This is a genomic window from Micromonospora sp. IBHARD003 (assembly GCF_056106285.1).
The window spans coordinates 4,702,598-4,817,940 of record NZ_JBWBBX010000001.1; the positions used below are offsets into that span (position 1 = coordinate 4,702,598).

Here is a 115,343-nt window from a genome sequence, read left to right on the forward strand (position 1 = left end):
TGTGGCGCGACCGGGAGCCGTCGCGAGCGACGGACCGCACGGAAGGGAGGTCTGCCGTGACGGAAACCAGGGCCGAACGCATCGCGCAGCTCATCGCTCCCCTGCGCGTGAAGCCGGGATCCCGCGTGAACCTGGGCGAGGACTTCGATCCCCGCTACAAAGCCCGCCTGAAGAAGAAGCAAGGTGTCGAGCTGCTGCGCACCGGCGTGGCCCTGCTCGCCGAGTACCAGGAACGGCTGGCCGCCCAGGACACCTACGGAGTGCTGCTGTGCCTCCAGGCGCTCGACGCCGGGGGCAAGGACGGGACGATCCGCCACGTCATGAGCGGAGTGAACCCGCAGGGGGTGAAGGTCAGCAGCTTCAAGGTGCCCTCCGCCGAGGAACTCGATCACGACTACCTGTGGCGCTACGCCCACAGGCTGCCCGCGCGCGGCGATATCGCGATCTTCAACCGTTCGCACTACGAGGAGGTCCTCGTCGTACGGGTCCATCCGGAGATCCTCGACCGGCAGAGACTGCCGGGCGCCGTACGGGGAGAGGAGATCTGGGACCGCCGCTACCGGGAGATCAACGACTGGGAGCGCTACCTCACCGACAACGGGTTCAGGATCGTGAAGATCTTCCTGAACCTCTCCAAGGAGGAGCAGCGTGTCCGCTTCATGAAGCGGATCGACCTGCCGGAGAAGAACTGGAAGTTCTCGGCGTCGGACGTCAGGGAACGCCGCAGGTGGGACGACTACCAGGTCGCCTTCTCCGAGATGCTGTCCGCGACCAGTACGCCCTGGGCGCCCTGGTACGTCGTACCGGCGGACCGCAAGTGGTTCGCGCGCATCTGCACGGCGGCGGTGCTCGCCCACACGCTGATCGACATCGACCCCCAGTATCCGACGGTGGGCGACGAAGCCCGGAAGGACCTGCTCATCGCCAAGCGGGAACTGGAGGACGAGGCGCCCGCAGGGGCCCCCGCGGATCCGTACGCGGTCCGGCACGGCGGGACCGGAAAGGCCGGGGGCAAGAAGTCCGGAGGTTCCTAGGGGTCCGCAAGGCACCCCCGGAACCCGGCGCAGGGGAGCGGACCGATCCCCGATCGGAGGCAGGACCATGGCGGTGCAGTCGAATCCGGCGGGGCGGCAACCGGGGGTCCCTGCGCACTGGTACGCGCGTTCCCCGCAGGACACCGCGTCGGCCCTCGGGGCGGATCCCGCGGTGGGTCTCTCCGCGGCGCGGGCGGCCGAACTCCTGGCCGCGAACGGCCCCAACGCGCTGCCGGAGGAGAAGCCGCCGCCGGCCTGGCGGCGCTTCCTGGCCCAGTACCGCAGCTATATGCAGATCGTCCTCGTCGCCGCCGCCATCGTCTCCCTCGTCATCCGGGAGTGGAGCACGGCGATCCTGCTCGTCCTGCTGACTCTGCTGAACGCGGTCGTCGGCCTCCGGCAGGAAGGCAAGGCCGAGAGCGCCATGAACGCGCTGAAGTCGATGATGAAGGCGACGGCCCGGGTCAGACGGGACGGGACCGAGTCGGAGATTCCCGCAGAACGGCTCGTCGTAGGCGACACCGTGCTCATTGCCGCGGGGGACCAGGTCCCCGCCGACGGACGCATCATCGAGGCGAGCTCCCTGCAGATCGACGAGTCGGCGCTCACCGGCGAGAGCGTGCCCGCCGCGAAGGACGCCGGGACGCTGCCCGACGGCGAGTTGCCGCCGGGGGACCGGACGAACATGGCGTTCATGGACACCCCGGTCACGCACGGCAGCGGCCTGCTCGTCGTCACCGGGACCGGAATGGGCACGGAACTCGGCAAGATCTCCGGGATGCTGTCGACCACCGAGAAGGAGGAGCCGCCGCTCACCCGGCAGCTCAACACTCTGACGCTGTGGATCACCGCCGCGGCCGGCCTCACGATGATCGTGATGTTCACGCTGGGGCGCAGTCGCGGTCAGGCCTGGGACCTCCTCTTCGTCAGCGCGGTCTCCCTGGCCATCGCCGCCATCCCCGAGGCGCTGCCGACGGTGACCCAGGCGATCCTCTCGGTCGGCAGCCTCAACCTGGCCAGGCGCAACGCCATCGTGAAGGAACTCCCGTCGGTGGAGACGCTGGCATTCACCTCGGCGGTCAACTCCGACAAGACCGGCACCCTGACGATGAATGAGATGACCGTCGTCGAGGTGGTGAGTCCCACCGACCGGTACACCGTCTCGGGCACCGGCTACGGCCTCGAAGGGAAGGTCCACCACGCGGCAGGCCGGTCCGCCGGCATCGAGGACGCCATCCTGCCGTACGTGATGGCCAGCGACGCGCGGCTCGTGGACGGCCGGGTGGTGGGCGATCCCACCGAGGGTGCTTTCCTCGTCCTCGGCCACAAGGCGGGACTGGACATCGACGCCACACGGGAGGTGCTGCCCCGGCTCGCCACGCTGCCGTTCGATCCGACGTACAAGCTCATGGCCACCTTCCACTCGGCCGTCGACGGGTCGGGCCGGCCCGTGGTGCGCTGCTTCGTCAAGGGCGCGGCTCCGGCGGTGATGGCCCGGGCCACCACCGCGCTCGCCGCGGGCGAGACCGTCTCCTGGGACACCGGACTGAGCCGGCGTGCCGAGGAGGAGACCGAACGGATGGGCAGCGAAGGGCGCCGGGTCATGGCCGCGGCGACCCGTGACCTGGACCCCGCCGCCTTCGACCCGGACGGCGACCTGCTCGCCCTCGTCGCCGGTCTGCGGATGACCAGCCTGGTCGCCATGGTCGACCCCCCGCGCGACGAGTCCAAGGCCGCGGTGGCGAGCGCCCAGGCGGCCCACATCCGGGTCCGCATGGTCACCGGGGACGACGTCACCACCGGTGCCGCCATCGCCCGGCAGCTCGGCATTCCCGGTGAGGCAGTCCTCGGCGCGGACTTCGCCGCCCTGCCGGAGGACGAACAGCTCGCCCGCATCGACGACATCGGCGTCGTCGGGCGGGTCGCACCCGAGCACAAGGTGCTCCTGGCCGCCACGCTGAAGAAGAAGGGCAACGTCGTGGCGATGACCGGCGACGGCGTCAACGACGCCCCCGCCATCAAGTCCGCGGACATCGGCATCGCCATGGGCAGCGGCACCGACGTGGCGAAGAACGCCGGGCGCATGATCCTGTCCGACGACAACTTCGCCACCATCGTCTACGCCGTGGAACAGGGCCGGAAGATCTACGACAACCTCACCAAGTACATCCGGTTCGTCCTCCTGCTCCTCGTCACATTCGTCCTGACCTTCCTCGGGGCCACCATCTTCAACATCGCGGCCGGCGAACCCTTCAGCCCGCCGCAGGTGCTGTGGATCCACTTCGTCGTCAACGCCTCGTTCGGCTTCGCGCTCGGCTTCGACCAGGAGAGCCCGGGGCTCATGCGGCGCAGACCGCGTCCCCGGGGCGAGTCGGTGCTCACGCGATCCGTCATCGTCACCGTAGGACTCGCGGGGCTTGCGATCACCGTCGTCCTGCTCGGGCTCATCGGTCTCGGACAGTGGCGGTACGGCAGTGCCGGGCTCGGCAACTCGATGGCGTTCACGGCCTTCTCGCTCTGTCTGATCGTGGCCGCGTTCGAGTGCCGCAGCGAAACGGATTCGGTCCTGACGCCGGACACGTTCGACAGCAAGCAGATGAACTGGGTGGCACTGGCCCAGTTCGTGCTCGCGGTGCTGGTGACGCAGATGGACGGCTTCCAGCGCATCCTCGGCACCACCGAGATCGGCCTGCGACAGTTCGGCTGGGCCCTGCTGTCCGCCCTGGTGCTCCTGGTGCTGTGGGAACTGGGCAAGTTCGTCGCCCGCCGGTCGAGGGCCGGCGGCTGAGGGGCGCCGGCGAAAGGGCGGGAGCCAATGCCCGAGCCGACCGGGACGTCCGCGGGGAGGTGGCGCCGGGCCGTGCCCGCCGCACCGGGCCTCGCGCTGCTCAAGGGGTACCGGCGCGGCTGGCTGCGCGGCGACCTCGTGGCCGGGATCACCGTCGCGGCCTACCTCGTGCCGCAGGTCATGGCCTACGCGAGCGTCGCCGGACTGCCGCCCGTCGTGGGGCTGTGGGCGATTCTTCCCGCGATCGCGCTGTACGCCGTCCTCGGTTCGTCGCGGATGCTGTCGGTCGGGCCCGAGTCGACGACCGCGCTCATGACCGCCACCGTGGTGGGGCCGCTTGCCGCGGGAGACCCCGTGCGCTACGCCGTCCTGGCCTCCGCCCTCGCCGTCGCCGTCGGACTGATGGCCCTCGTCGCCTGGGCGCTGCGGCTCGGCTTCATCGCCGACCTGCTCTCGCGCCCCGTCCTGATCGGCTACCTGGCGGGCGTGGCGCTGATCATGATCGTGGACCAGCTGACCAAACTCACCGGCGTCCCGACGGAGGGCACCGGATTCTTCCCCACCTTGTGGTCCTTCGTGCGGAACCTCCCCGAGATCCATCCGGCCACGGTGGTGCTCAGCGTGGCGAGCGTGGTCTTCCTGTTCGCGATGGCCCGGCAGCCCCGAATCGTTCCGGGCCCGCTGCTGCTGGTGGTCCTCGGAACGGCGGCGGTGGCCCTGTTCGGCCTGGAGAACCGCGGCATCGCCGTGATCGGCGAGATCCCGGCCGGGGTGCCGGCCGTCGAACTGCCGGACCTGAAGGCGTTGCCCCAACTGCTGCTGCCCGCGGTCGGTGTGCTGTTCGTCGGCTACACCGACTTCATCCTCACCGCCCGCGCCTTCGCCACCGACGACGGACCACGCCTGGACGCCAATCAGGAACTCCTCGCCCTGGGCGCCGCGAACCTCGGCGCGGGCGTGATGCAGGGATTCCCGGTGAGCAGCAGCGCCAGCCGCACCGCGCTCGCCCAGTCGGCCGGCGGCCACACCCAGGCGTACGCGCTCACCGCGGGGGCCACCGTCGTGGCCGTGCTGCTCTTCCTCAGCCCGCTGCTCACCAGCACCCCTACGGCCGTCCTGGGCGCACTCGTCGTCTACGCCGCGGTGCGGATGATCGACCTCGGGGGATTCCGGCGGCTCGCCTCCTTCCGGCACAGGGAACTGCTGCTGGCGATCGGCTGTCTCGCCGGGGTCCTCGCCCTGGACATCCTCTACGGGGTGATCGTGGCCGTGGGACTGTCGGTCGTCGAGCTGCTGAGCAGGGTGGCGCGGCCGCACGACGCCGTCCAGGGGGTGGTGCCGGGCATGGCCGGCATGCACGACGTCGACGACTATCCACAGGCGCGGGTCGTCCCCGGGCTGGTGGTCTACCGCTACGACTCCCCGCTGTTCTTCGCCAACGCCGACGACTTCCGGCGGCGGGCCCTGGCCGCGGTGGCCGAGCAGGAAGGGCCCGTCAGATGGTTCGTCCTCAATACCGAGGCCAACGTCGAGGTGGACATCACCGCCCTGGACTCGCTGGACGCTCTGCGACGGGATCTGAACGGGCGCGGCATCGAGTTCGCCATGGCACGCGTCAAACAGGATCTGCGCGACCAACTGGACGCCTACGGAATCACCCGGGCCGTGGGGGAGGACCGGATCTTCCCCACCCTGCCCACGGCGGTGGCCGCGTACCGCGCCTGGAGCCGGGAGCACGGGAACGGGGGCGGGCACGACGAGTGAACGTCCGTGCCGGAACCGGGGAATCCGACGCGCGAGCCGGTGCTCCAGGGCCCGGCCCCAGTGCGACGCGTCCCCGCGAGAAGGCCGCCAGTGGGGTGCTGTGCCGTCGCTCACACAGCCGAACGCCGCGTTTCGGTATCCCAACTCGTCGGTACGGTAGGCATGTTGTGGACAACACTTCTACCTACGGAGGACGTCGTGTCCGGATCCGTCATCCTGGCAGGGGCCCGCACCCCCACCGGTCGCTTACTCGGGGCTCTCAAGGACTTCTCCGGAGCCCAGCTGGGGGGCATCGCGATCAAGGCGGCTCTGGAGCGGGCGGGGGTGGCGCCCGAGCTGGTGGAGTACACGATCATGGGCCAGGTGCTCACGGCGGGTGCCGGGCAGATTCCGGCGCGCCAGGCCGCGGTGGCAGCCGGCATCCCGATGAGCGTCCCGGCGCTGACCGTCAACAAGGTGTGTCTCTCCGGGGTGGACTCGATCGCGCTGGCCGACCAGCTGATCAGGGCCGGTGAGTTCGACCTGGTGGTGGCGGGCGGTCAGGAGTCCATGACGCAGGCGCCGCATCTGCTGGGCAAGTCGCGGGCCGGCTTCAAGGCCGGTGACGTACCGCTGGTCGACCACATGGTGCACGACGGTCTGTTCTGCCCGTTCGACCAGCTGGGCATGGGCGTTTCGACCGAGAAGTACAACAGCCGCTACGCGGGTGTGACCCGCGAGAAGCAGGACGCCTTCGCCGCCGCCTCGCACCAGAGGGCGGCCGCTGCCGCGGCCGCCGGGCGGTTCGCCGAGGAGATCGTCCCGGTGACGATCCCGCAGCGCAAGGGCGACCCGGTGGTGTTCGACACCGACGAGGGCGTGCGTCCCGACACCACGGTCGAGGTCCTGTCGAAGCTGCGTCCCGTGTACAGCCCGGACGGCACCATCACGGCCGGGACGGCGTCGCAGATCTCCGACGGGGCCGCGGCGGTGGTGGTGGCGAGCAAGGCCAAGGCCCAGGAGCTGGGCCTGTCGTGGATCGCCGAGATCGGCGCACACGGCGTGGTGGCCGGGCCCGACGGAAGCCTCCACGAGCAGCCGTCGAACGCGATCAGGGCGGCGCTGGCCAAGGCCAAGCTGGAGCCGGGCGATCTGGACCTGGTGGAGATCAACGAGGCGTTCTCCGCGGTCGGCATCGTCTCCACCGAGCAGCTGGGCATCAGCCCGGACATCGTGAACGTCGACGGCGGCGCGATCGCCCTCGGCCACCCGATCGGCGCCTCCGGGGCCCGGCTCATCGTGCATCTGGCCTATGAGCTGCGCCGCCGCGGTGGCGGTCTCGGCGCGGCCGCGCTGTGCGGCGGCGGCGGACAGGGCGACGCTCTGCTGATCCGCGTACCGGCGGCCTGACCGCCGGACGGAGAAGCGGACGCGGACCTCGCGGATCGAGGAACGGACGGAAGTCCTTCGTGGTCCCTCGCGTACGGACCTGCCGTACGCGAGGGACCACGACGCTGTCAGAAGACTGACGTCAACCGCGTTCGCAGGTCAGGGACTTGGCGTGACGCGGTCCTGAGGTGCTCGCGCCGCGCCGGTGTCGGGCGCGGGCGACGGCCGCAGCGCTGGGAGCATCGTGCACAAGACGAGTGCGCACGCGATGTTGACGGCCATCGCGACGGCATAGACGTGGTGGAAGGACGAGACGCTGCCGGGGACCGCGTTCGACGCCATGATCGAGGCGAGTCCGGCGACGCCTACCGCGCCCCCGACCTGACGTACCGTCAGAGTCATACCGAGACCGCCCGCGAACTTGAGCGGTGGCACGGTTCGCGCCGCCAGCGCCGACAGACAGGTGATCGCGAGGCCGAGCCCGCCACCGCCGAGCATCGCGGCCGGCAGCCAGCCGCCCCAGAAGTTCGGTGTGGATCCGAACAGGCTTGACGCCCAGATGGCGTTGCTGCCCGCGAAGGACAGCGAGCCCAGCGCCGCGACCTTCACCTGGGTCGCCGGCCGGGTGAGCCTTCCGGCCGACAGGGAGCCGATCATCGAGGAGACGGCGCCGATGCTCAGGGCTCCGGCCGTTTCCAGGACCGACCAGTGCCAGATCTCGGCGGCGAACAGCGGGGCGGCCAGCATCCACGCGAACATCGTCATGTTGAGCATGCCGAGGCCGAGGTTCGCGGTCCTGAAGACGGGACTGCGCCAGACCGAGGTCTCGAGGGCCGGAGCCCGGTGCGTACGCGAACGCAGCACGGTCACCACGATGAGCGCGAGCCCGACCGCACCCAGCCCGATCGTGCGCACATCGCCCCAGCCCCAGGTGTCCCCCTCGGTGAGTGCGCTCACCACCCCGGCGATGCCCAGGGCGAGCGCGATACTGCCCACGGCGTCCGGCAGCCGGTCGCCCGTGCCGCGCGACTGCCTCGGCAGCATCACCAGGGAGGCGATCAACAGCGCACCGCACAACGGCAGGTTGACGTAGAACACCGAACGCCAGCCGAAGGCACGCAGGAGCAGTCCGCCTGCCGCCGGTCCGATGACGGCCGAGAATCCCGCCACCGCCGACCAGGTGCCGACCGCTCGGGCGATACGTTCCCGCGGTGTCGTCGACAGGATCAGGCCGAGTGCGGCGGGGACCATGCCTCCGGCTGCGGCGCCCTGGACGAACCGGGCGGCGACGAGCCACCACACCGACGGTGCCACGGCGCAGACGAGCGAAGCGACCGTGAAGGCGGCCAGCGACCAGAGGAAGACGGTCCGCCGGCCGACGCTGTCCGCGACCCGGCCGGCGGGGGTGAGTACGGCCGCCAGCATGACCGCGTAGCCGCTGAGGATCCACGTCATGGTGTTGAGTGGCGTGTCCGGGAACTCACCGAGAATGTCCGGAAAGGCGATGCTGATGATCGAGAGATCGAGGAACGCCATAAAGCTCGCGCCGCTGCACAGCGCCAGGACGCGGGCCGGTATGACCTCCTCCGGATTGCGTTTGCGTAAGGCCGACTCGTCGGACATGCCGGATCCCCTCGGGTCGTGTGCGTCGTCGAACTCGCTCAGGTCCAACTAGACAATGCAGAAGGGCGGTTGGGCCGATGCAAGTGTGCACGTGCGGCGTTGGTGACGGGCCGAAGTGCGTGATCGACTTGTGTGACGACTATCACTCGACCTGCGTCCCAACACTTCGTGTCACGCCTTGCGATCGCTCTTGCGGCAGGCCAATGATGGGCGTGGCGCCAGGGGGTGGTTCGGCGCGACAACAACGGCCCCCGGCGGCGGTACTTGCACTTCAATCCTGACAGCGCTGATGACTCACGGCGCAGCTGCTCCCATACAAGACGCACCGTCGGCAGCTGTTTCCATGCACGTTCCGTGAGGCAGGCGTCGCTGATTCTCGGGGGATGCGGAACGGGCACGCGGGGGGTCTGCTCAGTGCGCGCGCTTGTATTCGGCACCTGACGGCCCGTGCCGGGCTGCCTGGGGTGCCTCTGCCCATGTCCCGGGATCGGTTGCGCCCATCGACCGCTCTGCAGGTGACGACGGGGAGGGGTGACGATGACTTCTTTGAATTCTGTCCTGATCGGTGGCGGAAGTGTGCTCGCTCGCTGTGGCGAGGTCCTCGTGGCGAAGGGGCACCGGATCAGAGCGGTGGTGACCGGTGATGCCACGGCCCGGGCCTGGGCGATCAAGGCCGGCATTCCGCACCACGCGCTCGCCGAGGCCGAGGCCCTGGCACCGCAGTTATCCTGCGATCTCCTGCTGAGCATCGGCAACTACGCCATCGTCCCGAAGGCGTTGCTCGACTGCGCGGGACGATCGGCCGTCAACTACCACTACGGTCCGCTCCCCGAGTACGCGGGCCTGCATGCGCCGTCATGGGCCGTCGCGGACGGCGCGAGCGCATACGGCATCACCTGGCACCGCATGGCCGAACTCGTCGACGGCGGCGATGTGCTGGAGCGTGTACCGGTGCCCATCGGGCCCGATGAGACCGCTCTGTCACTGGGCTTGAAGTGTGACGACGCGGCCGTCGCCAGCTTGGCGGGGCTGATCGACGAGATCGCCGAGGGCCGCGAGACCGCGACGCCCCAGGATCCCGCGAAGCGCCGCTACTTCTCACGGCACACCCAGTTAGCCGCCGAAGGACTGATCGACTGGAATCTGTCCGCCGAGCGCATCGGCGCCATCGTCCGGGCCACCGACTACGGCCCGTTCACCAGCCCGTTGGTGTGGCCCAAGGTCGACATCGACGGGCATTTCTATGCCGTCAGGGAGGCCCGCCGCACGGCCGCGGCCGGCGACGCGGCGCCCGGTACGGTCCTCTCCTGCGACGAAGCATCGGGCCTGGTGGTGGCCACGGCCGGCGGCAGTGTCGAGCTGGCCCGGATGTGCACCCTGGAAGGCGAAGTGCGCACCGCCGACGCCATCGCGGCGGCCCATGGAATACGGCCCGGTTCCGTCCTGGACGTCCCCGGCGACGCTGCCGGGGCGCGGATCACCGAGGCGGGCGTCAGGGCCTCCAAGTCCGAGAAGTACTGGCGTGCGCGCCTGGCCGAGGGGGGTCATCCCTACCGTCTTCCCTACGCGCCGCCGCGCGCCGGGATCCGGTATGAGGCGGACGCTCCCGTCGTCGCGCAGTGCCACATCCCCATCGATGACGACGGCGGCCCGGCAGCGCACGCGGCCTATCTGGCCGGAGCCCTGGCCGTCTTTCTGAGCCGGGCGAGCGGACGGCAGGACATCCAGCTCGCGATGACCGCCCCCCGCGACGACGTCGACGCGGACCACAGGGGCCTGTTCGCCGCCTGGCTGCCTCTCCTGTGCCCTGTCGACGCCGGCAAGACCGTGTCGGAGAACATACGGGCGCTGGGCCGCGAGTTCGGCCTCGGGCAGGAACGAGGGTGGCTCCGCCGTGATGTCATCGGCCGGGACGAAGCCCTCGGGGAGCGGTGGCACAGCGGCGCGCTGACGCCGGACGTACTGATCTCCTGGGGCCCTCGTGACTCCGGCGACGCGGCCCACCGTCCGAAACTGGAACTGCACATCCAGGACGACGGCGAGAGCGTCACCTTCCACTACGACGCCACGCGCATCCTCGCCAGGGACGTCGCCCGACTGGCCGGACAGTTCAGCGCCTGGTGCACCCGGCTTCCCTCCGCCGGGGACCGGCTGCCGGCTTCCGTGGACGTTCTCAGCGCGGACGAACGCACGGCCCTGATCGACACGTTCAATGCCACAGGCGACTCCGACGCCGCCGCGGACGCCGCCGTAGACGCGCACGGCCTGCACCAGCTCTTCGAACAGGCCGCGGACAGCCATGCCGAGAGCGTCGCGCTGATCTGCGGGGACACCAGCCTGACCTACGCCGCGCTCGACGCCCGCGCCAACCGTCTCGCCCAGGCACTGATCGAACGGGGCGTGGGCCGCGGCGATCTGGTCGGTGTGGCCCTGGACCGCTCGATCGACCTGGTCGTGACCCTGCTGGCGGCCATGAAGACGGGCGCCGCGTACGTGCCCATCGACCCGAAGTTCCCGGCGGAGCGCATCCGCCAGATGGTCGAGGACGCCGATCCCCGGCTCATCGTCACCCCCGCCACCGCGCCCCACAGCCTTGCCGCCTGGGACACCCGCTGTCTGAGCGTCGACGAAGCACCGGCCCGTCCCGGCATCACGCCGACGGCCGAGGTGAGCGCCGACGATCTGGCGTACGTCATCTACACCTCCGGTTCGACCGGCCGCCCCAAGGGCGTCGAGATCAGCCACGGGGCGCTGTGCAACTTCCTCGCCTCGATGCGCAAACGGCCGGGATGCACCGCTACGGACCGGCTGCTGGCCGTCACCACCGTCTCCTTCGACATCGCCGTACTGGAGCTTTTCCTTCCGCTGCTCTGCGGTGCGACGACGGTCATCGCGCAGGCCCACGAGACCCTCGACGCCAAGGCCCTGGCAGGGCTGATGGAGCGCCACGAGATCACCATGGTGCAAGGCACCCCCGCCACCTGGCAGTTGCTGCTGGACGCGGGCTGGCAGGGCACCCCCACGCTGACGAAGATCCTCTGCGGTGGCGAGGCGCTGCCCCGTCAGCTGGCCGACCGGCTGCTCGCCGCCGGAGCCACGGTGTGGAACATGTACGGGCCCACCGAGACCACCGTGTGGTCGACGGTCTGGGAGGTACGGGACGATGACGACGGCATCCTCATCGGCAGCCCGATCGACGCCACCCAGGTCTACGTCCTCGACGAGAACCTGTCGCCCGTACCGTTCGGCTTCCCCGGCGAACTGTGCATCGGCGGCGCCGGTGTGGCGCGCGGATACCGGGGCGACCCCGAGCAGACCCGGCTCCGCTTCGCGGACAACCCCTTCCACCCCGGCACCCTCTACCGCACCGGCGATCTGGCCCGCTTCGTCGAACCCGGCAGGCTGAGCCTGCTGGGACGCAACGACCGCCAGGTCAAACTGCGCGGCCACCGCATCGAGCTGGCGGACATCGAGACCGCCCTCGGCGGGCACGAGGACGTCAGCCGTGCCGTGGTCGTCGGCCATGACGAGCAGCTGGTCGCCTACTGCGTACGCGACACGGCGCGCGAGGCCGGTCCGGACCGGGCGCCGGCGGACCGGAGCACCGCCCTCGCCGAGTGGGCCGCCGCCTGGGACCGTGCCTACGAGGCCGACGCCGACGACCCCACGTTCAACCTGGCCGGCTGGCACAACAGCTACGACGGTCTCCCGTTCACCGCCGGGGAGATGCGGGACTGGCAGCGGAGTTCCGTCCGGCGCATCCTGTCGTTCGCGCCGGAGAGCGTGTTCGAGATCGGCTCCGGCAGTGGACTGATGCTGTTCGGTCTCGCCCCGCACTGCCGCACCTACCACGCCGTGGACGCCTCCGCCGCGGCCGTGGAGATCACCCGGCAGCACCTGACCTCCCTGCCGCATGTGACGTGCGAGCAGCGCCCGGCGCACGCACTGCCCGAGGTGGCCGACGGCGCCTTCGACACCGTGGTCGTCAATTCGGTGGCCCAGTACTTCCCCGGCGTCGACTACCTCACCTCGGTCCTGGAATGGGCGACCAAGGCGGTCACCCGGGGCCGTGTGTTCCTCGGAGACATACGCGATCTGTCGCTGCTGAACGTCTTCCACGCGGACGTGGCGCACTTCCGCGGGAACGGCGAGATGTCCCCCGAGGAGCTGACCCGTCTCGCCGAGCGCGGAATGCGCGCGGAGCGCGAACTGGTGCTCAGCCGCGACTTCTTCGCCAACCTGCCGAGCCTCTTCCCGCAGATCACCCGCGTCGACATCACCCTGCGCGACGGCCACCACGTCAACGAGATGACGCGCTACCGCTTCGACGTCACGCTGCACATCGGCGAGAGCGCCGGGCCCGTCACCCCGGCCGTGGAGAAGCACTGGCTGCGGGACGGCCTGGACATGGCCGCGCTGCGCGAGCAGCTGAGCACCGTCGCCGACCGGCCCCTGCGCGTGAACGACATCCCCAACGGCCGGCTGCGCGAAGTGTGCGGCCGGGTCTCGGCCGCCCTGGACAACGTCCCGGACGCGCCCACGCAGTGGGCCGACCTCGGCGATCTGACCCGACTCGCCCACGAGGCGGGCGTGGAACTGGCCCTGCTGCCCAGCCGGTCCGGCGACACCTGGCGGTGCGACGCCCTGTTCTGGCAGCCCGGTCAGAGCCCGGACCTCGGTCTGCGCCCCGCCGAGCGGCTGGACCGGGACGCCCTCACCGGGTACGCGAACGTGCCCGCGGTCGGCGAACCGCCCAAGGCTCCGCTCCACCGCGTACTGCGCCCCTGGCTGGCGGAGCGGCTGCCGGACTACATGGTGCCCGCCTTCATCGTCGAGCTGGACGAACTGCCGCTGACACCGAACGGCAAGATCGACCACGACGCGCTGCCGGACCCCGTGGTGGAGGTCGAGCCGGCGGCCAGGCCCGCGACCGAGCTCGAGCGGGACATCATGGCCATCTGGTCGGAGGTCCTCGGCCACGACCGGATCGGCGTCAACGAGAACTTCTTCGACATCGGCGGCAATTCGCTGCGGGTCGTCCGGGTGCAGACGAAGCTCGAGGAGCTGATCGGACGCCCGATCTTCGGGGCCGTGCTGTTCGAGCACTTCACCATCAAGGCCCTGGCCGCGTATCTGGCCGGTGGGACGAAGACCGGCCAGGAGATCGTTCCGCGCCGCCGTGCCGTCGACGACGAGCCCATCGCCATCATCGGCATGGCCTGCCGGCTCCCCGGCGACGCCAACACCCCGGAGGAGTACTGGGAGCTGCTGGAGCGCGGTGGCGACGGGATCGTCGACGTACCCAGGGACCGCTGGGACGCCGAAGCCCTGTACGACCCCGACCCGGAGGTACGCGGCAAGTCGTACTGCAGCCGAGGCGGGTTCGTCACCCCCATCGACCTGTTCGACGCGCCCTTCTTCGGTATCTCGCCGCGCGAGGCACGCTCCCTCGAACCCATGCAGCGCATGGTCCTGGAAACCACCTGGGAGGCATTCGAGCGCGCCGGATACACCCTGGAGCAGCTGCGCGGCAGCCAGACGGGCGCGTTCATCGGTGTCGGCAAGAGCTCGGCGTACCACGAGTACGGCCTCACCCTCGCCGGCGGGCTGTCCGACCTCGACGGCTATGTGGGCCCCGGTTCCGCGGGCGGCACCATGTCCGGCCGTGTGTCGTACGTGTTCGGCCTGGAGGGGCCGACCCTCACCCTGGACACGGCCTGCTCCTCCTCGCTGGTCACCACCCACCTGGCCTGCAACGCGCTCCGCAACGGCGAGTGCGATCTGGCGGTGTCGGCCGGTGTGAGCCTGATGCTGACACCCGAACTGCACGTCGAGTTCAGCCGGTTGCGGGGCATGTCGGCGGACGGCCGCTGCCGGTCGTTCTCCTCCGACACCGACGGCACCGGCTGGAGCGAGGGCTCCGCCGCGGTCGTCCTCAAGCGGCTGTCCGACGCACAGCGCGACGGCGACCCCGTGCTGGCCGTGCTGCGGGGCACCGCCGTCAACCACGACGGCCACAGCGCCAGCCTGACCACGCCCAGCGGTCCCGCCCAGCAGCGGGTCATCCGCGCGGCCCTCGCCGCTTCCGGGCTCCAGCCGGGCGACATCGACTACGTGGAGGCACACGGCACCGGCACCAAGCTGGGCGACCCCATCGAGGGCACGGCGCTGGCGGACGTGTTCGGCGGCAGCCACCCCGACGAGGCACCCCTGTGGGTCGGTTCGGCCAAGTCCAACCTCGGCCACACGCAGGCGGCCGCCGGTCTGGCCGGTGTGATGAAGGTCGTCCTGGCCATGCAGCACGGCGCGCTGCCCCGGACCCTGCACGTCGCGGAGCCCACCCCGGCCGTGGACTGGAAGGGCGCCAGGATGGCGCTGGTCAGGGAACAGCGGTCGTGGCCCGCGAAGGACGTGCCGCGCCGCGCGGGCGTCAGCTCGTTCGGCATCGGCGGCACCAACGCCCATGTCGTCGTCGAGGAACCGCCGGCGCGCGTCGCGGCGGACGCCGAGGACATGGCGCCCGCCCCGCTGCCGCCCACGGTGCCCTTCGTGATCTCCGGTTACACCGAGTCGGCCCTGCGCCGGCAGGTGGAGAACCTGCACCTGCACATGGGCATGAACATCCAGGACCGCCTCGGCGACGTGGCACGCTCCCTGGCGACGACCCGCAGTCACTTCCGCCGGCGACTGGTCCTGACGGTCAAGGACAAGGGCGAACTCCTGGACAAGCTGGCCTCCTTCGCCCGCACCGGGGAACTGCCGGCCGAGTCGGTGCGCACCGGGGACCACACCGAGGACCCGCGCCTGGCGCTGCTCTTCACCGGCCAGGGCAGCCAGCTCCCGGGCATGGGCAAGGACGTCTACGACGTCCATCCCGTGTTCCGTGAGGCGCTGGACGCGATCGCCGCCGAGTTCACCGAGCTGGAGAAGCCCCTGCTCGAGGTGATGTGGGCCGATCCCGACAGCGACGACGCGGCCCTGCTCCACCGCACCGACTTCACCCAACCCGCCCTGTTCGCCCTGGAGGTGGCGCTGTGGCGGCTCTGGGAGAGCTGGGGCGTGCGGCCGGAGCTGCTGCTCGGCCACAGCATCGGCGAGCTCGCGGCCGCGCATGTGGCGGGCGTGTTCGACCTGGCCGACGCCTGCCGGCTGGTGGCGGCGCGCGGCCGGCTGATGCAGGCCCTGCCCGCCAGGGGCGCCATGGTCTCGCTGGAGGCCGACGGCGACGAGGCGGAAGCGGCCATCGACGCACTGGGGCTGCGCGGCAAGGCGGACATCGCCGGGCTCAACACGCCCACCCAGACCGTCGTCTCCGGTGACGCCGACGCCATCGAGGCGATCGAGGCCCACTTCACGGCGCAGGACCGCAAGGCCAAGCGGCTGACGGTCTCCCACGCCTTCCACTCGCACCACATGGACGGCATGCTCGCCGAGTTCAAGGCGATCGCGGAGACCGTACGGTTCCGGCCGCCGGCGATCACGATGGTCAGCAGCCTCACCGGTGAACCCGCCAGGCAGGGAGAGCTGGAGCAGCCCGACTACTGGGTCCGCCAGGCACGCCGGGCGGTCCGCTTCAGCGACGGCATGCTCAGCCTGCGCCGGGAGGGCGCGAACACCTTCGTGGAGCTCGGTCCGCAGCCCGTGCTGTCCGGTCTGGGAGCGACCTGCCTGGCCGGCGAGGGGCCGGTGTCCTGGCTGCCGTCGTGTTCCCCGGGCAGGAACGGCGCGTCGGTCGTCCTCAAGAGCCTCGCCGAACTGCATGTGCGGGGACTGCCGGTCGACTGGCAGGGCTACTTCGCGCCCTTCGGCGGTGAGCGGGTGGCGCTGCCCACGTACGCGTTCCAGCGGGAGCGCTTCTGGTTCGAGCCGCCGCTCTCGCGCGAGGTCGGCGCCGGTCTGAACGCCACCGGCCATGTGCTCCTCGGCGGTGGGGTGGACATCGCCGGCACCGGCATGTCCCTGTTCACCAACGTGGTGGCGGCGGACCAGCCGGCCTGGGTGCAGGAACACCGGGTCATGGACGCGGTACTCATGCCGGGCACCGCGTTCTTCGAGGCCATGCGGGCGGCGGGCGACGCGGCCCACGACGGCGAGTGGGACCTGTCGGACGTGGTCATCGCCTCGCCCCTGGTGATGGCGTCCGGAATGCCGGTCCGGCTTCAGGTCACCGTCGGTCCCGAGGCCGGCGAGGCCCGTCCCGTCCAGGTCTACAGCTCGCCCGAGGGCGAGGACGGCACCTGGCAACTGCACGCCGAAGGCAGGATCGTGCCCGCGGGGACCGACGCCGGCCCCTCGGTGACCGTGCCGCCCGGGAACGCCGAGCCCATCGACGCCTCCGCCCTGTACCGCGACCTGGCAGCCCTCGGCTACGGCTACGGGCCGACCTTCCAGGGCATCAAGGAGGCCTGGCACGTCGGCGACGAGGTGTGGGCCAGAGCGACGCTGCCGGAGGACGCCGAGCAGTCCGCCGCCGGTTACGTCCTGCACCCGGCCCTGCTCGACTCGGCCATGCACTCGCTGCTGCTCACGCAGCGGCTGCTGAAGAAGACCGGCGACGATCTGTTCGTGCCGTTCGAGGCCGAGCGCCTGTCGCTGCGGGTGAAGGGCCTGTCCGAGATCTGGGTCCGTGTCGCCGAGTTCGAGCTGGGCGACGGTGAGTTCTGGGCCTCGCTGGACATCCACGACGCCGAGGGCGCCCACGTCGGCCGGCTGCACCGGCTCCATGCGCGACGCGTGGACCGTGCGGTGCTGCGCCGGCTCGCCGCGGCCGGAGTGGACCGTTTCCAGTTCGACGTCAACTGGCGTCCCGCCGACACCGAGCACGTCGAGATGGGCGGCTCCTGGGGCCTGATGACCCCTGCCGGGGACGTGGCGTGGGCGCGGGAGGTGAAGACCACCCTGGCCCGTGCCGGCATCCAGGTGATCAAGGTCCGGGAGCTGGCGGACGCCGAGGACCTGGACGGCCTGGTCTGTCTGTGGGACTCCGGAGCCGACGTACCGTCCCAGGCGCACGCGTTCACCGCCAAGGCGCTGGAGCAGCTGCAGGAAGCGGTCGGCACGGAGTTCCGGACACCGCTGGTCTGGGTCACGCGCCGCGCCGTTGGCGCCGGCCCCGACGACATGGTCTCGGGGCTGGGAGCCGGCCCGCTGTGGGGACTGATGCGCACCGCCAGGAACGAGCATCCCGAACTGAGCCTTCGCCTGATCGACCTCGGTGAGGAGGAGGCGGACCGCAAGGCACTGCCCGCGGCGCTGATGCTGGAGGCCGAACCGGAGTGCGCCCTGCGCCACGGCGAGGTGCTCGTACCGCAGCTGCTGCGTGTGGGCGCCGCGAGGGATCTCCAGATCCCGGACGGGGGCCGGTGGCAGCTGGAGATCGCCGCCAAGGGCCGCCTGGACGAGCCGCTCACGGTCAAGGCCCTGCAGGAGCGAGCGCTGGCGCCGGGCGAGATACGCGCCGAGGTGAAGGCCGCCGGGGTGAACTTCCTGGATGTGCTCAACGCCCTCGGCATGGTGGAGATCCCCGCGTTCGGCCTCGAGTTCGCCGGCGTCGTCACCGAGGTCGGCGGCAGCATCGACCATCTGAAGGTGGGCGATCCCGTACTGGGCCTGGCCCGTGGCTCCTTCGCCTCCGAGGTCGTCACGGACGCGCGCCAGGTGGTGCGGATGCCGGAGCACCTCAGCTTCGAAGAGGCCGCCACCATTCCGATGACCTTCCTCACGGCCTGGTACGGCCTGCACGAACTGGGCGCCCTGCGGCCGGGCGAGCGGGTGCTGATCCACGCCGCGGCCGGTGGCGTGGGTATGGCAGCGGTGCAACTGGCGCAACTCCACGGCGCCGAGGTCTACGGCACCGCCAGCGAGCCCAAGTGGCCGGCGCTGCGGGAGCTGGGTCTGGCCGACAGCCATCTGGCGTCCTCCCGTGACCTGGGCTTCGTCGAGCACTTCGGCAAGAGCGCGTCCGGCGCGGGTGCGTCCGCTACGGCCGACGGCGGTCCGTCCGGCAGGAGCTTCGACGTCGTACTGAACTCCCTCGCCACGGAGTTCATCGACGCGAGCCTGGGCATGCTGCGTCCCGGCGGCCGGTTCCTGGAGATGGGCAAGATCGACGTCCGGGAGCAGTCCTCGGTCGACGAGAACCATCCGGGCGTGTCCTACACGGTCTACAACCTGCCCGAGGCCGGGCCCGACCTCATCCAGCGGATGCTGGTCTCCCTCGCCGGCCTGTTCGCCGAGGGCAAGCTCACGCCCCTGCCGCTGCGCACCTTCCCCATGACCCATACGTCCGACGGTCTGCGCTTCATCGCGCAGGCGCGGCACGTGGGCAAGGTGGTGCTGGTCCCGTCGCAGCAGCGGCAGTTCGTCCGGCCGGACGGCGCGGTGCTGATCTCGGGCGGAGCCGGCGATCTCGGCCGGCGGGTGGCGACCTGGCTGGCGACCACCCATGGCGTACGCGACCTGGTGCTGACCTCCCGGCGCGGGATGGACACACCCGGCGCGCAGTCCCTCGTGACCGAGCTGTCCGAGCTGGGCGCCACGGCCACCGTGGTGGCCTGCGACGCCGCGGACCTCGACGACGTCACGTCGGTCATGGCCCTGTTCGACGACAAGCGGCCGCTGCGCGGTGTGGTCCATGCGGCCGGAGTGCTGGACGACGGCGCCCTGACGGCCCTGACGCCGGAGCGGTGCGACACGGTCCTCCTGCCCAAGGTGGACGGCCTCTGGAATCTCCATCAGCTGACGCAGGACACGGAGCTGGACTTCTTCCTGATGTTCTCCTCCATCGCGAGCGTCATGGGAGCGCCCGGTCAGGGCAACTACGCGGCCGCCAACGCGTTCCTGGACGCACTCGCCCATCTGCGCCGGGCCAAGGGCCTGACCGCCACCTCGGTGGCGTTCGGCCCCTGGGAGGGCGAGGGCATGGCCGCCGGCCTCAGCGAGACGGACCGGGCCCGCTTCGCCCAGCTCGGCCTGGACCGGCTCGCACCGGACGAGGGACTGGAGCTGTTCGAGCTCGCGGTCAGGAGCGGCCGTGCCCTGACGATGTCCGCGGCACTTGATCTGAACCGTGTCCAGCAGTACTTCGAGAACCGGGGCGGCATACCGCCGCTGTTCCGCTCGCTGCTCAGCGGCAACGGCGGCGGTCGTTCCCGGGCCGGAGGCGGCACGGATCTGCGCAAGCTGCTGAGCGAGGCCGCACCCGCGGAGCACGTGGCCGTCGTGCTGGACCTGGTCCGCGAGGAGGTGGCGAAGACCCTGGGATTCACCTCACCGCAGGACGTGGACGTCAATCTGCCGCTGCAGGACATCGGCATCGACTCGCTCACCGCCGTTCTGATGCGCAACCAGCTGGCGGACCTGACCGGACTCGCCCTGCCCGCGAAGATCGCTTTCGATCACCCGAGCCTCATGTCGCTCGGCGAGTTCCTGCTGGAGAAGCTGCGTGAAGCGGGGCTGGACGCGTCGGCGGAACCCGCGGCCGACACTGCGGCCACCGGCCCGGACACGACCGGCTCCACCGGCCCGGACATGTCCGGTGCCAGGAAGGGCTGTCTGCACCCCGACCTCCGCTTCGACAACGCGGCCGGGGAGCCGGCGCGTCCGGAGGCGGTCTTCGTCACCGGAGCCACCGGATTCGTCGGTGCCTTCCTGCTGCACGAGCTGCTCGAGTCGGAAGTGATCGCCTACTGCCTGGTGCGGGCCGACGACGCCCGCCAGGCCATGGAGCGGCTGGTCGGCACGCTCGACGGCTACGGCCTCTGGAAGGAGGAGTACGCGCCGCTGCTCAACCCGGTGGTGGGCGACCTGACCCGGCCGCTGTTCGGCCTGGACGAAGAGGATTTCGACCAGCTGGCGGACCAGGTCGACGCCATCTGCCACTCCGGAGCCCTCGTGGACTGGATGCGGCCGCTGGACGACTACACCGGCCCCAACGTGGTCGGTACGCACGAGGCGCTGCGCCTGGCCTCGCGCGGTCGTGGCAAGGCGTTCCACTTCGTCTCCACCTTCGCCACGCTGCCCAAGTACCTGGGGTACGAAGTCAGCGAGGACGACAGGGAGTACGGCTATCTGACCTCCAAGTGGCAGGCGGAGCAGATGGTGGCGGCCGCCCGCTGGCGCGGTGCAAGGGCATCCACGTACCGCCTGCCGTTCGTGGGCGCCTCGACCCGTACCGGGCACTTCCGGCTCGACCGCGGCGACTTCCTGCACAACCTGATCGTCGGCTGCCTCGCGATGGGAAGCTTCCCGTCGCTGAACGCCGACCTCACGGCGGTGCTGCCGGTCGACTACCTGTGCCGGACGATCGCCGGGGTCATGACCGGCGATCTGGAGCGCATCGGCAGGGACTACGACTTCGTGAACTCCGAGGCGCCGGCCTTCGACCGCTTCTTCGAGATGGTCGGTGCCGCCGGCGGCACGGCGGAGATCGTGCCCTTCGAGGAATGGCGGCAGCGGGCGCTGGCCTTCGCCGTCGAGCATCCGACGGGCCCGCTGGCCAGGATCGCCGCCCTCGTGGACGGCCTCACGGCGGAGGGACTGGCGGACATGTTCGCGGCACTCCCCGTGGGGGACGCCGTCTTCGGCCGCAAGGACTACCCGTCCCCGCCCGTCGACGAGGAGTTCGTCCGCACCTACGTGGAACGCATCAACACGACTTCGGACCGAGCGGAGATCACGACGTCATGAACGACGTACCAGACGAGACCACGGTCACCGGCACCTACCAGAAGACGGGCACCTTCCTGCACAGTTCGGCGGCCGCGCACGCCGAGCAGCTGTCCCCGGTGCTCGACAAGTACCAGGTGGACAAAGGGGAGATGGAGTCCCGGCTGCCACCGCACCGCGCACTGAACCCCAGCTGCTTCCACCCCGAGGTGCTTCCCACCGAGGTCGTCCCGATGAACCTGGACGACGACCTCGCGGACAACCTGGCGCGCCAGCTGCGCTGCCAGGCGGTGATCCAGGAGAGCTTCGCCGCCGCCTCGATCGGCAGCTACTTCCCGGTCTCCACCATGTTCGAGAACTGCGTCCTGTTCGTGCCCTCGGCCAAGCGGTTCTACGACCTGAACCAGGACATCGTCGAGGAGCACTTCCCCGAGGTCGAGACGGCGGTGGTCAACGCCTTCATCGTGCCGGCCGAGAAGCTGCCGTACGGCACCCACGCGGCCAGCTCGATCGCCCTGCAGATCCCGTCACTGGTGAAGAAGCAGCTCGGTTTCCCCACCGAGTACCGCAGTTTCCACACCGCGCTGACCCCGACGCCGCTGGACCGCCAGCCCTTCGTGATCTTCGAAGAGGCCGAGGTGGAGGCGCCGAACCTGCAGTTCGTCTACGAGAAGATGCTGGAGTGCGGCATCGACGGCGACGAGAAGGCCGCGGTCGACAAGGCGCTGTACCTCTTCCTGGAAGGGAAGCTGTCCGAGATCGACCTGCCCAGCGTGCGGGACTTCCTCATGGCGATGTACTGGGCGAAGACGTACGCGGACAAGCCCTCTCCCGGCTACTACTGCGACAGCAGGGTGGGCGACGCGCTGGTCTTCGACAACTACCGGGCGCACGCGGACAGCACCCTGCCCCGGACCTCCAAGGACCGGCTCACCATCGACCTGCGCTGCTTCAACAAGGTGCACTATCCGAAGGGCATGGACAGCGGCCTCGACTTCATCGTCGACCCGGACGAGCGTGCCTACCAGATCAAGCGCAAATGGGCGTCGATCGACTTCCTCCTCGCCACCCTCGGCTACGAGAGCGTCGACGAGTTCCTGCGGCTCGTGTTCGGCAGCACCCGGCGCGCGGAGGACCTCGATCCGTTCGGCCTCATGACGGATCTCCAGTTCGGCATCTACAACAAGTCCGATTACCACCTGCTGGACCAGAACCTCGACGACCACTACGAGAGGGTCGAGAACCTGTACGACCGCATCGTGAAGGACGGGGAATACGTCCTCCCGGACCGCGCGAAGGAATGCCTCGACGCACTGAGGAAGTGAAGTCCGGCGAGGGGAAGCGCCGGGTACGCCGACGACACCGATCGAGGAATGCACCGTGAGTCATGCCGAGTCCGTCAACGACCTGGTCGAGAAGTTCTACACGGTCGTGAAGCTGCCGCACGACCCGTTCACGAAGGCATTCCTCAATCGGTGCCAGTCGCACACCCTCAAGGTGAACGGCCGGTTCTACAAGTACTTCCAGGCCGGCAGCGGCCCGGCCGTTCTCCTCGTCCACGGCCTGAACACCAACCTGGGCAGCATGGTGGCCATCGCCGAGGAACTCCTCACCCAGGGCTACCGGGTGGTGCTGTTCGATGTGCCGGCGCACGGGGAGTCCCTGGGCGCCACGGGTGATCCCGCCGAGATACGCGCGGTACTGCGCGCCCTGTACGGAAGGATCACCGGCCTCCATGCGGTGGTCTGCCATTCCATGGGCGGGCTGTGGGCCCTTTCGGCATGGCACGGCGAGGTCACCGCCAGGACACTGATCACGATCTCGTCCCCGGTGGCCAAGATGTTCCTGGTCGAGAGGTACGCCGAATGGGAAGCGCTGGACGACGGTCAGGTCCGGGCCGTGATCGGGGAGATCGAGAGCAGGTTCGGAACGGCGGTGTGGGCCGAGTACTCGGCTCTGGAGGCCGCGAAGAAGATCGACGTACCCGGACTGATCATCCACGGGACGGCCGACGACTATGTGCCGCCGGCGCACGCCGGGCAACTGCACGCGAGCTGGCGGCATTCGACCGTGGAGCTCGTCGAAGGCGCGGGTCATTTCGACATCGTGGAATCACCCGAGGTACGGAAGCTCGTCTCCGCGTATCTGCGGAACATGAAATAAGGGGCGATCAATGGACACCACGGAAAAACTGCGCCGGCTTGCGTTCACACCCATGAGGACGCAGCCCCCGAACGCGACCCGGCCGACCCTCGAACTGGCCACGACCGAGGTCGAGGTCGTCGACGGCGGCAAAGTGGTCCACTACATCTGGGGCGAAGGGGAACGCAAGGTTCTGCTGGTCCACGGCTGGTCGGGCAACGCCGGCCATCTGACGGTGCTGGCCGACGCGATCGCGCAGTCCGGCTTCACGGTGGTCGTCGCCGATCAGCCCGGTCACGGCGAGTCGGAGGGAACGGAATCCTCCGTCGTCCACTTCGCCAAGGCCATCGAGGCCGCGAACGACCGGTTCGGCCCCTTCCACGCCGTCGTCGCCCACTCGCTGGGCGCCGCGGCCACGACGTACGCGATGTCGCAGGGGGTCGCCGCGGAACGGGTCGTGTTCGTCAACCCGGTCAGCAACTACACCAGTCTGTGGCGCCGCTCCGGCGAGGTCATGCAGGTCTCGCCTGACGTCATCGGACTGGTCCGCGAACGTGCGGAGGAATGGCTCGGGGTGTCGTTCGACGCCATCGAACCGGCCGTCGCGGCACGGGACTTCTCCGGCCGGCTGCTCGTCGTCCACGACGAGAACGACCCGGAGTCGCCGATCGCGGACAGCGAGGCTCTGGTGGCTGCCTGGGGGAACGGCGAGCTGGTCAGGGTCGAGGACCTGGGCCACACCCGGGTCCTGCGCGACGAGACCGTGGTCCGGCGTGCTATCGGCTTCCTGACGGCGGACGAGGGGACGTCGAGTCGGTGATGCACCAGGCGCGGTTACCGAGGAGAGCGGCCCGCTCCGGGTCGGACCGGCGGTGCGTATGACGACGCTCATCGTGGCCGGCCATGCGGCAGCCGCACTCGCCGTCGTCCTGGGCATCGGGTTCCTGGGTCGGTGGGCCGCCCGCGCGATCGGGCAGCCCGGGGTCGTCGGCGAGATCGCGGTGGGCATGCTGCTCGGGCCCGCCGTGCTCGGCTGGGCCTGGCCGCAGGCGCAGTCCGTCCTGCTGCCGGAGCCCGTGCTCGAGCCGCTGCGTCAGCTCGGGCACGCCGGTCTTGTGCTGTTCCTGGTAGGCGTCGCGCACGAGCTGCGGATGGACGACTCCCGCCTCAAGGACCGGGCCATCGGCTGGACGACGGCGGGCACCCTCCTGCCGTCCCTCGTGGCCGGTACGGCATTCGCCTGCTGGCTCGTCTGGTACGACCGGCCCGAGCTGCGGGGGACCGGACCCACCCTCGCCTTCGTACTGCTGCTCGCGACCACGACTGCGGTCTCGGCGGTGCCCGTGCTCGCCCGGATCCTCGCCGACCGCGGCATCACCACCACACGCGCCGGCCGGCTCGCGCTGACCTCGGCCGTGCTCGTCGACGCCGTTGCCTGGCTGCTCCTCGCCCTGGTGATCGGCATCGCCAAGGGGGGTGCGGGCGGTGTCGCGACCGCGGCCGCCGTGCTCGTCGCCGGTGCGCTGGCGACCACGCTGGGCCGTCGGCTGCTGGGGAACGGCCAGGTTGAGCGGTTCTGTGCCCGGTTGCCCTTGCTGGTGGCCGTACTGCTGGCCGGCTGTGTGCTCGGTGCGGCGGCGGTGGCGGAGTCCTGGGGACTCACCGCGATCTTCGGTGCGTTCGCGGTGGGTCTGATGATCCCGCCCGGTTCACCGCACTGGGACGCGCCGGTCCGCTGGGTGTCGACGCTGGGCCTGTGGCTGGTGCCGGTCTTCTTCGTCACCACCGGACTCAAGATATGGACGGGATCGACCGGGATTCCCTGGCTGGTGGCGATCGTGGCGACGGCGGTGGCCGTCCTGGCCAAGGTCGGCGGCGGCTATGCGTTCTCGCGCTGGGGCGGGGAGGGCCGCACCGAGGCACTCCGCCTGGGCGTCCTGCTCAACACCCGGGGCCTCACCGAGATCGTCCTGCTGCAGGCCGGGTACAGCGCCGGAGTGCTCACCGCCGGCCTGTACCTCGCACTGGTGGTGATGGCGGTGATCACCACCGCGATGACCGGCCCGCTGCTGACGCTGATCAACCGCAGGATGACGGAGGATGCCGTGGCGGCGCCCCGGGAGGAGCAACGGGCCACTACGAGTTGAGCCTTCCGGGGGCGGATCAGGGATCCGGGATACGGAATCCGCGGGGAGGCGGGCGGACGATGTTTCCGTCCGCCTCCCTCTTCGCTGTCACCTGAACAGGCGGCGCCGTTCTTGCTGTTGCTTGATCAGGTGGCGCCGTTTTCGCCGTCGCCCTGAGCAGGCGGCGCGCCGTCAGCCCCGGCAGGCGGATCTCCAGCGGACCGCAACCGAGCCGTCCGCTCGGCCTCGGTGGCCACGGAGCCGGATAGGGACCGCACTGCGGGCCAGGGTTCCACCACGCGTCCGTTGGGCATCGTCCGGCAGAAGTCCGCCCGGAACGTGCTCATTTGGCGTCCGAATACCGCTCCACCACCGCCGCCGTGAACGGAAACCGCACCGGTGTCTCCCCGAAGGTGATCCGGCCGGCCAGCGCAGCGGACGCGCGGATCGCCCGGACCACTTCTTCGGCCTCCTCGGCCGGGCAGTGCACGATGACCTCGTCGTGCTGGAAGAAGACCAGCTCCGCCCGCATGGCCGCGGTCGCCCTGCGCAGTGCGGCGAGCATCAGCAGCGCCCAGTCCGCGGCGCTGCCCTGCACCACGAAGTTACGGGTGAACCGGCCACGGGCCCGTGCATGGGTGGAGGCGTATCCGCGGCCGAACTCACTCGGTTCGGGCGACTCTTCGGCGGCCCCTTCCTGGGGAATGCCCGCCTCGTCGTCGTCGCCCGCACCGGCCGCCCGAGGACTGGTACGGCCGAGCCAGGTACGCACCAGCCGGCCCTCCTCGCCCGCACGGGCGGCGTCGTCCACATACGCCACGGCGAGCGGGAAGCGGCGGCGCAGCGCGGCGAGGTTCTTCAGGCCGTCGCCGCTGGTCTGGCCGTAGATCGCGCCCAGCAGCGCGAGCTTCGCATGGTCGCGGTCGCCGGAGAACGCCCGGTCCGACAGCCGTGTGTACAGATCGTCCTCGTGGCCGGCGACCTCCATCAGACCGGGATCACGCGAGATCGCGGCCAGCACCCGCGGCTCCATCTGGTCGGCGTCCGCGACCACCAGCCGCCAGCCCTCGTCCGCGACCACCGCGCGCCGGATCACCTTGGGGATCTGCAGCGCCCCGCCCCCGTTGGTCGTCCACCTGCCGGAGACCGTACCGCCGGGCAGGTACTCCGGCCGGAAGCGGCCGTCGCGCACCCAGTCCTGCAGCCAGCTCCAGCCGTGCGCCGTCCAGATCCGGTACAGCTTCTTGTACGCGAGCAGCGGTTCGACCGCCGGGTGGTCGATCTCCTCCAGCTCCCAGCGACGGGTGGAGCGGACCTTGATGCCGGCCTGGGCGAAGGCCCTGACCACATCCGCGGGCAGGTCGGGGCGCACCCGCCGCCCGAACGCGGCCGACACCTGGTCCGCGAGCTCGGCCAGTCTGCGCGGCTCGCCGCCGCCCGCGTAACGCTCACCGAGCAGCTCGTGCAGCAGCTCGCGGTGGACGTCGGCACGCCAGGGCAGCCCCGCTTGGTGCATCTCCGCGGCCACCAGCATGCCTGCCGACTCGACCGCGGTCAGCAGCCGCATCCTGCCGGGATGTTCGGCGGCCTCGTGTCTTCGCTGCTGCTCGGCGTACACCTCCAGCAGCCCTTCGAAGGGGACGGACGCCACCGGCCGCGGGTCGAACAACGAGGACTGCGAGCCCGGCACGGCGGCCCGCAGCGGCGGATCGGGCGGTACGGCCGCCTGCCGCAGCCGGGCCCAGGCGGCCGCGGCGGAGCGGGGCTCACCGAGCCGGCCCTCGTGCCCGAGCAGCAGCAGCTCCGCGTCCTCGATGTCGTAGCACCGCTCGACCCGGACACCGGCGGCGAGCAGCCGTGGGTAGACCTCGCCGGTCGACCGCCACACCCAGCGCCCCTCCCGACCGACCTCCGGCCGGGATGCGACGGCCGTGACGAGATCGGGCTCGGCCCGCACCGGGCCGGCGGGCAGGCCGTCCGGGCCGAGGGGCACGAGCAGGGCGCCGTCTCCCTCGGCCGGGGCCAGCGCCCACCGTTCGGTCATGGGCGCGAGTCTGGCAGCCACCACTGACAACCGCCGCCGCACGGCGCGGCACGCCGGTGCCTCCGGCTCCGGACGGACCTCCCGACGTGAGTGACGCAGAAGCACGCGGCCCTAGTCGCTGATCCGGCGCACCACCCGGGCCGGGTTCCCCACGGCCAGCACCCCCGCCGGGAGGTCCCGGGTGACCACGGCGCCCGCTCCGACCACCGTGTTCTCGCCGATGGACACCCCCGGGCAGACGATGACCCCACCGCCCAGCCACACGTTGTCGCCGATGGTGATCGGCTCGGCCTTCTCCCATCCCTGGCGCCGCCGCTCGGGGTCCATCTCATGGGTGGGGGTGAGCAGCTGGACGTTGGGGCCGATCTGCACATGTGCGCCGACGGTGATGGGCGCCGCGTCGAGGAAGACCGCGCCGAAGTTCACGAACGTGCCCGCGCCGATGCTGATGTACCGGCCGAAGTCGCACTGGAAGGGGGGCCGGATGCGGACGTCCGCGCCGACCGAGCCGAGGAGTTCGGAGAGAATCCCGGCACGGTCGGCGGGCGCGGCGCCGCCGTTCGCGTTGTACGCCGCACACAGGACGAAGCGCCGCTCGGTGTCGGCGGCAAGTTCGGGGTCGTCGGGCAGGTACCACTCACCTGCCAGCATGCGCCGTTTGTTCTCGCCCATGGGTCCACCGTAAGGGCCGGGCCGGACGGCCGGGGTTCTCTCGGCGCATACGCCCCAGGGGGGCTCAGCAGTTCGATATCCACAGCCTGTGGACGAGTCGGCCTCCCTGCGCCTCGGCGTCGATGACACCCCGCCGTGCCTGCTCGGGCGTCGCGTAGGCTCGCTCGACGTGGACGTGGTGGAGCAGGCACTCGGCGGCGCGCTGTACGCCGATGGCGACGACGCGCTCGACATCGGCGCGTCGCTGCTGGCCGCCGCTCCCGCCGCGGACGCGGAACTGGCACGGCGCGGCGAGGAGTTCGTGCGACGGGCCTGGGAGCGGGGCTGGCAGCCCGCCGATCTCGTACGGATCGTGCGCCGGGACCTCGAGGACGTCCACGTATCGCTGGCCGCCGGGCTGATCGCGAACGAGACGCGCAGATACGGGAAGGACCTGCCACCACGCTGGGCGGCGCAGCTGGCCGCACTGCCCGAGGGCGGGGCGGCGCAGCGGCCAGGGGACAGGTTTTCGCGGATGACGGCCGTACTGGAGCTGTACCGGCTGCTCGTGCGGCTCCCCGCGCTCGAACGTGCCGGACCCGTGCCCGGCACTCCCGTCCATCTCCCGTCCTCGGCCGCGGGGGACGAGCCCCGCATGCTGGTCAGGATCCGCGCGCTGCTCGCCAAGGCCGAGGCCACCGGCTTCCCCGAGGAGGCGGAAGCCCTCTCCGCGAAGGCGCAGCAGCTGATGGCGCGGTACAGCATCGACGAGGCCCTGCTCGCCGCCCGCACCCACCGCCCCGACGCCCCGGGCGTCTGCCGCATCGGAGTGGAAGCGCCGTACGAGACGGCCAAGGCGATCCTGCTCGACTCCGTGGCGACGGCGAACCGCTGCCGTGCCGTCTGGAACGGCGCTTTCGGCTTCTCGACCGTGATCGGGTTCGAAGCCGATCTGGACGCGGTCGAACTGCTCTACACGTCGCTGCTGGTGCAGGGCACCACGGCGATGACCCGAGCGGAGGCCGCCCAGCGCGCGGCGGGGCGCAAGCGCACCAAGACCTTCCGCCAGTCCTTCCTGCTGGCCTACGCGGACCGCCTGGGCGGCCGGCTGGCCGAGGCCGCGCAGGGGGCCGCGCAGGAGGCGGGCGCCGGTGAACTGCTCCCGGTGCTCGCCGCCCGCGAAGTCGCCGTCGCGGCCCAGGTGGACCGGCTCTTCCCGGAGACGGTCAGGACGCGGGTGCGCGGTGCCACGGACGCCGAGGGCTGGCAGCACGGCACGACAGCCGCCGACGCGGCCCGTATGCCCCCGTCCGTACGCCGTGACGGACTGCCGGGGTAGGACGGCCGGGGGCCGCGCCGGCGCCGCCGCGCGAAGGACCACGGCGGGACCGACCGCGGCGGGGGACCGCCGCGGGACGACTACTGCGGGGCGGCCGACGGCAGACCCGTCGGAAGGCCCGTCGGGAATCCGCCGGGGAAGTCGCTGCCGTCCGCCTTGATGAGGGAGTCCTTGGTCCCGCCGGTCCAGGACACGACCACGGTCTTCCCGTCGTGGGACTCGACCGTGCCCGCCGTGCGCTTGGTGTCGCCGTCCGTGCACTTCAGGGCCAGGGTGGGCTTCTCCGCACTCTTGACCGTGCCGCTGCAGACATGCTGGCCGGCGACCAGGGAGGCGTGGCCGTCCCTGATCGAGAGGGCGACGATCTCGCCGTTGCCCATGGAGGCCCAGGTGCCCTGGAGGTCCCCGGCCGCCGGTACGCCGGAGCTCCCGCCCGAGCCGCCTCCCGTCGTCGCGCCCGGAGGTGTCGATGCGCTGCCGGAGCCGCCCTTGTCCTGGGCGTCGCCTCCGCTGCTGCAGCCGGTCAGCGTGAGCGCGGCGGCGAGCCCCGCCGCGGCAACTCCCTTGCGTACGAGCGTGAACACGATGTCATCCCCCTGGTTGTGTGCAAGACGGCAGCAAGCTACCAGCCGCCGCCAGGACCACTCGGTCACTCCCGGTAGCAGGCCGGCATGCCGGGCGTGTGGTACGGCGCTTCACGACCGGCTCGCGCTGCTCACCGTGTGCGACCTTGCCCTTCTTCGCCATCAGATCTTCACCCTCCGGGCACGGATCCCGGCCACGGCCGCCTCGATGCCGATGTCTATGCGGTAAGAGGGCCCCGTGGGCTCACCGCGACACGGACAACGGGTCCGCTCAGCCAAACGGATGCACCATTGAGGTGTGGGAACGCCGAAGATCGACAGGCCGGAAGCGCTGGACGCCGACATGGAAGGCCATCGATTCGACATCGCCGATGCCGCAGTCATCGTGGTGGACCCGAACGGTCTGGTCCAGCACTGGAGCAGCGGTGCCGAGGCACTGTTCGGTCACGCTGCGGCAGAGGTGGTCGCACACTCCGTCAACCACGTGCTGGCGATCCCGTGGGACGAGCGCTGGGCGATGGTCGCGCAGCACCTGATCGGAAAGGGCTGGGCGGGCTCGCTCACGGCGCAGCACCGCGACGGCAGCCATCTGGACACATGGGCGCAGGTCTGCCCGCTGGGCCCCGATCACCAGGCCAGCTGGCTCATTGTGGCCACCGACCTCGCCACCTCGCAGGCGCGGGAGCGTGAGCAGGAGCTGCTGCGCGGACTGTTCACCCAGTCTCCGTTCGGTCTGGCCGTCGTGGACCCGCAGCTGAGGTTCGTCATGATCAACCCCGCCCTGGAGCGGATGGAGGGTGTCCCCGCACGGCTGCGGCTCGGGCGCCCACTCGCCGACACCGTTCCCGAGGAGGCCGGTCCGATGACGGAGGACCGCGCCCGGGAGGTACTGGAGACCGGTGAGCCGCAGGTCGTCATCTCCCACGTCGATCCCCCAGGCGCCTCTCCCCACCTCCCGCACGTCCGCTCCCACTCCTCCTTCAGGCTTCAGGACGCCGCCGGCCGCACCCTGGGCCTGGGCCAGGCGGTACTCGACGTCACCAGCTACTACCGTGCGCGACGACACCTCGCCCTGATCAACGAGGCCGGTGTCCGCATAGGCAGCACGCTGGATCTCGACCGCACCGTCCAGGAACTGGCCGAGGTGCTGATTCCGCAGGTCGCCGACTTCGTCGCCGTCGACCTGTGCACCGCAGTCATCCATGGCCAGGAGCCTGATCCGGTCCCTATCACCGGATCCGCCGAACTGCTCCGGAGCGCTCAGCAGTCCGTCCGGGAGGATCTCCCGGAATCCGTGGTTCCGCTGGGTGCGGCGGTCACCTACTCCGAGACGTCGCCTCAGTACCGCTGCGTGGCAACGGGCCGTCCGGTACTGGACCCCGTCGTCGACCTGTCGACCCCCTGGCTGTCTCACGACGCGGTGCGCTCGGCCAAGCTGAAGGAAGTCGGCATCCACTCCCACATGGTGGTGCCGCTGCGTGCCCGCGGCATCACCATGGGCGTCGCCACACTGGTGCGCTGGAAGCACCCCGAAGCCTTCGACGCCGACGACCTGCTCCTCGTGGAGGAACTCGCCGCCCGAGCGGCCGTCTGCATCGACAACGCCCGGCGCTTCGCACGCGAACACAACGCAGCCCTGTCCCTCCAGCGCAATCTGCTTCCCAAGGACCTGCCGGCCCCGACCGCAGTGGAAGTCGCGTACCGCTATCTCCCGGCCGACACCTACGCCGGCGTCGGCGGAGACTGGTTCGATGTGCTGCCCCTGTCCGGTACGCGCGTCGGCCTGGTCGTCGGCGATGTCGTCGGCCACGGAATGAACGCGGCCGTCACCATGGGAAGGCTGCGCACCGCCGTTCACACCCTGGCCGATCTCGACCTGCCGCCCGATGACCTTCTCTCCCACCTCGACGACCTGGTCGCCCACCTCGACGAAGAGGAGACCGCAGGCCGCCATGTCCCAGGGGTGATCGGGGCCACCTGCCTCTACGGCGTGTACGACCCCATCTCCCGCTCCGCCACCTTCGCCCGCGCGGGACATCCGCCGCCCGCCATCGCCCACCCCGACAAAGCCGTCGAATTCCTCGAGATACCGGCAGGGCCCCCACTCGGCCTCGGCGGCCTGCCCTTCGAATGCGCAGAAGTGCCGATCCCGGAGGGAAGCGTCCTCGCCTTCTACACCGACGGTCTGATCACCGCCTCCGCCGACCGCGACATCGAAACCGGCTTCACACAACTGGCCTTCGCGCTGGCGCATCCCGACCACCCGCTGGACGAAATCTGCGACGACATGGAGCGCCTTCTGCTGCAGGACCGTCCGCACGACGACGTCGCCTTCCTCGTCGCACGCCCACGCGCCCTCGGCGAAGAGGACCTCGCGACCTGGGACCTGCCCCGCGAGCTCCCCGCCGTCGGCGAGGCGCGGTCCCTCACCACCCGGCAGCTCGCAGCCTGGGATCTGGAGGACCTGGCCTTCACGGCCGAACTGATCGTCAGCGAGCTGGTGACCAACGCCATCCGCCACGCATCCGGCCCGGTCAGCCTCCGCCTCATCAGGGATGTGAACCTGATCTTCGAAGTCTCCGACGGCAGCCACACCTCCCCTCATCTGCGCCGTGCCCACACCAGCGACGAAGGCGGAAGAGGACTGTTCCTGGTGGCCCAGTTCGCCCAGCGCTGGGGAACCCGCTACAGCGCGGACGGCAAGACCATCTGGGCCGAACAGCTTCTTCCCACGGGCTGACGACCTCGCGCACCCCCGCCGGCCATGCGCCGGGGCCACATGACGACAGCCGTCTGCGCCGACCGGATCCCCCGGAACACCTCATGCTGTCCCGGGAGGCCGGACATCCGTCCGGATATCTCTCCACCGGAAGGCGTAGTCGAAAGGGCATGCCGCTGCCTGCATCGGCGTATCGGACCACCCTCACCCGGGGGAGCCCCTATGGGGCGATCGTCTCCCGTGGTCCGGTGCACGGCTCACCTGTCTGTCTGACGGTCCGTCATGTGCTGTGGACATCCGCCCGGTCGCGGCGGCGGCCCTGACCGGTCCGGGCTGCCGCCTCGCGGTGCCGCCGCCCTCGGGGCCCGGAGGGTCGCGCCAGGGGACGCGGTTGGGCGGCGCGGCAGAAGCGGAATCGCCGGTCCTCGAACGGGAGCGGATGTTCCGTGTCCGCCCCACCCGCCCGGACCCGCGACTACCGCGAAGCGGAAAGGTGCCCGGACGCTGGAGCCGGAAGGGCGTGGAATACGTCTCTTCCTCGTGAACGAGGAATCGATCCGTACGACCCGGCCCGGTCGACGGCTCATGCGAACGACGGGAATCCTCGGTGCTCCCGTGGTCAGGGTCGTCTCGCGGCAAGAGCTGTGACCGTGGGACCACAGTTCGTGCACGTGCATCTGCTCATGCATTCGCATATGAACGAAGCTATGATCCGAGACTGTTGACATCTGCACCTTGTGACTCGGGGAGCGTCCTGTGCACCACGTGTACAACGGCATGGCGGCGACGGAGATTCACGGGGCCGTCTGGCAGAAGAGCCGCCACAGCAACTCGCAGGGCTCGTGCGTGGAGTTCGCGAAACTCCCGGGCGGCGAGGTGGCGATGCGCAACTCGCGCTTCCCGGACGGGCCGGCGCTCGTCTACACGCCGGCGGAGATCGAGGCGCTGCTGCTCGGTGTGAAGGACGGGGAGTTCGACCATCTGGTCGGCGGCCTGCCCGGCCTTGGTGCGGGGCAGCCGGCGCCACGGGACCAGGTTGCCGCCGAATCCCCCGAGTCGCATGAGTCGAAGGCGTTTGATTCCGCGGGTCAACCCGCGTAGTTCACCCGGCGCAGCCGAACCGCCCCCGCGCACCGCGGGGGCTCAGTCCGGTCGGCCGTCCGGTCAGTCGTCCGCCTGGCTCGCCGGGAGCCGGAACAGCGCCCAGACGACCTTTCCGGCCAGGGGGCCCGCCAGTGGGTGCCAGCCCCAGCTGTCGCTGAACGAGTCGACGAGGAACAGCCCGCGCCCGCACTCCGCGGAGTCCTCCGCCTCGGACGCCACCGGACTGTCCTGACTGGGATCGCGCACCGCGCAGACCAGCCGTCCCGTCCAGCGCATCAGATGCAGCCGCACTTGCGGGCCCTCCGGGGCGACGCCGGGGGAGGGCTCCTGGTCGCGGGTGTCCGCGGGCAGGGCGTGCCGCAGCGCGTTGGTGACGAGCTCGGAGACAACGAGTGCGACGTCGTCGAAACGGTCGCTCAGCTCCCACTGGGTCAGGGTTCTGCTCGTGAACGTCCGTGCGCCGCGAACCGCTTCATAGCGGGCGGGAAGGGCGCAGGAGGCGGAGCTGGAGACGGTCGCGGGATCGATCGGCGGAAGGCCCTGCCGTAACGGCTCGAGCATGGTCGATCCATTCGTCCCCATGCGAGGCACTCCCGGGAATCGCGGCTGTGGCGCTACAACACGAACGAGTACGCAGGTGCGCGGGCTCCATGGTTCCGAATGCGGTAGGCAGATGCAAGGGCAGATGCACGTGCACGCGCCCGGCCTGTCCTGCCCCGTGCCGGTTCACGCCCCTTTCTTCCCGGAGCTTCTTCACGCTCTTTCCCAAAGGCTTCCCTTTTCCGTAATCGAATGAGTACGGGGTGAAGCGTTTTGGTGGCAGAATCCGGGGCTCGGGGTTCGGGGGTGCTCCGCGACACAGCAGCGTTGGGAGGGTTGGTAGCCGTGGCGCCAGTGGAGTCCTGGGTGTATCCCCAGTCCGAAGGCTCCGGGGGCGGGTCGGTCGTGCGCCGCATCCTGCTCGGCTCGCAGTTGAGACGTCTCCGGGAGTCGCGCGGCATCACGCGCGAGGCGGCCGGCTACTCCATCCGCGCATCCGAATCCAAGATCAGCCGTATGGAGTTGGGAAGGGTGAGCTTCAAGGCCAGGGACGTCGAGGACCTCCTCACGCTCTACGGCGTCACGGACGAGGCGGAGCGGGATTCGCTGCTCGGTCTGGCCCGTGAGGCCAATGTGGCGGGCTGGTGGCACAGCTTCGGCGACGTGCTGCCCGGCTGGTTCCAGACGTACATCGGCCTGGAGGGCGCCGCTTCGCTGATCCGTATCTACGAAGTCCAGTTCGTCCACGGCCTGTTGCAGACCGAGGCGTACGCGCACGCGGTCGTCTCGCGCGGTATGCCCGGTGCGCCAGCCGCCGAGATCGACCGGCGGGTGGCGCTGCGCCTGGAGCGCCAGAAGCTCCTGGTGTCGGAGCGCGCGCCGCGCCTCCATGTCGTGCTGGACGAGGCGGCCCTGCGCAGGCCCTACGGCGACCGTTCGGTGATGCAGGGGCAATTGAGGCATCTGATCGAGGTGTCCGAACAGTCCAGCGTCACCCTGCAGGTGATGCCGTTCAGCTTCGGCGGCCACGCGGGCGAGTCCGGAGCCTTCACCATGCTCCGCTTCCCCGAGTCGGACCTCTCGGACCTCGTGTACCTGGAACAGCTGACAAGTGCGCTGTATCTGGACAAGCCCGAGGAAGTCGCCCAGTACGAGCGGGTGATGGAGCGGCTGCACACGGATTCGCCGGGCCCCGGGGAGAGCCGCGACCTTCTGCGCGGTCTCCTCCAACTGACGTAAAACGACAGTACGATGACACGCCAACAGCGCCAACAGGAGTTTGCACCGTCTGCGCCTGCAGTTAGGGATCGTATGTCCTTCTTCACCGATCTGGCCCACCAGTACATCGACGGCGAGTGGCGGACCGGCAGCGGCTCGTGGGACATCATCGACTTCAATCCGTACAACGGGGAGAAGCTCGCGGCGATCACCGTGGCCACGGTCGCCGAGGTGGATCAGGCGTACCGGGCGGCCGAGCGGGCGCAGCGGTCGTGGGCGCGGACCAATCCGTACACCCGCCGGCGGGTCTTCGAGCGCGCCCTGAGCATCGTCGACGAGCGCAGCGAAGAGATCACCGAGGCGATCGCGGAGGAGCTCGGCGGGACCCGGGTGAAGGCGGCTTTCGAGATCGGCCTCGCCAAGGAGTTCCTGCGCGAGGCGATACAGCTGGCGGTGCGTCCCGAGGGCCGGGTGCTGCCGTCCCTGGTGGACGGCAAGGAGAACCGCGTCCTGCGGCTGCCCGTCGGCGTCATCGGTGTGATCACTCCGTACAACTTCCCTTTCCTGGTGACCATCAAGTCGGTCGCGCCGGCCCTCGCGCTCGGCAACGCGGTGGTCGTCAAGCCCAACCAGAACACCCCCGTGGTCGGTGGCGGTCTGATCGCCAGGATCTTCGAGGACGCGGGACTGCCGCCGGGTCTGCTCAACGTCCTGGTCACCGACATAGCCGAGATAGGTGACGCGCTCATCGAGCACCCGGTCCCGAAGGTGATCTCGTTCGCCGGTTCGGACCGCGTCGGCCGCCATGTCGCGGCGGTCGCTGGCAGCAACTTCAAACGGTCGATCCTGGAGCTGAGCGGCAACGGCGCGCTGGTCGTCCTCGACGACGCCGATGTGGACTACGCCGTGGCCGCCGCGGTCTTCAGCCGCTTCATGTACCAGGGCCAGGTGTGCATGGCCGCCAACCGGATCCTCGTGGACCGGTCGCTGGAGGCGGAGTTCACCGAGAAGTTCACCGCCAAGGTGGCGGCGCTGCGCACCGGTGACCCGCGCGACCCCGGGACCCAGATCGGGCCGGTCATCAACAACTTCCAGGCCGATGCGCTGGCCGGACTGGTGGAGCAGGCGGTGGCGGACGGTGCCCAGGCGCTCGTCCGGGGCCGGGTCCGCGGCAATGTCGTCGAGCCGACCGTGCTGTCAGGGCTGCCCGAGGACTCACCGCTGCTGAGGCAGGAGATCTTCGGCCCGGTGGCGCTGCTGGCGTCGTTCGACGGCGAGGAGGAAGCCCTGCGGATGGTCGACGACAGTCCGTACGGCCTCAGCGGCGCGGTCCACACCGGCGACGTCGAGCGCGGTGTGCGCTTCGCCCACCAGGTCGAGAGCGGGATGTTCCACGTCAACGACTCGACGATCCAGGACGAGCCGCTGGTCGCCTACGGTGGCGAGAAGCTCTCGGGGCTCGGCCGGCTGGGCGGCGACGCGACGGTGGAGGCATTCACCACCCAGAAGTGGATCTCCGTGCAGCACGGCCGTACGAGGTTTCCCCTCTGAGGTCGAAAGCGGCCGGGCCTCCGCACGTCGAGGACAGAAGCTGACCGCAAGGGTCCGTAGCTTGTGTGGTGTCAAGGCAACAGGCACCTGCGAGAGGCGCACATCATGGTCACTCACGTTCCGGCGGAAAACCACGGCGACGAGCGCGGCGCGCTCCTGAGCTTCGTCGAGGCGCAGCGCGGAGCCATCCGGCGCTCCGTCATCGGTCTCACCGAGGAACAGGCGGCGAGCCGCCCCAGTGCCAGCGAGCTGTCGCTGTCGGGGCTGCTCAAGCATGTGGCCGAGTGCGAGCTCGACTGGCTCCGGATGGCACAGCAGCAGCCCAACGAGCGCGAGCGCACCGAGGACACCTGGGCGGACGGGTTCCGGCTCACCGAGGACGAGTCGATCCCGGGTGTGCTGGCCCTCTGGGAGGGGGTGGCCAAGGAGACCGAGGAGCTCATCCGCTCGGTGCCGAGCCTGGACGACACCTTCCCGCTGCCGGCCATGCCGTGGTTCCCGAAGGACGGGCGCGTCTCGATGCGCTGGATGATGCTGCACCTCATCGAGGAGATCGGACGGCACGCGGGGCACGCGGACATCGTGCGGGAGTCGCTCGACGGCAAGAACTCGTTCGAGCTGGTCGCGGCGGAGAGCGGCAGGAGCTGGGGGTAGGACCCGCGGGCCGCCCGGAGCAGGCCCGCCGGAAGCAGGCCCGTCGGGAGCAGGACCCGCAGCCCGCCGGGCCGGTCCGCTCGACATGTGCCAGGGGTGGCCCTGCCACACGCTGTAGGCATGACCAACGATGCGCCCGAGGCGTTCATCCCGACCCCCGTCGTCGTCCTCCCCGTCGTGCCTCACGATCCGCCGTTCCGGTTGGTGGAGATCAACGGGGAGGTGGCGGGGACCGCCTACGACATGCTGGACGTGATCAAGCTGGCCCACGGCGCCGGGCTGTCCCGTATCGACCTCGACGATCCCGCGGATGTGCGGTGGGTCGGAGGCGGCAAGTACAAGTGGGTGCCCTGAGCACAGCGGACTCTCCCGGAACGCCCGGGGAGAACGACCGTACTCTGGTCGAGATCGAGCAGGAAGGGTACGGATGTCGGCGATCCGGCTGCTGGTGCTCGGGGCCGTGCGGCAGCACGGACGGGCACACGGCTATCAGGTACGCAACGACCTCGAGTACTGGGGCGCGCACGAGTGGTCGAACGCCAAGCCCGGGTCGATCTATCACGCGCTCAAGCAGATGGCGAAACAGGGCCTGCTGCACGCGCACGAGATCGCCCCGTCGACGGCCGGCGGCCCCCCGCGCACCGAGTACGAGATCACCGAGAACGGCACCGCGGAGTACTTCACGCTGCTGCGCGAGGCGCTGACATCCCACGACCAGAAGACGGACATGCTCTCCGCGGGCATCGGCTTCATCGTCGACCTGGAGCGCGGCGAAGCCGTGGAGCTGCTCAGGGCGAGGGTGCGCGGTCTCGAGGAGTGGCGGGCGTCGGTGACCGGGTACTACCTGCCCGAGGAGGGGCCCGGGCAGCTCGGTCACATCGGCGAGATCATGAACATGTGGCTCCACTCCGCCGACGGCGGGGCGGAGTGGACGCGGGGCCTGATCGAGCGGATCGAGGGCGGGGCGTACACCTTCGCGGGGGAGGGTGAGCCGTTCCTGGGTGTGCTCGCACCGGGGGAGGAGAACCCGTACGCGACGGGCATCCCCCACGCGGGGGACCACTCCTGATCACGCCGGGCCCGTGGCCCGCGGAAGTCTCGCGCCCCCGCGGGCCACGGGCCCGGCAGGACCAGGACGAAGTGCTACGGGATGGCCCTCAGTGATGGAAGCCGGTCGCCGCCGCCTTGTCCTTGTCCATCGGGCCGCTCTGCGCCCGCAGTTCCGGAAGGATCCGCTCCAGGTCCTCCACCAGCAGCGCCGCCAGATCCGCCGAGAAGCCGTTGCGGCAGACGAAGCGCAGCACCGACAGGTCCTCCCGGTTCGGCGGGAAGGTGTACGCGGGCACCAGCCAGCCCTGCTCCCGCAGCCTCCGGGACACGTCGAACACGTCGTAGTTCGTGACGCCCGGTGCCGTGGTGACGGCGAACACCGGCAGCTGGTCCCCCCGGGTGAGGAGGTGGAAGTCGCCCAGCGCCTCGACCTTCCGGGCCAGGGTCTGTGCCACGTCGCGGGTCGTCTGCTGCACGGCCCGGAAGCCCTCGCGGCCCAGCCGCAGGAAGGTGTAGTACTGCGCCACCACCTGCGCCCCGGGCCGGGAGAAGTTCAGCGCGAACGTCGGCATGTCGCCGCCCAGGTAGTTGACCCGGAAGACCAGTTCCTCGGGCAGATCCTCCGGTGAGCGCCACAGGGCCCACCCGACACCCGGGTACACCAGCCCGTACTTGTGTCCGGACGTGTTGATCGACGCCACCCTCGGCAGCCGGAAGTCCCAGACCAGGGCCTCGTCCACGAACGGGGCGACCATCGCCCCTGACGCTCCGTCCACATGGACCGGGATGTCCAGGCCCTTGCGCTCCTTCAGGGCGTCCAGGGCCTCGCAGACCTCCTTGACCGGCTCGTACGACCCGTCGAAGGTGGAGCCGAGTACCGCGACCACGCCGATGGTGTTCTCGTCGCACAGCTCGGCCGCGGCCTGCGGGTCGAGATGGAAGCGGTCGCCCTCCATCGGCACCAGCCGCGGTTCCACCTCCCAGAAGTTGCAGAACTTGTCCCAGCAGACCTGGACGTTGACGCCCATGACGAGATTGGGCCGGGCGCCGGGGCCGGGGTAGCGGTCGGCGTTGCGCTTCGACCACCGCCGCTTGAGGGCCATCCCGGCGAGCATGCAGGCCTCGCTCGATCCGGTCGTCGAGCAGCCGACCGTCGTCGAGGGGTCCGGCGCGTGCCAGAGGTCGGCGAGCATCGCCACGCAGCGCCGCTCCAGTTCGGCCGTCCGCGGGTACTCGTCCTTGTCGATCATGTTCTTGTCGCGGCACTCCGCCATCAGCTTCCCGGCCTCGGGCTCCATCCAGGTCGTGACGAAGGTGGCCAGGTTCAGGCGTGAGTTGCCGTCGAGCATCAGCTCGTCGTGGACCAGCTGATAGGCCGTCATGGGCGGCATGGCCCCGTCCGGGAGCTGGTGCTTCGGTGGGGCCAGGGTCATCGACCCCGTCGGATCGGCCTCGCCGTAGAACGGGTTGAGCGAGAGCCTGCGCCGCTCCTGGCTCTCCTCGCGACCCGTGCCGCCCTTGTGCAGTGGTGCCATGTCCGATCGCCTTTCAACGAAGTGGGGTGCCGTCGTCGTGGAGCTGCATCTGCGGGCGTCCCGTCACCAGGAGCCAGGCCGGCAGCACGGCGACGCACAGCAGCGGGAACACATGGGGGTCGGCGGCGAGGATCGCCGCGGTGAACAGGCTCAGCCAGCCCTGCCGGGTCACCGCCAGCAGGATGCCCAGTACGGCGCACGCCACCCCGAGCGTCGGATGCACCGCGGGCACGAGGGCGCTGACGCCCAGTCCGAGCGCCACGCCGATGAACACCGACGGGAAGATGCGTCCGCCGCGGAAGCCGCACGCCGCCGCGGTGGTGAGGGCGGCGAGCTTGACCAGCGTCATCAGCGCGAACTGCCCCGGCGTCCACCCCGAGGGGTCGGCTGCCAGGACCTTCATCTCCGACAGGCCCTTGAACAGCGTCAGACTTCCGCCGAGCGTTCCCAGCAGTCCGAGCACCAGCCCACCGGCGGTGATCATGAGCACGGGATGCCGGAGCCTGTGGAAGACCGCGTGGACGTAGGGGAACGCGTACACGGCCGCCATGCCGAGCAACGCGCCCAGACAGGACACCAGCAGCGCGGCCGGCACGTCCCCCCAGCGCGAGCCGGACAGCTCGGGCAGGGCGAGATCGAACGTCGGGTGTGCGATCAGCACGGTGGTCAGGGACCCGGCGCCGCCCGCGATGAGCGGCGCGAACAGCTTGTCCCACAGTGCGCCGGGGCCCGGCCGCGCGGCCAGGCTCTCGGTGAGGATCAGCGCGGCGGCGACGGGCGTGCCGAACAGCGCGCCGATCGTCCCCGCGGCCCCGAGCGCCGCCCACAGGTCGGCGGACGTGCCCCGCATCGCCAGGCGGCCCAGCCAGGCGGCGAGTGCGATGTTCGCGGCCGTGATGGGGTTCTCCGGGCCGAGGCTGACCCCGCCGGCGAGCCCGAGCACGGCGGTGAGCAGCAGTCCGGGCACCACCGGGGCCCGCATCGGCGGATCGACGAGTCCCACGGTCGCCGGATCCGGTCCGGCGTGCCCGTGCACCTTCCACACCACGAGTCCGACCACCAGACCCGTGGCGGTCAGCACGGTGATCATCCAGAGCGCCGAGTACGAGCCGATGCCGAGCGCGTGCGGTACCACCGTCCACAGGAGCTGCTTCAGCTGCTCCGAGAGCGCCGTCACGGCGAGCAGCAGCAGACTCGAACCGACGCCGACGGCCAACGCGGGAACGATCAGCGGCAGCAGCGCACGCGCCGGGGTGGCCGGCGGGGCGTGGGCGGTCGTCGTCACGGCCTCACCATAACGGCGATAACCGAACAAATTGGGGCGAATTGCCTGGCGGGACAGGACTTGAACCTGACGTGGCGTGACACCACCGCGACGAGGTCGGGCTGCGCTCAGGCCCGGGGGGCGATGACCACCGCGGTGCCGTAGGCGCACACCTCCGTGCCCACGTCCGCCGCCTCGGTGACATCGAAGCGGAACATCAGCACCGCGTTGGCTCCCCGCGCCCGCGCCTGCTCCACCAGCCGTTCCATGGCCTGGTTGCGGGTCTGGACGAGGGTCTTCGTCAGCCCCTTCAGCTCGCCGCCGATCATCGACTTGAGGCCGGCGCCGATCTGGCTGCCCAGATGCCGTGAGCGCACGGTCAGGCCGAAGACCTCGCCGATCACCTGCTGTACGTCGTGTCCCGGAACGTCGTTCGTTGTGACGACCAGCACATCCGAGTGCGAGGTCTGCCCGCCGCCGTAATCATCGATGCCCATGAGGCACAGCTTGGTTGCCGTCCGTTCACCCCGCATCCGGAGAGAGCCGGTGGAACCCGCCGTCACCCGGATGCGTTGATAGCTTTGGGCAGCCGACACGCCGGTCCTGGCCGTTGCGTGCCCGCCGACCGACCATTCACACAACAGGAGCCCGGACCTCGTGAACACCCTTGCGCTCGGACCGAGCTGGCTGGACCCCGACTACCTGATCACCACGTTCGGCCTGATCGGTGTACTGGTCATCGTCTTCGCCGAGTCCGGCCTGCTCATCGGGTTCTTCCTGCCGGGTGACTCCCTGCTGTTCACGACCGGTCTGCTGGTCACCACGGGCAAGATCGACATGCCGCTCTGGGCGGTCTGCACCCTCGTCGTACTCGCCGCGATCATCGGCGACCAGGTCGGCTATCTCTTCGGCCGCAAGGTCGGCCCCGCCCTCTTCAAGCGCCCGGACTCCCGGCTGTTCAAGCAGGAGAACGTGGAGAAGGCGCACGAGTTCTTCGAGAAGTACGGCCCGAAGTCGCTGATCCTGGCCCGCTTCGTGCCCATCGTGCGGACGTTCACGCCGATCATCGCCGGTGTCAGCCGGATGAACTACCGCTCGTTCATCACCTTCAACATCATCGGTGGTGTCCTGTGGGGCGCGGGCGTGACGCTGCTCGGCGCCGCGCTCGGCAAGGTCGAGTTCGTCCACAAGAACATCGAGGCGATACTCATCGCGATCGTCCTCATCTCCGTGGTTCCCATCGCCATCGAGTTCCTGCGCGCGCGCTCCAAGAGCAAGAAGGAAGCCGCGGCGGGCGGTGCGGAAGGTCCGGCGGGTCTGCCGGGAACCGGCCAGAGCGCGCCGCGCGGCCGGCACGCCAAGCGCTGAGCCGGGAGCGCCGAGCCGCGAGCCGGTGAACCTATCCAGTCACGGCCCTTAGGTCCTGTCCGGGCGATCTTTGAGGATCAGCCCGCGGCGTCAGATGCGGTGCATCGCAAGGCGGTGGGGGTACCCCCGGCCGGAGGCTGGGGGAGATCGCTCTCGTACTGGGCGTACTCGGGCGACTCCGACAACGTAGCGAGGTGCCGTAGCTGTCGTCGCAGGCCCGAGAAGATCGCCCGGACAGGACCTAGAAGCCGCGCGTCCGCTTGGCCGCGCGGCGCCGGCCCGCCGCCGCCGGGCTGCGCAGGAACAGCCGGGCCGTCTCACCCCCGAGGTTCACCCCGATCGCGATGGCCAGGGCCAGGGCCGCCGCCCGCGCCAGCGAGGCGAAGCCCTGGTCCATGTTGTTCTGCGCGATGTACAGCACGCCGAAGTAGGTGGCGCTACCGGGCAGCAGCGGGCCGATCGCCGCCGTCACATACGGCAGCGACGATGTGTGCTGCATACGCGCGAGAAGCTGCCCGAACAGACCCACGAGCCCGGCCGCCACGGCCGTCGCCATCACCGACGAGCCCCCCGCCGTCAGCGCGATGGCCGCGTAGACCACCCAGGCCACCCCGCCGTTCACCGCGGCGATCAGCACCGTCGACCGGTCCTGCTGCAGCAGCACGGCGAAGGTCAGACACAGCACCATCGAGGCCAGGATCTGCACCACCGGCCGCTCGGCCAGGCCCAGCCTGCCCTCCGGGTTGAGGTTCGCCTCGAACTGGACGCCCACGTACAGCACCGTGAGCACCCCGACGACGATCGCCACGAAGAAGTACGCGACCTCCAGCAGCCGGGCCGACGCCGTGATGTAGAAGCCGGTCAGCCCGTCCTGCACCGCCGCCACCAGCGCTCGCCCCGGGATCAGCGCGAACAGCCCACCGGTGATCACGGCGTACGGCTGCAGATCGGCGTGGAGCGCGCTGAGGGTGACGCCGATCGCGGCGGGTGGCATCGCCGCCGCCGCGAACTGGTAGAACTCCGGCAGCCCGCGCCCCGCGCACAACCACGCCAGCCGGTCACCCAGCATCGCCCCGACCGCCGCCGCCAGGAACACCAGCGCATTACCGCCCACCAGCACGGACGCCGCCCCGGCCAGCACACCCGCCGCGGTCGTGAGCACCCAGCCGGGGTACGGGTGGCGGTTGCGCCGGATCTCCGCGAGCCGCCGGTAGGCCTCGTCCAGCTTGATGTCCTGGTCCTCGGCGCTGATGTCCGCGACGAGCTGGTAGACGGCGGACAGCCGGGTGTAGTCGGGGACCCGCCGCCGCACGGTCCGGTTCGCCGTCACCGGGTCGTCGACCAGCGACGGCAGATACGTGATCGACAGCAGGGTGAAGGTGACGTTGGGCTCGCAGTGGTCGAGTCCGTACGAGCTGGAGATGGCGAGCATCGCGGCCTCGACGTCCTCGGCGCCCTCGCCGCCCGCGAGCAGCAACTCGCCGATGCGCAGGGTCAGGTCGAGCACGCGCGGCACGGCGGGCCCCGCCTCGTCGTGCCGCTGCACCGGCTCAGGGGCCGGCCGCTCGCTCACCGGCATCCGCAGCATCGCGCGCATCCGGTCCTGCCACGGCGCGTCCCTGGACAGCTGGACCACCGGGATGCCATGGGCCGGGGTGAAGACCGGCGGCGCCTCGCGCGCGCGGTACGCCGACGGCAGGGAGAAGGCGGAACCCTCCGGCTGCGCCGGGGACTCCGGAAGCAGGCCCTCCGGGACGGCGAACTCCGAGGTCGGATGGTCCTCCTCGGGCGGCCCGGGCTGCTCCACCCCCTCGGGCGGGGCGAAGGCGCTGTGTGCTTCGTCCGACTGCGGTTTGCGGTCCTCCGCAGGACCTCCCGACTCCGCCAACGCTCTCCGTCTCCTTCCCCTACCGCCGGCGCCTGTGTGCGGCCAGTATGCGACGGGCGGTGCACCCCGTGTGGGGTGCACCGCCCGTCAAGGCTGCGGGGCGCGCGTCAGTGCGCGCCGCCCTGCGCCTCGAGGCGCTTGAAGGAGGCCTCGATCTCGGCCTCGGCCTCGGCGCGGCCGACCCAGTTCGCGCCCTCGACGCTCTTGCCCGGCTCCAGGTCCTTGTAGACCTCGAAGAAGTGCTGGATCTCCAGGCGGTCGAACTCGGAGACGTGGTGGATGTCCCGCAGGTGCTCCACACGCGGGTCGGACGCGGGGACGCACAGCAGCTTGTCGTCGCCGCCGGCCTCGTCCGTCATACGGAACATGCCGATGGCGCGGCACTTGATCAGACAGCCGGGGAAGGTCGGCTCGTCCAGGATGACCAGGGCGTCCAGCGGGTCGCCGTCCTCGCCGAGGGTGTTCTCGACGAAGCCGTAGTCGGCGGGGTAGCTGGTCGAGGTGAAGAGACGACGGTCCAGGCGGATCCGGCCGGTCTCGTGGTCCACCTCGTACTTGTTCCGCGACCCCTTCGGGATCTCGATGGTGACGTCGAACTCCACGGGTGGCACTCCTCCATGATCAACACAAATGTCGGTGACGCTGCGACTCCCCGTGAAGTGGACCGCCCTCGGGCTCCGGCCGGACGGGCCCGGTGCTGGACGGGGTGCCATGCTCGCGGCAAGACGCAGTGATTAAGTGTCCCCTACGCAGGTGGGTGATCGCGAAAGGGGCTGGTCAAGGGTGCCCGACCGCAGAACGTGGCAGCTCAGGGCAGGTGCGCCCGTGCAGACCCGGCAGTTCACGGCCGCCGCGGCCGTGGTCGGCCTCGCCGTGGCGGCCGTGGCGGTGACCGCGGCCGGCCCCTGGGACTCGGGTCAGCGTACGGCCGAGCGCGACCGGGCCGCCGCCCTGAGCCGCACAGGTGGCGCACATCACCGGGCACCCGCGGCCGCCGCACCCAGCAGGCCCGCGCCCGCGCCCAGCGCTCCCGGTGTGCTGTCCGCACCCCGTCCGCCCGCGATGCCACCCGCGCCCGTCGGCCCCGCGATCACACCGTTCATGACGGACCCGGGGCTCGGCCCGGTCCTCACGGCGTCCGTGGTCGACCTCGCCACCGGCAAGCAGCTGTACGGGAAGGACGCGGGCGCCCCGATGACCCCCGCCTCCACCATCAAGATCGCCACCGCGGTCGCCGTCCTCGCCGCCAAGGGGCCCACCCACCGCATCGCGACGACGGTCGTCGCCACCCCCGACTTCCGCCGGATCACCCTGGTCGGCGGCGGAGACCCCACGCTGGACCGGGCCAGGCTCGGCACGCTCGCCGCCGGCACCGCACGTGTCCTGCGCGAGCACGGGGTCAGCACGGTGCGGCTGACCTACGACACCTCGCTCTACCGGGGCCCCGACCTGCACCCCATCGGCCCCAACGACAACATCGCGCCGGTGACCCCTCTGATGGTCGACGAGGGCCGGCTCGACCGTTCCACCATGGGCCCGGCGCCGCGCGCCGAGGACCCGGCCCACGACGCCGCGTCCGCCTTCGTCGGTCTGCTCGCCGCGCGCGGCATCAACACCGAGGCCGGTCCGGACCGCGGCCGTCGCCCCGCCAAGGCCGTCCCGGTCGCGAAAACGCTCTCGGCGCCCCTGTCCGCGCTCGTCGAGCGGATGCTCACCGTCAGCGACAACGACATCGCCGAAGCACTGGCCCGCCAGACGGCCCTCGCAGCCGGCCGCGAGGCGAGCTTCGCCGGCGCCCAGGCCGCCGTCACCGGACGGCTCAAGAGCCTGAAGCTCCCCGTCGCGGGTGCCCGGTTCGCCGACGGCAGCGGGCTGAACCGGACCGACAAGGTCTCCGCGGCCCTGCTCACCGCCCTGCTCGCCCGAGCCGCCGACCCCGCCCGGCCCGAACTCAGGCCCGTTCTCACCGGCCTGCCCGTCGCGGGCTTCACCGGCACCCTCACCGAGCGCTCCGAGGCCCGCACCGCCGGCCTCGTCCGCGCCAAGACCGGCAGCCTCACCGGAGTGGACACCCTCGCCGGCACAGCGGTCTCATCCGACGGGCGTCTGCTCGCGTTCGCGTTCATGGCGGGGAACACCCCGGCCTACGGCGCAGGCCGACCGGCGCTGGACCGGATGGCGTCGGCACTGATCCCCTGATCTCCTGATGCCCTGATCTCCTGATGCCCTGATCCCGGCCCGAGGGCGCGGGCCGTGCCCCGGCGCACAGCCCGTGCGCCTGCGTTCAGCCTGCCTTCCGCCCGCCCGGGGCCCCACCGCGAGCCCGTGGCGCCCAACCCGCTGGCAGAGGGCCGCCGACCACGTACGGTTGACGCATGACGAGCATCGGTGGTGCCGCTTCTCCTGGGATGGTCGACTGGAACCTCGCGGTGGCGACCGCGACCCGCCTCGTGCGGCCGGGACCCGAGGTCAGCCGGGACGAGGCACGCGCCGTCGTCGCCGAGCTGCGCCGGCACGCCAAGGCCTCCGAGGAGCACGTCCGCGCATTCACCAGGATGATCCCCGACGGCCACGAGCCCGAGGACACCCCCGTCCTCGTCGTGGACCGGCCCGGCTGGGTGAGGGCGAACGTCGCGGGCTTCCGCGAGCTGCTGAAGCCCCTTCTGGACAAGCTGCAGGCGCGCCGCTCGGCGACGCCGGGCGGCTCCGTACTCGGTGCCGTCGGCGGCAAGGTCACCGGCGTCGAGCTGGGCATGCTGCTGTCGTTCCTCGCCTCCCGCGTGCTCGGCCAGTACGAGACCTTCGCCCCCGTCACCCGCGAGCTGCCAGGAGCCCCGGGCAGCAACGGCCGGCTCCTCCTCGTCGCGCCGAACATCGTGCACGTCGAACGCGAAATGGACGTCGCCCCGCACGACTTCAGGCTCTGGGTCTGCCTCCACGAGGAGACCCACCGCACCCAGTTCACCGCCGTGCCCTGGCTGCGCGACCACCTCGAGGGCGAGATCCAGGCGTTCCTCGCCGAGACGGACATCGACCCGATGACCGTGCTGGAGCGGCTGCGCGAGGCCGCCCAGTCGCTCGCCGGGGGACGTCCCGAGGGCGAGGAGGAAGAGGGCCGTTCCCTCGTGGAGATCGTGCAGACGCCGGAGCAGCGCGAGATCCTCGGGCGGCTCACCGCCGTGATGTCCCTTCTGGAAGGTCACGCCGATTTCGTGATGGACGGCGTGGGCCCCCAGGTCGTGCCGTCCGTCGGCGAGATCCGGGAGAAGTTCCAGGCCCGCCGTGCCCGCGGGGCCTCCCGGCTCGACCTCGCACTGCGCAAACTGCTGGGGCTCGACGCCAAGCTGCGTCAGTACCGCGACGGCGAACGGTTCGTCCGGGCCGTCGTCGACGAGGCCGGCATGGACGGGTTCAACCGGGTCTGGACGTCGCCGAACACCCTCCCCACCAAGGCGGAGATCGCCAAACCGGCGGACTGGGTCGCACGGGTGCACCGCAAGGCAGACTGAGACACGCCGGGCGACCGGCGGCAGAAGGGCGCCTCCGTAATCACCCATCCGAGGGACCGTAGCTCATGGGTAGGCGTGCAATGCTCGGGGAACGGCCCGGTTCTGTCACCATCGACGCACTCTGAGTGACGGATCTCCACCGTCCCGACTCCGACCGAGGCACCCCCCCAACTTCACGAAGGGCACCGGACATGGGTCCCCATCCTGCGGTCGCGGCGATACGCCTGGCGGTTCGCCGCGTACTCCACGACGTACTCAACGAAATGAGCGAGCTCCCGCACGCCACCGTCGGCCGCGGCCGCGGCCGCACCGGGCAACTGGCGACGGCCGAGCCGCCGCTCGTCATGGTCGCCTGCTCCGGCGGAGCCGACTCCATGGCCCTCGCCTCGGCCCTCGCCTTCGAGGCCCGCAAACTGTCCGTCCGCGCCGGCGGCATCACCGTGGACCACGGCCTCCAGGCCGGATCGGGCCTGCGCGCCGCCGAGGTCGCCGCCCGTCTCACCGCCATGGGCCTCGACCCCGTCGAGGCGATCGCCGTCAGCGTCGGCCGCGCGGGCGGTCCCGAGGCCGCAGCCCGCGACGCCCGCTACGCCGCGCTGGACGAGGCCGCGGAGCGCCTCGGCGCCTCCGCCGTACTCCTCGGACACACCCGTGACGACCAGGCAGAGACGGTCCTGCTGGGTCTCGCCCGGGGCTCCGGCATCCGCTCGCTCTCCGGTATGGCCGCCGTGTCCCCCTCCGGCCGCTACCGCCGCCCCTTCCTGCAGCTCGACCGGCAGACGGCCCGAAAGGCCTGCCTCGTGCAGCAGCTGCCGGTCTGGGACGACCCGATGAACGCCGACCCGGCGTACACCCGCTCGCGGCTGCGCCACGAGGGCCTTCCCGCCCTCGAAAAAGCCCTCGGCAAGGGCGTCGTGGAGGCGCTGGCCCGCACGGCCCAGCTCTCCCGTGACGACGCCGACGCCCTGGACGCCTGGGCCGCCGACGTCGACGCCTCCGTACGGGACGAGGCCGGATTGCTCGACTGCGCGAAGCTGTACGGACTGCCCCCCGCGGTGCGCCGCCGAGTGCTCAGAAGGGCACTGGTCGCAGCCGGTTCACCTGCGGGTTCGCTGTTCGCCCGGCATGTCGAGGAGGTCGAGCGGCTGATCACCGGCTGGCGCGGGCAGGGGATCATCAACCTGCCCGGCCGCGTCGAGGCCCGCCGGCAGGGTGGCAGACTGGTCATCCGGCAGGGCTGAGCCGGCAGCAAGAGCCGGACGGCCGACAGGCCGGTATGCCGGGACGCCGACACGGCAGGCAGCGACAGAAAGCGACGCGGGTGAACGAGAAGGACATGGGCGCCGATCTCAAATCGGTCCTCATCACCAAGGAAGAGATCGACGCGAAGCTGGCCGAGCTGGCCGCGAAGATCGATGCGGAGTACGCGGGCAAGGACCTGCTCATCGTCGGGGTCCTCAAGGGCGCCGTGATGGTGATGGCGGACCTGGCGCGTGCGCTGTCCACCCCCGTCACGATGGACTGGATGGCCGTGTCCTCGTACGGCGCGGGCACCCAGTCCTCCGGTGTGGTCCGCATCCTCAAGGACCTGGACACCGACATCAAGGGCAGGCACGTCCTGATCGTCGAGGACATCATCGACTCCGGACTGACCCTGTCCTGGCTGCTGTCGAACCTCGGCTCCCGTGAGCCGGCGTCCCTCGAGGTCTGCACCCTGCTACGCAAGCCCGACGCGGCCAAGGTCGCCATCGACGTGAAGTGGATCGGTTTCGACATCCCGAACGAGTTCGTCGTCGGATACGGTCTGGACTACGCCGAGAAGTACCGCAACCTGCCGTTCGTGGGGACCCTCGCACCGCAGGTCTACGGCGGCTGACGGCGACCGCAGGCGGCATGGGAACCCGTGCCGCCTTCCCGCCGTTGGAGCATGGGAAGGCGGTCACTGGTGACAATGCTGGGGTACCGTCCGAAGAACAGTCTTTTCAGTTGAGTCTCATAGCAGCATTTACCTACGGGCAGGAGGGACGGAGCGACACCGCTCCGTATGGATGGACGTGAAGCGATACTTCCGTGGGCCGGTCATGTGGATCGTGCTGGCCGTCCTCGCCGTGGTCGTGCTGATGCAGGTCGTCGGCTCGTCGGGCGGCTACAAGACGGTGGACACCGGCAAGGTTGTCCAGGCGATCAACAAGAACCAGGTCGAGCAGGCCAAGCTGACCACCGGCGATGAGCAGATCATCAAGATCGAGCTGAAGGACGGCCAGAAGGTCGACGGCAGCGACAAGGTCCAGGCGAGTTACATCGGCGACCAGGGTGTCGCCCTCGCCCAGACCCTGCAGCAGAAGTACGACGCGGGCGAGATCAAGAACGGCTACACCGTCTCGCCGGAGCGGCAGAGCCCGTTCCTGTCGGTGCTGCTCTCGCTGCTGCCCTTCGTGCTGATCGTCGTCGTCTTCCTGTTCCTGATGAACCAGATGCAGGGCGGCGGCTCCCGGGTGATGAACTTCGGGAAGTCCAAGGCCAAGCTCATCACCAAGGACACGCCGAAGACGACTTTCTCCGACGTCGCCGGATCCGACGAGGCCGTCGAGGAACTCCACGAGATCAAGGAGTTCCTGCAGGAGCCGGCCAAGTTCCAGGCCGTCGGCGCCAAGATCCCCAAGGGTGTGCTGCTGTACGGCCCGCCCGGTACGGGCAAGACACTGCTCGCGCGCGCCGTCGCGGGCGAGGCGGGCGTCCCGTTCTACTCGATCTCCGGTTCCGACTTCGTCGAGATGTTCGTCGGTGTCGGTGCCTCCCGAGTGCGTGACCTCTTCGAGCAGGCCAAGGCGAACGCCCCGGCCATCGTCTTCGTCGACGAGATCGACGCCGTCGGCCGGCACCGCGGCGCGGGCCTCGGCGGCGGGCACGACGAGCGCGAGCAGACCCTGAACCAGCTCCTCGTCGAGATGGACGGCTTCGACGTGAAGGGCGGCGTCATCCTGATCGCCGCCACCAACCGGCCCGACATCCTCGACCCGGCGCTGCTGCGTCCCGGCCGCTTCGACCGGCAGATCGCCGTCGACCGCCCCGACATGCAGGGCCGTCTGGAGATCCTCAAGGTCCACCAGAAGGGCAAGCCGGTCGCCCAGGACGTCGACCTGTCGGCCGTCGCCCGCCGCACCCCCGGCTTCACCGGTGCCGATCTGTCCAATGTGCTGAACGAGGCCGCCCTGCTGACGGCCCGCAGCGACAGGAAGCTGATCGACAACCAGATGCTGGACGAGGCGATCGACCGCGTCGTGGCGGGCCCGCAGAAGCGGACCCGGATCATGTCCGACAAGGAGAAGAAGATCACCGCGTACCACGAGGGCGGACACGCCCTGGTCGCGGCGGCTTCGCCGAACTCCGACCCGGTCCACAAGATCACGATCCTGTCCCGCGGCCGGGCCCTCGGCTACACGATGGTGCTCCCGGACGAGGACAAGTACTCGACCACGCGCAACGAGATGCTCGACCAGCTGGCGTACATGCTGGGCGGCCGGGCGGCCGAGGAGCTCGTCTTCCACGACCCCACCACGGGCGCGGCGAACGACATCGAGAAGGCCACGACCACGGCCCGCGCGATGGTCACCCAGTACGGCATGACCGAGCGGCTCGGCGCGATCAAGTTCGGCGGCGACAACACGGAGCCGTTCCTCGGCCGCGAGATGGGGCACCAGCGCGACTACTCGGAAGAAGTCGCCGCGCTGGTCGACGAAGAGGTCAAGAAGCTCATCGAGACCGCGCACAACGAGGCGTGGGAGATTCTCGTCGAGAACCGCGACGTGCTCGACAACCTCGTCCTCGCGCTGCTGGAGAAGGAGACCCTCGGCAAGGAGGAGATCGCCGAGATCTTCGCCCCGATCGTGAAGCGCCCGGCCCGCCCGGCGTGGACCGGCTCCGCGCGGCGTACGCCGTCGACCCGCCCTCCGGTGCTCTCGCCGAAGGAACTGGCGCTGACGAACGGCGCGGCGAACGGGACCGGTGCCACCAGCGGCACGGTGACGGATGTCACGAAGACGGCAGCCGAGCCGGTCGTGGAGGACCGACCGGACGCCTGACCAGGCAGTTTTCCGGCGATGGGGAGTAATCCCCGGAATTCACGCCGCGCTCCCCGGGTTTTAGCCTGGGGAGTGCGGCGTTTTCACGTCGTGTCAGAGCGCAGTCAGGAACGAGGCACACATGACCGACCCGGTGACGCTGGACGGCGAGGGAACGATCGGCGAGTTCGACGAGAAGCGCGCCGAGAACGCCGTGCGGGAACTTCTCATCGCGGTCGGCGAGGACCCGGACCGCGAGGGGCTGCGGGAGACGCCGGGGCGGGTGGCCAGGGCGTACAAGGAGATATTCGCGGGCCTGTGGCAGCAGCCGGAGGACGTGCTCACGACGACGTTCGACCTCGGCCACGACGAAATGGTCCTCGTGAAGGACATCGAGGTCGTGAGCTGCTGCGAGCATCACCTGGTCCCCTTCAGGGGCGTGGCACACGTGGGCTACATCCCGTCGACCAGCGGCAAGATCACCGGCCTGTCCAAGCTGGCTCGTCTCGTGGATGTCTTCGCCCGGCGGCCGCAGGTGCAGGAGAGGCTGACGACGCAGATCGCCGACTCCCTGATGAAGATCCTCGAGCCGCGCGGAGTGATCGTCGTGATCGAGTGTGAGCACATGTGTATGTCCATGCGCGGTATCCGTAAGCCCGGTGCGAAGACGATCACGTCCGCTGTGCGGGGACAGCTGCGGGACGTGGCGACGCGCAACGAGGCGATGAGCCTCATCATGGCTCGTTGACGATGCGCCCGGCCGGGCGGCGCAATCGAGCGTCGGACGGTCAGGCCGCCGGGACCTGGCCCGGGCCGTTGTTGCCGTCTTCGCCGTCCTCCGGGAGCTTGCACACCCGCTCCAGGAAGATCGCCGCGGCGATGACCCCGATGCCCGCGAGGACGGCGAAGCCCGCGTAGATCGCCTGGTCGCGGCGGGCGGGGATGTCCAGGGAGCCGAGCAGGAAGACGCCCGTGCCGGCGTACATTCCGCTGACCAGTGCGGCGACCAGGGCGCTGGCCTGGCCGAAGACCACCGCGCGCGCCGCCATCAGCGGCTCCACGCCCTTGGCGCCGGGGCGGCGTTCACGCTGGGCGCGCAGCCGGGCGCGCAGCGAGAGTGCGGTGGCCGCGAGGACCACCGCGATCACCGCCAGGACGATCGGCGCGGCCAGCGGCACGCTCGGCAGTGTGCCGAACGCGTCCCACAGACGCGCGGCGGCCCAGGAGAGGACGCCCGCCACCACGAAGAGCCCGGCCAGTACCCCGAGCCGTAGTTGCTTCACCGTGTGTCCTTCGTGTTGGCGACCCTGCAGAGCCTAACGACTACTCGGGCAGACGGAGTTCCAGGTCGGCGCGTGCCACGACGCCCTCCTGGCCGAGGCCCGTCAGCAGCTCCGCGATCGCGCCGTGCCCCGGCAGCAGGGCCCCCGGCTCGACGTCGCTCCAGGGGGCGAGCACGAAGGCGCGCTCGTGGGCGCGGGGGTGCGGCAGGGTGAGGACGGGGTCGTCGGAGACCACTTCCGCGTACGACACGATGTCCACGTCGATCGTGCGCGGTCCCCAGCGCTCGTCGCGCACCCGGTCGTAGGCCTCCTCGATCGCATGGGCGCGCTCCAGCAGGGAGCTGGGCGGGAGGGTGGTCTTCACCACCACCACGGCGTTGAAGTAGGACGGCTGGGAGCCGGGGTCGACGCCCCACGGCTCGGTCTCGTACACCGGTGAGACCGCCTTCACCCGCACACCGGGGGTGTCCTCGAGGGCGTCGACGGCGCCCTGGATCGTCTCCAGCCGGTTGCCCAGGTTGGATCCGAGCGCGATGACGGCCCGCTTGGGATTGGAGAGAGTGATGTCCGCCGCGTCGACCTGCTCGACGACGGCGGCGGGCACCGGCTGCACAGTGGGGTCGCTCATGCTCGGCTCCGGGTGATCGTGACGGTCACGTCGTCGAACGGGACGGGAATCGGGGCGTCCGGCTTGTGTACGACGACCTCGACCTCTTGGACGCCCTCGTGCTTGAGGCAGCGCTGGGCGATCCGCTCCGCCAGCGTCTCGATCAGATCCACGGGCTCGCCCTGGACGACGTCGACGACCTCTTCCGCCACGACGCCGTAGTGCACGGTCTTCGTGAGGTCGTCGTCGGCCGCGGCGGGGCGCGTGTCGAGGCTGAGCACCAGGTCCACGATGAAGGTCTGGCCCTCTTCCCGTTCCCGGGGGAAGACACCGTGGTGCCCGCGGGCCCTGAGGCCGCGCAGCGCGACACGATCCACGCGAATCACTCCTGCTGTCATAGGTCTGGCGGGCCCCCGCCGCGTGCGGGCGGCGGTGGTGCGACGGTGCACAGCTCTGAATCTACCTGCGGGCTCCGACAGACCCTTCCCGCGGGGTTGTGGGCGGGAACGGCGGCGGACTGGTGGCGGTGCCTACCCCGTTCGTCCGCAATCAATCTCCCACCAGGGCACTTGTTGCCTCAGGAGGGGGAATCGCCGTCCTCTTCGTCCTCGGATTCGGCCAGAACGGGTGAACCGTGGTGTGACCAGATCCTCCAGCCGTCGGCTGTGCGGCGGAACACATTCGTCGCCACCACCAGCTGTCCGACGAGAGGCCCGAGTTCGCCCGCCTCCTCGGAGGGGCCGCCGCTGAGGATGTTCTCGGTGCAGGTGACGACGGCGGTGTCGCCGGCCACACTCACCCGTACGTCGGTGAGGAAGAACTGGATGTACTCGGTGTTGGCCATGATGAGCGCATAGGAGCGGAGCACCTCGCCGCGCCCCGAGAGCACGGGCCAGCCGGGGTGTACGCACGAGATGGCGGCTTCGCCGTCGCCGTCGCCGCTCCCGTCGAGCCAGAGCGTGGACATCTCCTCGAAATCGCCGCGCTCCATGGCCTCGTAGAAGGCGGTGTTGGCGGCCTCGACCTCTTCGACGTCCGTATGGGACGTGGCGTCGCTCACGAGGCTCCTTCGACGGCTCGTGCGACCCTCACCGCGTCCGCCGTGGCCCGTACCTCGTGGACGCGGACCGCCCAGGCGCCCTCGTGTGCGGCGATCGCCGAGACGGCGGCGGTGGCCGCGTCCCGTTCACGGGCGGGGGGCGGGGTGGCGGCGCCCCCGGCGAGCACATGGCCGAGGAATCGCTTGCGGGAGGCCGCGACCAGCAGCGGGCGGCCCAGGGCACGCAGATCGGCGAGGTGGGCGACGAGGGCGAGATCGTGGGGGGCGTGCTTGGCGAAGCCGAGACCGGGGTCGATCACGATCCGCTCGGCGTCGACACCGCCCGCGACCACCGCGTCCATGCGCGCGGAGAGCTCGGCGACGACCTCGGCGACGACGTCCTCGTACACCGCGCGGCTGTTCATGTCCTCGCTGAAGCCCCGCCAGTGCATCACCACGAAGGGCACGTCGGCGGCGGCGACGGCCGGGATCATCCCGGGGTCGGCGAGCCCGCCGGAGACGTCGTTGACCAGTACGGCGCCGGCCGCGACGGCCTGGGCGGCGACGGAGGCGCGCATGGTGTCGACGGAGACGGTGACGCCCTCGGACGCGAGGCCCCGGACGACGGGGACGACGCGCCGCAGCTCTTCTTCCTCGTCGACCCGGGTGGCACCGGGCCGGGTGGACTCGCCGCCGACGTCGACCAGATCGGCGCCCTGGGCGACCAGCTCGAGCCCGTGCTTGACCGCGGCGGTGGTGTCGAACCAGCGGCCTCCGTCGGAGAAGGAGTCCGGCGTCACATTGACGACCCCCATGACCGCACAGCGGTCCCACTCCGGCAGGCCGCTGACCTTGCCCCGTCCGCGCAACGACGTACTCATGCGTCCAGCCTAGTGCTGTGGCCGGATGGGTTTGCCGGGAAGCTCGCGGTGTCCTGTGCACCAGATCTCCCCAGGCCCGGGGGGCCGAGGGGAAGCGGTGCAAGGCGGTGGGGGTACCTCCGGCCGGAGGCTTGGGGGAGAGATGGCCTCCCGGGTCCGCAGGGGCGGGACGCCCCGGGTGGACGTCCTGGACGTCCAGCCCCGGGCCTGTGGCAGGCCCGGGGCGGTCACGGCGCTACGCCGCGCGGACCTCGTGGTCCCCGGCGGCAGGGGCGGCGGCCGGCCGGATGTGCGCACAGGGGCGTGCGGCCCGGGACTTGCCGCGCCGGAAGGGACGGGGCATGTTGAAGGTCACGAAGCCTTCGGCCTGCATGGCGGCGAAGCCGATGCGCGGGAGGTCGCGGGTGTTGCGGAAGACCACGAAGCGCGGCTCCCAGCGCGGCTGGAACTTGGCGTTGAACTTGTAGAGCGACTCGATCTGGAACCAGCGGGACAGGAAGACCAGCAGTCCGCGCCAGCCGCGCAGCACGGGGCCGGCGCCGAGCTTCTCACCGCGGGCGAGCGCGGAGCGGAACATCGCGAAGTTCAGCGAGACCCGGGCGATGTCGAGCTTGGGCGAGGCCTGCAGAGCGGCCACGATCAGGAGCTCGTTCATCCCGGGGTCGGCGGAGCGGTCGCGGCGCATCAGGTCCAGCGACATACCGTCCTCGCCCCACGGGACGAAGTGGAGGACGGCCTTCAGGTCGCCGTAGGGCGAGTCGGGGTCCTCCTTGTGGGCGGTGGCGACCACGCTGTCCCCGTCGGTCGGGTCGCCGATCCGGCCGAGCGCCATGGAGAAGCCGCGCTCGGTCTCGGTGCCGCGCCAGTCACCGGCGGCGCGGCGTATTCGCTCCAGCTCCCCGTCGGAGAGATCACGGACGCGACGGACACGGGTCTCGTACCCATTGCGTTCGATGCGCTTCACCATCTGGCGCACGTTGCGCATGGCGCGCCCGCTCAGCGAGAAATCCGCGACGTCCACCACCGCCTCGTCGCCGAGTTCGAGGGCGTCGAGGCCGGTCTCCCGGGTCCACACCTGGCCGCCGGTCTCGGAGCAGCCCATCACGGCCGGGGTCCAGGAGTGTGCCTTCGCCTCGTCCATGAAGCGTTCGATCGCCCCGGGCCAGGCCTCGACGTCACCGATCGGGTCGCCGCTCGCGAGCATCACGCCGGAGACGACGCGGTAGCAGACGGCGGCCTTGCCGCTGGGGGAGAAGACGACGCCCTTGTCACGGCGGAGCGCGAAGTGTCCGAGGGAGTCACGGCGGCCGTGCTGGGCGAGCAGCTCGCGCAGCCGGGCCTCGTCCTCCCCGGTGAGCCGCGCGGCGGGCTGCTCGGGGCGGAAGGCGAGGTAGATGGTGGTCACGGCGGTGATCAGGCCGAGCGCGCCCAGGGAGTAGCCGACGGTCCAGTCGACACCGCCCCGGTACTCGACCGGGCCCTCCACACCGAAGAGGCCGAACAGGACGTGCTCGAGCCGGTCGGTGAGGCCGGGGTTGCCGATGACCTTGTTGGGGTGCGCGCTGACGATGACCAGGCCGAGGCCGATCGAGCCGGCGCCCATCAGGACGAAGTTGGCGAGTGCCCGCCAGCGGCTGCTCGGGTCGGGCAGCGCGGCGAACTGGCCTCTGTGGCGTAGCAGCAGGGTGAGCAGCAGCAGCGAGAGCACCGCGCCGGTGATCGAGTTGCGGTACATGAACTGGGCGACCGCGCCGGCCGGCAGCAGGATGACGGCGGCGCGCCAAGCCCGCCGCTTGTTCCGCTTGAGGCCGTGTGCGAGCAGCAGGAGCAGCACGCCCGCGCTGAGCGAGAGCGCCGCGGCGAACGGCCCGAGCGCACCCGGGAGTACCTCGGCGAACGCGTGCATCCGGCTGTGCCTGAAGCGCGGAAACACGCCCGCGCCGATATCGATCAGGCCGATGAACGCGCAGGCCGTACCGATCAATGCGGGTACGGTTTCGGCGCGCGGTCCACTGAGGATCCGGCGTACCCGAACCGGAACCAACCCCGACTTATCCCCATCTACCGTGGCAGACATCGCTTCCCGTGACTCCGAGAGATCGTGGGTCCATCGCCGCAGAATCGTCGGCGCGGACAAGGTGCGCCCATTAGGACGGCACTGAGGGGGAGCGGGTTCATCGGTCCTCAGGAATTTCTCACGTTCATCTCACGGAAGTAGCTTGATCGCCTCATGGGTCTCACCAGTAACAAGGTTCTGGCGTTGGCCGTCCTCGCCGCCGTGGCTCTCTTCGCCACGACGGTATGGCTGTGGCCGCGGCTGTCCCGCAACGGCTGGCGCGCCGTCCTCGGCCGGGTCGGTCTGCTGTTCGCGACCCAGTTGGCGCTCTTCGCCTCCGTCGGTCTGGCCGCCAACAATTCCTTCCTGTTCTACGGCTCCTGGGCCGATCTGTTCGGCCAGCAGCAGGAGATGGGCGTCGTCGTGGACCACGGGGCGAGCACCGATCGCGTCAAGGTGGTCGGCAAGCAGAGGCTGGACGTCCCGGGCAGCTCGCGGCCGGCGGTCGGCGGGCAGATCCACAAGGTCGTCATCAAGGGCGAGAAGTCACGGATAGACAGCCCGGCGTACGTCTACCTGCCGCCCGAGTACTTCCAGCCCGCGTACGCGAAGAAGACCTTCCCGGCCTCGGTCGTGCTGACCGGATATCCGGGCACGGCGGAGAATCTGCTCAAGGGCCTCAAGTACCCGAGATCGGCCTGGGATCAGGCCAAGAAGGGGAAGATGCAGCCGATGATCCTCGTCATGATGCGCCCGACCGTCGCCCCGCCGCGGGACACCGAGTGCGTCGACATCCCGGGCGGACCGCAGACTGAGACCTTCTTCGCCAAGGACCTGCCGGCCGCCGTTTCGGGGGCCTACCGGGTCGGCACCAAACCCCGCAACTGGGGATTCATGGGGAACTCGACGGGCGGCTACTGCGCACTGAAGATCGCTCTGCACCACCCGGAGCGGTACGCGGCGGGCGCGGGCATGTCGGCGTACTACAAGGCCGCCGAGGACGCGACGACCGGCGACCTCTTCCACGGCAACGCGGCTGAACGCAAGCGGGCGAACCTGCTGTGGAGCCTGAAGAACAAGCCGCAGGGCGCGTCCTCGTTCCTGGTGACCACGTCGAAGCAGGGCGAGGGCAACCTCGGCGGCACGCTCGAGTTCATCAAGCGGGTGAAGGCGCCCGCACGCGTCTCCTCCATCACGCTCGACAGCGGCGGGCACAACTTCAACACCTGGCGCCGTGAGATCCCGCCGGCGCTGGTGTGGATCGGCAGCAAGCTCAGCGCCGTGTAGGTCCTGTCCGGGCGAGCTTCCCGGGCCCGCGACTCCCCGGAGCTGCGCCTGGAAGGTGCCCCGGCTACGGCGCCTTCTGCAGGGCGACTTCGGCGCGGGGCACGTCCCGGGCATCCGCATCGACGGAGCGGCGCAGTGCCTCGTGGAGCCGCGCCGGGGTCAGCACGCCGAGGAAGCGTCCCGCGTCGTCCGCGGTGCGGCCCCCGGCACGCTCATGTGCGGCGCCGTTTCCGCCGACGTCTTCGTTGCCGTTGCCGTTGCCGTCTCCTTCTCCGCCGGCGCCATCGACGACTGCGATCCAGCCCTCGTCGTGCTGCAGCATCGTCGCGAGCGCCTCCTTGAGCGAGGCGCCGACGCGCAGTCGGGCCACCGGCCCGCGGGTGTGCTCGCGCACCGGGCCCCGGGCGCGGGCGGCCTCGTCCGCGGAGATCCATCCGTGCGGCCTGTCCTCGGCGTCCAGGACGACGGCCCAGCGCGCGTCGAGGTCCCGCGGGAGCGGGTCGTCGAGGCGGACGACCGGGGGCTGTTCGAGGTCGCCCTCGTCGAGGGGCGTGACCGAAAGCCGCTTCAGCCCGCGGTCCGCTCCGACGAAGTCCGCGACGTACGGGGTGGCGGGGGCGCCCAGCACCCTCGCCGGGGCGTCGAACTGCTCGATCCTGCCGTGCCCGTAGACCGCGATGCGGTCGCCGAGCCGTACGGCCTCCTCGATGTCGTGCGTGACGAACAGGATCGTTTTGCGGACGGCCGCCTGGAGCCGCAGGAACTCGCTCTGGAGGCGGTCGCGGACGACCGGGTCGACGGCGCCGAACGGCTCGTCCATCAGCAGGACCGGCGGATCCGCGGCCAGTGCCCTGGCCACGCCGACGCGCTGGCGCTGGCCTCCGGAGAGCTGCTCCGGGTAGCGGCTGCCGTAGGTCTTCGGGTCCAGTCCGACCAGATCGAGGAGTTCGGCGGCGCGTTCACGGGCCCGGGCGCGCTTCCAGCCGAGCAGATGGGGCACGGTCGCGGTGTTCTCCAGCACGGTCTTGTGCGGGAAGAGACCGACCTGCTGGATCACATAGCCGATGTGGCGGCGCAGTTCGACGGGATCGGCAGCGGATATGTCCTTGTTGTCAAGGTATATCCGGCCGCTGGTGGGCTCGATCAGCCGGTTGACCATCTTCATCGTGGTGGTCTTGCCGCAGCCGGACGGACCGACGAGCGTGACCAGTTCGCCCGCGGCCACCTCGAACGAGAGGTCGTCGACCGCGGTGGTGCCGTCGGGATAGCGCTTGGTGACGTGCTCGAACCGGATCATGCGTTCCATTGTGACGGGTGGGTACCGGGCATGTGTGAAGGGCGTGTTTCCGGAACGCGATGCTCCTCGGTGGTTGTCAGTGGCCCGGGTTAGGGTCGTTTTCCGGACGGGGTTTCGAATGTCGGATGGCCGATGACGGCGACGGGGGGTGGGGGATGGGCGACCGGAGCTGTCTGGTCACGAACGACTGGATCTGCGGCGAGTATCTGCGCTCACGGAGCCAGGAGTTGGCCGATGCCACGGTCCAGCACGTCTGGATCACGGTGGTGTCGGTGCTGATAGGGCTGGCCGTCGCCTTTCCGCTGGCGCTGCTCGCCCGGCGCAGCCCCCGGCTCGCCGGGCCGGTCCTCGGCCTGACGACGGTGCTCTACACGGTCCCGTCGCTGGCGATGTTCTCGCTGCTGCTGCCGCTCTTCGGGCTGTCGGCGGCGCTGGTGATCACGGGGCTGGTGCTGTACTCCCTGACGATCCTGGTGCGGAACATCCTGGCGGGCCTCCGCGCCGTGCCGGAGGAGACCCGCGAGGCGGCGCGCGGCATGGGGTACGGGCCGGGCAGGCTGCTGTGGGAGGTGGAGCTGCCGCTTGCGCTGCCCGCGCTGATGGCCGGGCTGCGGATCGCCACGGTCTCCACGGTCGCGCTCACCACCGTGGGCTCCATCGTCGGCCGCGGCGGTCTCGGCAATCTCATCGAGGACGCACTGCCCAGCTTCTTCAAGGCCCAGGTGCTGACCGCGTCGGTGCTCTGCGTGCTGCTGGCGGTCGCCGCCGATCTGCTGCTGCTCGGCGTCCAGCGGCTGCTGACGCCCTGGGCACGCATACGCGCGCGGGGGGCCCGCTGATGGGGATACTGACCGACGCCTGGTCATGGCTGACCACGGGATCCAACTGGTCGGGAGAGAGCGGTGCATGGCACCGTCTCGGCGAGCATCTGTACGTCAGCGGGCTCGCCCTGCTCCTGGCCTGCCTGATCGCCCTGCCGGTCGCGCTCTTCCTGGGGCACATCGGCCGCGGCGGCGCGATCGCCGTCAATGTCTCCAACGCCGGCCGCGCCGTGCCCGTGTTCGCGGTGCTCGCGCTGTTCATGGTGTCGCCGCTGCGCAGTGCCGGATATGTCCCGACCGTTGTCGCGCTGGTGCTGTTCGCCGTGCCCCCACTGCTCACCAACGCGTATGTGGGCATGCGGGACGTGGACCGCTCGGTCGTGGAGGCCGCGCGCGGTATGGGGATGTCGGGCCGGCAGCTCTTCTTCCGGGTCGAGCTGCCGCTCGCGTATCCGATGCTCATGACCGGGCTGCGGTCGGCCGCCGTCCAGGTCGTGGCGACCGCGACGATCGCGGCCATGGTCGGCCAGGGCGGCCTCGGCCGGATCATCACGGCCGGATTCAACACGTACAACACCCCTCAAGTGGTCGCGGGCGCCCTGCTCGTGGCCGTGCTCGCCCTCCTCGTGGAGGCCGTGCTGGTGCTGGTGGACCGCCTGTGCAGTCCCCTGCGCCCCCTGCGTAAGACCGTGTGACGACCCACTCCCCGGAGGATGGACACCATGAGCAAGACCTGGCGCGTCGCTGGAGCGGTGCTGGGCGCCGTCGGACTCGTCGGCTCGCTCGCCGCGTGCGGCGGGGACAGCCTGGAACAGCAGAAGTCCTCGGGCGGCGCGGGGAGCGGCGCGGGCGCGGGCAAGAAGGGCACGCTCGTTGTCGGCGCGGCGTCCTTCACGGAGTCGAAGGTGCTCGCCGAGCTCTACGCCCAGGTGCTGGCCGAGGCCGGCTACGACACTTCCGTCACCACGGTGAAGAACCGGGAGCTGTACGAGCCCTCGCTGGAAAAGGGCGAGATCGACATCGTCCCGGAATACGCGGCGACCGTCGCCGAATTCCTCAATGCGAAGGCGAACGGGCCGAAGGCCCCGGACGAGAAGCCGGTCGCCTCCGGCGATGCCGCCGCCACCGTCGCCGCCCTGGAGAAGCTCGCCGGGCCGCTGGGCCTCAAGGTGCTGCCCGCGGGGAAGGCCGTCGACCAGAACGCGTTCGCGGTCAGCAAGGAATTCGCCGAGAAGAACGGGCTCAAGACCCTCTCCGATCTGGGGAAGTCCAAGCTGAAGGTCAAGATCGCGGCCGGCGACGAGTGCGAGGTGCGTCCCTTCTGCGCGCCCGGTCTGAAGAAGACCTACGGCATCGACGTGGCGGGTGTGGACCCGAAGGGCGTCGGCACCCCGCAGGCGAAGCAGGCCGTCAAGGACGGTGAGGACCAGCTGGTGCTGACCACCACCACGGACGCCACGCTGGACACCTTCGGGCTGGTGCTGCTCGAGGACGACAAGAAGCTCCAGAACGCCGACAACGTCGTGCCGCTGCTCAACGCGAAGGACGCGGGAGCCCAGGCGATAGCCGACGCGCTCGGCAAGGTCACCGGGGCGCTCACGACACAGGATCTGGTCGAGCTGAACCGCAAGGTGGACGCGGAGCGGGCGAAGCCGCAGGACGTCGCGAAGGAGTATCTGAAGTCCAAGGGGCTGATCAAGGGATAGCAAAGCCGCCCGGACAGGATCCGGGGCAGTCGGAGACGCCGGTCCGGCGCTGTCCGGGCCCGGACCGGTATGGCATCGGCAAACCATGCGAACTGTCCGAAGAGATTGCCCGGCCGACCCCCCATTCGTCACCTACGCACGGTAAATTTCAGGCCATGCCACGTGGACGCCACCGCCATTCCCCACCTCTGCACCGGTTGCTGCCGCCTTCCGCGGTCGCCGGGGCTTCGGTTCTCTGTGCCGCCGGCGCCTGGCTGTTCGCGGATACGCTCGTGCTCCGCAGCATGGTGGCGGCGGCAGCAGCGGCCGCGGTCACCGGCGCCGTGCTCATGCGCAGTTGGGACCGGAGCGCAGGTCGCCGCGTCGCCGAGCTGACCCGCGCCCGCGCCAGCGACGCCTGGAAGACCGAGGAACGCGTCGCGGAGCTCGAGGCCGACCTCGACGAGTCCCGCGAGCTGCGCACCAAGCTGGATGCCAAGCTCCGCTCCAAGCGGGTCGAGCTGGCCAAGCTCCGCAACGAGCACGCCGCCCTGCTGAGGCGTTACGCGACCGCCGAGACCGAGCGGGCGACCGCGCTCGAGGGCCGCCGGCAGCTGGCGATCGAAGCGGCCGCGCCGAAGGAGCTGCCGCCGGGCGGTTCCACCCCGACACCGTCGGCGTATCTGCGCGCCGCCAAGGCGTTGGAGAACCTGCCCCGCAACGCCGCGGCCCAGCAGGCCAAGCGCACCGTCGAGGAGGCCCGGCGCCGCGATCTCGCCGACCGGGCGCGGGAGGCGGACGAGCCGCAGGGGAAGCACGCGGCGGTCGCCGGGGGAGAGCAGCACACCCGCCCGTCGTCCGCCACCCTCGCACGGAGGCCGGTGCCGATCGCCTCGGCGATCGTCCCGTACACCGCGCGCCAGCCCCGTCCCCTCGGCGGTTTCGACTTCTTCGGTACGAGCGGCGCCGCCGCCGACCTCGCGTCGGTCCAGGAGGAGGATCTGGCCGACGTGGTGGGCGAGGAGGCACTGGCCGAAGCCGAAGCCGACACGGCCGCCCAGGCGAAGCCCGGGCGAGGCGCCGGGGAACGGGCCGTGGGCGAGGTCATCGATCTGACCGCCCACGACGAGACGGAGCAGCTGGACGTCGTGGAGCTGCGCAGCGCGATCTCCTGACGTCCCGGATGCCGTGGTGCCCGGAGCGTCCCGGGCACCAACGCGGTGGGGGCCGACCGGCAACCGGTCGGCCCCCACCGCGTTTATGGTCCGTCCGTCGTGGACTTTGTGCCGTTATGGGCTACTTGTCGATGTCGCCGACCACGAAGAACATCGACCCCAGGATGGCCACCATGTCGGCGACCAGCGTGCCCGGCAACAGCTCGGTCAGCGCCTGGATGTTGTTGTACGAGGCTGAGCGGAGCTTGAGGCGGTACGGCGTCTTGTCTCCCTTGGAGACCAGGTAGTAGCCGTTGATGCCGAGCGGGTTCTCGGTCCATGCGTAGGTGTGGCCCTCGGGGGCCTTCAGCACCTTCGGCAGACGCTGGTTGACGGGGCCCGGCGGCAGTTCGGCGAGCCGGTCCAGGCAGGCGTCCGCAAGATCGAGTGCGTTGTGGGTCTGCTCCAGCAGGCACTCGAAGCGGGCCAGGCAGTCCCCCTCGCTCCGGGTGACGACCTTCAGGGTGTCCTGGAGTTCGTCGTAGGCGAGATACGGTTCGTCGCGCCGCAGGTCGAAGTCGACGCCCGAGGCACGGGCGATGGGGCCGGACACCCCGTAGGCGTGAACGGTCTGCGGGGTCATCGCGCCGACACCCCGGGTGCGGCCCCGGAAGATCTCGTTGCCGAGGACGAGCCGGTCGTACACGTCCATCCGCGAGCGCACATCGGCGACCGCCTGCCGGACCCGTACGGTCCAGCCCGCCGGCATGTCCTCCTTGAGGCCGCCGACCCGGTTGAACATGTAGTGCATACGGCCGCCGGAGATCTCCTCCATGACGCCCTGGAGCTCCTCGCGCTCACGGAAGGCGTGGAAGACCGGGGTGATCCCACCGAGTTCGAGCGGGTACGACCCGAGGAACATCAGATGGTTGAGCACCCGGTTCAGCTCCGCCAGGAGCGTCCGGGTCCAGACGGCGCGCTCCGGGACCTCCATGCCGAGCATGCGCTCGACGGCCATGACCACGCCCAGCTCGTTCGAGAAAGCGGACAGCCAGTCGTGGCGATTGGCCAGCATCACGATCTGCCGGTAGTCGCGCGCCTCGAAGAGCTTCTCCGCGCCCCGGTGCATATAGCCGATCACCGGCTCGGCGTGCTCGATCCGCTCGCCGTCCAGGACGAGCCTGAGCCGGAGCACGCCGTGCGTGGAAGGATGCTGCGGTCCGATGTTCAGCACCATGTCGGTGCTGTCCGCCGCGCCGCCGATGCCGACCGTCGTCTCCGTCATGGGCGACAGTATCCCTCGGCCGCGCGGACCGCGGTGGCCCGGTCCGGGGTCCGGACTCGACCCGGCCGCAGACGACCGCTGCCGCAACGACCCCGGCCGCAGACGACCGCGGCTGCCGCCGAGCGCCGCAGTCCGGAGGAGCCGGACGCACCCCCGCAGTCCGGAGGATCGGACGCACCGCCGGTCACGGCGCTCGGTGCCCCTCGGGGCGCACGGGCTGGAGCAGCCACACGAAGTCGCCGAGGCCGCCCCGGGCGGTCAGCTCGGCGGCCTCGCCCGCCGCCGCCAGCGCGCGGACGTACGCGGCGGGGTCGGATGTGGCCAGGGAAAGCGGCGGGCGCCCGCCCGAGACGCCGAGCCGGTGCAGCGCCTCCCGCTGGCTCACCAGCTCCGCTCCGGGGCCCGCGCAGGCGTCGAGAGCCACATGGGCCGTGATGTCGCAGCCGCCGTCCGGTACCGGGTGGACCTCACGGCCGCCGCGGAAGCCGGTGAGCGTGCCGAAGGAAGGCCGGCCCGACGCCGCGTGGGCGTAGTCCACGGCGACGGCCAGCCCGGCGTCGAGGGTGGCCACCGCGGCGGCCCACGCCTCGTCCCGGAACCTGCCGATCTCCGCCCGTGTGCCCGGCCGTGCCGGCGGCCACCAGCGCTCCAGCCAGCGTGCGTCCGCCCCGCTCACCGGCTCCCCGAGGCGCTCCTCGCCGTCCTCGGGACGGACCAGGACGCAGCGGTACGTGCCGGTCCCGTCCACCTCCGCGACGTCCACCGGGACGTTGTCCAGCCACTCGTTGGCGAACAGCAGCCCGGTCACCCCGTCCGGCGGGTGCTCCGCCCAGTCGATGCGCGGATCCAGGCCCGCCGGGCGCGCGGCGCGTTCGACCGCGCACATCCGCACCGGCCGCCCGTCGGGCAACCGGCCCCCGGGAAGTGCCCCCAGCACCGCCGTCAGCAGTTCCCCGCGCCCGGCGCCCACGTCCACCAGCGTGATTTCCGGGGCCGCGGGCAGGGACGCGGCCGTCTCGGTCAGCAGCCGGGCCACCGCCGAGGCGTACAGCGGCGAGGCATGGACCGAGGTGCGGAAGTGCCCCGCCGGGCCCTCCGGCCGCCGGTAGAAGCCTCCGGGCCCGTACAGGGCGGTCTCCATGGCCTCCCGCCAGGTCCTCCAGCCCTCCGGCCGGTGCCCGGCCGCGGCCGGGTCGTCTGGCTTGTCGTCGGTTGCCTCATACGTCACGAGTGTCAGTGTCCACCTTGCGGAGTAGGTACCGGCGGACCGGATCGACCCTCCGGTTGACTCCTGCACCTTTCCGCTTTCCCTACGCTGGGTTACGTGCAGCGCCTCTATGACTTCATCCGCAGACACCCGACGGGCGTCGACAGCTTCTGGGCCGTCGTCCTCTTCGGGTTCTCGATGCTGTGGGTCGTCCAGGACACGGTCGGCAACCAGCCCCGCCCGGTGGCGGCCGTTCTCGTCCTCCTGCTCTGCCTGAGCATCGCGCTGCGCCGCCGTGCACCCGAGAAGATGCTCCTGCTCGTGGCCGCCGTCGGCGTGACCCAGCTCGTGCTGGACATCGAGGCCAACGTGGCGGACTTCGCCATGCTCGTGATCATCTACACGGTCGCGGCTCATGAGGGCTCACGCTGGGCCTCCCGTCTCGCCCTCGCCGGCGGGCTGGCAGCCGCACCGCTCAGCCAGATCCGCTGGCCGGACGGGGACATGGGGGTCGGCCAGCGGGTATTCGTCACGATCGTGATGAGCGTGCCCTTCGCACTCGCCTGGGTCCTCGGCGACTCCCTGCGCACCCGCCGTGCCTACTTCGCCCAGCTCGAGGAGCGGGCGGCGCGGCTCGAAAGGGAGCGCGCGGCCCAGTCCAAGGTCGCCGTCGCCGCCGAGCGCGCCCGGATCGCCCGCGAGCTCCACGACGTCGTCGCCCACAACGTCTCGGTGATGGTGGTGCAGGCCGACGGCGCCGCCTACGTCCTGGACACCGCGCCCGACCAGGCCCGGCAGGCGCTGGAGACGATCTCCGGCACCGGCCGCCAGGCGCTCGCCGAGATGCGCCGGCTGCTGGGAGTGCTGCGCACCTCGGACGCCCCGGAGAGCGGGGAGTACGTGCCGCAGCCGGACGTCCAGCAGATCGAGGACCTGGTCGAGCAGGTGCGCAGGGCCGGCCTCGAGGTCGACTTCAAGATCGAGGGAACCCCGCGCCCCCTGCCGAGCGGCGTGGAGCTCACGGCGTACCGCATCGTGCAGGAAGCCCTCACCAACACACGCAAGCACGGCGGCCCGGATGTCGGGGCGAGCGTGCGGCTCGTGTACTTCGACGACGGACTCGGCCTGCTCGTCGAGGACGACGGCAGGGGCGCTGCCCACGAGATGTACGAGGACGGGGGCGCGGACGGCAAGGGCCATGGTCTGATCGGTATGCGCGAGCGTGTCGGTATGGTCGGCGGCACGCTGGACGCCGGGCCGCGGCCGGGGGGCGGGTTCCGGATCAGCGCCCTGCTCCCGCTCAAGCCCGCTCACTAGCCCGGCCCGCTCACCACCTCAAGCCCGCTCACCGGCTCCACAGGCTCAACCCGCCACGAGGCAAGGACTCACCAGATGACGATCCGCGTGATGCTCGTCGACGACCAGGTACTGCTGCGTACCGGCTTCCGCATGGTGCTGGCCGCGCAGGCCGACATGGAGGTCGTGGCGGAGGCCGGCGACGGGGCCGAGGCGATCGACCTGCTGCGCACCACCGAGGTGGACGTGGTGCTGATGGACGTCCGGATGCCGAGGGTCGACGGAGTCGAGGCCACCCGGCGCATCTGCGCGGAGCCGAACGCTCCGAAGGTGCTCATCCTGACCACCTTCGACCTGGACGAGTACGCCTTCTCCGGGCTGAAGGCGGGCGCCAGCGGCTTCATGCTGAAGGATGTGCCGCCGGCCGAACTGCTCGCCGCCATCCGGTCCGTGCACAGCGGTGACGCGGTCGTCGCCCCGTCGACCACCCGGAGGCTGCTCGACCGCTTCTCGCCGATGCTGCCGTCCCTCGGCGAGCCGCCCCAGCACAAGGAGGTCGGCAAGCTCACCGACCGCGAGCGCGAGGTCATGCTGCTCGTCGCGCAGGGCCTTTCGAACGGCGAGATCGCCGGCCGGCTGGTGCTGTCCGAGGCCACGGTCAAGACGCACGTGGGCCGCATCCTCACCAAGCTGGGCCTCCGGGACCGGGTACAGGTGGTGGTGCTCGCCTACGAGTCGGGCATGGTGCGGGCGGGCGGCGGCGCCGGGGCCTGACCCGTGCTGCTGTGGATCAACGGGCTGCTGTGGATCAACGGTCCGTTCGGGGGCGGAAGGACGCAGACCGCGTACGAACCGGCCCGCGGGTCAGCGCAGGACCGTCTCCAGGAAGTCGCTGCCGAGCCGGGCCACCACCGGGACGTTCAGCTGGTGCAGCACATACCGGCCCCTGCGGCGCGTGGTCACCAGGCCCGCCTTCTTCAGGAGCGACAGATGGCGTGACACCTCGGGCGCCGTGATGCCGTGCGCATCGGCCAGCTCGCCCGTGCTGTACGCGGAGCGGGCGAGGTTCCGGCACAGCCGCATCCGCATCGGGTGGGCCAGCGCCTCCATCCGGAGCCCCAGCATCTCGACGGAGGCCGGACCGGGAAGTTCCGGCGCCCCGACGGGGTAGTGGATGACAGGGCGCCAGCCCGGGGCGTGCAGCACCATCAGATGAGGCCAGCCGAAGCTGGACGGCACGAGCGACAGCCCGGCTCCGACCTTCGGATCGACGGCGGTCGTCCGGCCCTCGACGAGCTTGTCCACCGCGATCCTGCCCGCCGTGTCGTCCAGCGAGAGCGCGGGGGAGACGGCGCGCAGCGCCTCCGCGAGACCCCTGCGGCGCAGCAGCTCCGTCTTGTGCCGGGCGTCGGCGGCGAGCTGGAGACGCACCCGCTGCCAGGTCTCGGCGAAGAACGCCCGGTCGCAGTCCTCCAGCAGCCGGCGCACCCAGGAACGTACGGAGGCCGGATCGTCCAGCATCCGGCGGGCGAACGCCAGCTGCTTCGGGCCGCGGGCCGCCACGAGTTCCAGGGCGCGGTGGGCGTCGAAGGGCCCCTGGGTGTCATAGGTCCGGGAGCAGCTGAGCTCCAGTACGGCGTCGATGAAACGCTCGTCGGGGAGCCGGTCGAGCATGTCCAGTTCTTCGGCGAGGGTCGCGCCGGTGCTTCCGTCGTGACCGGGCAGACCGGCGAACGGCGTGAAGACGTCGGAGAACGTGGTGCTCCAGAGGAAGTCCGCCTCGTGCAGCCGGTCGGCCAGGTCCGGCTTCAGTCCGGCCGCGGTGGCCGTCGCCCAGCCGTGCAGCCCCGGATGGTGCCCGGGCTCGGCGAGCGCGTGCAGGGCCACCCCCAGCTCGGCCAGGGGCGAGATGGCGAACACGATCCGCTCGGGCGGCAGGCCTGCGATGTCGATGGAGACGCTCACGCCCCCTATGGTGCGGGGTCACCCTGCCGGGCCGCCGCCCCATTTGACGCCGCCCGTCAATCGGGGCACGTGCGGCGCTCATCCGGCTGCGTCGCCGTGGGGCCCTGCTCCTTCCGGCGGGACGACGGCGTTCCCGTCGGGGATGTCCCGGTCCCGGGGCCCCGCCGCGACCTGTCGGACGAACCCGGTGAAGTCCGCCAGCGCAGCCCGCACGTCCTCGGCCGTCCACGACAGCCCAGGTGAGGCCACGGTCACCTCCGTCGCCGAGACCCCCGGCGGCCCGCCGGGCCCGGGCGCGAACCAGCGCCCGAAGAGGGTCACTCCCGTCTGCTCGGCCTGGCGCAGCGACGCCTCGTCCAGCACGTCCGGCTCGTGCGGCAGCCAGACCTGGAACTGGTGGGTCTGCGGCGGGTCCGGGTGGATACGGAACCAGCCGATGTCCCCCGCCTCCCGCAGTCCGTCCGCCAGCGCCCCCGCCACGGTCTTCGCATGCGCCACGTACGAGGGCAGCCGCGGCAGCTCCCGCTCCAGGCCGAGCAGCGCGGCCAGCGCCGCCGGGTACTGCTGGTACGGCTGTCCGCCGTAGCGGTGCCGCCAGGTCCGGGCCTCGTCCACCAGGGTCTCGGAACCGGCCAGAACGGCACCGGAATGCCCGTTCAGGGACTTGTAGAAGGACACGTACACGCTGTCCGCGAGCCCGGCGATCTCGTCCAGGCCCCGTCCGAAGTGAGGGGTGCACTCCCACAGCCGTGCGCCGTCGAAGTGCACCACCGCGTCTCTTTCGCGCGCCGCGTCCACCAGGTCCACCAGCTCGTCCCACGACGGCAGCACGAAACCGGCGTCGCGCAGCGGCAGTTCCAGCATCAGTGTGCCGAACGGCTCGTCCAGGTCCCGTACCTCGTCCGCCGTGGGCAGCCGGGGCGACCGCGTCGGATGGACGGTGCGCAGCCCGCTCACCGCTGTGAGCGCGCCCCTTTCGTGCACCTCGGGGTGGGCGAGCGGATGCAGGGCGACCGTGTGGTTCCCCGTGCGCCCCGCCCAGCATCTGAGGGCCACCTGCTGGGCCATCGTCCCGGTCGGGAAGAACGCCGCGGCCGGGAAGCCGAGCAGCGCCGCCACCCGGCGCTCCAGCTCCGCGACGACCCCGTCGCCGAACGCGTCGGCCCCCTCGTCCAGGTCGTACACCGCGCCCGCGTCGGCGGCCAGGGCCGCGAGCCGCTCGCCGATCCGGTACTGCGACGGGTGGTGCCACAGCACCCGCTTGGATGCGCGCCAGGCGGCGACCCTGCGCCGGGCCTCGTCCCGCTCGTTCCGCGCCGTGTCCGACGTCATCAGGTCAGCAACTCCCTGTCGCACTCGTCTGCCTTCCGCTCGCCGCGGACGCGACTGCGCCGGTCCGGCGGTCGCTGCCGACCTGTACGACCCGGCGTGCACGACCCGACCCCCACGACCCGACCCGCACGGCCCCGCACGACCCGGCGCGCACCGCCTGGCGTGCGTCCAGCCCGCTTGCCGTGCTGTGATCGTGGCAGGTCCGCGCGTGGGGTTCCACAGCCTGTGGACAACCGGAAAGCCTGCCGGAGCGCTGGCGTAGCATGACGAGGAATCGTCCGGTACCCCCCGCGGACTGGAACGGAAGGCCGTCGCCGCGTGAACGCACCACCACCGTCAGCATCCCTGCCGGCATCCGAGCCCGTCGATCCCAAGGACCGGCCGGCCCGGCTCACCGTGGGCGTCGTGGGGGCCGGCCGCGTCGGGCCCGCCCTCGCCGCGTCTCTCCGGCTGGCGGGCCACCGCCCCGTGGCCGTCTCCGGAGTGTCGGACGTATCGAGGCGCCGCGCCGCGGCGCTGCTTCCCGACGTGCCGGTGGTGACGCCCGAAGAGGTGCTGGCCCGCGCCGAGCTGGTGCTGCTCACCGTTCCCGACGACGCCCTGCCCGGGCTGGTCGAGGGCCTCGCCGAGACCGGCGCCGTGCGCCCGGGACAGCTTCTCGTTCACACGTCCGGGCGTTACGGTACGGCCGTCCTCGACCCCGCCCGCCGGGCCGGTGCCCTGCCCCTCGCGCTGCACCCCGCGATGACGTTCACGGGGACGAGCGTCGACGTCCAGCGGCTGGCCGGATGCTCCTTCGGCGTCACCGCCCCCGACGAGCTGCGGCTCGCCGCGGAGGCGCTGGTCATCGAGATGGGCGGCGAGCCGGAGTGGATCCAGGAGGACGCCCGCCCGCTCTACCACGCGGCCCTCGCGCTCGGCGCGAACCATCTGGTCACCCTCGTCGCCCAGTCCATGGAGCTGCTGCGCACCGCCGGCGTCGGTGCCCCCGACCGCATGCTGGGCCCGCTCCTCGGCGCCGCGCTGGACAACGCCCTGCGTTCGGGCGATGCCGCGCTCACCGGCCCGGTGGCCCGCGGCGACGCGGGCACGGTGGCCGCGCACGTCGCCGAACTGCGCAAGCACGCACCCGGGACCGTCGCCGGGTATCTGGCCATGGCCCGTACGACAGCGGACCGCGCCCTCGCGCACGGACTGCTCAAGCCCGAGCTCGCCGAGGACCTGCTGGGCGTGCTCGCCGAGGGAGACAACGGATGAGCCCGATGAGCCAGGACGCGAGCCGGGACACCCGTCCCGACGCGGATCGCGGTGCGGAGCGGGGCGGCCCGGACGCGTACGGCGGCAACGGCCGTGACCCGCACCGCGAGGCGAAGGACGGGGCGCACGGCGACACGAGGGATGGGTCTCACTCCGGGATGCGCGGAGACACCGGCCGTGGCTTCGGGACGCTGCACAGCCGCGCGGAGCTGGACCGCGCCCTGGACCGTACCGGGCCCCACGGCCGCATCGCCGTCGTCATGACCATGGGCGCCCTGCACGAAGGCCATGCCACCCTCGTCCGCACGGCGCGCTCCCATGTCGGCCCCGACGGCTTCGTCGTCGTCACCGTCTTCGTCAACCCGCTCCAGTTCGGCCCCGGCGAGGACCTCGACCGCTACCCCCGCACTCTCGACGCCGATCTGAAGACGGCACAGGAAGCCGGTGCGGACGCGGTGTTCGCCCCGTCCGCCGACGAGGTCTACCCCGGCGGCCGGCCGCATGTCGGCATCACGGCGGGCCCGATGAGCGAGCTCCTCGAAGGCGCGAGCCGTCCCGGGCACTTCGACGGTGTGCTCACGGTCGTCGCGAAGCTCCTCCATCTCACCGGGCCGGACGTGGCCTTCTTCGGCCAGAAGGACGCCCAGCAGCTGGCACTGATCCGCCGGATGACACACGATCTGAACTTCCCGGTCGAGATCGTCGGCGTACCGACCGTCCGGGAGCAGGACGGCCTCGCGCTGTCCAGCCGCAACCGCTATCTCTCCCCCGACGAGCGCAGGACCGCGCTCGCCCTGTCCCGGGCCCTGTTCGCGGCCCGCGACCGGCTGGCCGCACAGCAGGCGCTGCGGGCCCGCGCCGAGTCGGCACCGGCACCGTCGGCGCGCGCCGCCGCGCTCTCGGCGCTCGGGGAGGCCCGCGCCGCGGCCGACGCCCACGCCGTGGCGGCGGCCCAGCCCGGCGGTGGAGCGGACGCCGTGCGCGCGGCCGCCCGTGGGGTGCTGGACGACGCGGCCAAGGCGGTGCCGCCGCTCGATCTGGACTATCTGGCGCTGGTGAACCCGGCCGACTTCACCGAGGTCCCGGACGGGTACGAGGGCGAAGCGATCATGGCGGTCGCCGCACGGGTCGGTACCACGAGGCTGATCGACAACATCCCCCTGACCTTCGGAGTGTCCGCATGACGCAGACCGCGACCGGATCCGGGCCCGTCGGCGGCCCCGGCACCGGGATACGGCTCGACGCCCCCGCCCCCGGCTGGGCCATCGACGCCGACGTCGTGGTGGTCGGCTCCGGGGTCGCCGGCCTGACCTGCGCGCTGCGCTGCACTGCCGAGGGCCTGCGTACCGTCGTGGTCACCAAGGCCCTCCTCGACGACGGCTCCACGCGCTGGGCCCAGGGCGGTATCGCGGCGGCGCTCGGTGAGGGTGACAGCCCCGAACAGCATCTGGACGACACACTCGTCGCCGGAGCCGGGCTGTGCGACGAGACGGCCGTACGCACCCTGGTCACCGAAGGCCCGGACGCCGTGCGGCGGCTGATCGCCACCGGCGCCCGCTTCGACACCGGGGCGGACGGCGGCATCGCGCTCACCCGCGAAGGCGGTCACCACCGGCGGCGCATCGCCCACGCGGGAGGCGACGCGACCGGCGCGGAGATCTCGCGGGCGCTGGTCGCGGCGATACGCGAGCGGGCCGTACGCATCATCGAGCACGCGCTCGTCCTCGACCTGCTGACCGATGACGAGGGCCGTACGGCCGGCGTCACCCTCCATGTGATGGGCGAGGGCCAGCACGACGGCGTCGGAGCCGTCCACGCACCCGCCGTGGTGCTGGCGACCGGGGGCATGGGCCAGATCTTCTCGGCCACCACCAATCCGCCGGTCTCCACGGGCGACGGTGTGGCGCTCGCCCTGCGCGCCGGCGCCGAGGTGAGCGATCTGGAGTTCGTCCAGTTCCACCCGACGGTGCTGTTCCTCGGCACGGACTCGGAGGGCCAGCAGCCGCTGGTGTCCGAGGCGGTACGCGGCGAGGGCGCCCATCTCGTCGACGCGTCCGGCACCCGCTTCATGGTCGGTCAGCACGAGCTGGCCGAGCTCGCCCCCCGCGACATCGTCGCCAAGGGCATCATGCGCCGGATGCGGGAGCAGGGCGCCGACCACATGTTCCTCGACGCCCGTCACTTCGGCGCCGAGATGTGGGAGAACCGTTTCCCGACCATCCTCGCGGCCTGCCGTGCCCACGGGATCGACCCGGTCACCGAGCCGATCCCGGTCGCACCCGCCGCCCACTACGCCTCCGGCGGCGTCCGCACCGATCTGCGGGGCCGCACCACCGTCCCGGGGCTGTACGCCTGCGGAGAGGTGGCCTGCACGGGCGTCCACGGCGCCAACCGCCTGGCGTCCAACTCCCTGCTCGAAGGCCTGGTCTTCGCCGAGCGCATCGCCGCGGCCGTCGCGCACGGCCCGGCCCCCGCGGCAGCGGGGCAGCCGGCACCGGCGCCCGCCGTCCCGGATGCCGCAGGGTCGGAGCCCGCATCGGACCCCGTGCCGCTGCTCGCCCCCGAGGCGCGGCACGAGATCCAGCGGATCATGACCCGGGGCGCCGGGGTGCTGAGGTCCGCCGAGAGCCTCGACAAGGCGGCGCAGGCACTGGAGGCGCTGTACGTGTCGGCCCGGAACGATGCCGGGACGAACGGCGAAGCCGCCGGAGCGCGGGCCGCCGAGCCGGACGGGCCCGCCGGGGCGGACGCCGCAGCGGGGGCGGATGAGACGGGCAGGTCGGCCAAGGCCGCCGAACCGGGCGTGGAGTCCTGGGAGGCCAGCAATCTGCTGCTGGTGTCCCGTGTGCTCGTCGCCGCCGCTCGCGAGCGTGCGGAGACCCGCGGCTGCCACTGGCGCGAGGACCATCCCGACCGCGACGACACCCACGAGCGCCGCCATATCGTCGTACGGCTCACCCCCGACCGCCGTCTTGTGGTGAGCCGAACTCCCACCGAGTCGTTTACCCCCGTGATCCCCTCCACCCCCCATGCACCCAGGGAGCCGCAACCGTGAGCACGCCCGAAGAACGTCCCGAGCCCGTGGACGTACCGCTGATCCAGATCGGCGCACCCTCGCCCGCGGCCGACGCGGTGACGGGCTGCGGCGACGACTGCGGCTGTGCCGACGAGGTGTACGAGTGCGGACTGGACCCCGCGCTCGCCCAGCTGCTGGCCGACGCGGGGCTGGACCCCGTCCAGGTCGAGGACATCGCGCACCTCGCGATCGAGGAGGACCTGGACGGCGGCGTCGACGTCACGACGGTCGCCACCGTCCCCGAGGACGCCGTCGCCACCGGCGACTTCACCGCACGCGAGGCGGGCGTCGTCGCGGGCCTCCGGATCGCCGAGGCCGTCCTGTCCATCGTCTGCACCGACGAGTTCGAGGTCGAACGGCACGTCGAGGACGGCGACCGGGTCGAGGCGGGCCAGAAGCTGCTGTCCGTCACCTCCCGCACCCGCGATCTGCTCACCGGCGAGCGCAGCGCGCTGAACATCCTGTGCCGCCTCTCCGGCATCGCCACCGCCACCCGCGCCTGGGCCGATCTCCTCGAGGGTACGAGCGCGCGGGTGCGCGACACCCGCAAGACGACCCCCGGCCTGCGCGCCCTGGAGAAGTACGCCGTGCGCTGCGGCGGCGGCGTCAACCACCGCATGTCCCTCTCGGACGCCGCCCTGGTGAAGGACAACCACGTCGTCGCCGCGGGCGGAGTCGCCCAGGCCTTCAAGGCCGTGCGGGAGACGATGGCCGCGATGGGCACCCCCGATCTCGCCATCGAGGTCGAGGTCGACACGCTCCACCAGGTCCGCGAGGCCCTGGACGCGGGCGCCGACCTGATCCTGCTCGACAACTTCACCCCGGCCGAGACCGAGGAGGCCGTCGCCCTCGTCAAGGGCCGGGCGGTCCTGGAGTCGTCCGGCAGGCTCGCCCTCGCCAACGCCCGCGCCTATGCCGAGACGGGCGTCGACTACCTGGCCGTCGGGGCGCTCACCCACTCCTCGGCGATCCTCGACATCGGCCTGGACCTCCGAGAGGCCGGGAACTGATGCTGCTCACCATCGACGTCGGCAACACCCACACCGTCCTCGGCCTCTTCGACGGCGAGGACATCGTGGAGCACTGGCGTGTTTCCACCGACCCGCGCCGCACCGCGGACGAGCTCGCGGTGCTCCTCAACGGTCTGATGGGTATGCACCCGCTGCTCGGCGAGGAGCTCGGCGACGGCATCGAGGGCATCGCGATCTGCGCCACCGTCCCCTCGGTGCTGCACGAGCTGCGCGAGGTCACCCGCCGCTACTACGGCGACGTCCCCGCGGTCCTCGTCGAGCCCGGCGTCAAGACGGGCGTGCCGATCCTCATGGACAACCCCAAGGAGGTCGGCGCGGACCGCATCATCAACGCGGTCGCGGCCGTCGAGCTCTACGGCGGCCCGGCGATCGTCGTCGACTTCGGCACGGCCACGACCTTCGACGCCGTCAGCGCCCGCGGTGAGTACGCGGGCGGGGTCATCGCCCCCGGCATCGAGATCTCGGTCGAGGCGCTCGGCGTCAAGGGCGCCCAGTTGCGCAAGATCGAGCTGGCCCGTCCGCGCAGCGTGATCGGCAAGAACACGGTCGAGGCCATGCAGGCCGGCATCGTGTACGGCTTCGCGGGCCAGGTGGACGGTGTGGTCCAGCGTATGAAGCGGGAGCTGACCGACGACCCGGACGACGTGACCGTGATCGCCACCGGCGGCCTGGCGCCGATGGTGCTGGGCGAGGCCTCTCTGATCGACGAGCACGAGCCCTGGCTGACGCTGATCGGGCTGCGGCTCGTGTACGAGCGGAACATCTCCCGTACGTGAGCCCTCAGGGCCGCTGAGGGCCCCTGTGGGGCCGCTGTGATCCCCGGGAAGGTCAACTCCGACCTCTCCGGTGCCCCTGCTGCCGTGCGCGGCGCTACGGCCCGGAGGGGCCCTGCACCAGCACGCCGCGCCGTAGATGCGCGCTAAACGAATTTTGTCCGATTAGCGCGTATCGTCGGCCCATGCCCACGCCATACGGATCCCGCGGCGGCATGGCGTTCAGTGCAGACGAGCTGCGTGTGCTCCGACGCGCCCTCGCCGTCGCCCTCCATCCCGCCCAGCCCCGCGAGGACATCGTCCAGGACTGTCTGCGGCTCGCCGAATCCGTGGACGAGGCCGTACGCGAGGCCGGCCGGCAGCGCGCGTTCCTCCTCGCCGACCTCGCCCGCTACCGCGAAGCCCTCCCCGGTTCGGCAGGGGGTTATCTGGAACTGCTCCAGGAGGCCCTGGCCGCCGGGTACGAACCCGGCCCCGAAGACCTCGCGGCGCTGCGCGCCCTCCCGCGGTGCACGGCGGCGACGGCCTTGCTCGAGCGCTGCAGGGACCTCGCGGAACGGTCGGTACGCGCCCGGCTCGCCGCCCGTGCACCGGCCGGGTCCTCCCGGGCCGCGTCGGGCGGCCCGTCCCCATCCGCCATGTGCGGGCCGCCGGTCTTCCCCGGCGCCTCCCGCGCCCGGCTGCACGCGCTCCCCGGGGGGAGGGAGTCCGGCGGCAAAGAGGAGCCCCGCCCGGCGGCCCCGAAACCCGCCCCGTCCCCCGCCCCGAGGCCGGACCGGCCCATCCCCACGCCCGGTGAGGTCTTCCCGCCGCGCCGCAAACCCGCACCGCCCCCGTCGAAGGAGCGGGCCGCCGGATAGCTACTCTGGGGCCATGGAATACGTATCCGCGCTCCTGCCCCCCTTCGTGATGGCCTGCTTCTTCATCGGGCTCGTCGTGACGATCGTCAAGAGCCAGGGCGGTCCCAACAAGGCCAAGGAAGACGCCGCGGTGGACGCGGCGCTGGCCCGTGTGGAGGCTGCCGGCCCCGGCGCGGTGGACCGCCCGACCGGAGCCTGACACCGGACGGGCCCCGGACCGGGCGTTGTTCCCCGCCCTGCTCGGCGACGCCCCGCGCGACCGCTCGCGAGGCCGTTCACGCAGTACCCGGTGCCGCGTACGCAAAGGACGTACGGTCGTCTACGGCCGTACGTCCTTTTTCGTGGGCAAAGTACGTCAATAGCCATCCATTCCGACATCTCCCACTATGGTGGCGATGTGCCCCGTCAATTGGGAGAGCTCGAAGACGCCGTCATGACGCGCATCTGGCAATGGAACCGCCCGGTGACGGTCCGGGAAGTCCTGGAAGATCTGCAGCAGGAACGGTCCATCGCCTACACCACCGTCATGACCGTAATGGACAATCTCCATCAGAAGGGCTGGGTGCGCAGGGAAGTCGAAGGGCGCGCCTATCGATATACCGCTGTCTCGACGCGTGCCGCCTACTCGGCCGCACTGATGAACGAAGCCTGGTCGAAGAGCGACAACCCCGCCGCCGCTCTTGTCGCGTTCTTCGGCATGATGTCGCCGGAGCAGCGCGAGGCGCTCGAGGACGCGATCCGGATCGTTCAGCCCCGTATCGCGGAAGCCGGAGCCGAAGCGACCCCTGAGCGCGCACCGGAAGAGCCCCGCACGGCCTCGCCGGAACCCGCTCGCGACGAAGACCTCGAGGCCGGGGGCGAAGCGGGTGGAGCGGGGCGATAGCGTCCGGCCATGTCCTCAGCGCATCCGCTTCCCAATGCCCCAGCAAATGCCGTCACCGTCAGGCGGGCCAGGACGGGCGATGTGCCCGCCGTGCGCAGGCTCGTCGACCCCTACGTGAGCGAAGGCATCCTGCTCGACAAAGCAACGGTGACGCTTTACGAAGACATCCAGGAGTTCTGGGTGGCGGAACGGGACACCGACGCCAGGGTCGTGGGGTGCGGGGCTCTGCACGTGATGTGGGAGGACCTCGCCGAAGTGCGCACTCTGGCGGTGGATCCCGAGTCCAAAGGCGCGGGCGTCGGGCATCGTGTGCTGGACCAGCTGCTGCACACCGCCCGCTGGCTGGGAGTGCGCCGGGTATTCTGCCTCACCTTCGAAGTCGACTTCTTCACCAAGCACGGCTTCGTCGAGATCGGTGAGACACCGGTTGACGGAGATGTCTACAGCGAGCTGCTGCGTTCCTATGACGAGGGCGTCGCCGAGTTCCTCGGTCTCGAACGAGTGAAGCCGAACACCTTGGGCAACAGCCGGATGCTTCTGCATCTGTGATCGAACCGGTTCGGAAGGTGTACGGAACGGACGCCCGGAACCCCGGACGGGAACCGATGGGAACCCCGGACGGAGTCCTATGTCCGAATCGCGCACGTTTCCCGCGTTCTCGAGGTTCTGAACCTCTGCCAGGGGTTTGTGTTTTTCAGGGAAAAGCGGTTTCCTTTCCGCGTACTGCATTTTCGATGAAAGGAAATCCGGTGGCACAGAAGGTTCAGGTCCTTCTTGTCGATGACCTCGACGGTGGCGAGGCGGACGAGACCGTGACGTTCGCGCTGGACGGAAAGACCTACGAGATCGACCTCACCACCGCCAACGCCGACAAGCTCCGCGGCCTGCTCGAGCCGTTCACCAAGGGTGGCCGGAAGACCGGTGGCCGTGCCGCGACCGGTCGTGGCAAGGGCCGTGTCGCCGCGACGGGCAACAAGGACACCGCGGAGATCCGCAAGTGGGCCAAGGAGAACGGCTACAGCGTGAACGACCGCGGTCGTGTCCCGGCGGAGATCCGCGAGGCCTACGAGAAGGCCAACGGCTGAGCATTCCTCCTGCTGCTCGCCGGCCCCGCCGTGCGCAGCAGCCGGGCGCGGTGGCATGCGGTGGCCGCCGCGTCCACGAGCCGCACGAGGTCGGGGCTGCCCCCGGGAGCGGCGCAGCGGCCGACGGGGGCCAGTGCCGGAAGTGACGGCTCGACCTCCCGCCCTGGTTCGGGGGGCCGCAGCCAGTCAGCGGCCCCCTGTGGGGCGCCATGCCACTGCTGGGCGCCGGTGTCCACCTGCCGCGGGCCGGGGGAGCCCGGGGAGGACGCCGCACCCCTGACGGCGCGGGACGGTACGGGCGCGGCGATCCGTCCACCGCTGCCGAAGGCGGTCAGATCGAGACCGATCCCGCCCCACTCCAGCCACTCGAGCAGTCCGGGCAGCTCGTCGGCGCCGCCCGCGGCCACCAGCAGCCGCATACGCCTCCCCGCGAGAGCGACGGGACCCGTCCGGCCGAACCGCGCCAGCAGGAGGAACCCGGCATCGGCCGGTACCTCCAGCACGTCGAAGCGCAGCCCGGTCAGCAGCTGCACGGGCGGGCCCTCGGCCGTCGCCCACCCCAGCTCGTGCTCGTACCACCGCGCGACGCCGTCGTCGAGCGGCATCGCGAGCGGCGCACGGAGCGGAAACGGGACGCTGACGGCCATGTCCGGGGAACCTTCCCCACCCTTCATTGGTTACGCATGGTGGGCGCATCGGCACCGGGTGTCGCCGGGAAGGGGAATGGCGGGCTGTTCGGGGGCGCAAGGATGTTCGCCCATAGCTGAGGGAACCGGCGTGCGCCGCATGGAGTGTCACTGCTTGCGGGTAAGACATCCCTAGTGGGGACGGACGACACGCAGGCTTCGCAGTCTCACGTTCGCCATCGGCGTACAGGCGGCGGGGGTAATGGCTTGGCCTGCGGGAACATCGTCTCGCACCATCGGGTTGGAGCAATTGTCGGCGTTCGAGGCAGGAGGCCAGCGACGGGTGTCGGCAGTTGGAATGAGCGGTCCCCGCTTGCGGGACTAAGCTGCGGAAGGACAGGGAGGGGATCGACCCCTAACTGACTGACCGCTCTGAGGAGCGATTAACGATGTTCGAGAGGTTCACCGACCGCGCGCGGCGGGTTGTCGTCCTGGCTCAGGAAGAAGCCCGGATGCTCAACCACAACTACATCGGCACCGAGCACATCCTCCTGGGCCTTATCCACGAGGGTGAGGGTGTCGCCGCTAAGGCCCTGGAGAGCCTCGGGATTTCGCTCGAGGCGGTCCGCCAGCAGGTGGAGGAGATCATCGGTCAGGGCCAGCAGGCCCCGTCCGGCCACATTCCCTTCACCCCTCGTGCCAAGAAGGTGCTGGAGCTCTCGCTCCGCGAGGCTCTTCAGCTGGGCCACAACTACATCGGCACGGAGCACATCCTGCTCGGCCTTATCCGCGAGGGCGAGGGCGTCGCCGCCCAGGTCCTCGTGAAGCTCGGTGCCGATCTGAACCGGGTGCGGCAGCAGGTCATCCAGCTGCTCTCCGGTTACCAGGGCAAGGAGGCCGCCACGGCAGGCGGCCCGGCCGAGGGCACGCCTTCGACCTCCCTCGTCCTCGACCAGTTCGGCCGGAACCTCACCCAGGCCGCTCGTGAGTCCAAGCTCGACCCGGTCATCGGGCGCGAGAAGGAGATCGAGCGGGTCATGCAGGTGCTGTCCCGCCGTACCAAGAACAACCCGGTGCTCATCGGCGAGCCCGGCGTCGGCAAGACGGCGGTCGTCGAGGGCCTGGCGCAGGCCATCGTCAAGGGCGAGGTGCCCGAGACCCTCAAGGACAAGCACCTCTACACCCTGGACCTCGGCGCGCTGGTCGCCGGCTCCCGCTACCGCGGTGACTTCGAGGAGCGCCTGAAGAAGGTTCTCAAGGAGATCCGCACCCGCGGCGACATCATCCTGTTCATCGACGAGCTCCACACCCTCGTGGGTGCGGGTGCCGCCGAGGGTGCGATCGACGCCGCCAGCATCCTCAAGCCGATGCTGGCCCGCGGTGAGCTGCAGACCATCGGTGCCACGACGCTCGACGAGTACCGCAAGCACCTGGAGAAGGACGCGGCCCTGGAGCGCCGCTTCCAGCCCATCCAGGTCGCGGAGCCGTCGCTGCCGCACACCATCGAGATCCTCAAGGGCCTGCGCGACCGTTACGAGGCGCACCACCGCGTCTCGATCACGGACGAGGCCCTGGTCCAGGCGGCCACCCTGGCCGACCGGTACATCTCGGACCGCTTCCTGCCGGACAAGGCGATCGACCTGATCGACGAGGCCGGTTCCCGGATGCGCATCCGCCGGATGACCGCTCCGCCGGACCTCCGCGAGTTCGACGAGAAGATCGCGGCCGTCCGCCGGGACAAGGAGTCCGCGATCGACTCCCAGGACTTCGAGAAGGCGGCGTCTCTCCGCGACAAGGAGAAGCAGCTGCTGGCGGCGAAGGCCAAGCGGGAGAAGGAGTGGAAGGCCGGCGACATGGACGTCGTCGCCGAGGTCGACGGCGAGCTGATCGCCGAGGTCCTCGCGACGGCCACCGGCATCCCGGTCTTCAAGCTGACGGAGGAGGAGTCCTCCCGGCTGCTCCGCATGGAGGACGAGCTCCACAAGCGCGTCATCGGTCAGAAGGACGCCATCAAGGCCCTGTCCCAGGCGATCCGGCGTACCCGTGCCGGCCTGAAGGACCCGAAGCGTCCCGGTGGTTCGTTCATCTTCGCCGGCCCGTCCGGTGTCGGTAAGACGGAGCTGTCCAAGACGCTCGCCGAGTTCCTCTTCGGCGACGAGGACGCGCTGATCTCCCTCGACATGTCGGAGTTCAGCGAGAAGCACACGGTGTCCCGTCTCTTCGGTTCCCCGCCCGGATACGTGGGTTACGAAGAGGGCGGCCAGCTCACCGAGAAGGTGCGCCGCAAGCCGTTCTCCGTCGTCCTCTTCGACGAGGTCGAGAAGGCCCACCCCGATATCTTCAACTCCCTTCTCCAGATCCTGGAGGACGGTCGTCTGACCGACTCCCAGGGCCGGGTCGTGGACTTCAAGAACACGGTCATCATCATGACGACCAACCTCGGGACCCGGGACATCTCGAAGGGCTTCAACCTGGGCTTCGCCGCCCAGGGCGACGTCAAGACCGGCTACGAGCGGATGAAGGCGAAGGTCAACGACGAGCTGAAGCAGCACTTCCGGCCGGAGTTCCTCAACCGCGTCGACGACACGGTCGTCTTCCACCAGCTCTCGCAGGAAGACATCATCCAGATCGTCGACCTGATGATCGCCAAGGTGGACGAGCGTCTGAAGGACCGCGACATGGGCATCGAGCTCAGCCAGGAGGCCAAGCTCCTGCTGGCGAAGAAGGGCTACGACCCGGTCCTGGGCGCCCGGCCGCTGCGCCGGACGATCCAGCGCGAGATCGAGGACCTGCTCTCGGAGAAGATCCTCTTCGGCGAGCTGCGCCCCGGTCACATCGTGGTCGTCGACACCGAGGGCGAGGGTGAGGAGAAGAAGTTCACCTTCCGCGGCGAGGAGAAGTCGGCACTGCCGGACGTCCCGCCGATCGAGTCGACGGCGGGTGGCTCCGGGCCGAACCTGTCGAAGGACGCGTAAGCACCGCGCAGACGAATAAGGGGCTGCCCCGGACCTGAGGGTCCGGGGCAGCCCCTTTGCGCTGCGGTCCTCCGCGCCCGCGGACACCTACGCCTCGCTGACGAGCACCTCCACCCGGGGCGGAAAGCCGTCCAGGCCCTGCAAGGCAAAAGGGGCGTGACCGATGACTTGAGCCCGTTCGAGCTGCTTCAGGGCGTGCAGCGGCGACAGATCGACGGGGCGGTCCGGGTGGAAGATGTGGACCACGACGACGTCCTGGGTGGCCCGGAAGAGACGGGGAACCGCCTGCAGGGACGTGTTGCTGCCGCGCAGCTCGAGGTACAGGCCACGGGCGGGTACGACGTTCTCGGCCAGTGCCAGCTGGGAGTCGTCCAGCACGATCTCCTCGACCCAGACTCCGTCCGGCAGGGACAGATCCGTCAGAGCGGCGCAGCGGTCGACCTCGAGACGGGCGATTGTCGTGGCATCCCCGAGACACTGCAGATTCCGCAGCAACCGATTCGAGGAGATCCGGACGACAGCCGGTGAACAGGCGCGCACCGTCTCGGCGATGAGCTCCGCCGGAAGCTCTCCCTGGAAGTGGAGGTCACGGCTCCTGCCCAGGGCGATGAGGGCACGGGCGTGTTCCCTGCTGCGGACTGTGTGCTGGAGGCCGGTGGGATCGAGGACCGCGATGACCTCGTTGGCGTATTGCTCGGTGTCATAGCGGTCCCAGGCCCAGACGAGCTGGGACCGCACCAGCAGCGAGGGATGGGAGGCATAGCGCGCGAGGAAGGGGATCGCGGCGTCGGACGCGATATGCGAGGCCGTGACCACGGTCATCCGGGCCGACTTGGCGTCGGGTACGGCGTCGGGGCCGGGCAGCAGATCGAGGACGAGCGGACCTGCCGCGGCCAGTTCGCGCGCCTCTTCGATCGTGCGGGGCGGAATGACCTCCGCGGTCCGGCTGAACAGAGCCTCGCGGATGCCGGGGGAGACCTCGGTCGCCTGCTCCATCGCCGCCGCCGCCACGACGAGGATCCTCAACTGGGTGGAGCGGTCCGGTGCCGCGTCCGCCGTTTTCATCAACTCCGTGAAGATCTCGGTGCATTCACGCGGGCGGGCATGGGCGACCGCCATGCGGATGACGTCCTCCCACTGGTCGTCGGCCGCGTGCTGGGTGAGCAGGCCGATATGCCAGTCGTCGACGATGGCTTTGGCCGCGAGATAGTCCTGGAAAGTGCGGTGGACGAAGTCCACGGAGTCCGCAGTGGGTTCGCGCAGCAGCCCGCTGCGGTGCAGCAAGTGACGGAAGACGGCCTCCGGTTCGCCGGCGCTCGCCGCGTCCGGGACGGACGGAATCGCTCCGCACACGAGTGATTCGGCACGCGAACGGTCCATTGCCGTGCGGCCGTTGAGGGTGAGCCAGTAGGCAACGCGCTGGATGAGCTGGATCTGGGCGGCCTCGGGAAGGTCGACCCCGGACGGTGCCCGCATGTCCCTTTCCCGGTCGCGGCGATCGAGGAGCATCGACAGCGCGGCCTGGTACAGGGCCTTGCGGCCGCGGGGCAGAAAGCCCCGGCGGTCCCGGTGCAGGGCGCACATCAGGCCGCACATCAGGGGGTTGGTGGCGAGCAGCGCGAGGTCCCGTTTGGTGCGCAAGGCGTTGAGCAGCGGCTGCTCGTGCGCCGTGGCCTCAGGTCCGGCGGCTTGGTGCCAGCGCTGCACGAAGGACGTGACGGCGGCGCGGCTCATGGGGGAGAGGGCGAGTTCGGTGAAACCGTCGGGGGCGAGCCAGTCGTCGCGGACCGCAGAGGGCCGGGAGGTGACCAGCCAGCGGTTGCCGTCGTCGTAGATGGCGAGGAGGTCGCGCAGCCAGCGGCGGGTGCGATCGCGCTCCGTTTCGGGCACCTCGTCGATGCCGTCGATCAGGACGAGCCCGCGCCCGGCGCCGAGCACCCGGTCCGCCCACCCGTCGGGTGCGCCGAGTGGGCAGCCGACGGCGGTGAGGAAGTGCTCGGGGGCGGGGAGCCGCTCGCCGTGCCGGGTGAGAGTGCGCAGAGGGAGTACGAAGGGGATCCGGTCGCGCAGGTAGGACATGCCTGCGTCCAGGTCACGGCCGGTGGTGGAGAGGGCGAGCCACTGGACGAGCGTGGTCTTGCCGGAACCGGCGACTCCGCGCAGCAGGACCTTGTCGTGCCGGGCGAGGGCCTGGTCGGCGGGCTCGGGTGCGGCGGGCTGCTCCGCCACATACGGGACGAGCCCGTCCTCCACCAGGTAATCGTCCACCAGGTAATGGGGGTACCCGTCGGCCCCCCGGCCCGGACTGCGCCCGTCGCCCGTCGCCTCCAGGCTCAGATAAGCCGCGTCCAGCGGCCAGACGTCCGGTGAGTGGTGCAGATCGATGCCGTAGATGGTCAGGCTGCCGTGCTTCTTCGCGACGTACGCGAGATAGCGCCGCTCGAAGCCGGCGTCTCGGCCGTCGGCCCGGGGGCTGCGCAGGATCAGCTCGTCCAGCTTGGCCAGCAGCTCCGCCTGGGTGCGGCTCTGCTCGACCAGCGTGCGGGTGACGAAGGACGAGCGCTGGGTGAAGAACTGCAGGATGTGCAGGCAGGCCCACTCGGTGACCGAGTCGAGATAGAGCGTGGCGTCGGCCGAGAGCCCCGCGGCGGCCCGGACGGCCGGGCCCGCGGTGCGCAGCCGCCGCGCCAGCTCACGATGACCGAGGCGGACGGCCTGGACGTCGTCCATGTCGAGGTCGCCGAGGGCGAGCAGGGTGCGGGCCAGCGACTCCGCGACCGCTTCGGCCTCGTCCCCGGGGAACGGGGGCTCGCCAGGACCCTCCAGGGACCGGCCCACCAGGGTGCCGGCCAGCTTGCGCACGTCCTTCTCGGTCAGGGTCCGCTTCTCGCCGCGGAAGGAGACGAGGCCGGAGAGGCGTATGGGGCGGTCCGTCAGACCCGCGCCTCCGCCTTCCTGCACCAGGAGCTTCCTGAGGACGGGCGCCACCGCGGCTGAAGCCAGCCGGGTGCCGATGAGCGCGGGCTCCACAGACGATCCCCCCGAAGGCCAAAAAGGACATTTACCCCAGGCGGGGCAGGCCGTAAACGCGTGACCCAGGTCGCATCGGCGCCCCGCCGGCCGTGACAAGGCGCACAGGCGTTTATGAGCCTACTAGGGGACTTAGTGGGGGTGTCCCGGCTTTCGGTGAGCCGCGAGGGCGGGTCCGACCGCGATTTCCGGCGAACGGAAACGGACGAATCGGAAAGTCAGGGCGTAAGTGGGTCTTGCCGGGCCTTTACCTGGGGCTAAACCGCCTGCCAGTTGATGAATATCGATGAAACCGGACATTGCGGAGGGTGGAGTCGCGCGACGTCAAGGGTGCCGCTCACAAGGGGGCCTGCCTACGACGGGATGTCGTAGATGGGGGGTTTGAGGTGGATTGCCGGTCCGGGTTACCAAGGTTCGGCACCCGGTGCTCCTGCGCCGGGTCGGTTCATGCCCGATCAGCCCGGAGGTTCTCCCCGCATGTCGAAGCGCAACATCAACCGTCTCCGCCCGTCCCTGCTCCGTACCCGTGGTGCCGTCGTGGCTGCCGGACTCGGCGCCGTGATGGCAGTCGGAGCCGGCTCCGGTGTCGCCGCCGCCGATGCGGGCAAGGCTGCGCCCGCCGCCGTCGACGCGGTGCAGGCGAAGGAGGCCAAGAAGGCCGCGAAGAAGGCCGCGTCCTGGGTCAAGCCGGTGAGCGGCTACACCCTGAGTGCGAGCTTCAACCAGGGTGGCGCCATGTGGTCCCACAAGCACTCCGGCCAGGACTTCGCCGTGCCGATCGGCACCCCGGTCAAGGCCGCGCACTCCGGTGTCGTCGTGAAGGCGGGCGGCTACGGCGGCGGTGACGGTCCCGCGTACGGCAACGCCATCGTCATCAAGCACGCCAATGGCAAGTACTCGCAGTACGCCCACCTGTCGAAGATCGACATCTCCGTCGGCCAGACCGTGAAGACCGGCCAGAGGATCGCCCTCTCCGGCAACACCGGCAACTCGTCCGGCCCGCACCTGCACTTCGAGATCCGTACGACCCCGAACTACGGCTCCGCGCTCAACCCCGCCGGCTTCCTGCGTTCCATGGGCGTCACCATCTGACGCTCAGGACCGGGGCCCGTGGTGGGCCTGTGTCACCAGATCGACGGCGACCTCCAGGACGGCTTCCCGCTTGTCCTCGGGGTCGCCTTCGATGTTCTGCATGAGGAACATCCCGGCGTGCATGGTGAACAGCGCGCTGACGCAGCGCACGCGGTCGGTCATGCCGAGGTCCGGGTCCTGGAGCAGCCCCGACATGGTGATCATGCGCTCCTTGAAGGCCTCGCCGATGCTCAGCTCGCGCACGGTGGCCTGGTTCTCCTGCATGAAGCGGAAGAGCGGCGCGGCCCCGGTGAGCGCCTTCTGGTAGCGGTGCAGGATCTCCGTCTTGGTCTCCAGGGTCCGCGGCTGGTCCTCCGCCCAGGCGATCAGCTCGTCGATCGGGCTGGTCAGATCCTGGAAGAGGCTGATGACGATGTCTTCCTTGGTCTTGAAGTGGTAATACAGCGCAGCCTTCGTGACCTCCAGCTTCTCCGCTATCTCGCGGAGCGAGGTCTTCTCGTAGCCCTGCTCGGCGAAGAGTTCCAGGGCGACGTCCTGAATGCGCTGCCGGGTGTTGCCTCTGGTCATGGACTCTCCTGGGGGCGCGTGGGCACACGCACGGATACTTACTTGACGCCCGGCTAGTGACGGGTCTACCGTCCCTCAGTGTAGTGAACTAGCCGGGCGGCAAGTAAGTGCCCAGGGGGAGTGGATGACGGTGGCAGGACAAAAACCGGTGAAATCGGCGGCGCCGCAGGGGGCGGACGAGGCGCAGCCGCGCAGCGTCCGTGTGGTCCTGCTCGCGCTGATGATCGCCATGCTGCTGGCCATGCTGGACAACATGATCATCGGCACCGCGATGCCGACGATCGTCGGTGAGCTCGGCGGCCTCGAGCATCTGTCCTGGGTCGTCACCGCCTACACCCTCGCCACAGCCGCCTCCACCCCGATCTGGGGCAAGCTCGGTGACATGTACGGCCGCAAGGGCGTCTTCCTCACCTCGATCGTGATCTTCCTGATCGGCTCGGCGCTCAGCGGAATGGCCCAGGACATGGGCCAGCTGATCGGCTTCCGTGCCGTACAGGGCCTGGGCGCGGGCGGCCTGATGGTCGGAGTGATGGCGATCATCGGCGATCTCATACCGCCCCGTGAGCGCGGCAAGTACCAGGGCATGATGGCCGGAGTGATGGCCCTCGCCATGATCGGCGGCCCGCTGGTCGGCGGCGGCATCACCGACCACTGGGGCTGGCGCTGGAGCTTCTACATCAACCTGCCGCTCGGTGCCGTCGCGCTCGCCATGCTCACCATCGTTCTGCACCTGCCGAAGCGCGAGCCCGGCGCCGCCAGGGAGCGCATCGACTATCTGGGCGCGGCCCTGCTCACCGTGGGCATCACCTCGACCGTGCTCGTCACGACCTGGGGCGGCACCGAGTACGACTGGGACTCCGCCGTCATCATGGAGCTCATCGCGATCGGCGTCGCCTCGCTCGTCGGCTTCGTCTTCGTCGAGACCAGGGCCTCGGCGCCGATCATTCCGCTGCACATCTTCCGCAACCGCAACTTCACGCTCATGTCGGTGATCGGCTTCCTGACCGGCTTCGTGATGTTCGGCGCCGTGCTCTTCCTGCCGCTCTACCAGCAGTCCGTGCAGGGTGCGTCCGCGACCAACTCCGGGCTGCTCCTGCTGCCGATGCTGCTGGCGATGATGGTCGTCTCGCTGATCGCGGGCCGGGTCACCACGAACAGCGGCAAGTACAAGATCTTCCCGATCGTCGGCGGCGCGCTGATGGTGGTGGGTCTCTTCCTGCTCGCGCAGATGGACACGGACACCTCCCGCCTCACCTCCGGGCTCTACATGGCCGTCCTCGGCGCGGGCATGGGTTTCCTGATGCAGATCACGATGCTCGTCGCGCAGAACAGCGTCGAGATGAAGGACATGGGCGTCGCGTCGTCCTCCACGACCCTTTTCCGTACGCTCGGTTCCTCCTTCGGCGTCGCGATCATGGGTGCCCTGTTCACCTCGCGGGTGCAGGACGAGATGGCCGCACGCGGCGGCTCGGCCCTCACCCAGCAGTCCGCGCAGCTCGACGCGGCGAGCCTGGCCAAGCTGCCGGAGCAGGTGCGCGAGGCGTACCAGTTCGCGGTGTCGGCGGGCACGCACAACGCGTTCCTGCTCGGCTCGGCGGTCGCCGTGATCGCCTTCCTCGCGGCCTTCTTCGTCAAGGAGGTGCCGCTGAAGGGCGCGGGCCCGGCGAAGCCGGACGCGGAGACCGGCGAGCCGCGCGACCAGGCGGAGATGGCCGCCACCAAGACCGGCTGAACGGCGCGTCCCCGCCACGGCAGGCGGCGGGGACGCGGTACGTCCGCGGCATATCCGATACGACGGCCCCCACCGGGGGCCGTCGTTCGTGTCGCGCCCGTCCTCGGGGCCGCGGACAGTTCTAGGGGAATCCTCCCGGATCAGACCGCATTAGACCGGATCAGGCCGGATCAGCGGTCCACGGCCAAGCGGCCTCGCGGCCGGCCTCGATGAGGCCGACCATCCGGAACGCGGAGTCCGTGAGCCCGCCGAAGGTGTGCCGGTGGGGGCCCGTGGGACCGTGGGCGGGCCGGTACCCCGCCAGGTTCCATGTGTAGACCGGGATGTCGGCCGGAACCGGTTCGGCCGGCCCGCCGGGGTCGTAGGGCGCGGACTGCTCGTCGGTGACGATCAGGACCCGGTCGTGCTCCCGGTAATGGGTCCGCACCGCCTTCGTGGTGTGGGTGCCTCCGAGGCTGTGGAACCGTTTCAGTACCTCGAGCACCGGCTCGCCCGGCTCGAACGGCACCTTCCTGCTGCTCCAGCCGAACTCCACCAGGTCCGCCTGCTCGGCGCGCACGGCCAGCGCGGCGCCGAACACGGCCGCCGCGTCCGCCCGCGTCAGCTTGGACCGCTCGGAGACGGTGTCCCAGAACATGGAGTCGGAGCGGTCCACCAGGATCAGGGTCCGGCCGGGCAGGGACGGTACGTTGGCCAGGGAGTGGCCCAGTGCCCGTTCCAGCGCGGCCGCCCAGCGCTGCGACGGGGCGTGCCGGTGGGCGGCCAGGTAGCGGAAGGGGAACTGCCGGGAACGGGCGACCTCGGAGGCGTCCGAGAGTCGCGCGGCGACCAGGGCCGCGACTTCGTCCGAGACCCCTGCCTCGTCGAAGTTCCGCACGTTCCGCAGGAGCGCCATCGGCGCCATCGTGGGGATCACGGCCTCCCAGACGGCGGCGTCCATCGGTCCGTGGAGCCAGCCCGCCAGGGCCTCCCACGTCATGCCCGCCGCGGCCAGCCGCTCGGAGCCGCCCGGCCCGGTCACCACCGCACGCCGCTCCTCCGCAGCCGACTCCATCAGCGCCCGGTGGGCGGTCAGCAGTCGGTCGGACGCCGGCGGAACCGCCCGCTCCGGATGATGGCGGCGGTCCAGGGCGTACCGGAAGAGCGCGCCCTGCCAGGGCTTGTCCGGGTCGGGGGAGGCGTGCACCAGGTTGAGCACGTCGCCGAAGTGGAAGGCCTTGGACGCGGTGTCGTACTTGAGCAGGGACCGGGACGTGTACAGCCGGCGCACACCGTCGGCGATGCCCCGCTTCACGGGCTGCGGCACATTCCGCCCGTACACCGAGATCCAGTAGGCGAGCAGTTCGCCGGGCTCGTCGGCGCGCTGGAGCACCGAGTCGATCACGGACCGGTTGGACGGGCCTGCGGTGGACCCGGCCTCGAGCCGGGCCCGTACGTACGCTGCGGCGCCCACCAGGGACGCCGTGCGCATGTTGCCCTCGCCGCGGAGCCAGCGCAGCAGGCCGGCCGTCCACACAGGGTCCTGGACAGCGAGTTCACCGACGAGACGGGTGTACCGGTCGTCCCGCTCCTCGCCGCTCTCGTAAAAGGTCCGCTGGGAGACGAAGTTGCCGACCGCGAGGAGGAAGAGTTCCTCGCGCGGCTCCCGGACGAAGGCGGGGCCGCCCTCGTAGGTACGGAAGTCCGGCCCGGCGGGCCTGTGATGGAGCCGTGGTGAGGGCGGGGAGACGGCGGCCGCCGAGACATGCGGGGCCACGAGCATCTCGGACCAGATCTTGGAAACGCGTGGGGTGTAACGAGGCAGCGAATCCCCCGGATTCAAAGGATGGGACGGCCCCGGCCAAAAGGTGCGACGAGGCGAAGACGCCCGCGCCTGCCGAGATCAAAGGGGGCGGCGGCGTCACTTGGTTGTCAGAAGGAAGTAGCCGCAGCCGAGCGCATCGGAGGCGCGGTCGCGATGCCAAGCTACAAGCGCCACCGCGGCGCACACCAACGATTAAAAGGGGGCGGGCCGGCAGGTCAGTCCGCGAGCTGCGGGATCGCGAAGCTGCCGCTGTTCGTCGGAGCGTGCTCCGGAAGCCAGAGCACCGCGATCGCCCCGCTCGTCGCGTCCCCCGGGCCGGCCACCTCGTGGTTCGCATTGCGGAAGGTCAGGCGTGCCCCGAGTACGCGCGCCTGGCCCGCCGCGATGGTCAGTCCCAGCCCGTGACCCTGCCCTGCCCGGTCGCTGGCGCCGGTGCGGAACCGGCTCGGCCCCTCGCGCAACAGCGCCTCGGGGAAGCCGGGTCCGTGGTCCCGTACCCTCACGACCCGGCCCTCGACGGTCACCTCGACCGGAGTCCCGCCGTGCTTGGCGGCGTTGGCCAGCAGATTGCCCAGGATCCGCTCGAGCCGCCGTGGATCGGTGTTGACCCAGGAATCGTGTACCACCCGCACCAGCACCGCCGGGTCCAGCACGCGCACGCGCCGGATCACGAACTCGCCGAGGGCTATCTCCTGCAGCTCGGCCCGTTCCGACGCACCGTCCAGCCGGGCCACCTCCAGTACGTCCTCCACCAGGGTGCGCATGGCCTGCGCCCTGTCCCGCACCAGTTCGGACGGGCGTCCGGGCGGCAGCAGCTCCGCCGCCGTCAGCAGTCCGGTCACCGGAGTGCGCAGCTCATGGGCGATGTCGGCGGTGACACGGCGCTCTGCCTCGAGCCGTGCGTTCAGGGCGTCGGTCAGCGCGTCGACGGCGCGGGCGAGTTCGTCGGTCTCGTCGCGTACGACACCACCGATGGCCTTGCGGACCCGTACCTCCGTGTTCCCCTGGGCGACCTTGCCCGCGGCCGCGGCGGCCTTGCGCAGCCTGCGTGAGAGCTGGCCGCCGATGAGCACACCGAGCGCCGAGCCCGCGAAGACCACCGAGACCGAGCCGGTGATCAGTGCCTGGTCCAGCTTCTTCATGATGTCGGTGCTGCTGGTGGGGAAGCGGTTGTGCAACGACAGCACCTCACCGTTGCCGAGCGGCACGGCCGCCCAGATCTCGGCGGGACCGTTGTGGCCCGCCTGGATGTAGGTGGCCTGGTGGTTGTCCTCGAGCAGGTGCTTCAGCTCGCGTGGCAGGGACGGGTCGTTGAGCTTGGCGCCGCCGAACTTGGGCTCGGTCTTCGGCTTGCTGGTCAAGTAGATCCGCTGGGCGAGCTGCAGGCGGTACATGTTCAGATCGCGGGCGTTGTCGAGCATGGAGACCCGCGCGGAATTGTGCACGACCACGCTCAGCGAGAGTGCGACCAGCGCACTCACACCGGCAATCGCGAGGCTGATCTTCCACCGGACACCGGTGCGCAGGGGGAGGCGCTTCATACGGGGTCCTGTCCTGGTGCGAGTCGTCGTGCGGGCGGCGTTTCGACAGTCGAGACGCCGACGCGGGCGCCTGGGGTTGCCCTCGTCCCGCGAGGGCACCCGGAGCCGCCGCGCGCGGCGAGCCGTCTCATCCCCGGACCTCACGCCTTGAGCTTGTAACCGAAGCCGCGGACCGTCTCGATACGGTCCTGACCGATCTTCGTACGCAGCCGCTGCACATGGACGTCCACGACCCGGGTGTCCCCGCCCCAGCCGTAGTCCCAGACCCGCTCCAGAAGTTTGTCCCGTGACAGCACCGTCCCCGGCGCGGAGGAGAACTCCAGCAGCAGACGCATCTCGGTCGGGGTCAGCCCCACCGTCCGACCGGCCCGGCGCACCTCCATACCCTCGGTGTCGACCTCCAGGTCGCCGAAGGTCAGTACTCCGCCCATGCCCGACTGTCCGGGCTCGCCCAGGTCGTCCCCGGCGCCGCCCGCGTGGCCGAAGCGCCGCAGCACCGCCCGGATCCGGGCGACCAGCACCGCACCGTCGAACGGCTTGGTGACGTAGTCGTCGGCGCCCGCCTCCAGTCCGAGCACCACGTCGATGGAGTCCGCGCGCGCCGACAGCATGATCACCGGCACGGTCGACTCGTCCCGGATCCGCCGGCACAGGCTCACGCCGTCCAGTCCGGGCAGCATCACGTCGAGCAGCGCGATGTCCGGCCGGTCGGCGCGGAACGCCTCCAGCCCGCTGAGCCCGTCCGGCACCGCGGTCACCGTGAAGCCGTCGCGCTCCAACGCAAGCTGGGTGGCCTCACGAATGACGTCGTCGTCCTCCACGAACAGGACATGTGTCTCGGCCATCCGCGTGTACTCCGCTGCTCTCTCGGTTCTCGCTCCGCGACCGTACTGTCTCGGCCCGGTGGTGGTGTCGATGCCGGTGACGCCGTCGCCGGCATCGCTCGCCGCACCGCGTCAGTTCTTCTCCGGTACGGGGGTCGGGAGGGGATCGTCCACGGACGCGTCCCCGCCGATACCCCTGCTGTACTGGTTCTCGACCCGGTCCTGTTCGGTGAACTTGCTCCCCGCCCAGCGGTACGTGATCACTATCTGGCCCGAGGGGTACGCGACCGAGTCGCCCTTCGCGTACACCTGCTTGGTGACGACCAGATCCCCCCGGTCGATGGTCGCGTAGACCGCCGGCTCCTCGGCGGCGAAGATGTTCGTGTAGTCCTCGCCGACCTTGCGGTACACATAGGTGCCGAGGCCCACGGCGGAGTCTCCGCACATCAGTACGTTCACCACGACGTCCGGCGCCTGGCCGCCCGTGACGCTTCCGTACGAGGTGTCGACCGGGTACGCGTCCCCCGCGCAGCGCTTCAGATCGGCCTTGACCCGCTTGCTGACCTTCGGGTCCTCCATGACGAGCCGGAACGTGTCGATCTTCGCCGCCGGCGAGGCGTCGGCCGAGGGTGTGGAGCTCGCCCGGGGCCGAGGCGCCGGGTCATGACGGACCAGCCCCTCGTCCCGGGGCCCGGTCCCGCCGGTCGCGCAACCGACGGCGAGCAGCCCGAAGGCGGCGAGGCCGGCCACTGCCGTGCCACTCGCCGCCCATCGGATGATGCCGCTTCTGGCGCTGACGCCGTCTTTGGCGTCAAAGCCGTCTTCGGCTAGGCCGCGCACCTCTCCCGCCCCTCCTCGCGACGTGCGAACGTACGGTCACGCTGCGCCGGGATCCGCGGGCCGGGGGCTTCCGGCCGCGCACCCGCCGTCCGGGGGCTCTGCAGTCCCCGGCCTTCCCGCTCGCGTGACTCCAGCTCCTGGCGGAGCCGGGCCAGCGCCCGGTGCAGCGTGCTCTTCACGGTACCGGTCGACATGCCGAGTGCGGCGGCGGTCTCCTCGGTACTCATCTGTTCCCAGTGCCGCAGGACTACCACGCTGCGCTGCTTCGGCGCGAGTACCTTCAGGACGTCCATCAGCAGTGCGCGGTCCGCGTGCTGTTCGGTGGTGTCCTCGACGCTCGCGTCGGGCAGCTGCTCGGTGGGGACCTCTTCCAGCTTGCGGGCCCGCCACCACTCGGTCCGAGTGTTGATCATGACGCGGCGGAGATAGGCGTCGGCGAGCGACTTGTCCGCGATGCCCTCCCAGCGGCCGTACGTCCGCACCAGCGCGGTCTGCAGCAGGTCCTGGGCGTCGACCGGGTCGGGGACCAGGCGACGGGCGCTGCGCAGCAGTGCCTCCTGCCGAGTGCGTACGTACTCCTCGAACTCGAGCACCTCGCCGTGCGTCATCTTCAACCGCCTCCGTCCCCGTAACCAAGCCCCGTGACAACCGCGTGTGTTGTCGTGCGTTCTCGTGCCGTCCCTTACGCCACAAGAAGTTACGGAGCAGTTGTCACGGGGCTGTGCGGGGAAGCCGTCGGAGTCCGCACGGCCATCCATCGGTTGTGTAACAGAGGTACTCGTCGGGGTTTAACGGAGAAACTCAGGTGAGAGGCAACCGGAACCGGTCATTCTCCAGCGGTTCCACCAAACCGTCCGCAATCAGCCCGTCCAGGGCACGGGCCCGCTGCACCGGTTCGTCCCAGACGCGGTCAAGGACCGCACGTGGCACGGGGGCCACGGCCTCGCGCAGGACGGCGAGCAGTTTGCCGCGCACCTGGCGGTCCGTACCCGCGTAGGTCTGCCCACGCCGAGGCGGTCCGTCGTGCGCCGGCTTTCCGGCCAGCCGCCAGGCGCACAGCCCTGCGACGGGGCAGCGTCCGCAGTCCTCGCTGCGCGCGGTGCACACGAGCGCGCCGAGTTCCATCGAGGCCGCCGCCCAGCGTGCCGCCGTGGCCTCGTCGTCGGGCAACAGGGCACGGGCCAGTCGGCGTTCGGCGGCGGTGGTCGCGTTCGGCGGGTACTGGATGCCGGTCGCCACCCTGGCGAACACCCTGCGGACGTTGGTGTCGAGGACCGGATGGCGCTGTCCGTACGCGAACGACGCCACAGCCGCCGCCGTGTACTCACCGATCCCCGGCAGGGCGAGCAGCTGGGCGTGCTCCCGGGGTACGTCGCCACCGTGCCGCTCCGTTATCGCGACTGCGGCGCCGTGCAGCCGCAGAGCACGGCGCGGATAGCCGAGCCTGCCCCAGGCGCGCACGGCCTCACCCGGCGCTTCGGCGGCCAGGTCGGCGGGGCGCGGCCAGCGGGCCAGCCACTGCTCGTACACCGGCAGCACCCGGCTCACCGGGGTCTGCTGCAGCATGAACTCGCTGACCATCACGCCCCAGGCGCCGGCATCGGGACGCCGCCAGGGGAGATCGCGGGCGTGCTGGTCGAACCAGGCGAGGACGGGAGTGTGGAGGGCCGTGTTCCCGGCGGAGGCGTGGTCCCCGGCGGAGGCCGTGTTCCCGGCGGAGGCGTGGTCCCCGGCGGAGGCCGTGTTCCCGGCGGCGGGCGCCGGCCCGGTGGCGCGGGAGTCGGTTGCGGGCGAGGGCTCGGTGGAGGGCGAGGGGACGTCGGTCGTGACACCGGTCGTGACACCGGTCGTGACGTCCAGGGCGGGGGAGGGCATGTCTGTCGCAGTCATGGCACTTCCGATCCTGGCACGGTCGGCGCCGCCTGCGGCGCATGCGCTCCGTGAAGCGGGCCGCGGCGGCGTACATGTCACCGGGCCCGACCAACCGGAGCACGGGGAATGGCTCCCGGCCCCTGGGGCCTCAGAACTACGCAGACCGGGGTACGCGCCCCAGGCGCCCGCGACCGGGCCGCCCCCGACGAAAGGACGGGGCCGACGGGCTTGTACCCGGGGGGTGATCCCTACGCCCATGATGATGATCGCGAAAATCGTGCCGCATCGGCGGCGGGTGGGGCGGGAGTTGCCTTCGTTCTCTCGTACAGTTCGGTACGTGGGATCTCTGCGCAATCCGGTCGGGCCGCTTCCCTCCTCCATCTACTGGCGTCGGAGGGCAGTTGCGCTGTCCCTGCTGGCGATGCTCGCCCTGCTGCTCGCATGGGCGGTCGGCTCCGGTGGTGGGGGCGTGAGCAGGAGCGGTGACGACTCCAAGCCCGGCGGCGGCGGACCGGTGCCCTCGATCACCCCGGGCGACGATTCCTCCGGTCCCGCGATCAGCGAACGGCCGGGCGGCCGCGACGAGTCCGACGACACGGGCGGTACCGGTGACGGCGGCGGCACCGGTGACGGCGGTGGCACGGAAGGCGGCGACGGGACCGGCAAGAACGGCGACCCGGGCGCGAGTGGCGCGGTCAGCGGCGGCCGGCAGGTGCCCGCCGGATCCCCCTTGCCGAACTGCTCTCCCACCAGCCTGCAGTTGACGCTGCGCAGTGCCAAGGTGTCGTACGCCCCGGGCGAGAAGCCGAGGTTCGAGCTCGTCGCCAAGAACACGTCGGCCGTCATCTGCAAGGCGGACTTCGGCCCCAAGGCCGCAGTGCTGACGATCCGGAACGACGCCGACGACCCGGTCTGGTCCACACAGGACTGCCCGCGGGGCAGCGGCAGCATGCTGCTGCGCGTCCCGGCGAACTCGACCGTCACCCACATCGTCGACTGGGACCGCCTCCGCAGCGCCCCCCAGTGCGCCACCCCGCCCGCGGGCCAGGTGCCGGCCGGCACCTATCTGGTCGAGGCCCGGTTCCCGGGCGCGACGGTGGCACCGGCGTCGTTCCGGCTGGAGAAGGACTGAACCGAGCCGTCGGCCGGCCCGGCGAGGATCAGGGTCCTTCCGGCGCATCTCCATGGGGGAGTGGGCAGCGTCCGGTCGAAGCTCCTAAGCTCCTAGGCCCGGACAGGACCTAGACGTAACGCTCCAGGATGGACGATTCCGCGAGCCGTGACAGGCCCTCGCGTACGCTGCGCGCCCGCGCCTCGCCCACGCCGTCGACCGCCTGGAGGTCGTCGACGCTCGCTGCGAGGAGCTTCTGGAGGCCCCCGAAGTGCTCCACCAGTCGCTCGATGATCGCACCGGGCAGCCGCGGCACCTTCGCCAGGAGCCGGTAACCGCGCGGCGAGACCGCCGAGTCGAGCGTCTCGGGCGATCCGCTGTATCCCAGCGCCCGGGCCACGATGGGCAGTTCGAGCAGCTCCGCGTGCGTCAGGTCGTTGAGCTCGGACAGGGCCTCGTCGACCGTGCGGGAGCGCTTCGCCGTGGGCTCCGGGACGTAATCCCTGACGACCAGTTCCCGCTCGGGCTCGACGCCCGCGATCAGCTCGTCGAGCTGCAGGGCCAGCAGCCGGCCGTCGGTGCCCAGCTCCACCACGTACTCGGCGATCTCCGTGGCGATCCGGCGGACCATCTCCAGCCGCTGGGCGACCGCGGTGACATCGCGGACCGTCACCAGGTCCTCGATCTCCAGCGCGGACAGCGTCCCGGCGACCTCGTCGAGCCGAAGCTTGTAGCGCTCGAGCGTCGCCAGTGCCTGGTTCGCCCGGGACAGGATCGCCGCGGACTCCTCCAGGACCCGGCGCTCCCCGTCGACGTACAGGGCGATCAGCCGCATCGACTGGGAGACCGACACCACGGGGAAGCCGCACTGCTTGGACACCCGGTCCGCCGTACGGTGCCGCGTGCCCGTCTCCTCCGTGGGGATGGACGCGTCCGGGACGAGCTGCACACCTGCCCGGAGGATCTTGGTGATGTCCTTGTCGAGGATCAGGGCGCCGTCGAGCTTGCACAGCTCACGCAGCCGCGTCGCCGTGAACTCCACGTCGAGCACGAACCCGCCGGTGCACATCGACTCGACCGTCTTGTCCATGCCGAGGACGATCAGACCGCCGGTGTTGCCGCGCAGAATGCGCTCCAGTCCGTCGCGCAGGCCGGTGCCCGGGGCGACCGCACTCAGAGAGGCGCGCATCAGCCACTCCTTGCCGGACCCCCCGGAGCCTCCGCCGGACTTTCCGGGGGCTGAGCCCCGGTCGTTGGCTGCCACTGCTCTCCTCCGGCTCGTACGGATGGGCGAGACCAGGGCAAAGTCTACCGGCGGACCTCGTCCGCCCGTGGGGCCTCTGGTCTGCGCCCGCGCGGGAGCACCCTCAGCGCGTCCCCCATGTCGGCGACTTCCGTGACCTTCATACCAGGCGGGACCTTGCCGGGATCGGACGGGACCAGGGCGTGGGTGAAGCCGAGGCGGTGCGCTTCGGCCAGCCGGCGCTGCACGCCCGTGACCCGTCTCACCTCGCCCGCGAGCCCCACTTCGCCGATCGCCACCAGGTTCTTGGGCAGCGGGGTGTCACTCGCCGCCGATGCCAGTGCCAGCGCGACCGCGAGATCGGCGGCGGGCTCGGAGAGCTTCACACCGCCGACGGTCGCGCTGTAGATGTCCCTTTTGCCCAGGGCGCTGATACGGCCGCGCTGCTCCAGCACCGCCAGCATCATCGACACCCGGGACGTCTCGAGTCCGGAGGTCGTGCGCCGCGGCGAGGGGATCTGCGAATCCACCGTCAGCGCCTGGACCTCGGCGACCAGCGGGCGGCGGCCTTCCAGCGTCACCGTGAGGCAGGTGCCCGGAACCGGCTCGTCGCGCCGGGTCAGGAACAGGCCGCTCGGGTCGGCGAGCCCGGTGATGCCCTCGTCGTGCAGCTCGAAGCAGCCGACCTCGTCCGTCGCCCCGTAGCGGTTCTTGACGCCGCGGACGAGCCGCAGCCGCGCATGCCGGTCGCCCTCGAAGTGCAGCACGACGTCCACGAGGTGCTCCAGCAGCCGCGGTCCCGCGATCGCACCGTCCTTGGTGACATGGCCCACCAGGATCGTCGACATCCCGCGCTCCTTGGACACACGGATCAGCGCGCCCGCGACCTCGCGCACCTGAGCCATCCCGCCGGGGGCCCCGTCGATCTCGGGGGAGGCGACCGTCTGCACGGAGTCCAGCACGAGCAGCGAGGGCTTCACCGCGTCCAGATGGCCGAGCACGGCGGACAGATCGGTCTCGGCGGCGAGATACAGGTGGTCGCTCAGCGCGTTGATCCGGTCGGCCCGCAGCCGGACCTGGCTCGCGGACTCCTCACCTGTCACATAGAGCGTGCGGTGGTCGTCGCTCGCCGCCTTCGCGGCGACGTCGAGCAGCAGGGTGGACTTGCCGACGCCCGGCTCGCCCGCAAGCAGCACCACCGCGCCCGGCACCAGTCCGCCGCCGAGGACCCGGTCCAGCTCGTCGACGCCGGTCGTACGGGCGGTGGCCTGGCGGCCGTCGACCTGGCCGATGGGCAGGGCGGCGTTGGTGACCCGCCCGGCCGCCGTCGTGCGGACCGCGGGCGTGCCGTACTCCTCCACCGTGCCCCAGGCCTGGCATTCGGGGCAGCGGCCGAGCCATTTTGCGGTCGTCCAGCCGCATTCGGTACAGCGGTAGGACGGTCTGTCCTTGGCGGTTTTCGTACGGGCAGCCATGCGGAGAACCGTAGCGGCCCCCACTGACATCGGGGGCGCCGGACGGGGTCCTGGTGACGCGATGCCGGACGCGGGTGACGCGGCCATCCGCGTCCGGCACATGCCCCTGTCCTCTTTGGGAAGAAACGTTCACCCGTTAGGAGTAAATGCACTTAAGTGCCCCGAGGGATTCGCCGTCGGCTGCCTACGGTCGACTGGTGACGAGCAGCATGCTGGAGCCACCCACGCACACCACCGGCACCCGCCGGGCGCAGCGCCGTGCGCACGGCCGCCGGGCGACCCTCGTGCGGACACCGCCCGCGCGCTACGAGGCGTATCTGGACGGGCTGTTCACGTACTGCCTGTCGGCGCTGTGCGACCACGAGGCGGCGACCGCGGCGCTCGGCGACGTCCTCGCCATCTCCGAACGCCGGCACCGGCATTGCCCGTCCGGGGAGGCCGAGCGGAAGGCATGGCTGTACGCGCTGGCCCGCTGGGCCTGTCTGCGGGCGCTCGCCGAGCAGCGGGGCCGCAGACGAAAGGGGGCGGGCGGTGCGCACGGCAAGCGGCCCGCTTCCGGCCCGGCCGCGGCACCCGCCCACGACTCCGCTCCCACTCCCACTCCCACTCCTGCATCCGCTCCCACTCCCGCATCCGTACCCACGGGGTCGTCCGCTTCCCGGGAGCCCGCCCCGGGGGATCGCGCCGCCCGGGACTCCGCCCCTCCCGGCTCGGATACCGGCTCCCGCCCCGGCGCCGACCCGGATGCGACGGTCCCCGCGCTCCCGCAGGAGACCGCCGAGCGCCACCGTGCCGAACTGGCCCTGCTCGCCTGGCCGGAGGCCGCCGGCACCACTCCCGAGCAGCGCGAGGCACTGGAGTTGGCCGTGCGCCACCGGCTCGAGCCGCGCGAAGTCGCCGCCGTCCTCGGCATGGATCCCGTCCGCACCCGCGAGCTGCTCGCCTCCGCCGCCTGCGAGGTGGAGCGCACCCGTGCCGCGCTCGCCGTCGTGGAGACCGGCACCTGCTCCTCGATCGCCCGGCTCACCGGCGACCACCAGGTGCTGCTGTCCGCCGGACTGCGGCGCGAGCTCGTCCGCCACGTCGACGACTGCCCGCGCTGTCGTCGTGTCGCCGAGCGCGCCGGGGCCAGAGGGCCCTGGCCGGGCTCGTCCGTCACCCCGTCCCGTGGCATCCGACCCGGTGCCGGCACCGCCGTGACGCCCGCCGAACTGCCCCTCGTGCCCGCCCCGCGCCATGCGGCGTACGCGGCGATGCTGCACGTTCCGCGGGAGCGCGCCGGCGCACCGCGCTTCGGGCCGGAGGGATTCCCCGTGACACCCAGGGACCATGCGGCCCGGCGCGGCCGGCTGCGGGCCAGGGCGGTCACGACCACCGTCGTCGCCACGGTCGTGGCGGCGCCCGTGCTCGCGCTCTGGGCGGCCTACCGCGGGGCACCCGTCACCGGCGAGGCACGCGCGGGCTCGCCCTTCTCCGCGAGCGAGACCGATGACGCGGCGGGGATGGACGGGTCGCCGTACGAGCACTACGAGAACGCGGGAAACGCGGAGCGCGACCCCGGCACCCCGTCCACCGCCGGCCGGCTCCCCGGCGTCGCCCCGGCAGGAGTGTCGGTCGAGGTCATCAGCCCGGGACAGCCGTCGGCCGGAGCGGCGACGCCCGGCCGGGGCCCCGGCCGCCTCACCGTCGATGCCCGGCCCTCCGGCGGCATCACGGTGATCACGCTCACCGCATCGGGCGGCGCGCCCGTCTCCTGGTCGCTGTGGACCGACGCCGCCTGGCTCTACGCGAACCGCACCTTCGGGACCCTGCAGCCGGGCGAGACCGTCACGATCCATGTCTCCGTGGATCACACCCTCGAGCCCGAAGGGCCGTGGACGGCACGGGTAGGCGTCGATCCGTCGGGCGCGGTCCTGGAGATCGGCGGCCACGGCGCCCCCGCCCCGGCCCCGTCCGAGCCGCCGCCCTCGGAGCCCACGCCCTCCGGCGAGCCCCCGGCGCCTTCGGAGCCTCCGCCGGCCACCGAACCCGCTCCGTCCGAGCCTCCTGCGCCGTCGGAGCCCGCGCCGTCCGAGCCCACGGAACCTCCGGCGAGCGAGCAGCCCGACCCCTCCGCCCCCTCGGGCTGAGGAAGCGTTTCTCTCGTCGGCGGCCACGCCACGCTCAGGGGGCGGGTCATGGCGGTCCAGAGGCGTCGGAGCTGACCCGGACCCGGCCGCATCAGCCCCGCATCGGTCCCGCGCCACCGGATCCGCCCCGGATCCGCCGGCGTGCGGTTCACCCGCCGGCCACCCGCTGCTATTCCCGTCCGGCGCGGTCCGCCGCGGCGGTGCCGTCTGAGGGACCGGAGGCCGGGGCCACCGGGTCCGCGGGATGCGGAGCCACCAGCGGAAGCCCCCTGGCCAGCCGTGCCTCGCACAGCTCCACCAGCACGCCGTACGCGGCCTTGCCCATCAGTTCGGTGAGCTCGGGGCGGTAGGTCACGTACACCGGGTCTCCCGCGCCGTGCGCCGACGTCGCCGACGTGCACCACCAGTGCAGGTCATGGCCGCCCGGACCCCAGCCCCTCCTGTCGTACTCGCCGATCGAGATCCTGAGAACCCTGGTGTCGTCGGGCCGGTCGATCCAGTCGTAGGTGCGCCGCACCGGCAGCTGCCAGCACACATCGGGCTTCGTCTCGAGCGGCTCGCGCCCCTCCTTCAGGGCGAGGATGTGCAGCGAACAGCCTGCGCCGCCCGCGAACCCCGGGCGGTTCTGGAAGATGCAGGACCCCTCCCAGCGGCGTGTCTGGCGGTCGCCGTCCTCGTCCGTCTCGGTCCACCCCGTCCTGGTGCCCACGTCGTGGAACTGCCAGATCTCGGGCGTGAGCCGTGCCACATTCCGTGCGACCCGCTTCTCGTCGTCCTTGTCCGAGAAGTGCGCCCCCAGCGTGCAGCAGCCGTCGTCGGCGCGGCCCGCCTGGATGCCCTGGCAGCCGCTGCCGAAGATGCAGTTCCAGCGCGAGGTCAGCCAGGTCAGATCGCAGCGGAAGACCTGCTCGTCGTCCGCGGGGTCGGTGAACTCCACCCAGGCACGGGGAAAGTCCAGCCCCTTCTCGTCCGGCTCGCCCGCCGGGGCGGGCTCCGCGGCCAGCGGCACCGCGACCGCCGCGTCTGCCGTCACCGGCGTCTGCGGGACCACCGGACGCTCCGTCCCGGCCGGCTTCGGGAGCTTCGCAGACTTCTCACGCGCTGCTTTGCCCGGCTTCGTCTTTTTCGTCTTTGGCACGAGTCAAGCGTATGCGCGCGGCCGCAGTAGCGTTCCGTACATGAGACTCGGAGTCCTCGACGTCGGTTCGAACACAGTGCACCTGCTGGTGGTGGACGCGCACCCCGGTGCGCGCCCCCTTCCGGCCCATTCACACAAGGCGGAACTGCGTCTCGCCGAACTCCTCGACGGGCACGGAGCCATCAGCACCGAGGGCGTCGACCGGCTCATCACCACCGTCGAGGACGCCCTGCAGGCCGCCGAGGACAAGGGCTGCGAGGACGTCCTCCCCTTCGCCACGTCCGCGGTCCGTGAGGCCACCAACGCCGATGCCGTACTCGAGCGCGTCCGGACCGTGACGGGGGTCGACCTCACGGTCCTCAGCGGCGAGGAGGAGGCCCGGCTCACGTTCCTGGCCGCCCGCCGCTGGTTCGGCTGGTCGGCGGGCAGGCTCCTGGTGCTGGACATCGGCGGCGGCTCGCTGGAGGTCGCGTTCGGAATCGACGAGGAGCCCGACACCGCGGTCAGCCTGCCGCTGGGCGCCGGCCGGCTCACCGCGGCGATGCTGCCGGGGGACCCGCCCCAGCCGGAAGAAGTCCGGGCGCTGCGCCGCCATGTGCGGGCACAGATCGCACGTACGGTCCACGAGTTCAGCCGCTTCGGCCGCCCTGACCACGTCGTCGCCACGTCCAAGACGTTCAAGCAGCTCGCCCGTATCGCCGGGGCCGCACGCTCCGCCGACGGCCTGTACGTGCAGCGTGAGCTGAGCCGCAGTGCCCTGGAGGAGTGGGTGCCGAAGCTCGCCACGATGACCGCCGCCCAGCGCGGGATGCTGCCCGGGGTCTCCGAAGGCCGCTCGGGCCAGCTGCTCGCCGGGGCACTGGTCGCGGAGGGCGCCATGGATCTCTTCGGCGTCGATGAGCTGGAGATCTGTCCGTGGGCGCTGCGCGAGGGCGTGATCCTGCGCCGCCTGGACCACCTGCCCACGGACTGATGCCCTCTCCCCGCCGCCCGATGCCGTCCCACGGGGCCCGTACGCTGTCCCTCGTGGCAGAACCAGTGGTGCGCATCCCGGATGCGAAGATCGCCCTGTCGACGGCCTCCGTCTACCCGGAGTCGACGGCGACGGCCTTCGAGATCGCCGCGCGCCTGGGGTACGACGGGGTCGAGGTCATGGTCTGGACCGACCCGGTCAGCCAGGATCTCGAGGCGCTGCGCCGGCTTTCCGACTACCACGAGGTGCCGATCCTCGCCGTACACGCACCCTGCCTGCTGATCACCCAGCGGGTCTGGTCCACCGACCCGTGGGTCAAGCTCCAGCGGGCGCAGGCCGCCGCCGAGCAGCTGGGTGCGTCGACCGTCGTCGTCCATCCGCCCTTCCGCTGGCAGCGCCAGTACGCCCGGGACTTCGTCGCCGGGATCTGGCGGATGGCCAACGAGACGGATGTGCGCTTCGCCGTCGAGAACATGTATCCGTGGCGCTACCGCGACCGCGAGATGCTGGCGTACGCCCCGGACTGGGACGTCACCAAAGAGGACTACCGGCACTTCACCGTCGACCTCTCGCACACCGCCACGTCCCGCACGGACACCCTGGCCATGGTCGACCGGATGGGCGACCGGCTCGCACATGTCCATCTCGCGGACGGCAAGGGCTCGGCGAAGGACGAACACCTGGTGCCCGGACGGGGCGACCAGCCCTGCGCCGAGCTGCTCGAGCGGCTGGCGCGCAGCGGCTTCGACGGGCATGTCGTGATCGAGGTCAACACGCGGCGGGCGATGTCGGCTGCGGAGCGTGAGGCGGACCTCGCCGAGGCACTGGCGTTCACCCGGCTGCATCTGGCCTCGGCCACCGCACAGGCCGACACGCCCGCCCGTTCCTCCGCTCCGGGCCGGGCCGCCCGGTCCGCCGTACGGAGATCCGGCCCGTCCGCACGGGGCGGCACCCGCGGCACCGCGAGCGGATCATGACCGCCGCGGCACCGAGACGGCGTGGCCGTCCCGCCCGCGCCGAGGCGGACAGCGGCCCCGGCGCCCGTGAGCGCATCCTCGAGGCGGCACGCGCGGAGTTCGCGCAGCGCGGGTACGACAAGACGTCCGTACGCGGTATCGCGAAGGCGGCGGGTGTCGACCCGGCCCTCGTCCACCACTACTTCGGCACCAAGGACGAGGTCTTCGCGGCGGCGATCGAGGTCTCCTTCGAACCCGCGCTCGTGGTCCCGGCACTTCTGGAAGCGGGCACCGAGAACATCGGGGAGCGGCTCGTGCGCCAGTTCCTCGGCATCTGGGAGAACCCGGCGACGCGTGCCCCGCTACTGGCGATCCTGCGGTCCGCGCTGACGCACGACGCGGCGGCGAAGGTGCTGCGCGGCTTCGTCCTGCGGCGCTTGCTCGAACGGGTGGCCGCGGAGCTCGCCGTGCCGAACCCCAAGTTCCGTGCGGAGCTCGCCGCCTCGCACATGATCGGTATCGCGATCCTGCGCTATGTGATCCAGGTGGAGCCGCTGGTCAGCGCCGATCCCGAGGAGATCGTCGCGATGGTCGCGCCGACACTGCAGCGGTATCTGACGGAGCTCTGAGCGCTTCCCGGGTCAGGGTCGCGGAGGGCTACGGCCCGTGGTCTGCGGCGGTCGGTGCGGTGCGTACGAAGGCCCGTCCGGCGAGCCGGGTCCGGGCGTCCGCGAGGCCGCTCCCAGGGCGGTCCCCGAGACTGCTCCCGGGCCTGTCCCGCAGGCCCGCGCCCGGGGAGGGCCGGGTCTCACGGGCGGCCCGGTGCCGGCGCTGCCCGAAAGGCGGACCGCTGTCCCGTATTCCGGACGTGGCGTCCAGATCTTGGAGTGGCGGCGTAGCCTGACAGGAGCCAGAACTGTTCTGAAGGAGCGAGCGACGATGCCCGAGCTGAGGTCCCGCACAGTCACCCACGGCCGGAACATGGCGGGCGCCCGCGCCCTGATGAGGGCATCGGGCGTAGCGAGCGAGGACATCGGCAAGCCGATCGTCGCCGTGGCCAACTCCTTCACCGAGTTCGTGCCGGGCCACACCCATCTCGCCCCGGTCGGCAGGATCGTCTCCGACGCCATCCGCGCCGCCGGTGCCGTCCCCCGCGAGTTCAACACCATCGCCGTCGACGACGGCATCGCGATGGGCCACGGCGGCATGCTCTACAGCCTGCCGTCCCGCGACCTGATCGCCGACTCGGTCGAGTACATGGTCGAGGCCCACTGCGCGGACGCCCTGATCTGCATCTCCAACTGCGACAAGATCACCCCCGGCATGCTGATGGCCGCCATGCGCCTCAACATCCCGGCGATCTTCGTCTCGGGCGGTCCGATGGAGGCCGGCCAGGCGACCCTGGTCGACGGCACCGTCCGCAAGCTGGACCTGATCAACGCCATCGTGGACGCGGTCAACGAGAACGTGTCCGACGAGGACGTCCTCCGTATCGAGGAGAACGCCTGTCCGACCTGCGGTTCCTGTTCCGGCATGTTCACCGCCAACTCGATGAACTGCCTGACCGAGGCCATCGGCCTGTCCCTCCCGGGCAACGGCTCGACCCTCGCCACCCACACCGCCCGCAGGGCCCTCTACGAGACCGCGGGCCGCACGGTCGTCGAGATCACCAAGCGCTACTACGAGCAGGGCGACGAGTCCGTCCTGCCCCGCAACATCGCGACCCGCGCCGCCTTCGAGAACGCCATGGCCCTCGACATCGCCATGGGCGGCTCGACCAACACGATCCTCCACCTGCTGGCCGCCGCCCAGGAGGCCGAACTCGACTACGACCTCACCGACATCGACGCGGTCTCGCGCCGCGTGCCGTGCCTGGCCAAGGTCGCGCCGAACGTCGCCCCCGGCGGCACGTACTACATGGAGGACGTCCACCGAGCGGGCGGTATCCCCGCCATCCTGGGCGAGCTCTACCGCGGCGGGCTGCTGAACGAGGACGTCCACACCGTGCACTCGGCCTCGCTGGCCGACTGGCTCAAGACCTGGGACGTGCGGGGCGGGTCCCCCTCCGCCGAGGCCGCCGAACTGTGGCACGCGGCACCCGGCTGTGTCCGCTCCGCAACGGCCTTCTCGCAGTCCGAGCGCTGGGAGTCCCTCGACGTCGACGCCGAGAACGGCTGCATCCGCTCCGTCGAGCACGCCTACTCCAAGGACGGCGGACTGGCCGTGCTCAAGGGCAATCTCGCCGTCGACGGCTGCGTGGTGAAGACCGCCGGCGTCGACGAGTCGATCTGGACCTTCGAAGGCCCCGCCGTCGTCTGCGAGTCCCAGGACGAGGCCGTCGACAAGATCCTCTCCAAGGTGGTGAAGGAGGGTGACGTCGTCGTCATCCGCTACGAGGGTCCGCGCGGTGGCCCGGGCATGCAGGAGATGCTCTACCCGACGTCCTTCCTGAAGGGCCGCGGCCTCGGCAAGGCCTGCGCCCTGATCACGGACGGCCGCTTCTCCGGCGGCACCTCGGGCCTGTCCATCGGCCATGCCTCGCCCGAGGCCGCGTCCGGGGGCACGATCGCCCTCGTCGAGGACGGCGACCTCATCCGCATCGACATCCCGAACCGCTCGGTCGAACTCGTCGTCGACGACGCCACGCTGGCCGCCCGGCGCGAGGCACTGGGCGGGGTGTACGCGCCGAAGGACCGCGAGCGCAAGGTCTCGGCCGCCCTGCGGGCCTACGCGGCGATGGCCACCAGCGCGGACAAGGGCGCGGTGCGGGACGTCTCGAAGCTCGGCTGAGACCCGGTGCGGGACCCGGTATCACTGCGCCCCGGGTCCCGCCCCGGGTACGGACCCGGCGCGTGTCACCAGCGCGCCGGGCCCGCTGCGTTCATCACCACGGCACCGGCACCGCCGCGTTCATCACCAGCGCGCCGGGTCCGCCGCGTCGACGGCGAACACGGTGCCGTCGGGCGCGCTCCCGTAGACCGCGCCGCCCGCGGTGACCGGCGCGGGCAGCGACGCCGTGAAAGTGGAACGGCCGCCGTCCATCCGGGGCTTGGTCTGCCCGAGCAGCACACCGCGCTCGGCGTCGACGGCCAGGAGCCGCCCGTCCGCCCCGCTCAGATAGATCCGGCCGCTGTGGACGACCGGCCGCGAGGACCGGGTCACATACGTCTCCAGCCGCCACGACGGCGCTCCGCCGCCCATCGTGTCCACCGCCAGCAGCGAACCTCCCGCACCCACGAGATGGACCGTCTCCCCCGACGCCACCGCCTGAGCCTGGTCGACGGGCACCGGCAGGCGGACCCGCCGGACCTCGCGGGTCACGGTGTCGAGGCGTACGACGGCGTTGGTGAAGCCGTCCCGCTCGTCCGACAGCAGCAGTGAGCCCGAGCCGGTGTCCCGCGAGTCCCGCGCCACGGGTGCGAGCCTGCCGTCCAGCCGCTTCTCCCAGCGCACATCGCCGCTGTCGGCGGAGACGGCCCGGACGAGCGTGCTCCGTCCGTCGGGGCGGGGGCTGACGGCGATGACGTCGCGGGTGTTCCCCGGCGCGGGCACCCAGCGCGTACCCGTGGCTCCGCGCCGCTCGCGCCAGCGTTCCGCGCCGGTCGCGCCGTCCAGGGCCCGCACGGTCCCGTCCGCGGCCATGAGGAACACGGTGCCCGGACCGAAGCCGACCGACTCGGACGTGCCGATGCCCCGGCCCCAGCGGGTGGCGCCGGTCCGTGGATCGACGGCGTCCAGCCGCCTTCCCCCGCCCGTGGTGACGTACAGCAGGCCGTCGGCGAGCACCGGCGCCCGGCTGACCGCGCCGGACGGGGCCTCGCGCGACCAGAGCCGCTTGCCGTCCGCCAGGGACAGACGGGCGGCCATGACGCCCGGCGCCGAGCAGTACAGGGCGTTGCCGTCCGAGGCACAGAAGGGCATGGCCTCCGTCCCCGTGGCCTTCGTGAACGCGTTCTGCCAGGGGGTGACGGCCGTTTGGGCGACGGACGGACCCGGGGCCGGGCGGGGGGTGTCCGAGGTCGCCGCCCGGACGCCGGCGTAGCCCGCGGCGAGCAGGCCAGCGAGGGTGAGGCCGACGGCGGCGTGGCGCAGACCCCGTCGCCGCCCGGGGCTTCGCCGGGGCCGGGATGCGCCGGTGTCCGTCCCCGCGGGTGCGCCGGCGCCGGTCCCCGTCTGCCCCTGCCGGGCCCGGTTCGCGTCCTCAGACGCGGGCCGCCGTCCCGTGCGCCGCTCGGGGTCCGAACCGCCGGGCGGGCGCGCCGACGGGAGGAACGTCGTCTCGACCTCGCCCACCGGGGCCCGCAGCTCCGCCATCACCTCACCCGGACCTGGCCTGTCCCCGGGGTCCTTGGAAAGGCAGCGGCTCAGCAGCGGTATGAGCTCGGCGGGCACCCCCGCCAGATCCGGCTCGCTGTGCACCACCTGGTACGCGACGATGTACGGGCTGTCGGAACCGAACGGCCCGCGCCCGGTCGCCGCATGCACCAGGACCGCGCCCATCGCGAACACATCCGCGGCGGGGCCGACTTCGCGGGGCCGCTGGAACTGCTCCGGCGCCATGAACGGCGGAGTGCCGATCAGCTTCCCCGTCTCCGTCCGCAGATCGCTGTCCGACGGGCGCGAGATCCCGAAGTCGATGACTTTGGGACCGTCGGCCGCGAGCAGCACATTGCTCGGCTTGAGATCGCGGTGGACCACGCCCGCACGGTGGATGTCACGCAGCGCCTCGGCCAGTCCCGCGCCCAGCCTGCGCAGCTCGCCGAGGTCCAGCGGGCCGTTCCGCTTGACGCGTTCGGCGACGGTCGGACCGTCGATGAACAGCGTCGCCATCCATGGCGTGGGGGCATCCGGGTCGGCGTCCACGACCGGGGCGGTGAAGGCACCGCTGACCCGGCGGGCCGCACCGACCTCCTGCCGGAAACGCGCCCTGAACTCGGGATCCGTGGCGTGCCCGGTGTGTACGACCTTGATGGCGAGGCGCAGCCCCGACGCGGACGTGGCCAGATGCACGACACCCATGCCACCCGAGCCGAGGCGGTCTCCGAGAACGTACTGCCCGACGTGTGCCGGCTGTTCCGGCTGCTCCGCTTCCGGCGCAGGTCCGGTGCTGCGCAGCGGTGGCATCGCCCACCCCCGTGTTTCTTGTCCGCACACGCGACTCACGGAGCCTAGTCGATTGCTCGTGCGATACCGAGGCGGCTTGCTAGCCTGCGCGGCGCACTGTTTTTCGGACAAGCGGGGGAGGCCGGTCATGGCCATAGAGGAAACCGGGAGAACCACGGAAGGCGCCGAAGGCGCAGCGAGCGCGGAAAGCGCAGCGGCCGCGGGTCCTCGTCCCGTACGGCGGTATCCGGTCGCCCCGGGGTACCGGCTGAACGTACGCAGCGGCCCGGGGACCAACTACGAGATCGTCGATGTCCTGCCGTACGGCGCCCGGGTGCCGATCAACTGCCAGAAGCCGGGCGAGACAGTGCGCGGTCCGTACGGGACCTCGGACCTCTGGGACAACATCGCCAACGGGCAGTTCGTCTCCGACGCCTATGTGAACACCGGCACCGACGGCTATGTGGCGGTCCGCTGCTCCTGACCGGTCGCCTTACCCGGCCGGCTGGGCAGCCGTCCTCCCGCGCGCCCGACCGGCTTGGGGCTACCCGACAAGCCCGGGGATAATCGACCTCGTGAGCGATAACCACGACGAGAACCAGGGCGACGCGGGAAACAGGGCCGACGGGAGCGAGCGCGGCGGCACGGGGGCCGGAGCCGGCGGCGCCGCGCCCGGTACCGGACCGCAGCCCGAGCCGATCCGTTTCTTCGGCACCACCTGGGTCGACCACGACGGCGGCTACGGTCTGCGCCGCGCCGCCGTCGCCGCCGGCTCCCTCGCGGCGGCGGTGGCCGGCTGTCTCGTCCTGCGGTTCGCCTATGAGGGCCTGAGCACCGCCGAGGTCGGCGGCTTCGTCAACACGCTCGTCATCGCCACCTTCGCGGTCTGCAGCGCGATCGCCTTCCGGAAGACCTGGGAGGGCTTCTCCCGGCGCCCGGCCGATCCCGCGCGCGAGGAATCCCTGCGCAGCCTGAAGATGATCGGCTTCATCGGCTCACTGCTCGCGTACTTCATCCGCTCGCTCGTCGAGGCCCCCGGCGAGAAGCTGCTGCGCACCGAGCACGAGGCCGCCGTCGCCCAGTACGAGAAGCGCAGGTCGAGCCGCACCCGCAATCCGGCGGCCCGGAAGAAGCCGAAGCCCCGCCGGCGCTGAGGCGTCTGCTCTGCCGGCCGGCCCCGGCCGGATCGGCCTGACGGGCCTCGCCGGGCCACGAGGCCCCGATGTCACATGTCATGCCTCCCCGGCGTCCTCCCCGGTAGAACCCGTACCGAGGAAGGGCACCGGACCATGGCAGAGCTCACGGCCTTCGAGGAGCAGCGCGACCGCCTCTGGGGCATCGCCTACCGCATCACCGGCTCGGTCGCGGACGCGGACGACGCCGTACAGGAGTCCTGGCTGCGCTGGCAGCGCCTGCCGGACGGAGAGGCCAAGGACCCGCGCGCCTATCTGACGACCGTCGTCAGCAGGATCTGCTACGACCAGCTGGGCTCGGCCCGCACCCGGCGCGAGAAGTACGTCGGCCCCTGGCTGCCCGAACCGGTGATCAGTGAAGCCGGCCCCGAGGACCGGGTGACGCTCGACGAATCGGTCGGCATGGCCCTGCTCACCGTCCTGGAGCGGCTCACCCCCGCCGAACGCACCGCCTTCATCCTCCATGACGTCTTCGCCGTGCCCTTCCCCGAGATCGCCGACGCGGTCGGCCGTACTTCCGACTCCGTACGGCAGCTGGCATCGCGCGCCCGCCGCCGGGTACGGGCCGAGGCCCCGCGCCGCTCCGTCGACCGGGACGAACACCGACGCGCCGTCGACGCGTTCCTTGCCGCGGTGACGGGCGGCGACTTCGACGGCCTGCTCGAGATCCTCGACCCCGATGTCGTGTGGCGCACCGACGGTGGCGGCAAGGTCACCGCGGCCCGGCTGCCGGTGCTCGGCCGCGAGAAGGTCGCGCGCTTCGTCCAGGGACTCATGCGCCGGTTCGACCCGGCGGCGATGCGGATGGCGGTGCGGGACGTGAACGGCGCGCCCGGTCTGGTCTTCACCGACGCCGCGAGCGGACCGGCCGGCGTGTACGCGTTCACGGTGCACGGTGGGCGGATCACCGGGATCGACGCCGTCGTCAATCCCGACAAGCTGCGCCACCTCGACTTGGGTGACGGCATGCAGGAGTGACGGCATACAGGAGGCCGTTCCACCGGACCCGAAAACCCCAGTCGCCGCGCCTTGACGCGCCCTTCACCCCGGAGCATTATTCATCGCATGTTGAATAATGCTCCGGGGCCGGCTGAGAGCGCTGTGGGCGCCGCCGTCCACGCCCGCGCCCTCACCGTCGTCCGTGGGCCCCGCACCGTTCTGCGCGGCCTCGACTTCGATGTCCCACCCGGCCGGATCACCGGCCTCCTCGGCCCGTCCGGCTGCGGCAAGTCGACCCTCATGCGCGCCGTCGTCGGCACCCAGGCCAAGGTCGGCGGCACCCTCGAGGTCCTCGGCCGCCCGGCGGGCGACACCGCGCTCCGCTCCCGGATCGGCTACGTCACCCAGGCGCCCTCCGTCTACGACGACCTGACCGTCCGCCAGAACCTCGAGTACTTCGCCGCGATCCTCGACCCCGGACGCGCCGCGGCCGAGCGCCGCCGCCGGCACGTCACCCAGGCCATCGCCGACGTCGACCTCACCAGCCACGCCGACGCCCTCGCCGGAAACCTCTCAGGCGGCCAGCGCAGCCGTGTCTCGCTCGCCGTCGCCCTGCTCGGGACGCCCGAACTCCTCGTACTCGACGAGCCCACCGTCGGCCTCGACCCCGTGCTGCGCCGCGACCTGTGGGACCTCTTCCACCGCATCGCCGCCGACCGCGGCACCACGATCCTGGTCTCCTCGCACGTCATGGACGAGGCCGAACGCTGCCACCGGCTGCTGCTCCTGCGCGAGGGCGAACTCCTCGCCGAGGACACCCCCGAAGCCCTGCGGCGCCGCCACGACACCGCCACCGTCGAAGACGCCTTCCTCCACCTCGTCGACACGGCCAACGCCCTCCAGGAGAGCACCCGATGAACGCCCACCCGTCAGCCACGGCGACCCGGCCCGCGCCCGCCACCGCCCCGCGGACGTCACGCCTCGCGCTCTCCCTCTCGCGTACGCTCGCCACCGCCGCCCGCGTCCTGCGCCAACTGCGCCACGACCCGCGCTCGATCGCCCTGATGCTCCTCGTGCCATGCGTGATGCTCTTCCTGCTGCGCTACGTCTTCGACGGCAGCCCGCGCACCTTCGACTCCATCGGCGCCTCGCTGCTCGGCATCTTCCCGCTCATCACCATGTTCCTGGTGACCTCCATCGCCACCCTGCGCGAACGCACCTCCGGAACCCTGGAGCGCCTCCTCGCCATGCCGCTGGCCAAGGGCGATCTGATCGCCGGCTACGCCCTGGCGTTCGGCCTGCTCGCCGTCATCCAGTCGGCCCTGGCCACGGGCCTCGCGCTCTGGTTCCTCGGCCTCGACGTGGTCGGCTCGCCCTGGCTGCTCCTGCTCGTCGCCCTGCTGGACGCTCTGCTCGGCACCGCTCTCGGG

At 70.9% G+C, this 115,343-nt stretch carries 87 protein-coding genes and 2 pseudogenes (1 of these 89 cut by a window edge); 55 read left to right on the forward strand and 34 right to left on the reverse strand.

Annotated elements, in window-relative coordinates:
- The first annotated feature begins 56 nt into the window (after nt 1-56).
- From ACTWOL_RS20970 to ACTWOL_RS20985, 4 genes are all read left to right on the forward strand, one after another.
- Nucleotides 57-1,034 (forward strand): polyphosphate kinase 2 family protein, encoded by a 978-nt coding sequence (locus ACTWOL_RS20970; RefSeq protein ID WP_474298294.1) that lies wholly within the window; start codon nt 57-59, stop codon nt 1,032-1,034.
- Nucleotides 1,035-1,101: 67 nt separating this feature from the next.
- A complete protein-coding gene (locus ACTWOL_RS20975; protein ID WP_474298295.1) occupies nt 1,102-3,822 on the forward strand; it encodes a cation-translocating P-type ATPase in 2,721 nt (906 codons plus the stop codon).
- A 72-nt stretch (nt 3,823-3,894) separates the two neighbouring features.
- Nucleotides 3,895-5,586 (forward strand): SulP family inorganic anion transporter, encoded by a 1,692-nt coding sequence (locus tag ACTWOL_RS20980; protein ID WP_474298296.1) that lies wholly within the window; start codon nt 3,895-3,897, stop codon nt 5,584-5,586.
- 198 nt (nt 5,587-5,784) lie between these two features.
- Nucleotides 5,785-6,975 carry an acetyl-CoA C-acetyltransferase gene (locus tag ACTWOL_RS20985; protein WP_474298297.1) on the forward strand — a complete coding sequence of 397 codons (1,191 nt, stop codon included), beginning with the start codon at nt 5,785-5,787 and terminating at the stop codon, nt 6,973-6,975.
- A 138-nt stretch (nt 6,976-7,113) separates the two neighbouring features.
- Here the strand turns inward: ACTWOL_RS20985 and ACTWOL_RS20990 are convergent, their stop codons facing one another.
- Entirely contained in the window at nt 7,114-8,577 is a 1,464-nt protein-coding gene (locus tag ACTWOL_RS20990; protein WP_474298298.1) for an MFS transporter, read from the reverse strand.
- Between the two features lie 537 nt (nt 8,578-9,114).
- Here ACTWOL_RS20990 and ACTWOL_RS20995 point away from each other — a divergent pair.
- From ACTWOL_RS20995 to ACTWOL_RS21015, 5 genes are read left to right on the forward strand one after another with little or no spacing between them, the layout of a single operon-like run.
- Nucleotides 9,115-21,264 carry an amino acid adenylation domain-containing protein gene (locus ACTWOL_RS20995; RefSeq protein WP_474298299.1) on the forward strand — a complete coding sequence of 4,050 codons (12,150 nt, stop codon included), beginning with the start codon at nt 9,115-9,117 and terminating at the stop codon, nt 21,262-21,264.
- On the forward strand, nt 21,261-22,568 hold the full coding sequence (locus ACTWOL_RS21000; RefSeq protein ID WP_474298300.1) for a hypothetical protein: 1,308 nt from the start codon (nt 21,261-21,263) through the stop codon (nt 22,566-22,568). The genes ACTWOL_RS20995 and ACTWOL_RS21000 overlap by 4 nt, the downstream gene beginning before the upstream one ends.
- Nucleotides 22,569-22,623: 55 nt before the next feature.
- Complete coding sequence (locus ACTWOL_RS21005; protein WP_474298301.1) at nt 22,624-23,406, forward strand: alpha/beta fold hydrolase; 783 nt, start codon at nt 22,624-22,626, stop codon at nt 23,404-23,406.
- Nucleotides 23,407-23,416: 10 nt separating this feature from the next.
- Complete coding sequence (locus ACTWOL_RS21010; RefSeq protein ID WP_474298302.1) at nt 23,417-24,205, forward strand: alpha/beta hydrolase; 789 nt, start codon at nt 23,417-23,419, stop codon at nt 24,203-24,205.
- Nucleotides 24,206-24,263: 58 nt separating this feature from the next.
- Nucleotides 24,264-25,532, forward strand: a complete 1,269-nt coding sequence (locus tag ACTWOL_RS21015) for a cation:proton antiporter (protein WP_474298303.1) — start codon at nt 24,264-24,266, stop codon at nt 25,530-25,532.
- Between the two features lie 322 nt (nt 25,533-25,854).
- Here ACTWOL_RS21015 and ACTWOL_RS21020 read toward each other — a convergent pair whose 3' ends face one another.
- Both ACTWOL_RS21020 and ACTWOL_RS21025 read right to left on the reverse strand, forming a co-directional pair.
- Nucleotides 25,855-27,555: a bifunctional 3'-5' exonuclease/DNA polymerase gene (locus ACTWOL_RS21020; RefSeq protein ID WP_474298304.1), complete on the reverse strand. Its 1,701-nt coding sequence runs from the start codon at nt 27,553-27,555 to the stop codon at nt 25,855-25,857.
- 111 nt (nt 27,556-27,666) lie between these two features.
- On the reverse strand, nt 27,667-28,227 hold the full coding sequence (locus ACTWOL_RS21025) for a sugar O-acetyltransferase (protein ID WP_474298305.1): 561 nt from the start codon (nt 28,225-28,227) through the stop codon (nt 27,667-27,669).
- Nucleotides 28,228-28,315: 88 nt separating this feature from the next.
- Between ACTWOL_RS21025 and ACTWOL_RS21030 the strand changes: the two genes are divergently transcribed.
- Entirely contained in the window at nt 28,316-29,545 is a 1,230-nt protein-coding gene (locus ACTWOL_RS21030; protein WP_474298306.1) for a DUF2786 domain-containing protein, read from the forward strand.
- Nucleotides 29,546-29,625: 80 nt separating this feature from the next.
- Here the strand turns inward: ACTWOL_RS21030 and ACTWOL_RS21035 are convergent, their stop codons facing one another.
- On the reverse strand, nt 29,626-30,129 hold the full coding sequence (locus ACTWOL_RS21035; protein ID WP_474298307.1) for a hypothetical protein: 504 nt from the start codon (nt 30,127-30,129) through the stop codon (nt 29,626-29,628).
- Nucleotides 30,130-30,427: 298 nt separating this feature from the next.
- Here ACTWOL_RS21035 and ACTWOL_RS21040 point away from each other — a divergent pair, with 298 nt between their 5' ends.
- Nucleotides 30,428-32,869: a SpoIIE family protein phosphatase gene (locus ACTWOL_RS21040; protein ID WP_474298308.1), complete on the forward strand. Its 2,442-nt coding sequence runs from the start codon at nt 30,428-30,430 to the stop codon at nt 32,867-32,869.
- A gap of 756 nt (nt 32,870-33,625) precedes the next feature.
- Nucleotides 33,626-33,835: pseudogene (locus ACTWOL_RS21045) on the forward strand (DUF397 domain-containing protein); the annotation flags it as partial.
- Between the two features lie 177 nt (nt 33,836-34,012).
- On the opposite strand, the gene ACTWOL_RS21050 reads toward ACTWOL_RS21045, so the two are convergent.
- Entirely contained in the window at nt 34,013-34,534 is a 522-nt protein-coding gene (locus tag ACTWOL_RS21050; RefSeq protein ID WP_474298309.1) for an ATP-binding protein, read from the reverse strand.
- Nucleotides 34,535-34,846: 312 nt separating this feature from the next.
- Here ACTWOL_RS21050 and ACTWOL_RS21055 point away from each other — a divergent pair, with 312 nt between their 5' ends.
- The 5 genes from ACTWOL_RS21055 to ACTWOL_RS21075 all read left to right on the forward strand — a co-directional run bounded on the left by ACTWOL_RS21055 (nt 34,847) and on the right by ACTWOL_RS21075 (nt 38,984).
- On the forward strand, nt 34,847-35,731 hold the full coding sequence (locus ACTWOL_RS21055) for a helix-turn-helix domain-containing protein (protein WP_474301215.1): 885 nt from the start codon (nt 34,847-34,849) through the stop codon (nt 35,729-35,731).
- Nucleotides 35,732-35,803: 72 nt separating this feature from the next.
- On the forward strand, nt 35,804-37,261 hold the full coding sequence (locus ACTWOL_RS21060; protein ID WP_474298310.1) for an aldehyde dehydrogenase family protein: 1,458 nt from the start codon (nt 35,804-35,806) through the stop codon (nt 37,259-37,261).
- A 105-nt stretch (nt 37,262-37,366) separates the two neighbouring features.
- On the forward strand, nt 37,367-37,915 hold the full coding sequence (locus ACTWOL_RS21065) for a DinB family protein (protein WP_474298311.1): 549 nt from the start codon (nt 37,367-37,369) through the stop codon (nt 37,913-37,915).
- Nucleotides 37,916-38,035: 120 nt separating this feature from the next.
- Nucleotides 38,036-38,269: a hypothetical protein gene (locus tag ACTWOL_RS21070; protein ID WP_474298312.1), complete on the forward strand. Its 234-nt coding sequence runs from the start codon at nt 38,036-38,038 to the stop codon at nt 38,267-38,269.
- Nucleotides 38,270-38,342: 73 nt separating this feature from the next.
- On the forward strand, nt 38,343-38,984 hold the full coding sequence (locus ACTWOL_RS21075; RefSeq protein ID WP_474298313.1) for a PadR family transcriptional regulator: 642 nt from the start codon (nt 38,343-38,345) through the stop codon (nt 38,982-38,984).
- Between the two features lie 88 nt (nt 38,985-39,072).
- Here the strand turns inward: ACTWOL_RS21075 and gad are convergent, their stop codons facing one another.
- The 3 genes from gad to ACTWOL_RS21090 all read right to left on the reverse strand — a co-directional run bounded on the left by gad (nt 39,073) and on the right by ACTWOL_RS21090 (nt 42,261).
- The gene (gad, locus tag ACTWOL_RS21080; protein WP_474298314.1) at nt 39,073-40,500 is read right to left on the reverse strand and encodes a glutamate decarboxylase; all 1,428 of its coding nucleotides are present in this window, start codon (nt 40,498-40,500) and stop codon (nt 39,073-39,075) included.
- 13 nt (nt 40,501-40,513) lie between these two features.
- Nucleotides 40,514-41,785, reverse strand: coding sequence for an ion channel protein (locus ACTWOL_RS21085; protein WP_474298315.1), 1,272 nt, complete (start codon nt 41,783-41,785; stop codon nt 40,514-40,516).
- 107 nt (nt 41,786-41,892) lie between these two features.
- Nucleotides 41,893-42,261: a YbjQ family protein gene (locus ACTWOL_RS21090; RefSeq protein ID WP_474298316.1), complete on the reverse strand. Its 369-nt coding sequence runs from the start codon at nt 42,259-42,261 to the stop codon at nt 41,893-41,895.
- Between the two features lie 160 nt (nt 42,262-42,421).
- On the opposite strand from ACTWOL_RS21090, the gene ACTWOL_RS21095 reads away from it, so the two are divergent.
- On the forward strand, nt 42,422-43,132 hold the full coding sequence (locus ACTWOL_RS21095; RefSeq protein ID WP_474298317.1) for a DedA family protein: 711 nt from the start codon (nt 42,422-42,424) through the stop codon (nt 43,130-43,132).
- 241 nt (nt 43,133-43,373) lie between these two features.
- Here ACTWOL_RS21095 and ACTWOL_RS21100 read toward each other — a convergent pair whose 3' ends face one another.
- Nucleotides 43,374-45,020, reverse strand: coding sequence for a threonine/serine exporter family protein (locus tag ACTWOL_RS21100; protein ID WP_474298318.1), 1,647 nt, complete (start codon nt 45,018-45,020; stop codon nt 43,374-43,376).
- Between the two features lie 107 nt (nt 45,021-45,127).
- Nucleotides 45,128-45,622, reverse strand: coding sequence for an inorganic diphosphatase (locus ACTWOL_RS21105; protein WP_017949744.1), 495 nt, complete (start codon nt 45,620-45,622; stop codon nt 45,128-45,130).
- A gap of 223 nt (nt 45,623-45,845) precedes the next feature.
- Here ACTWOL_RS21105 and dacB point away from each other — a divergent pair, with 223 nt between their 5' ends.
- From dacB to folE, 6 genes are all read left to right on the forward strand, one after another.
- Complete coding sequence (gene dacB, locus ACTWOL_RS21110) at nt 45,846-47,219, forward strand: D-alanyl-D-alanine carboxypeptidase/D-alanyl-D-alanine endopeptidase (protein ID WP_474298319.1); 1,374 nt, start codon at nt 45,846-45,848, stop codon at nt 47,217-47,219.
- A gap of 176 nt (nt 47,220-47,395) precedes the next feature.
- A complete protein-coding gene (locus tag ACTWOL_RS21115) occupies nt 47,396-48,529 on the forward strand; it encodes a zinc-dependent metalloprotease (protein WP_474298320.1) in 1,134 nt (377 codons plus the stop codon).
- Between the two features lie 191 nt (nt 48,530-48,720).
- On the forward strand, nt 48,721-49,770 hold the full coding sequence (gene tilS / locus ACTWOL_RS21120; RefSeq protein WP_474298321.1) for a tRNA lysidine(34) synthetase TilS: 1,050 nt from the start codon (nt 48,721-48,723) through the stop codon (nt 49,768-49,770).
- A gap of 95 nt (nt 49,771-49,865) precedes the next feature.
- On the forward strand, nt 49,866-50,405 hold the full coding sequence (hpt, locus tag ACTWOL_RS21125) for a hypoxanthine phosphoribosyltransferase (protein ID WP_474301216.1): 540 nt from the start codon (nt 49,866-49,868) through the stop codon (nt 50,403-50,405).
- A gap of 172 nt (nt 50,406-50,577) precedes the next feature.
- The gene (ftsH, locus tag ACTWOL_RS21130) at nt 50,578-52,611 is read left to right on the forward strand and encodes an ATP-dependent zinc metalloprotease FtsH (protein WP_474298322.1); all 2,034 of its coding nucleotides are present in this window, start codon (nt 50,578-50,580) and stop codon (nt 52,609-52,611) included.
- A gap of 121 nt (nt 52,612-52,732) precedes the next feature.
- Entirely contained in the window at nt 52,733-53,338 is a 606-nt protein-coding gene (folE, locus tag ACTWOL_RS21135; protein WP_474298323.1) for a GTP cyclohydrolase I FolE, read from the forward strand.
- Nucleotides 53,339-53,378: 40 nt separating this feature from the next.
- Here the strand turns inward: folE and ACTWOL_RS21140 are convergent, their stop codons facing one another.
- The 6 genes from ACTWOL_RS21140 to ACTWOL_RS21165 all read right to left on the reverse strand — a co-directional run bounded on the left by ACTWOL_RS21140 (nt 53,379) and on the right by ACTWOL_RS21165 (nt 58,477).
- A complete protein-coding gene (locus ACTWOL_RS21140) occupies nt 53,379-53,873 on the reverse strand; it encodes a DUF3180 domain-containing protein (protein WP_474298324.1) in 495 nt (164 codons plus the stop codon).
- A 40-nt stretch (nt 53,874-53,913) separates the two neighbouring features.
- Nucleotides 53,914-54,501: a 2-amino-4-hydroxy-6-hydroxymethyldihydropteridine diphosphokinase gene (gene folK, locus ACTWOL_RS21145; protein WP_474298325.1), complete on the reverse strand. Its 588-nt coding sequence runs from the start codon at nt 54,499-54,501 to the stop codon at nt 53,914-53,916.
- Nucleotides 54,498-54,857 (reverse strand): dihydroneopterin aldolase, encoded by a 360-nt coding sequence (gene folB / locus ACTWOL_RS21150; protein WP_474298326.1) that lies wholly within the window; start codon nt 54,855-54,857, stop codon nt 54,498-54,500. The genes folK and folB overlap by 4 nt, the downstream gene beginning before the upstream one ends.
- A 200-nt stretch (nt 54,858-55,057) precedes the next feature.
- A complete protein-coding gene (locus tag ACTWOL_RS21155) occupies nt 55,058-55,540 on the reverse strand; it encodes a nuclear transport factor 2 family protein (RefSeq protein WP_474298327.1) in 483 nt (160 codons plus the stop codon).
- Nucleotides 55,537-56,334, reverse strand: a complete 798-nt coding sequence (gene folP / locus ACTWOL_RS21160; protein WP_474301217.1) for a dihydropteroate synthase — start codon at nt 56,332-56,334, stop codon at nt 55,537-55,539. Before folP ends, ACTWOL_RS21155 begins: the two co-directional genes overlap by 4 nt.
- Nucleotides 56,335-56,635: 301 nt before the next feature.
- Nucleotides 56,636-58,477 (reverse strand): phosphatidylglycerol lysyltransferase domain-containing protein, encoded by a 1,842-nt coding sequence (locus ACTWOL_RS21165; RefSeq protein WP_474298328.1) that lies wholly within the window; start codon nt 58,475-58,477, stop codon nt 56,636-56,638.
- A gap of 153 nt (nt 58,478-58,630) precedes the next feature.
- On the opposite strand from ACTWOL_RS21165, the gene ACTWOL_RS21170 reads away from it, so the two are divergent.
- Nucleotides 58,631-59,743 (forward strand): alpha/beta hydrolase, encoded by a 1,113-nt coding sequence (locus ACTWOL_RS21170; RefSeq protein WP_474298329.1) that lies wholly within the window; start codon nt 58,631-58,633, stop codon nt 59,741-59,743.
- Nucleotides 59,744-60,269: 526 nt separating this feature from the next.
- On the opposite strand, the pseudogene ACTWOL_RS21175 reads toward ACTWOL_RS21170, so the two are convergent.
- A pseudogene (locus tag ACTWOL_RS21175) lies at nt 60,270-61,049 on the reverse strand (ABC transporter ATP-binding protein); the annotation flags it as partial.
- A gap of 146 nt (nt 61,050-61,195) precedes the next feature.
- Here ACTWOL_RS21175 and ACTWOL_RS21180 point away from each other — a divergent pair.
- The 4 genes from ACTWOL_RS21180 (at nt 61,196) to ACTWOL_RS21195 (ending at nt 64,721) form a co-directional block, all read left to right on the forward strand.
- A complete protein-coding gene (locus ACTWOL_RS21180; protein ID WP_474298330.1) occupies nt 61,196-61,879 on the forward strand; it encodes an ABC transporter permease in 684 nt (227 codons plus the stop codon).
- Complete coding sequence (locus tag ACTWOL_RS21185) at nt 61,879-62,556, forward strand: ABC transporter permease (protein WP_474298331.1); 678 nt, start codon at nt 61,879-61,881, stop codon at nt 62,554-62,556. Before ACTWOL_RS21180 ends, ACTWOL_RS21185 begins: the two co-directional genes overlap by 1 nt.
- A gap of 27 nt (nt 62,557-62,583) precedes the next feature.
- Nucleotides 62,584-63,567, forward strand: a complete 984-nt coding sequence (locus ACTWOL_RS21190; protein ID WP_474298332.1) for an ABC transporter substrate-binding protein — start codon at nt 62,584-62,586, stop codon at nt 63,565-63,567.
- A 155-nt stretch (nt 63,568-63,722) separates the two neighbouring features.
- On the forward strand, nt 63,723-64,721 hold the full coding sequence (locus ACTWOL_RS21195; RefSeq protein ID WP_474298333.1) for a coiled-coil domain-containing protein: 999 nt from the start codon (nt 63,723-63,725) through the stop codon (nt 64,719-64,721).
- A gap of 121 nt (nt 64,722-64,842) precedes the next feature.
- Here the strand turns inward: ACTWOL_RS21195 and ACTWOL_RS21200 are convergent, their stop codons facing one another.
- Nucleotides 64,843-65,985 (reverse strand): NADH-quinone oxidoreductase subunit D, encoded by a 1,143-nt coding sequence (locus ACTWOL_RS21200; protein ID WP_474298334.1) that lies wholly within the window; start codon nt 65,983-65,985, stop codon nt 64,843-64,845.
- 184 nt (nt 65,986-66,169) lie between these two features.
- Nucleotides 66,170-67,126 (reverse strand): SAM-dependent methyltransferase, encoded by a 957-nt coding sequence (locus ACTWOL_RS21205; RefSeq protein ID WP_474301218.1) that lies wholly within the window; start codon nt 67,124-67,126, stop codon nt 66,170-66,172.
- A gap of 183 nt (nt 67,127-67,309) precedes the next feature.
- Here ACTWOL_RS21205 and ACTWOL_RS21210 point away from each other — a divergent pair, with 183 nt between their 5' ends.
- Nucleotides 67,310-68,509: a sensor histidine kinase gene (locus ACTWOL_RS21210; protein ID WP_474298335.1), complete on the forward strand. Its 1,200-nt coding sequence runs from the start codon at nt 67,310-67,312 to the stop codon at nt 68,507-68,509.
- A 75-nt stretch (nt 68,510-68,584) separates the two neighbouring features.
- A complete protein-coding gene (locus ACTWOL_RS21215; RefSeq protein ID WP_474298336.1) occupies nt 68,585-69,262 on the forward strand; it encodes a response regulator transcription factor in 678 nt (225 codons plus the stop codon).
- A gap of 90 nt (nt 69,263-69,352) precedes the next feature.
- Here ACTWOL_RS21215 and ACTWOL_RS21220 read toward each other — a convergent pair whose 3' ends face one another.
- Entirely contained in the window at nt 69,353-70,453 is a 1,101-nt protein-coding gene (locus ACTWOL_RS21220; RefSeq protein ID WP_474298337.1) for a DUF5937 family protein, read from the reverse strand.
- A gap of 78 nt (nt 70,454-70,531) precedes the next feature.
- Nucleotides 70,532-71,785, reverse strand: a complete 1,254-nt coding sequence (locus ACTWOL_RS21225; RefSeq protein WP_474298338.1) for a threonine aldolase family protein — start codon at nt 71,783-71,785, stop codon at nt 70,532-70,534.
- 318 nt (nt 71,786-72,103) lie between these two features.
- Between ACTWOL_RS21225 and ACTWOL_RS21230 the strand changes: the two genes are divergently transcribed.
- From ACTWOL_RS21230 to ACTWOL_RS21275, 10 genes are all read left to right on the forward strand, one after another.
- Complete coding sequence (locus ACTWOL_RS21230) at nt 72,104-73,042, forward strand: Rossmann-like and DUF2520 domain-containing protein (RefSeq protein ID WP_474298339.1); 939 nt, start codon at nt 72,104-72,106, stop codon at nt 73,040-73,042.
- Nucleotides 73,043-73,200: 158 nt separating this feature from the next.
- Nucleotides 73,201-74,226, forward strand: coding sequence for a pantoate--beta-alanine ligase (gene panC / locus ACTWOL_RS21235; RefSeq protein ID WP_474301219.1), 1,026 nt, complete (start codon nt 73,201-73,203; stop codon nt 74,224-74,226).
- Nucleotides 74,223-76,097, forward strand: a complete 1,875-nt coding sequence (locus ACTWOL_RS21240; RefSeq protein WP_474298340.1) for an L-aspartate oxidase — start codon at nt 74,223-74,225, stop codon at nt 76,095-76,097. The genes panC and ACTWOL_RS21240 overlap by 4 nt, the downstream gene beginning before the upstream one ends.
- Before the next feature lie 131 nt (nt 76,098-76,228).
- Nucleotides 76,229-77,128 carry a carboxylating nicotinate-nucleotide diphosphorylase gene (nadC, locus tag ACTWOL_RS21245; protein WP_474301220.1) on the forward strand — a complete coding sequence of 300 codons (900 nt, stop codon included), beginning with the start codon at nt 76,229-76,231 and terminating at the stop codon, nt 77,126-77,128.
- Entirely contained in the window at nt 77,128-77,925 is a 798-nt protein-coding gene (locus ACTWOL_RS21250; protein ID WP_474298341.1) for a type III pantothenate kinase, read from the forward strand. Before nadC ends, ACTWOL_RS21250 begins: the two co-directional genes overlap by 1 nt.
- Nucleotides 77,926-78,137: 212 nt before the next feature.
- A complete protein-coding gene (locus ACTWOL_RS21255) occupies nt 78,138-78,782 on the forward strand; it encodes a hypothetical protein (RefSeq protein WP_474298342.1) in 645 nt (214 codons plus the stop codon).
- A 13-nt stretch (nt 78,783-78,795) separates the two neighbouring features.
- Complete coding sequence (locus tag ACTWOL_RS21260; RefSeq protein WP_474298343.1) at nt 78,796-78,981, forward strand: hypothetical protein; 186 nt, start codon at nt 78,796-78,798, stop codon at nt 78,979-78,981.
- A 198-nt stretch (nt 78,982-79,179) separates the two neighbouring features.
- On the forward strand, nt 79,180-79,665 hold the full coding sequence (locus ACTWOL_RS21265) for a BlaI/MecI/CopY family transcriptional regulator (RefSeq protein ID WP_474298344.1): 486 nt from the start codon (nt 79,180-79,182) through the stop codon (nt 79,663-79,665).
- A gap of 9 nt (nt 79,666-79,674) precedes the next feature.
- Entirely contained in the window at nt 79,675-80,214 is a 540-nt protein-coding gene (locus ACTWOL_RS21270) for an amino-acid N-acetyltransferase (RefSeq protein WP_474298345.1), read from the forward strand.
- 200 nt (nt 80,215-80,414) lie between these two features.
- The gene (locus tag ACTWOL_RS21275; protein ID WP_474298346.1) at nt 80,415-80,750 is read left to right on the forward strand and encodes a histone-like nucleoid-structuring protein Lsr2; all 336 of its coding nucleotides are present in this window, start codon (nt 80,415-80,417) and stop codon (nt 80,748-80,750) included.
- Here ACTWOL_RS21275 and ACTWOL_RS21280 read toward each other — a convergent pair.
- Nucleotides 80,729-81,397 (reverse strand): SCO3374 family protein, encoded by a 669-nt coding sequence (locus tag ACTWOL_RS21280; RefSeq protein ID WP_474298347.1) that lies wholly within the window; start codon nt 81,395-81,397, stop codon nt 80,729-80,731. The genes ACTWOL_RS21275 and ACTWOL_RS21280 overlap by 22 nt on opposite strands.
- Before the next feature lie 428 nt (nt 81,398-81,825).
- Between ACTWOL_RS21280 and ACTWOL_RS21285 the strand changes: the two genes are divergently transcribed.
- Nucleotides 81,826-84,351 carry an ATP-dependent Clp protease ATP-binding subunit gene (locus ACTWOL_RS21285; protein ID WP_474298348.1) on the forward strand — a complete coding sequence of 842 codons (2,526 nt, stop codon included), beginning with the start codon at nt 81,826-81,828 and terminating at the stop codon, nt 84,349-84,351.
- Nucleotides 84,352-84,438: 87 nt separating this feature from the next.
- On the opposite strand, the gene ACTWOL_RS21290 is transcribed toward ACTWOL_RS21285, so the two are convergent.
- Nucleotides 84,439-87,381, reverse strand: a complete 2,943-nt coding sequence (locus ACTWOL_RS21290; protein WP_474298349.1) for an NACHT domain-containing protein — start codon at nt 87,379-87,381, stop codon at nt 84,439-84,441.
- A 477-nt stretch (nt 87,382-87,858) separates the two neighbouring features.
- Between ACTWOL_RS21290 and ACTWOL_RS21295 the strand changes: the two genes are divergently transcribed.
- Entirely contained in the window at nt 87,859-88,473 is a 615-nt protein-coding gene (locus ACTWOL_RS21295; protein ID WP_474298350.1) for a M23 family metallopeptidase, read from the forward strand.
- Between the two features lie 3 nt (nt 88,474-88,476).
- Here the strand turns inward: ACTWOL_RS21295 and ACTWOL_RS21300 are convergent, their stop codons facing one another.
- Nucleotides 88,477-89,040: a TetR/AcrR family transcriptional regulator gene (locus tag ACTWOL_RS21300; RefSeq protein WP_474298351.1), complete on the reverse strand. Its 564-nt coding sequence runs from the start codon at nt 89,038-89,040 to the stop codon at nt 88,477-88,479.
- A gap of 124 nt (nt 89,041-89,164) precedes the next feature.
- On the opposite strand from ACTWOL_RS21300, the gene ACTWOL_RS21305 reads away from it, so the two are divergent.
- Complete coding sequence (locus tag ACTWOL_RS21305) at nt 89,165-90,772, forward strand: MDR family MFS transporter (RefSeq protein ID WP_474298352.1); 1,608 nt, start codon at nt 89,165-89,167, stop codon at nt 90,770-90,772.
- 160 nt (nt 90,773-90,932) lie between these two features.
- On the opposite strand, the gene ACTWOL_RS21310 is transcribed toward ACTWOL_RS21305, so the two are convergent.
- The 6 genes from ACTWOL_RS21310 to ACTWOL_RS21335 all read right to left on the reverse strand — a co-directional run bounded on the left by ACTWOL_RS21310 (nt 90,933) and on the right by ACTWOL_RS21335 (nt 97,671).
- Nucleotides 90,933-92,534, reverse strand: coding sequence for a TROVE domain-containing protein (locus ACTWOL_RS21310; RefSeq protein WP_474298353.1), 1,602 nt, complete (start codon nt 92,532-92,534; stop codon nt 90,933-90,935).
- Between the two features lie 257 nt (nt 92,535-92,791).
- On the reverse strand, nt 92,792-94,117 hold the full coding sequence (gene cseC / locus ACTWOL_RS21315; protein ID WP_474298354.1) for a two-component system sensor histidine kinase CseC: 1,326 nt from the start codon (nt 94,115-94,117) through the stop codon (nt 92,792-92,794).
- A gap of 140 nt (nt 94,118-94,257) precedes the next feature.
- Complete coding sequence (gene cseB / locus ACTWOL_RS21320; RefSeq protein WP_474298355.1) at nt 94,258-94,962, reverse strand: two-component system response regulator CseB; 705 nt, start codon at nt 94,960-94,962, stop codon at nt 94,258-94,260.
- A gap of 111 nt (nt 94,963-95,073) precedes the next feature.
- The gene (locus ACTWOL_RS21325; protein WP_474298356.1) at nt 95,074-95,781 is read right to left on the reverse strand and encodes a hypothetical protein; all 708 of its coding nucleotides are present in this window, start codon (nt 95,779-95,781) and stop codon (nt 95,074-95,076) included.
- Nucleotides 95,769-96,389: a SigE family RNA polymerase sigma factor gene (locus tag ACTWOL_RS21330; protein ID WP_474298357.1), complete on the reverse strand. Its 621-nt coding sequence runs from the start codon at nt 96,387-96,389 to the stop codon at nt 95,769-95,771. Before ACTWOL_RS21330 ends, ACTWOL_RS21325 begins: the two co-directional genes overlap by 13 nt.
- Nucleotides 96,390-96,582: 193 nt before the next feature.
- A complete protein-coding gene (locus ACTWOL_RS21335) occupies nt 96,583-97,671 on the reverse strand; it encodes an HhH-GPD family protein (protein WP_474298358.1) in 1,089 nt (362 codons plus the stop codon).
- Between the two features lie 319 nt (nt 97,672-97,990).
- On the opposite strand from ACTWOL_RS21335, the gene ACTWOL_RS21340 reads away from it, so the two are divergent.
- Nucleotides 97,991-98,785 carry a hypothetical protein gene (locus tag ACTWOL_RS21340; RefSeq protein WP_474298359.1) on the forward strand — a complete coding sequence of 265 codons (795 nt, stop codon included), beginning with the start codon at nt 97,991-97,993 and terminating at the stop codon, nt 98,783-98,785.
- Nucleotides 98,786-98,894: 109 nt separating this feature from the next.
- Here ACTWOL_RS21340 and disA read toward each other — a convergent pair whose 3' ends face one another.
- On the reverse strand, nt 98,895-99,953 hold the full coding sequence (gene disA, locus ACTWOL_RS21345; RefSeq protein ID WP_474298360.1) for a DNA integrity scanning diadenylate cyclase DisA: 1,059 nt from the start codon (nt 99,951-99,953) through the stop codon (nt 98,895-98,897).
- Between the two features lie 119 nt (nt 99,954-100,072).
- Complete coding sequence (gene radA / locus ACTWOL_RS21350) at nt 100,073-101,482, reverse strand: DNA repair protein RadA (protein WP_474298361.1); 1,410 nt, start codon at nt 101,480-101,482, stop codon at nt 100,073-100,075.
- Between the two features lie 197 nt (nt 101,483-101,679).
- Between radA and ACTWOL_RS21355 the strand changes: the two genes are divergently transcribed.
- Nucleotides 101,680-103,611, forward strand: coding sequence for a BACON domain-containing protein (locus ACTWOL_RS21355; protein ID WP_474298362.1), 1,932 nt, complete (start codon nt 101,680-101,682; stop codon nt 103,609-103,611).
- Nucleotides 103,612-103,780: 169 nt separating this feature from the next.
- Here ACTWOL_RS21355 and ACTWOL_RS21360 read toward each other — a convergent pair whose 3' ends face one another.
- Nucleotides 103,781-104,620, reverse strand: a complete 840-nt coding sequence (locus ACTWOL_RS21360; protein WP_474301221.1) for a DUF3109 family protein — start codon at nt 104,618-104,620, stop codon at nt 103,781-103,783.
- 169 nt (nt 104,621-104,789) lie between these two features.
- Here ACTWOL_RS21360 and ACTWOL_RS21365 point away from each other — a divergent pair, with 169 nt between their 5' ends.
- The 4 genes from ACTWOL_RS21365 (at nt 104,790) to ilvD (ending at nt 109,468) form a co-directional block, all read left to right on the forward strand.
- Nucleotides 104,790-105,722: a Ppx/GppA family phosphatase gene (locus ACTWOL_RS21365; protein ID WP_474298363.1), complete on the forward strand. Its 933-nt coding sequence runs from the start codon at nt 104,790-104,792 to the stop codon at nt 105,720-105,722.
- Nucleotides 105,723-105,775: 53 nt separating this feature from the next.
- Complete coding sequence (locus ACTWOL_RS21370; protein WP_474298364.1) at nt 105,776-106,699, forward strand: sugar phosphate isomerase/epimerase family protein; 924 nt, start codon at nt 105,776-105,778, stop codon at nt 106,697-106,699.
- The gene (locus ACTWOL_RS21375) at nt 106,696-107,307 is read left to right on the forward strand and encodes a TetR/AcrR family transcriptional regulator (protein ID WP_474298365.1); all 612 of its coding nucleotides are present in this window, start codon (nt 106,696-106,698) and stop codon (nt 107,305-107,307) included. Before ACTWOL_RS21370 ends, ACTWOL_RS21375 begins: the two co-directional genes overlap by 4 nt.
- A gap of 310 nt (nt 107,308-107,617) precedes the next feature.
- Nucleotides 107,618-109,468: a dihydroxy-acid dehydratase gene (gene ilvD / locus ACTWOL_RS21380; RefSeq protein WP_474298366.1), complete on the forward strand. Its 1,851-nt coding sequence runs from the start codon at nt 107,618-107,620 to the stop codon at nt 109,466-109,468.
- 123 nt (nt 109,469-109,591) lie between these two features.
- On the opposite strand, the gene ACTWOL_RS21385 is transcribed toward ilvD, so the two are convergent.
- Nucleotides 109,592-111,802, reverse strand: a complete 2,211-nt coding sequence (locus tag ACTWOL_RS21385) for a protein kinase domain-containing protein (RefSeq protein ID WP_474298367.1) — start codon at nt 111,800-111,802, stop codon at nt 109,592-109,594.
- 127 nt (nt 111,803-111,929) lie between these two features.
- On the opposite strand from ACTWOL_RS21385, the gene ACTWOL_RS21390 reads away from it, so the two are divergent.
- The 5 genes from ACTWOL_RS21390 to ACTWOL_RS21410 all read left to right on the forward strand — a co-directional run.
- Complete coding sequence (locus ACTWOL_RS21390; RefSeq protein WP_474298368.1) at nt 111,930-112,265, forward strand: SH3 domain-containing protein; 336 nt, start codon at nt 111,930-111,932, stop codon at nt 112,263-112,265.
- 91 nt (nt 112,266-112,356) lie between these two features.
- Entirely contained in the window at nt 112,357-112,935 is a 579-nt protein-coding gene (locus ACTWOL_RS21395) for a hypothetical protein (RefSeq protein WP_474298369.1), read from the forward strand.
- Between the two features lie 135 nt (nt 112,936-113,070).
- Entirely contained in the window at nt 113,071-113,952 is an 882-nt protein-coding gene (gene sigJ, locus ACTWOL_RS21400; RefSeq protein WP_474298370.1) for an RNA polymerase sigma factor SigJ, read from the forward strand.
- Between the two features lie 123 nt (nt 113,953-114,075).
- Nucleotides 114,076-114,831: an ABC transporter ATP-binding protein gene (locus tag ACTWOL_RS21405; RefSeq protein WP_474301222.1), complete on the forward strand. Its 756-nt coding sequence runs from the start codon at nt 114,076-114,078 to the stop codon at nt 114,829-114,831.
- Nucleotides 114,828-115,343, forward strand: the 5' portion of a protein-coding gene (locus ACTWOL_RS21410; protein WP_474298371.1) for an ABC transporter permease. 294 nt of this gene lie beyond the right edge of the window; 516 of the gene's 810 nt are visible here — the first part of the coding sequence; its start codon is at nt 114,828-114,830; the stop codon falls past the right edge of the window. Before ACTWOL_RS21405 ends, ACTWOL_RS21410 begins: the two co-directional genes overlap by 4 nt.

Coding starts and splice junctions, on each gene's coding strand:
- ACTWOL_RS20975 (WP_474298295.1), top strand. CDS start 1,102: ATGGCGGTGCAGTCGAATCCGGCGGGGCGGCAACCGGGGGTCCCTGCG.
- ACTWOL_RS20990 (WP_474298298.1), bottom strand. CDS start 8,577: ATGTCCGACGAGTCGGCCTTACGCAAACGCAATCCGGAGGAGGTCATA.
- ACTWOL_RS20995 (WP_474298299.1), top strand. CDS start 9,115: ATGACTTCTTTGAATTCTGTCCTGATCGGTGGCGGAAGTGTGCTCGCT.
- ACTWOL_RS21000 (WP_474298300.1), top strand. CDS start 21,261: ATGAACGACGTACCAGACGAGACCACGGTCACCGGCACCTACCAGAAG.
- ACTWOL_RS21010 (WP_474298302.1), top strand. CDS start 23,417: ATGGACACCACGGAAAAACTGCGCCGGCTTGCGTTCACACCCATGAGG.
- ACTWOL_RS21015 (WP_474298303.1), top strand. CDS start 24,264: ATGACGACGCTCATCGTGGCCGGCCATGCGGCAGCCGCACTCGCCGTC.
- ACTWOL_RS21020 (WP_474298304.1), bottom strand. CDS start 27,555: ATGACCGAACGGTGGGCGCTGGCCCCGGCCGAGGGAGACGGCGCCCTG.
- ACTWOL_RS21025 (WP_474298305.1), bottom strand. CDS start 28,227: ATGGGCGAGAACAAACGGCGCATGCTGGCAGGTGAGTGGTACCTGCCC.
- ACTWOL_RS21050 (WP_474298309.1), bottom strand. CDS start 34,534: ATGGGGACGAATGGATCGACCATGCTCGAGCCGTTACGGCAGGGCCTT.
- ACTWOL_RS21060 (WP_474298310.1), top strand. CDS start 35,804: ATGTCCTTCTTCACCGATCTGGCCCACCAGTACATCGACGGCGAGTGG.
- ACTWOL_RS21065 (WP_474298311.1), top strand. CDS start 37,367: ATGGTCACTCACGTTCCGGCGGAAAACCACGGCGACGAGCGCGGCGCG.
- ACTWOL_RS21070 (WP_474298312.1), top strand. CDS start 38,036: ATGACCAACGATGCGCCCGAGGCGTTCATCCCGACCCCCGTCGTCGTC.
- ACTWOL_RS21075 (WP_474298313.1), top strand. CDS start 38,343: ATGTCGGCGATCCGGCTGCTGGTGCTCGGGGCCGTGCGGCAGCACGGA.
- gad (WP_474298314.1), bottom strand. CDS start 40,500: ATGGCACCACTGCACAAGGGCGGCACGGGTCGCGAGGAGAGCCAGGAG.
- ACTWOL_RS21090 (WP_474298316.1), bottom strand. CDS start 42,261: ATGGGCATCGATGATTACGGCGGCGGGCAGACCTCGCACTCGGATGTG.
- ACTWOL_RS21115 (WP_474298320.1), top strand. CDS start 47,396: ATGACGAGCATCGGTGGTGCCGCTTCTCCTGGGATGGTCGACTGGAAC.
- tilS (WP_474298321.1), top strand. CDS start 48,721: ATGGGTCCCCATCCTGCGGTCGCGGCGATACGCCTGGCGGTTCGCCGC.
- hpt (WP_474301216.1), top strand. CDS start 49,866: ATGGGCGCCGATCTCAAATCGGTCCTCATCACCAAGGAAGAGATCGAC.
- ftsH (WP_474298322.1), top strand. CDS start 50,578: ATGGACGTGAAGCGATACTTCCGTGGGCCGGTCATGTGGATCGTGCTG.
- folE (WP_474298323.1), top strand. CDS start 52,733: ATGACCGACCCGGTGACGCTGGACGGCGAGGGAACGATCGGCGAGTTC.
- folK (WP_474298325.1), bottom strand. CDS start 54,501: ATGAGCGACCCCACTGTGCAGCCGGTGCCCGCCGCCGTCGTCGAGCAG.
- folP (WP_474301217.1), bottom strand. CDS start 56,334: ATGGGGGTCGTCAATGTGACGCCGGACTCCTTCTCCGACGGAGGCCGC.
- ACTWOL_RS21165 (WP_474298328.1), bottom strand. CDS start 58,477: ATGTCTGCCACGGTAGATGGGGATAAGTCGGGGTTGGTTCCGGTTCGG.
- ACTWOL_RS21170 (WP_474298329.1), top strand. CDS start 58,631: ATGGGTCTCACCAGTAACAAGGTTCTGGCGTTGGCCGTCCTCGCCGCC.
- ACTWOL_RS21180 (WP_474298330.1), top strand. CDS start 61,196: ATGGGCGACCGGAGCTGTCTGGTCACGAACGACTGGATCTGCGGCGAG.
- ACTWOL_RS21185 (WP_474298331.1), top strand. CDS start 61,879: ATGGGGATACTGACCGACGCCTGGTCATGGCTGACCACGGGATCCAAC.
- ACTWOL_RS21190 (WP_474298332.1), top strand. CDS start 62,584: ATGAGCAAGACCTGGCGCGTCGCTGGAGCGGTGCTGGGCGCCGTCGGA.
- ACTWOL_RS21195 (WP_474298333.1), top strand. CDS start 63,723: ATGCCACGTGGACGCCACCGCCATTCCCCACCTCTGCACCGGTTGCTG.
- ACTWOL_RS21200 (WP_474298334.1), bottom strand. CDS start 65,985: ATGACGGAGACGACGGTCGGCATCGGCGGCGCGGCGGACAGCACCGAC.
- ACTWOL_RS21205 (WP_474301218.1), bottom strand. CDS start 67,126: ATGGAGACCGCCCTGTACGGGCCCGGAGGCTTCTACCGGCGGCCGGAG.
- ACTWOL_RS21215 (WP_474298336.1), top strand. CDS start 68,585: ATGACGATCCGCGTGATGCTCGTCGACGACCAGGTACTGCTGCGTACC.
- ACTWOL_RS21225 (WP_474298338.1), bottom strand. CDS start 71,785: ATGACGTCGGACACGGCGCGGAACGAGCGGGACGAGGCCCGGCGCAGG.
- panC (WP_474301219.1), top strand. CDS start 73,201: ATGCGCGGAGACACCGGCCGTGGCTTCGGGACGCTGCACAGCCGCGCG.
- ACTWOL_RS21240 (WP_474298340.1), top strand. CDS start 74,223: ATGACGCAGACCGCGACCGGATCCGGGCCCGTCGGCGGCCCCGGCACC.
- ACTWOL_RS21250 (WP_474298341.1), top strand. CDS start 77,128: ATGCTGCTCACCATCGACGTCGGCAACACCCACACCGTCCTCGGCCTC.
- ACTWOL_RS21255 (WP_474298342.1), top strand. CDS start 78,138: ATGGCGTTCAGTGCAGACGAGCTGCGTGTGCTCCGACGCGCCCTCGCC.
- ACTWOL_RS21260 (WP_474298343.1), top strand. CDS start 78,796: ATGGAATACGTATCCGCGCTCCTGCCCCCCTTCGTGATGGCCTGCTTC.
- ACTWOL_RS21270 (WP_474298345.1), top strand. CDS start 79,675: ATGTCCTCAGCGCATCCGCTTCCCAATGCCCCAGCAAATGCCGTCACC.
- ACTWOL_RS21280 (WP_474298347.1), bottom strand. CDS start 81,397: ATGGCCGTCAGCGTCCCGTTTCCGCTCCGTGCGCCGCTCGCGATGCCG.
- ACTWOL_RS21285 (WP_474298348.1), top strand. CDS start 81,826: ATGTTCGAGAGGTTCACCGACCGCGCGCGGCGGGTTGTCGTCCTGGCT.
- ACTWOL_RS21295 (WP_474298350.1), top strand. CDS start 87,859: ATGTCGAAGCGCAACATCAACCGTCTCCGCCCGTCCCTGCTCCGTACC.
- ACTWOL_RS21300 (WP_474298351.1), bottom strand. CDS start 89,040: ATGACCAGAGGCAACACCCGGCAGCGCATTCAGGACGTCGCCCTGGAA.
- ACTWOL_RS21305 (WP_474298352.1), top strand. CDS start 89,165: ATGACGGTGGCAGGACAAAAACCGGTGAAATCGGCGGCGCCGCAGGGG.
- ACTWOL_RS21310 (WP_474298353.1), bottom strand. CDS start 92,534: ATGCTCGTGGCCCCGCATGTCTCGGCGGCCGCCGTCTCCCCGCCCTCA.
- cseC (WP_474298354.1), bottom strand. CDS start 94,117: ATGAAGCGCCTCCCCCTGCGCACCGGTGTCCGGTGGAAGATCAGCCTC.
- cseB (WP_474298355.1), bottom strand. CDS start 94,962: ATGGCCGAGACACATGTCCTGTTCGTGGAGGACGACGACGTCATTCGT.
- ACTWOL_RS21330 (WP_474298357.1), bottom strand. CDS start 96,389: ATGACGCACGGCGAGGTGCTCGAGTTCGAGGAGTACGTACGCACTCGG.
- ACTWOL_RS21335 (WP_474298358.1), bottom strand. CDS start 97,671: ATGACTGCGACAGACATGCCCTCCCCCGCCCTGGACGTCACGACCGGT.
- disA (WP_474298360.1), bottom strand. CDS start 99,953: ATGCGCGCCTCTCTGAGTGCGGTCGCCCCGGGCACCGGCCTGCGCGAC.
- radA (WP_474298361.1), bottom strand. CDS start 101,482: ATGGCTGCCCGTACGAAAACCGCCAAGGACAGACCGTCCTACCGCTGT.
- ACTWOL_RS21365 (WP_474298363.1), top strand. CDS start 104,790: ATGAGACTCGGAGTCCTCGACGTCGGTTCGAACACAGTGCACCTGCTG.
- ACTWOL_RS21375 (WP_474298365.1), top strand. CDS start 106,696: ATGACCGCCGCGGCACCGAGACGGCGTGGCCGTCCCGCCCGCGCCGAG.
- ilvD (WP_474298366.1), top strand. CDS start 107,618: ATGCCCGAGCTGAGGTCCCGCACAGTCACCCACGGCCGGAACATGGCG.
- ACTWOL_RS21385 (WP_474298367.1), bottom strand. CDS start 111,802: ATGCCACCGCTGCGCAGCACCGGACCTGCGCCGGAAGCGGAGCAGCCG.
- ACTWOL_RS21390 (WP_474298368.1), top strand. CDS start 111,930: ATGGCCATAGAGGAAACCGGGAGAACCACGGAAGGCGCCGAAGGCGCA.
- sigJ (WP_474298370.1), top strand. CDS start 113,071: ATGGCAGAGCTCACGGCCTTCGAGGAGCAGCGCGACCGCCTCTGGGGC.